Source organism: Faecalibacterium prausnitzii, assembly GCF_049532945.1.
Lineage (GTDB): Bacteria > Bacillota > Clostridia > Oscillospirales > Ruminococcaceae > Faecalibacterium > Faecalibacterium prausnitzii_N.
The window spans coordinates 2,960,369-3,073,530 of the sequence record NZ_CP186691.1 but is presented as its reverse complement, the minus strand read 5'-3'; the positions used below and the strand labels follow the sequence as shown (position 1 = coordinate 3,073,530).

Here is a 113,162-nt window from a genome sequence, read left to right as displayed (position 1 = left end):
GCATCTCGAATCTCGTCAGCGCCAACGACTGCGCCAACATGGTGCTGGCGGCCGGGGCGTCGCCCATCATGGCGGATGACCCGGAGGAGGTGGAGGAGATCACGGCGCTGAGCCGGGCTCTCTGCCTGAGTCTGGGCACCCCGAACCCCCGCAAAGCCGAGGCCATGGTCAAAGCGGGCCGCACCGCCGCCCGGCTGGGCCTGCCGGTGGTCTTTGACCCGGTGGGCGTGGGCGCATCGCAGTTCCGCCAGAGCATCGCGGCCGAGGTGCTGCGGGAAGTGCCCGTCACCGTGCTGCGGTGCAACGCCTCGGAGTTGCAGGCGCTGAGCGGGCTTGCGCAGGTCTCGCGCGGGGTGGATGCCGGCAAGACCCTGCCGCCGGAGGCCCTGCGGCCGCGGGCTGAGCAGTTTGCCGCGCAGCACCGCTGCGTCGCGGCAGTGACCGGGGCCGAGGACATCGTGACGGACGGGAAGACGACCCACATCCTCCGCAACGGCACTCCGCTGCTGCGGCGGGTGACCGGGGCGGGCTGTATGCTGTCGGTCCTGACGGCGGCTTTCGTGGGGGCCAACCCCGACCGCCCGCTGGCCGCGGCGGCGGCCGCCGTCTGTGCGATGGGCCTTTGCGGCGAGACTGCCGCTGCCCGCCTGACCGGCGAAGAGGGCACCGGAACGCTGCGCATGTATCTGATGGATGCCGTGTCCAACCTGACCGGCGAACAACTTGACCAAGGAGCAAACGATGAACTGTACTGCTGAGATGCTGCGGCTCTATGCCGTGACCGACCGCGCCTGGGTGGGCGAACAGACCCTGCCCCAGCAGGTGGAAGCTGCCCTGAAGGGCGGGGCCACTTGTGTGCAGCTGCGGGAAAAAGATCTGGGCGACGCGGCCATTCTGGCAGAGGCGCTGGAGATCTCCGCCCTCTGCAAACGGTACGGTGTGCCGTTCATTCTGAACGACAACGTGGCGCTGGCCAGGCAGTGCGGGGCCGACGGTGTGCATCTGGGGCAGGAGGACATGGACCCCGCCGAAGCCCGGCGCATCCTTGGCCCGGAGGCCATCATCGGCGTGTCGGCCCACAATGTGGCCGAAGCCAGAGCCGCTGTGGAGGCCGGTGCGGACTATCTGGGCTGCGGGGCTATGTTTGCGACCGCCACCAAGACGAATGTGACCGCCCTGCCCAAAGAGACGCTGCGGGACATCTGCGCGGCGGTCCCCATCCCGGTGGTCGCCATCGGCGGCATCCATAAGCAGAACCTGCTCAGCCTTGCCCACTGCGGCGAGGCCGGTGTGGCGCTGGTCAGCGCCATCTTCGCGGCTAAGGACATCGAGGCCGAGTGCAGGGAATTGAGAGCATTGGTAGAACAATTATAACTCCTTCCGTCATCGCTGCGCGATGCCACCTCCCTCAAAGAGGGAGGCTTTCGCGTCGGGGAGGCAATGAGGCCCCCTCCCCGAGGGGGCTGTCACCGCAAGGTGACTGGGGGAGTTATCGGCAGACCGGGGGCACCACCTTCTGCCGGAACAGACTTCATGCAAAGGAGTTTTGACATGAACACCGCAGGGTTTGTCTGCGGAGGCGCCGGAAACCACCCGTTTGATGGGCGAAGTCCGGCTCTTTCGTAACGATAGAAAAAAGAGCAAGAGCGTATCGACTTGTCAAACTGGAGGTAACAAGATGCAGAATTACACCACACAGATGGACGCGGCCCGCAAGGGCATCGTGACCAAGGAAATGGAGATCGTCGCCCAGAAGGAGTGCCGCACCACCGAGGAGATCCGCCAGTGGGTGGCCGAGGGCAAGGTAGCCATTCCGGCCAACAAGCACCACGAGTGCCTGAACCCCGAGGGCGTCGGCTCCATGCTGCGCACCAAGATCAACGTGAACCTTGGCGTCTCCCGCGACTGCAAGGACTACAACGTGGAGATGCAGAAGGTGATGAGCGCCGTCAACATGGGTGCCGAAGCCATTATGGACCTTTCCAGCCACGGCAACACCCAGCCCTTCCGTCAGAAGCTGACCCACGAGTGCCCGGTGATGATCGGCACCGTGCCGGTGTACGATTCGGTCATCCACTACCAGCGCGATCTGGCTGAGCTGACCGCACAGGACTTCATCGATGTGGTGCGCCTGCATGCAGAGGACGGTGTGGACTTTGTCACCCTGCACTGCGGCATCACCCGCAAGACCATCGAGCAGATCCGCAAGCACAAGCGCAAGATGAACATTGTCAGCCGCGGCGGCTCTCTGGTGTTTGCATGGATGAGCATGACCGGCAACGAGAACCCCTTCTACGAGCACTTTGACGAGATCTGCGAGATCTGTGCCGAGCACGATGTGACCATCTCGCTGGGCGATGCCTGCCGTCCCGGCTGTCTGGCTGACGCCACCGATGTGTGCCAGATCGAGGAGCTGGTGCGTCTGGGCGAGTTGACCAAGCGCGCATGGGCACACAACGTGCAGGTGATGGTGGAAGGCCCCGGCCATGTGCCCCTGAATCAGGTGGCTGCCAACATGGAGGTGCAGAAGAGCATCTGCATGGGCGCACCCTTCTATGTGCTGGGACCCCTCGTCACCGATATCGCCCCCGGTTACGACCACATCACCGCTGCCATCGGCGGCGCTGTGGCTGCAGCCAGCGGTGCAGCTTTCCTGTGCTATGTGACCCCCGCCGAGCATCTGGCTCTGCCCAATGTGGACGATGTGAAGCAGGGCATCGTGGCCTCCAAGATCGCTGCCCACGCCGCCGATATCGCCAAGGGCATCCCCCACGCCCGGGACATCGACGATAAGATGGGCGATGCCCGCCGTGTGCTGGACTGGGATGCACAGTTCGCCTGCGCACTGGACCCGGAGACCGCAAAGGCCATCCGCGATGCCCGCCTGCCGGAGGACGACCACAGCGACACCTGCAGCATGTGCGGCAAGTTCTGTGCCGTGCGCAGCATGAACAAGGCGCTGGCCGGTGAGTACATCGACATTCTGTAAGTTCTTCCTCTTTCAATAGAAACACAAAGCCCCCTGCACGCGGTATGTGCAGGGGGCTTTGCTGTTGGCTGGCGGTCAGCCTTCGAGCTGCGGTGCAGAAGAAGGCTTCTGGATGAGGTTCGTCATGCTCCGGAGGCTGATGCCGATGGTGGAGAGATTATGCAGCATGGCAGAGGAGGCCGGCTGCAGGATGCCCAGAGCACCCAGCGCGATGAGGGCCGAGTTGAAGGTGAGCACGAAGCGGTAGTTCGAGCTGACACGGTGCTGCAGCGCATTGGCGATGGCCTTGAGGGCCACCAGCTCCTCCAGGCTGTCGGCCTTGATGGTCACGTCTGCGATCTCGCGGGCGATGGCAGCGCCGGAGTTGATGGCAATGCCAATGTCGGCAGCGGACAGGGCGGGGGAGTCGTTGATGCCGTCGCCGATCATCACCACGGTGTGGCCCTCGGCCTTGGCCTGCTGGACAAAGTTTGCCTTGTCCTCGGGCAGCACCTCGGCAAAGAAGCGGTCCACGCCCACCTGCTTTGCAATGGCGGCAGCGGTGCGTTCGCTGTCGCCGGTCATCATGACGGTGTTCCGGATGCCCAGCGCACGCAGACCGTTCAGCACAGCCGCAGCTTCCGGGCGCAGCGGGTCGGAAATGCAGATCACGCCCACCAGCTGCCCGCTGGCAGCCATGTACAGGTGCGAATACGCGGGCTTGAGGGCATCGAACTTCTGCTGCTCGGCTGTGGGGATGGTACACTTTTCATCCTCAAAGACGAAGTGGTGGCTGCCGATGACCACCCGTTCGCCACCTACGCGGCTTGCAATGCCGTGGGCCACGATGTACTCCACCTCGGAGTGCATCTCCTCATGGGAAATGCCGCGCTCTTTGGCGGCACGCACCACGGCGTTGGCCATGGAATGGGGGAAGTGCTCTTCCAGACATGCGGCCAGCTGCAGAACTTCGCGCTCGTTGCAGCCGGAGAAGGGCACGACCTCCACTACCTGCGGGGTGGCACGGGTGAGGGTGCCGGTCTTGTCGAACACGATAGTGTCGGCCTTGGACAGGGCTTCCAGATACTTGCCGCCCTTGACGGTGATGTGATAGCTGCCGCACTCGCGCATGGCGGAGAGGACGGCCAGCGGCATGGAGAGCTTGAGCGCGCAGGAGAAATCCACCATCAGGCAGGAGATGGCGCGGGTGGCGTTGCGGGTGAGCAGGTAGGTGACCACCGTTGCGCCCAGACACCATGGCACCAGCTTGTCGGCCAGCACCAGCGCACGGTTCTCGGTGCTGGACTTGAGCTTTTCGGATTCCTCGATCATGGCCACGATCTTATCGTAGCGGTTGGAACCGCCCTCAGCCTTGGCGATAAAGACACATTCGCCCTCCTCCACAACGGTGCCGGCATAGAGGGTGGAGCCCTCTGCCTTGCGCACCGGCATGGCTTCGCCGGTCAGGGCAGCCTGATTCACCATGGCTTCGCCTTCCAGTACGGTGCCGTCCAGCGGGATCATGTTGCCGCTGCGCACGACCACCTCATCGCCGGAGCGTACTTTGGTCAGAGGCACCAGCACTTCGGTGCCTTGGCTGCGCACCCACACCTTGTCCACGTTCAGGGCCATGCTGCGGGCCAGATCGTCCAGACTCTTCTTGCGGGTCCACTCTTCCAGCAGAGAACCGAGGTTCAGTAGGAACATCACGGAGCCTGCGGTGCCAAAGTCGCCGCGCAGCAGCGAGACGCCGATGGACAAAGCGTCCAGCACCTCCACTTCCAGCCTGCGGTGGAGCAGGCACCGGACCCCTTTCCAGACAAAAGCGATGGAGCGCCAGACTGTGTAGGCAGCGCGGATGGGTGCGGGCAGGAACAGCTTGCGGAAGAAGTGGCCCGCCACGAGGTCGCACATCTTCTCCTGATACTCCTGATTGAGCTTCCGGCTGTCGGCGGTGGTGACAAGGGCGTCCAGCTCCGGCTGGTCGAATTTGTAGCGGCTCAGCGCCTGGACTGCATCGGCGCGTCTGCCGCGGTAATACAGGACCACATCGCCGGTCCGTTCGTAGACGGTGGCCTTCTCGATGGCATCATGGTGGTTCAGATATGCTTCCAGCACATCGGCACGGTGCAGGGTCATCCGCACGTTGCAGACATGCACGCGCATCCGGCCCCGGCCCTCATGTAAAATGGTGCATTTCATGGTTACGTTATACCTTCCTCAATAGAAAGAGCCGCCCGCAGGCGGCTCAAGCGCTCAAAAATTATTCAGCGTCCTCGGCGGCAGCAGCCTCTGCGGCTTCGTCCTCGATGACGGCGGCCTCTGCCTTGGCGGCGCGGGCCTCGTTGATGGCCTTTGCATCGGCCAGAATGTCACCGGCCTGCTCCTGCACCTTGCTGACGGTCTCCATGGTGGAGTCCTTCATGCGCAGCACAGCAGCGGTGGTCTGGGTGTAGACCTTCTTGGCATCCTTGCTGGACAGCAGCTTGAAGCCTGCCGAACCAAACACAACGCCGCCGACGAACAGTGCGATCTTTTTCACATCTACCATAATCGTTTTCCTACCTTTATCCATGTTATTGTAAGCCCCGGATGGGGCGAAAAAACCGAACAGCCTTGCTGTTTCTGCGGATATTGTAGCACGGATTTTGGAATTTTCAAGGGATTTTCAAAATGTTAATCGGTGTAAACTTTTTACGTACCGTAGTTAGAAATGCCTATCCCTAGGTGGATTTTCAACCGGACTACAGTTTGTAATCAAAAACAAACCGGAAAGCGCCGCTCAGCGGCCCCAGAAGCAAAAAGGCCCCGGCTCCGCCAAGGGCCGCAAAGGGCCGGAAGCGGGGCAGGGCCAGCATCAGGCAGTAGGTGAAAGCAAACAGGATCAGAGCAAGCGTCATGCGTTCTCCTCATGGTCGGCGGGGGCGTCCGGGCCGTCATGGTCGGCATCGATCATCCGGTAGCCTACGCCGAGTTCGTTCATGATGTAGTTGTTGTGGCCGGGGCGGCTGCCCAGCTTTTTGCGGATATTGGCCATGTTCACCTGCAGCTTTTTGGTGCTGCCGATGTCGGTATCGCCCCAGATGGCCTTGACGATGGCCGCATAGGTCATCACGCGGCCCGCGTGCTGGGAAAGGAATGCCACGATGTTGTATTCGGTCTGGGTCAGCTTGATCTCCTCCCCGCCCACATAGACCTTGCGCCGCTCGTACTGGATGAGCAGGTCCTGCGCCTGAAAGACGCCGGTGGGGTTGGAGCTGAAGCGGTTCAGCCGCAGGGCAGCGCGCACGCGGGCCAGCAGTTCGCCGGTGCTGAAGGGCTTGGTGATGTAATCATTGGCACCCAGATCCAGCGCTTCGATCTTATCCATCTCGTCGGTGCGGGCCGAGAGCACGATGATGGGCGTCATGAATTTCTGGCGCACATAGTGGATGAGCTCGAGGCCGTCCCGGTCCGGCAGGCCCAGATCCAGGATAATGAGGTCGGGCAGGTAGGAGGTGAAGATGGATTTGCCCAGCTCACAGGTGGGGGCCACATAGGTCTTGTAGCCGTTGGTGTCCAGCAGGGTATAGATGAAGCTGCAGATGGTGGGTTCGTCTTCAACGATGAGGATCTTGAATTTGTTGTTGCTCATTTCAGATGTTTTCCTCCAGATCAGTGGATTCGTCCGTGGATTCGGTCTCCAGCCAGAAGCGGATGGTCGTTCCCTCACCCAGACGGCTCTCGGCCTTGATCTCGCCGCCGTGCGCCTTGATGATGGCCGCACACACCGAAAGGCCGATGCCCATGCCGTGCTTGCCGGGGCTGGCCGTGTCGTCGGCGGGCAGCATCCGGGTGAACAGCCCTTTCAGCCGTTCTCTGGGGATGCCGCAGCCGTCATCCGAGACTTCAAAGATGGCGTGGTCGCCCAGCGTAAAGACCCGGAGGGTCAGCTTGGTCATGCCCTCGGCGTGCAGAGCGGCATTTTCCAGCAGGTTCATCAGCACCTGCTGGATGAGCATGGAGTCCATCGGGATGACCACGAAGCTGTCGGGCAGGTCTACCGTGACGTTCACGTCCGGATAGTGCTTCTGGAACCGCACCAGCACGGTGTCGATCAGCTCTTCCAGCACGGTGGGGGTCTTCTGCACCGAGACGGTGCCGGTGTCGAACCGGGTGACTGACAGCAGGTTCTCCACCATCCGGTTGAGCCACTGGGCGTCCGAACAGACTTCGCCGAGAAGCTTTAACTTCTGCTCTTTGGCCAGCGAGTCATAATTTTCGATCACAGTGGAGCAGGCACCGTAGATGGAGGTGAGCGGGGTGCGCAGATCGTGAGAAACCGCGCGCAGAAGGTTTGCACGCATCTTCTCCTTCTCGCTTTCCATACGCAGCTGTTCCTGCTTTTTGATGCGGGTGGTGAGGGTGCTGGTCATGATGGACACCACCAGCATCACAAGGCCGGAGAACAGGTTTTCCGACAGGGTAAAGTTGAAGGCAAAGTAGGGCGAGCGAAAGGCAAAGTTGACCGCCAGCACACACAGCAGCGAGGCGGCCAGACCCCACAGATAACCATCGGTATACATCGAGATGAGAAAGACGGCCAGTACGAAGACCATGGAGGCCACGCCGTCGATCCGTCCGCTGAGCACCTGAATGCCGGACACCACCAGAAAGGCCGACGCGATGCCGGACAGCATCACCAGCGCATCGTGCCTGCGGGTGGAAGATCTCATAGAAATGTCTCCTTTCGGATGGATATTCGTTCGGTGTTCAAAGTATACCACACCGGCGGCTAAGAAACAGCAAAGGAGTCGGGAACAGGTGCCGAATGCCGCAGAGCCTGCCCCGATCATAGCACAAAAAGCGGAACGGTGCGAGCGCGGGCCGGGTTTTGCTGTTTGACATTTCCGCTGCAAAAGCATATCATAAAGTTACCTATTATAGAGAGGATGCAGAACACGATGTTTTACTTTGAGAACGACTACTGTGAGGGTGCACACCCTGCCATCCTGCAAAAGCTGGCCGAGACCAACTTTGAAAAGGTGCCCGGCTATGGCACCGACCCCTACTGCGCCAGCGCCAAAGCAAAGATCTGCGCTGCCTGCGGCTGCCCGGATGCAGACGTGACCTTCATCTCCGGCGGCACCCAGACCAACGCCATCGTCATTGCGTCCATGCTGCACCGGTGGGAAGGGGTCGTGGCAGCTTCCACGGGCCATGTCAACGGCCACGAGGCCGGGGCCATCGAGTACACCGGCCACAAGGTGCTGGGCCTGCCCCACAAGAACGGCAAGCTGGACGCTGCCGACGTCCGCGACTTCTGCGCCACCTTCTACGCAGACGGAAACCACGACCACATGGTGTTCCCCGGCATGGTATATATCTCTCACCCGTCCGAGTACGGCACCCTGTACACCAAGGCTGAGCTGGAAGAGCTGCACGCTGTGTGTCAGGAGTACCACATGCCCCTGTTCATGGATGGCGCACGCCTGGGCTACGGTCTGGCGGCGGAGGGCACGGACGTCACCCTGCCCGACCTGGCCCGGCTGGCGGATGTGTTCTACATCGGCGGCACCAAGGTGGGCGCGCTGTGCGGCGAGGCCGTGGTCTTCCCTCATGGGGCGCCGGCGCATTTTATGACTATGGTCAAGCAACAGGGCGCGCTGCTTGCCAAGGGCCGTCTGATGGGCCTGCAGTTCGATGTGCTGTTCACCGATGACCTGTACACCCGCATCAGCCGGAACGCCATCGCCACGGCCAACGCCCTGAAGCAGGGGCTGGCCGACAAGGGTTACCGCTTCTTCCTGGATTCGCCCACCAACCAGATCTTCATCGTTTTCTCCAACGAGCAGCTGGCGGCGCTGGAGGGCAAGGCCAAATTCGGCTTCTGGGAGAAGTACGACGACACCCACACCGTGATGCGCATTGCCACCAGCTGGGCCACCCGCATGGAGGAGATCGACGGCCTGCTGGCCCTGCTGTAAGTGTCAAACATCGGCCCGTCTCTTTGTGCAGGATGCGGATTGCAATTTCCGGCACAGTATGATATCTTTATTCAGATGAAGGTCGCGCTGTGTGCAGCGCAGAAAGAAGGGTAATGATATGGGCTTTTTTGATAAGCTGTTCGGCGGCAAGGGTGCAGCCGAGACGAAATTCAAGGGCGAAAAGAAGACGGTGATGATGCCGCTGGCAGGCAAGGTCATCCCGCTGGAGGAGCTGCCGGACGAGACGTTCGCATCGGCCATTCTGGGCGGCGGCTGCGGCATCGAGCCCACCGGCAAGACCGTGTATGCTCCGTTTGACGGCACCGTCACGCAGGTACCCGAAAGCCTGCACGCCGTGGGCCTGACCAGCGAGGACGGCATTGAGATCCTGATCCATGTTGGCATGGACACTGTGGAGATGCAGGGCAAGGGCTTCACCTCTCTGACGAAGGAAGGCTCCAAGGTCAAGGCCGGCACCCCGCTGCTGAAGGTGGATCTGGACGCCATCCGCGCCGCAGGCCATCCCACCGCTACCGCCATCATCGTGACCAACGGCGATGACCTGTCCGAAATGTCGGTCGTGGCCTCCGGCGACACCGCCATCGGTGTGCCGCTGCTCAAGTTCAAGGCATAAGTGTTCCCACCCGGAAGAGCTTCTTCCGGGTGTTTTTTTGCAGTCAGCGCCTTAAAAGTATGACTATTGAAAGAAAATGCCGCATTTGGTCTGTTTTTTTCTTGAAGCGGGGAACAGCTTATGATAGGATAGACAAAGTGCGGGCCTGGGCCCGGTATCACCAAGGATTGTGAGGAAAGGTATTATGGAAACGAAAAAACCTGGTATGTCTTTAGCAAAACGAATGGCCATTTCGCTGGTCTGCGGCCTGGCGGCGGGCCTCGCCTTCATGTTCCTGCGCGAGAGCCTCATCTCCGGCGGGAAGAGTGAGATCTGGACCACGATCAACGATCTCCTGTTCCAGGATATCACCGCAGAGGGCGCAGAGCGCTCCTTCGGCATCTTCTATATCATTGGCCAGCTCTTTATTAAGGCGCTGCAGCTGGTCATCGTCCCGATGGTGTTCACCTCCATCGCGCTGGCCATCGGCAGCATTGCCGACACCCGCACCATGGGGCGCATCTCGGCCAAGACCCTGTTCTGGTTCCTGCTGTGCTCTTTCCTGGCTTTGCTGCTGGCCAGCAGCGTGGGCTACATCACCTTCTCGATGGGGCTGTTCAACACCCACATCGAGGGCCTGACCGAGGCCACCGGCTCCACCGGCTCCAACCCGCTGAACGTGGTGCTGAACATCATCCCCTCCAACATCATCACGGCCTTTGGCAGCAATGGTGCAGTCCTGAGCGCCGTCTTCCTGGCAGTGGCCACCGGCCTGAGCATGAATGCGCTGGGCGAGAGCCGCACCGCCACCCTGCGCCGCCTGCTGGGCGAGGTGAATGACGTGGTGGTCGTCTTCCTGAACTTCATTGTCAGCAAATTTGCTCCCTTTGCCGTCTTCGTGCTGCTCACCCGCACCTTTGCCATCTACGGCATCAACTACCTCAAGCCGGCACTGGTCTATGTGGTGGTCACGGTGATCCTGCTGCTGGTCTTTCTGGTGGTGGCCTACCCGCTGGTGATCGCTCTGGGTGCCAAGCTGAACCCCATCACCTTCATCCGCAAGATCGCCAATGTGGCCGTGTTCGGTTTCTCGACTTCGTCCAGCGCCGCCACCCTGCCCCTGAACATCAAGGTCTGCGAGGAGGAGTTCGGCGTGGATGAGAGCATCGCTTCCTTTGTGCTGCCTCTGGGCATGACCATCAACATGGATGGCACCGCCATCATGCAGGTCATCGCCACCGTCTTCATCGCGGGCTGCGCCGGTTATACAGTCACCCCCGGCCAGCTGGTGGTCGTGGCCCTGCTGGCTCTGCTGGCCTCGGTGGGCACCCCGGCTGCTCCCGGTGCAGGTGCCGTCATCCTCTTCACCATCCTGTCCGGCGTGGGCTTCGTCAACGACGGCGCTCTGCTGGCCTACTCCCTCATTCTGGCCATCAACCGCCCCATCGAGATGCTCGTCACCTCGCTGAACGTCGTCGGCGATGCCGTCGCCAGCATCTGTGTCGCCAGGAGCGAGGGCCTGCTGAAGGAAGAGGTCTACAACAAGTAATGGGATGAGGCTGCGCCCCATCTGAAATCGAAAAAAGCTCCGTCCCCCTCGCTGCCTCAGCGAAACGGGACGGAGCTTTTCTTGTGGGGCGGTTACTGCACGCCGGTCAGTTCAGCGAGCTTGTGATAGATCTCGGTGTTGTCGAACACGCCGCCGAACTTCTCCGCACCCACGCCGTTGGCGTAGACGTTCACCATGGCACCGGTGTGGGCGTAGGTGGTATGATCCATACCGGACTTGTGGTTGATGGTGTGGCAGATTGCCATGCTGAACGGGATATAGGTACCGTACAGCTCATAGTCCTGCTGGCTCATCTTGCTCTGGGAAGAAGCGCCGACTTCCAGCGTCCGCTCGTAGGCCGTGCGGAGATTTGCCACCTCGTAGTCGGTCAGCAGCAGCTTGCCGGCGCTGGCGGCATCCGGGTCGCTGGGCAGGGTCAGACCGAAGTTTGCCTTGACGTCGGCCATGGCTGCCTCGAACGGGGTCTTGTTCGCCACATAGCCCTGCACATAGGTAGAATCAAACTTTGCGTAGGACATCTTCTGGTGGGTCAGGTTCGTCAGGAAGGTGTCGTAGTTGGTGGTCTTGTAGCCGATGGCCATGCCGCCGGTCTCGTGGTCGGCGGTGACAAGGATCAGGGTCTCGTTGGGGTGCTTGTTCTGGAACTCCACAGCTGCCTGCACGGCGTTGCTCATCTCCAGCACATCGTGGATGGAAGCAGCGGCATCGTTTGCATGGCAGGCCCAGTCGATCTTACCGCTCTCGGTCATCAGGAAGAAACCCTTGGGGTTATCCAGCAGCTCGATACCCTTTTTCACGTAGTCGGTCAGCTGCCACTCGCCTGCAGCAGCGTCCATGGCGTAGTTCATGGCCTTGCCGTCGGCCAGATTTTCGGCAATGATCAGGGTCTTGCCTGCGCCTGCGGTCAGTGCAGCAGCACCCGCCTGCGTGGTGACGACATTGTATCCGGCCTGAGCAGCCACCTCGTGGTTGTTGGGGCCGGTGCCGTCGCCGTTCACCTTCTGGAACTCGCCGCCGGCAAAGTATTCAAAGCCGGAGTTTGCCAGCTCTACGCCGATCTGGTAGTAGTTCTTGCGGGTCTTCTGATGGGCGTAGAAGGCGGCGGGAGTGGCGTGGTCGATGTTGACCGAGGAGATGACGCCCACCTTGTAGCCCTTCTGGGCGTGCAGCTTTTCGGCAATGGTCTCATAGGGCACATCGCGGGTCCAGGGGCACATATTGATGACACCGCTCTCGGTCTTGTGGCCAGTGGCGATGGAGGTTGCGGTGGAAGCGGAGTCCGGGCAGAAAGAAGTGCTGTCGTAGGTAGTCACACTGCCGACTTCGGGGAAGGATGTGAAGCTCAGCTCGCCCTCGGTGACGGCACCGTTATTCTCGGTGGTGCCTTTATAAAAACGTGCGGACTGGATCTGGGCAGTGCCCATGCCGTCGCCGATGAACAGGAAAACATACTTGGGCTTTTTGGTCAGGCCGAGGATGCAGTTCTCCTCCTCAGCAGCAGAGGCAGCCGGTGCGGCTGCGCTGGCGGCCACGGGGGCAGCGCTCAACAGACCGGCAGCCGATGCCACAGCACCGACCTTCAGGAAATTGCGGCGGGTGATCTTGCTCTCTTTCATAGCATTTATCCTCTCTTTTCGGTCCTCCCGGACCTGTCTTCGCATACTCTCTGGGAACGGTTTCATTCTACCGTTTTATCCCGCCGCCCGAAACCATGGCCGGGAAAAGAGTGGGTAAAACCTTTGGGGCGGAACCGCCGGAAAGGTAAAGAAGAGGCTCGCTTTGTAAGTTTCTTGTGTTTTGCCAAGACTGTGTCTTGTACAGCTCGTTTCTTCAAAATTGAAATATTTTACGGTTTTATCACGAAATCGTCCTCATGGTCTGGCCGAAAAAATGGTATTATGGATGCAGACAAAAAATTTGAGAAAAGGAGAAATTCCCATGGCACAATTCGTGAACCTGAATCCCGGCTCCCTGCGCGAGCTGCACGTTGGCAACGAGCGGCTGGTCTCCTACAACGTCGAGATGACCGAAGTTACCGGCGGTACCTTCTGGAAGGCCTACACCCCCGCTCAGATCGCGGGTACAGAGCCGTTCGTCCTCAAGGGCGGCTTCCTCGGCAACGCGACCGCAAGCACCGACCTGATGCAGTATTATGACCCCATCGACCTCTCCGACAAGAAGCTGCGCAAGCTGGCCAAAGAGATCGGCCCGGCCTGGGTGCGCGTGTCCGGCACCTGGTCCACCAAGACCTATTACGACTTCGACGGCCATACGAACGGTGTCGTCCCGGAGGGCTACAACGCCATCCTGACCCGCGAGCAGTGGCTCGGTGTGCTGGATTTCTGCAAAGACATCGGCGCAAAGCTCCTGATCTCGGTGGCTGACTGTGAGGGTCTGCACCACGCCGACGAGCCCTGGAACCCCAGCCAGGCAGAGCAGATCTTTGCCCTGAGCAAGGAGTACGGCAAGGCCATCGATGCGGCGGAGTTCGTCAACGAGCCCAACCTGCTGGCTATGTCCGGCTGCCCCAAGGGCTACACTACCGAGCAGTATGTCCGCGATCAGGACATCTTCATCCGCTGGCTGCATGAGAACTACCCCGACTGTTCCTTTGTCGGCCCCTGCTCCACCGAAGGTGTGCTGAAGAAGCACGGCGAGAAGGCACAGGGCGGCGGAGTCGGCGACATCCTGCCCCAGTGCTCGACCGACGACCTGATGAAGGGTGCCCAGGAGAAGCTGGACGTTTACAGCTACCACTATTACAATGGCGTGTCCGAGCGTTTGGAGCCTGTGATGCCGTTTGCTCACTGGAAAGCCGACAAGGCACACACCGAAGAGTATCTGGCGGTCGCTTCCAACATGGCAAAGTTCCACGCCGAAAAGCGGGACATTTACTGCCCCGGCGGCGAGATGTGGGTCACCGAAGCAGGCGACGCGGGCGGCGGCGGCGACACCTGGGCTTCCACCTATCTGGATGTCTTCCGCACCCTGAACGAGCTGGGCAGCTTCTCGGTCGTGACCAGAGGCATCATCTTCCACAACACCCTGGCCTCCAGTGACTACGGTTATCTGAAGCCCGAAGTCTTTGACCCGCGCCCCAACTACTTCGCGGTGCTGCTCTGGAACCGTCTGATGGGCACCACCGTCTACGACGCCGCAGAGCCTATCCGCGAGGGTGCGCACGTCTACGCCCACTCTCGTGCGGACGGCAAGCCGGGCAAGGCGTATCTGGTCATCAACAACAGCCTGACGGAGACCACCACCGTCACCCTGCCGAAGGAAGCGGAGGTCTACCAGCTCTCCGCCGAGACCCTGCGCTCCCAGACCATGCTCTGCAACGGCAAGGCGCTGGTCCTGGGCGAAGGCAATGCGCTGCCGGAGATCACCCCGGCAGCAGCTCCGGCGGGCGAACTCGTTCTGCCTTCTGCGACCTGCACGTTTATTGTGCTGTAAGACGGGAAAGCATGACCCCCTCCATCCGACTGGATGGAGGGGGTCGTTTTTGCATCTTGAAAAACAGGTCAGTCGTTGATCTCCGGGAAGCCCTCCAGCTTACTGGTGCAGTGGGGGCAGCGCACTGCCTTGATAGAGATCTCGCTCTGGCAGTAGGGGCACACCTTCTGATGCCCGCGTGGGGCAGCTCCATTTTTTCTAATCATAGCAAAACTCGCGCGGGAACTCAAGAGGTTTCGTTCGGTTTCGCTCAGACCTGATGGGCGGCGATCCACTGCTCCATTTCCTCGGCGATGGCCTTGATGGAACCATCGGTGAAGGGAACCTTCAGACCGGCCGTCTCGCACAGTTCCGCGTAGCTGGCCATGCCTGCACGGCGCACAAGGCGCAGGTAGCGCTCCCATGCGTCCTTGTGGTCGTCAAGGCTCAGCAGGAAGAACTGCAGTGCGGCCATGGTAGACAGGCAGTAGTCGATATAGTAGAAGGGGCACTCATAAATGTGCAGCTGACGCTGCCAGCCTGCACCGCGGCCATAGAAGGGCAGATTGTCAAAATCGATCCACGGGCGGTACTTCTTTTCCAGCTTGAGCCACTCGGCATTGCGTTCATCGGGGGTCAGATCCGGGTTCTGGTACATCCGGTGCTGGAATTCATCCACGATGCAGCCATAGGCCAGGAAGAGGAAGCTGTCCTCGGCGTGCAGCAGGGCGTATTTGTCGGTGTCCTTGCCAAACAGCAGATGATGCCACGGTGCGGTCAGGAACTCCATGGCCATGGAGTGGATCTCGGCGCTCTCCATGCCGGGACATTCCAGATCGGCGGGCACTTCGGGATCACGCTCGGCCACATAGCCCTCAAAGGCGTGGCCGCACTCGTGGGTCAGCACGTCCACATCGCCGGAGGTGTTGTTCCAGTTGGCAAAAATGAAGGGGGCCTTGTAGCTGGGCAGGCTGGTCATGTAGCCGCCGGACATCTTGCCGGGGCGGCTCTCCACATCGAACAGCTCGTTGTCCTGCATAAAGTCGATGAACTCGGCGGTTTCCGGGCTAAGCTCATGGTACATGGTGCGGGAAGCGGCCATCCGGGCGTCGTAGCCCTCGATGGGCCTGGGGTTGCCGTCCCGGAAGGAGACCGGCAGGTCGGTGAAGGTCAGGTGCTCGATGCCGGTGCGCTTTTTGCGCAGCTCGATGACCTTTTGCAGCTGGGGCACCACATCGTTTGCCACCTGATCGCGGAATTTCCGGATCTCCTCCGGGCCGTAGCCGATGCGGTTCATGCGGACGTAGGAGAGCTCGCTGTAGTCGTGGTAGCCCATCACCCGGGCCTGTGCATTCAGGTTCTTCACGATCTCGCCGTACAGCTCGTCCAGCTCGGCACGATGGGCGTCAAAGTAACCGGCCTCGGCCTCGTAGGCGGCGCGGCGCACGGCAGGGTCCAGATCCTCCTTGTAAGGGCCCAGCTGCGGGATGGTGAGCTGTTTGCCGTCCAGCTCCACCAGCGCACCGCCGTAGATCTGCTGGTAGCGGCTCACCAGAGCATTGAACTGCTGCTGCAGCTCCACGGTGCGGTCGTCCATGCTGAGGACGGCATTCTTCATGCCGGCCACGCAGGTGGTGCCGAATTTTTCGGTCAGGGCATCCACATGCGGGTTCGCAAGGAAAGCGCGGCTGATCTCCACGCTGGCGTTGGTCACGGCGGGGCCGTTGGCATCAAAGAAGTCCTGCTCAGCCTTCCAGTAAGCGTCGCGGGTGTCGCAGGTGTAGTGGATGTTGGCAAGGTTCGCGGCGGTGTTGTACTCCGCAAAGGCTTCGCTCTGCTCGTAGTAGACCGCGACCAGCGCTTCGCCGGAGGCAGCGGATTCGGCTTTGGCGGCCAGCTCTTTGCACCGGGCCAGCAGGGCACCGATGTCCGGGCGGGTGTAAGTCATCTCATGGAATTTCATAGACGGATACGTCCTTTCTGTATCAAGTTTGTTCCATCTTATCACGTTTTGCGCTGACAGTCAAAGAAAACCGTGAATGACTTGACTTTTCATCACAGGCGCGTATAATAAAAGTGCAAAGGAAATTGAATCTCCATGAGATTCACAAAAAGCAAGAAGCCCCTCGGTACTGCGAATACCGAGGGGCTTCCTGTTTGCTGAGGGGTTAGTGCTTGCCGTTCACAAAGAACTGCTCGTCAAGCCACTTGCAGACGTAGTAAGCGACTACGCTTGCTGCGACGGACAGCGCAAAGGAAATTACGTACTCCATGAGATTCACCTCCTTTCCATGAAAATGGGCCGGAGTGGAGCGGCACTTACAGGATATCACAAACTTCGACCAAAAGCAACGCAGGCAAGAAGAATGACATTTGGGCAGAACTTCTAAAAAAGAATGCCTCAAATTGTGAAATCTGTGGCAGAGGTGCGATTGAAACCGCCCGAAAAAAGGCATATAATAGCAGTATCAACAGAGTAAGACCATGTGCGTTAAGTGCCGCATCAACGGGGAGTTGTGCTGTGGACGAAGGTGTACCCGCGGTGCATGGTCTGCATCCCGCTGCTGCATGGACTTGGGTGCAGGCGAGACGGCTTGCGTCCCGCCCGGAAGTGAAAGTTGTTGGATTCACGCCCTCCTTTGTGCGGTTTGTCACAGGGAGGGCGTTTTGTCTTCTCCTGCATCATCCGGAATGGAGGATCAACGATGAATCATTCCAAATTGTCCGTTCGTACCCTGACGATGCTGGCCCTGCTCACGGCCATGAGCATCATCTTTGCCCGCGTGTTCACGGTGTCCACCGGATTCCTGCGGTTCAACCTGGGCGCTCTGCCCACCCACCTGGCAGCGGTCTGGTTCGGCCCGGCGGGCGGTTTTGTCGTGGGCGCACTGGCCGACATGATCGGCGGCACCCTGTCCGGCTATTCCATCAACCCGCTCATCACGCTGGGAGCCGGTTCGGTGGGTCTGGTGTCCGGTCTGCTGTACCGGTCTCTGCATGAGATGCGCCTGGGCCTGCGGCTGCAGATCAGCATTCTGGCAGGCCATCTGGTGGGCTCTGTGGTCATCAATTCGCTGGCCCTCCACCTCTTCTACGGCTACCAGTGGGCGCTGCTGGCTGCCCGCATCCCCAACGCGCTGGTGCTGAGCGTGGTGAATACCCTCCTCGTCCGCATCCTGCTGGAAAACAAGGCGCTGACCGCTCTGGTCCGAAAAGCATAAAAAAGCATAAACCAGACCCTCTCTGTCTGCATAGATGGAGAGGGTCTCTCTGAAGGAACGTGGCATCATGAACTACGAAGAAGCAATGGAATACATCCATGCGGTCCAGTGGGCCGGCCACAAGCCCGGCCTGACGCGCACCCGCACCCTGCTGGCCGCACTGGGCGACCCGCACAAACAGCTCAGATTCGTGCATGTTGCAGGCACCAACGGCAAGGGCAGCACCGCCGCCATGATGGCGTCCTGCCTGCAGGCCGCGGGCTATCGGGTGGGCCTGTACACCTCGCCCTTCATCAACCGCTTCAACGAGCGCATTCAGATCAACGGCGTGCAGATCAGCGACGAGGAACTGGTGCGCCTGGTGGAAACGATCCGGCCCGCCGCCGATGCCATGGAAGATGTGCCCACCGAGTTTGAGATCATCACGGCGCTGGGGATGCTCTATTTTGCCCAGCAGAAATGTGAGATCGTGGTGCTGGAGGTGGGCCTTGGCGGCACGCTGGATTCCACCAACGTCATTGATGCCCCGGAGTGCGCAGTCATCACGGCACTGGGCATGGATCATGTGAAGGAGCTTGGCCCCACCCTTGCGGACATTGCCGCCGCCAAGGCGGGGATCATCAAGGAAGAGTGCCCGGTGGTGAGCTACGGCGGCGTGCCGGAGGCCGACGCCGTCATCGCCCGCACGGCGGCAGAGCAGAACGCCCCGCTCCATGTGGTCGATTTTTCGAAGCTGACCGTGGAAGGCGGCGACCTGGACGAAGTGACCTTTGACTTCGACGGCTTGAACGGGGTGCGCCTGCCTCTCATTGGCAGCTACCAGCCCCGGAATGCCGCCGTCGCCATCACGGTGTTGAGGGTACTGCGGGAAAAGGGCTGGAACATCCCGGAGGAGGCCATCCGGCAGGGGCTGGAGAGCGTCCGCTGGCCGGGCCGGTTCGAGCTGCTGCGGCACACGCCTGCTTTCCTGCTGGACGGCAGCCACAACGCCCACGGAATGCGTGCCACGGTGCAGAGCCTGAGAGACCGCTTCCCCGGGCAGAAGTTCGTTTTTCTGGTCAGCATCATGGCAGACAAGGATGTGGACCAGATGCTGGAGCTTCTGCTCCCGCTGGCAAACCGGTTCGTCACGGTGGCGGCGCACACGCCGCGCGCCATGCCTGCCGAAACGCTGGCAGAACACATCCGGGTGCGGGGCGGCACGGCGGAGCCTGCCCCGTCCATCGAAGCCGGAGTGGCCCGCGCGGTGGAGCTGGGCGGCACCGGCCCCGTCTGTGCGCTGGGGACGCTGTACTTCTCCGGTGAGGTGCGGGAAGCCTTTCGGAAGATATGCCCTCTCAGTCGCTGACGCGCCAGCTCCCCCAGAGGGGGAGCCACTGGCGAGCCGGTTTTGATCGTGCTGAATGAACAGAGTTTCTCGAAACCATAAAATAGAGTGCTCCGCTGTTTCGATTCACAGCATCTGCAAAAACGCTCTTTTGTTAGAGCTATCGTGTAGATGCCGCTGGTCTTGACAGCGGAGCACTTTCGTTTACGGGATTCGAAAACGTTCAGCGTTCAGCAGGGGGTTGCCCAGCCTGCCAAGGGCTCTCCCTTTGGGAGAGCTGGCAACGCGAATGCGTTGACGGAGAGGGTACGAAAAAGCGCTTCCCCATGCAGGTTGGGGAAGCGCTTTTTCTGTCCCGTACAGGACAGGGTAAATGATAAGAAGGTAAATGAAGAAAATAGCAATATAAATTAGAAGGATGAACACAAGAGCCGTGGGGGCAAAGCTCGTCGCAGTCGTTGTATCCCACTGCTGCTCTTGTTGGATACAAGATAGCACTTTTCGAAGCAAAATGCAAGAGGTTTTTTGAAAAAAGTTCTGGAAATCGAACAAAAATCTGATATTTTGTCACAACGCACAAAATTGGCAGAACATTCTCGGCAAAACTGATAAAACAAGCTCCCCTAGGGCCGGGAACATCCGCAAAAACACGTGGGTAGGAAAAGAATCTGCAAAATCCGCAGATGGATTCTTTACAACCGAAACCGGGTGTGTTAAGATGAATACAAGCATGTTAAAATGCGGCATTGCGGCCTGCAAAGACGGCAGGAGGGGAGCCGGGCCTTTTTGCGCCCGGCGGCCCGGAAAACGAAACGTGAGGAACTCTATGGAACGAACGATCACCAAAGAAAAAATCCGGTTCGGAGGGCGGAAGCCGCTGTTCACACAAAAGGAACTGCTGCTGCTGACCGGCCCGCTGCTGGTGGAGCAGCTGCTGGAAGTGACCGTGGGTATGGCCGATACCATGATGGTGTCCCGCTGCGGCGAAGCGGCCATTTCCGGTGTCAGCCTTGTGGACATGATCAACAACCTCATCATCGTGCTGTTTGCGGCGCTGGCCACTGGCGGCGCAGTGGTGGTAAGCCAGTATCTGGGGGCCAGGGAGCAGAAGCATGCGGATGCCAGCGCCGGTCAGCTCATCCTGCTCAGCGGCCTGTTCGGCGCGGCGGTGGGCGTCGTCTGCTTTGTGATGGCCCGGCCCATGATCCGCCTGTTTTATGGCTCGATCGAAGCCGACGTACTGGACGCCGGTGTGCGCTACCTGAAGGTGATCGCCCTCAGCTATCCGTTTCTGGCACTGTATAACGGCGGTGCGGCACTGTTCCGCAGCATGGGCAACTCCAAGATCTCCATGCAGATCAGCTTTTTGATGAACGTGATCAACATTGTGGGCAACGCAGTGTGCATCTTCGGATTTAAAATGGGCGTAGACGGTGTTGCATGGCCCAGCGTGCTGTCTCGTGTGGTGGCAGCGGCCCTTATCCTGCGCAAGTGCTATCATAAGGAGACCGGCAATGTGCTGAGCATCCCCAAAACGCTGCGGCTGGATGCCGGGCTGTCCCGGCGCATTCTGGGCATCGGCATCCCGTCCGCCTTTGAGAACAGCCTGTTCGAGGCCGGACGCATTCTGGTGGTGAGCATGATCTCCACCTTCGGCACAGTGCAGATCGCAGCAAACGCCGTGGCAAACAATCTGGACGGCATGGGCGTGATCCCCGGCAAGGCCCTCAGCCTTGCTATGATCACGGTGGTGGGCCGCTGCATCGGTGCGCGGGACGACGAGCAGGCTGTTTATTATACCCGCAAGCTGCTGCTCTGGGCGTACCTTACCATGAGCCTTTCCAATGGCGCGATCCTGCTGTTCGTGAAGCCGCTGGTGGGCATCTATGAACTTTCCGGTGAGACCATGGAACTGGCCATCCTGCTGGTACAGATCCATGCGGGCTGCGCGTTGTTCCTGTGGCCGACCTCCTTCGTGCTGCCCAACGCCCTGCGTGCAGCCAACGATGTGAAGTTCACCATGATCGTGTCCATCCTGAGCATGGCGGTGTGGCGGCTGGGCTTCAGCTACCTCATCTGTGTCCGGATGGGGCTGGGCGCGGTCGGTGTCTGGATCGCCATGGTGGTGGACTGGGTCTGCCGTGTGACCTGTTTTGCCGCCCGCTTCCGCAGCGGTGTATGGAAAACCAAATATCAGGCATAACATCAAAGGAGCGATGTGATGAAACTGATCAGCTGGAACGTCAACGGCCTGCGCGCCTGCCTGACCCATGGCTTTGCCGAGAGCTTTGCGGCTCTGGATGCCGATATCTTTTCGGTGCAGGAGACCAAGATGCAGCCCGGTCAGGCGGATTTTGCGCCGGATGGCTACACCGAGTATACCTATTCTGCCGAGAAGAAGGGCTACTCCGGCACGGCCTGCTGGTGCCGTGAGCAGCCGCTGTCCGTGACCACCGGCATCGGCATTGAGCAGCACGACCACGAGGGCCGTGTGCTCACGCTGGAATACCCGGGGTTCTGGCTGGTGAACTGCTATACCCCCAACAGTCAGGACGGGCTGAAGCGTCTGGACTACCGCATGGAGTGGGAGGATGCCTTCCGTGCCTACCTGCTGGCACTGGACGCAAAAAAGCCGGTGATCCTGTGCGGCGATCTGAATGTTGCCCACACCGAACAGGACATCAAGAACGACAAGACCAACCACATGAGCGCAGGCTTTACCGATCAGGAGCGCGGCAAAATGACCGAACTGCTGGACGCAGGTTTTGCCGACAGCTTCCGCGTGCTGCACCCGGACGAGGTGAAGTACAGCTGGTGGAGCTACCGCTTCCACGCCCGCGAGAAGAATGCGGGCTGGCGCATCGATTACTTCATCGTGTCCCGCCGCATTGCCGATAAGATCCGCGCGGCGGAGATCCACAACGAGATCTTCGGCTCAGACCACTGCCCGGTGGAGCTGGACATTGACCTGTGAGATTCCATTCATTTTGAATCAACAAAGGAGAGTATCCATGCTCAAGAACTATCTGCTCGTCTTCTTCGTCTCGATGGTGCCCGTGGTGGAGCTGCGCGGTGCCATCCCCATCGGCCTGGGTCTGGGCCTGCCGGTGCTGCCCACCTACGTCATCTGTGTGCTTGGCAATATGCTGCCGGTGCCGTTCATCTATCTGTTTGCACGCAAATTCCTGATCTGGGGCTACCACAAGCCCCTTATCGGGCCCATCTGCAAGTTCTGCATCGTCAAGGGCGAAAAAGGCGGCCGCAAGCTGGAAGAGAAGGCCGGCAAAGGTCTGACCGTGGCGCTGCTGCTGTTCGTGGGTATCCCGCTGCCGGGCACCGGCGCGTGGACCGGGACGCTGGCGGGCTCGATCCTGGATATGAAGTTCAAGGACGTGGTCAAGGCCTGCATGGGCGGCGTGCTGCTGGCGGGCATCATCATGGGTCTGGCCAGCATGGGCGTTCTGGGCGCGGCCAGCAGCCTGTTTGCGGTATGACGGCGGCTGCCGGGATGGCAATCTTGCGCGAAATGTGTTAGAATAAACAGCAATGTGTCTGTTAAGACAAAAGAAAGGACGAACCAACCATGGATCAGGCTTTGAACCAGAAGATCGACGCATTCATTGCGGCGAACAAGGAGCAGTGGCTCAAGGATATTGAGGCACTTGTTTCCATCAACAGTGTGGAGAGCACCCCCGCAGAGGGCGCACCCTTTGGCCAGGGTGCACGCGCAGCGCTGGACAAGACGCTGGAGCTGGCTGCGGGCATGGGCTTTGCCACCCGCAACTGCGAAAACTACATCGGCTATGCAGAGCTGGCCGGCAAGGACCCTGAAAAGTATCTGGCGACCATCTGCCATGTGGACGTGGTGCCCGTGGGCAACGGCTGGACGGCCGACCCGTTCCAGATGGAGGTCCGGGACGACTGGCTCATCGGCCGCGGTGTGGCCGACGACAAAGGCCCCATGATCACCATTCTGTATGCCCTGAAGTTCCTCAAGGAGCAGGGCTATTCGCTCAAGTACCCCATCCGCGCCCTCGTCGGCGACAACGAGGAGACCAGCATGGCCGATGTGAAGTATTACCTCAAGCATTACCCGGCCCCGGTCTTCTGCTTCACCCCGGATGCCGAGTTCCCGGTGTGCAACGGCGAGAAGGGACACTTCGGCGCTGAGCTGGTCAGCCCGGTCTGCAACGGTGAGATCAAGGATTTCGTGGGCGGTGTGGCAAACAACGCCGTGCCCGACCGTGCAAGCGCGCTGGTCAGGACCGACATCTCCAAGCTGAAGAATGCCCCGAACATCACGCTGGAGCCGGAAGGCGACGGCGTGCGCATCCGCGGCTGGGGCAAGTCCGGCCACGCAGCCATGCCGCAGGGCACCGTGAACGCCATTGGTCTGGTGGTGAACTACCTGCTGGACAATGGCCTGTGCAATGAGACCGAGCGCGCCTATCTGGAAGCGCTGAAAAAGCTGCACTCTTCCACGGCCGGTGAGGGCATCGGTGTCGCCTGTGCCGACGGCCCCTTTGGCCCGCTGACCGTGATTGGCGGCCGCATCTTCATGCGGGAGGGCCGATTCGTGCAGACGCTGGACAGCCGCTATCCCACCTGCACCACCGGCGACCGGATGGCAGAGCAGATCCGTGCGGCCATCGGCGAGGGTGCTTCCCTCGAAAACGTCGAGAGCGCGGAGCCGTTCTACATCGGGGCCGACACCCCTGCCATCAAGGCCTGCATCAACACCTACAACGAAGTGACCGGCGAGAACGCCAAGCCCTTCACCATGGGCGGCGGCACCTATGCCCGCCACTTCCCCTATGCGGTCAGCTTTGGCCCCGAGCATGTGGACCTGCCGCTGCCGGAGTTCGGCGGCCCGATGCACGGTGCAAACGAAGCGGCACCCATCGACAAGCTGCTGGAAGCCGTGAAGATCTATATCATCGCGCTGCTGCGCCTTGAGGAGATCGACTTCTGATGCAGCCGATGAATGTGCTCGTCATCGACGGGCAGGGCGGCGGTCTGGGCCGGCAGCTGGTGTCTGCCCTGGCAGCGGCCTGCCCGGAGGCAGAACTGACTGCGGTGGGCACCAACAGTCTGGCGGCAAACGCCATGCGCAAGGCCGGTGCCCCGCGTGCCGCCACCGGCGAGAACGCCGTGGTGGTGAACTGCCGCAGCGCGGATATCATCGTGGGGCCCATCGGCATCGTCGTTGCGGATGCACTGCTGGGCGAGATCACGCCCGCCATGGCGGCTGCGGTCTGCCAGAGCGGGGCCAAGAGGGTGCTCGTGCCCATCAACCACTGCGAGAACTACGTGGTCGGTGTGCCGGATCAGCCCGTCAGCCAGCTCGTGGCGGCTGCGGCCCAGAAAGTAAAGGAACTTTGTTCCGGGATCGGTTGAGCGGACTTTTTTCAAACTTCTTGAAACAGGGGAGGCCGCATGTTAAAATAAGAGCGGAAAAGCTCTGGAGGAAATGCGGATGAAAACAAAGTGTGCGAAGCAGCCGCTGGTCAGCGTCATCGTTCCGGTCTACAAGGTGGAAGCCTATCTTCAAACCTGTGTGGACAGCATTCTGGAACAACCGTATGAGAATGTCGAGATCATTCTTGTGGACGATGGTTCGCCGGACCGCTGCCCGATGATCTGCGAAGAGTATGCGAAAAAAGACCCGCGTATCCGGGTGATCCATCAGGAGAACCGGGGTCTGCCTGCGGCGCGGAACACGGGCCTGCGGGCAGCAAGCGGGGAGTGGATCATCTGTGTGGATTCGGATGATCTGTGGAAATCGGATCTGCTGGAATCGGTCATGGCGGTCGCGAGCGATGCAGTGGACCTGATCGCCTTCAGCTATATGCCGTATCCGGAAGGACAGCCGCTGCCGCAGCCCAGCCCGCTTCGCACGGGAACCTACCGCACCGGCGGGCGAGAACTGCTGAACGCGCTGCAGCTCGGTCTGCTGGATGAATATCACCGCGCCGTGCCGTATTATTTCGGAGCCTGCTGGATCGAACTGGTGCGGAGAGACTTTCTGGAAGAGAACCATCTCTATTTTGATGAGAGCCTGAAGCAGTGCGAAGACATGATCTGGAACCTGAACCTGCTGGAGCGGGCGCATTCCGTGGGGCTTCTGGACAAAGACCTTTACTATTATCGGCTGCGTCCGGACTCCATGTGCCATATTCACGACAAGCGGCTGCCGGGCTATCTGGATACAGTCGATCAGCGGGTCGTGGAATTCGGCCAGCGGGAAAAGAAGGACGCAGACTTCTGGGCGGCCTACGATATCTGGCTCATGAAGACGTATGTTCGTCTGTTGGACAAGTGCTATTTCAACCCCGCAAATCCGGATGGCCCGATCCAGGCCTGGCGCGCTTGGCGGAAGATGATCGACGACTGCCCGACGCTCCGGCACCTTTCGAAAGCGCCCCTCAAGGAATTTTGGAACAACCGGAAGCGCTATGTCCCACTGTTCTTTTTCCGGTTCCGGGTGCCGCTGTATCTGATGACACGGCTCACATTCTGGGAGCTGAAACGGCACGATCAGGGGTATGCGGACAAAGCCCGCCGCCGTGCGGAATGAGTTCCCATGTCAGCGCTTGAAAACACATCTTGACGGAAAAAACATCCTGACCGGACGAATCCGGTCAGGATGTTTTTTGCTGCGGCAGGATGCCGGTCATTTCGGGCTGCGTTTCCGGATGTCGTGGATGGTCGGCGGCACATCGCCCTGCGCGGCCTTCTCCATGGCGCTGATGCGGCGGTCGAGGTCGGTGATGCGTTGGGCGACCACATCGGGCAGATCCTGCTGGTCCAGATCGTCCGCCGGGTTCACGGCCTTGTTGTTGATGCGCACCACCTCGGCGGGCACGCCCACAGCGGTGCAGTTGGCAGGCAGATTGCGCAGCACCACGCTGCCTGCGCCGATGCGGGAGTTGTCCCCGATATACACCGGGCCAAGGACCTTGGTGCCTGCACCGATCAGCACGTTGTTGCCCAGAGTGGGGTGGCGCTTGCCGGTGTCCTTGCCGGTGCCGCCCAGAGTGACACCGTGGTAGATGGTGCAGTTGTCCCCGATCTCGCAGGTCTCACCGAACACGATGCCCATGCCGTGGTCGATAAACAGGCATCTGCCGATGGTGGCACCGGGGTGGATCTCGATGCCGGTCTTATGCCGGCCGCGCTGGCTGACCCATCGCGCCAGAAAAAAGTGCCCGCGCTCATACAGCCAGTGCGCAATGCGGTGATACACCAGAATGTGAAAGCCCGGATACAGCAAAATGACCTCCAGCACGTTGCGTGCAGCGGGGTCCTTGCGCTGGATGTTCCGCGCGTCCTCCAACAAACCCATGTGGGAAACCCTCCCTTTTCCAATGCCGCCCGCGGCGGCTCTCTCGTTTGAGTATTATGATAACACATCTGAACTTTAATGTACAGTGTTTTGCTAGGAATTGCGGCCTCAAATTTCCGGTTCGGAGGGGGGATTTTGGTTTTTCGGTAGAGTAGCTAAAATTTGCTGAGTTCGGCCCGAAACCTTTTTACAAAGAAAAAAGCCCGGAAGCATTGACACATTTCGCGCTTCTATGCTAAAATATAACGAAACAAAATGCACGAACAAAGGAGACGCCGACATGCTGTCAAAAATGAACGCAAAACTGGAAAATCAGTTTGCTGCCTTTTTTGCAGTGGGTTCCGTGTTTCCTTTTTTGCGTAATTCGAACTTTTCCATTTGAGGAAAAGTTCTTTTTTTTGCCCAATCGAGCGCACACCAAAAACAGGGAGGTATCGTACCATGCTGCTTGTAAACGCTGTCAACACGGAAGGACGCCCCGTGGAGCTGTTCGTCAGGGACGGAAAGATCGCGGCGGTCGGCCAGGAGCTGGAGGCACTGGCCGGGGAGAACGAAACGGTCATTGATGCCGGCGGGCTGACCGTGCTGCCCGCCTTTGTGGATCTGCACTGCCACTGGCGCACCCCGGGCTTTGAGTACAAGGAGGACATCGAGACCGGCAGCCGCGCCGCAGCTGCCGGCGGTTACACCTTCGTGAACCTGATGCCCAACACAAAGCCGGTGTGCTCTTCTGCGGCACAGGCGTTCATGGTGGAGCAGAAGGCTGCCGAAGTAGGCCTGTGCGATGTGAACCAGACCGTCTCCATCACCGAGAACTTTGACGGTGTGAGCATCGACCACCTCAAGACCCTGCCTGCCGGTGTGAAGTTCATCACCGAGGACGGCCACGGCGTGCAGGACAATGCCACCATGGCAAAGGCTTTCGCCATCTGCACCCAGAAGGATATCACCGTGATGAGCCACGCCGAGGATATGGAGATCAGCCCGTGGGACTACCGTCTGGCTGAGGATATCGAGACGGTGCGCAACTGCTGGCTGAGCGAATACTACCAGACCAAGCTGCACATGTGCCACGTGTCCACTCGCGGTGCGCTGGATGCCATCCAGATGGCAAAGCTGCGGGGGGCACCCGTCACCTGCGAGGTGACCCCGCACCACCTGTGGTTCACCAATGATACCTGCGATTACCGTGTGAACCCGCCCATCCGCACCGCCGACGATGTGCAGGCGCTGGTGGACGGCATCCGCACCGGCATCGTGGATGCCATTGCAACCGACCACGCGCCCCACTCCGAAGAGGACAAGCTCAAGGGCATGGCCGGTATGGTGGGCAGCGAGACCGCTTTCGGCGTCTGCTACACCAAGCTCTGCAAGCAGGAAGGCCTGCCGCTGGAAGTGCTGGTGCACCTGATGAGCACCCGCCCTGCCGAGATCCTGGGCCTTGCCAAGGGTCAGCTGGAGCCGGGCTACGACGCGGACTTTGTGCTGGTGGATCTGGATACCCCCTACACCGTGGATAAGGACAAGCTGCACTCCAAATCTCACAACACCCCGTTCGACGGCGCTGAACTGTACGGCAAGGTGTGCGCCACCATCAAGGGCGGCAAGCTGACCTATCAGGCAGAGGATTGAAAAAGCAATACTATATAAGATAAGAATCGATAAGAGAGCAAACAGGAGGAACCCACAATGACCAACATGGATAAGCTTTACGAAGCAGTGGAAGCCCGCGGCCCGGTGTGCGTGGGTCTGGACACCGACTTCAGCTACCTGCCCGCCGATTTTGTGGACAGCACCCTGTCCCGCGGCGAAAACATCGTGCGCTTCAACAGGAAGCTCATCGACGCCACCAAGGCCGTGGCAGGCTGCTACAAGGTGCAGATCGCTTACTACGAGTCTCTGGGCCTTGAGGGCATGAAGGCCTACGCCGACACCCTGAAGGCGGTGCGCGAGGCCGGTGTGCCGGTGATTGCCGACATCAAGCGCGGCGACATTGCCAAGACCGCCGAGATGTACGCCATGGGTCACTTTACCGGCGATTTCGAGAGTGATTTTGTCACGCTGGCACCCTATATGGGTCTGGACTCCATCAGCCCCTACCTGCCCTACGCCGAAAAGCAGGGCAAGGGCATGTTCGTGCTCTGCCGCACCTCCAACGGCGGTGCCAAGGACTTTGAGTATGAGAAGCTGGCCGACGGCCGCCACGTCTACGATCTGGTGGGCGACAAGCTGAACGCTCTGGGCAAGGACTACATGGGCGAGCACGGCTACTCCTCCATCGGTCTGGTCATCGGCGGCACCCACATCGAGGAGGCCACCGAGATCCGTGCAAAGTATCAGGACAGCTTCTTCCTGATCCCCGGCTACGGCGCACAGGGCGGCAAGGCCGAGGACATTGCCCAGTACCTCACCAAGGGCAACGGCGGCGTGGTCAACTCCAGCCGCGGCATCCTGCTGGCCTATAAGAAGCAGCCGGGCACTGCCTTTGACGAAGCCGCTTACAACGAATGTGTGAATATGAAGGAGGCCATTGCTCATGCGTGCAGCCTGCTGTGAAGCCACTGTTCTGCGCAATGAGGTCATTGCCCCGGACATCCGCCTGCTGACGGTGGTCTGGCCGGACCGCGATCACGCACCCCACGCAGGCCAGTTCTTTACCCTGCGTGCATGGGGCGCAGACGAAGCCCCCTTCCTGTCCCGGCCCATCAGCGTGCACCGCTGGAACCCGGACAGCAGCACCATCGAGTTTCTGTATCAGGTGGTGGGCGAGGGCACTGAAAAGATCGCGCAGCTCAAAATGAAGGATACCTTCCAGCTCACCGGCCCTATGGGCAACGGCTTTGATGTGCCGGACATCCTGAGCAAGTACAAAAAGATCGCTGTGGTGGGCGGCGGCATCGGCACCGCGCCCATGTTCCAGCTCACCCGTGAACTGGCAGCGGCAGGTGTGAAGCCGGATGTGTTCTTCGGCTTCCGGGATGCCCCCTACTGCATGGAGGAGTACCGCGAGATCGCAAACCTTGTCAAGGTGTCCACCGACACCGGCGCAGTGGGCTTCCACGGCTTTGTCACCCAGCTGTACGACCCCGCCGACTACGATGTGGTGCTGGTGTGCGGCCCCACGGTCATGATGAAGAACGCCGCCCGCCTGTGTGCCGAGAAGGGCACCCCCTGCTTTGTGAGCATGGAAAAGAAGATGGCCTGCGGCATCGGTGCCTGCCTTGGCTGCACCTGCGAGACCAGGGGCGGCGAGGGCAAGAGCGTGTGCAAGAACGGCCCGGTATTTGATGCAACGGAGGTGTTCTTCTGATGGCTGACCTGAAAACCAACCTGCTGGGCTTTGTGATGAACAGCCCGGTCATCGGCGCATCCGGCACTGTGGGCTACGGTGTGGAGTACGAAGAGCTGGCAGACTTTTCCAAGATCGGCGGCATCTCCGGCAAGGGCCTGACCCTGCACGGCCAGTACGGCAACAAGGGCGAGCGCCTGTGGGAGACCCCCTCCGGCCTCATCAACAGCATCGGCCTGCAGAACCCCGGCGTGCAGCACTTCATTGACGTGGAGCTGCCCGAGATGCTGGAACTGAAGCAGAAGTACGGCACGGTGGCCATTGCCAACCTTGGCGGCCACAGTGAGGAAGAGTATGTGGAAGGTGCCGCGATGCTGAGCGACAGCGCAGTGGACATCGTGGAGCTGAACATCTCCTGCCCAAACGTCAAGGTGGGCGGCATGGCCTACGGCGTGAAAGCCGAAGCTGCCGGTGAGGTGGTGCGCATGGTGCGCGCTGCCTGCAAAAAGCCCCTGATGGTCAAGCTGAGCCCGCAGGCCGAGAACATCCCTGAGATGTGCAAGGCCGTGGAAGCCGCCGGTGCGGATGCCATCAGCCTGACCAACACCTTCCAGGCCTGCGCCATCGATCTGGAAAAGCGCCGCCCGGTGTTCAACAACATCTTTGCGGGCCTGTCCGGCCCGGCGGTGCGGCCCATTGCCCTGCGCATGGTGTGGCAGGCCGTGGGCGCTGTGAACATCCCGGTGGTGGGTCTGGGCGGCATCGCCACGGGCCGTGACGCACTGGAGTTCATCATGGCCGGTGCTGCGGCGGTGCAGGTGGGTGCCGCAAACTTTGCCAACCCCCGCGCCATGGAGACCATTGCGGACGAGATGGCCGCATGGATGGACAAGAACGGCGTGAAAACGCTGGACGAGATCCGCGGATGTGCCCGGAATGCTGAATAATCCAATTGATATACCAGCAAAATACTGATTTATACGCATAAAAACAAAGCTGTTGCATAAATTTGCAAATCACGCAAAAGCGTGGTACAATACCGTTCAAAAGACATTTTTATAAAAGAGAGGGAGAAGTACAATGAGTGAAGCACTTGAGATCCTGAAGAGCTGTGACGCGTTCCTGGAAGGCCACTTCCTGCTGTCCTCCGGCCGCCATTCCAGCGCATACTGCCAGATGGCTTATCTGCAGCAGTACCCCGACCGCTGCGCCGAGGTGATGAAGATCGTGGCAGATAAGGTCAAGGAAATGGACGTGGATGTGATCGTCGGCCCGGCCATGGGCGGCATCGTGTACGCCTACGAGCTGGCCCGCCAGACCGGCAAGCGCGCCATCTTTACCGAGCGCGTGGACAATGTGATGACCCTGAAGCGCTTCGCCATCCACCCGGGTGAGAAGTGTCTCATCGCTGAGGACGTGGTCACCACCGGTATCTCCTCTCTGGAGACCAAGCGCGTGATCGAAGAGAACGGCGGCATCTGCGTGGGCATCACCTGCGTGGTGGACCGCACCAAGCCCGAGGCTCCGTCTCCCATTCCCATCGTGGCAAGCGCCCTCAAGCTGGATCTGCCCAACTACGCACCGGAAGAGTGCCCCATCTGCAAGGAAGGCAAGCTGCCGCTGGTGCATCTGGGCAGCCGCAAGATGAAGCAGGAAGCAAAGCAGACCCTGTAATGTGTTGAAACGAGGAAAATATGAACGCATATCTTCTTTTGGCAAATGGCATGGTCTTTGCCGGCCAGTCGGTGGGTGCCGAGGGCGTCACCGTGGGCGAGGTGGTCTTTGCCACCGGCATGGTGGGCTTTCAGGAGACCCTGACCGACCCCAGCTACTATGGCCAGATCATCACCCAGACCTACCCCCTTATCGGCAACTACGGCATGAATAAAGACGACATGGAGTCCGACCGCATCTGGGCAAAGGGCTACATCGTGCGCGAGGCCTGCACCACCCCCTCCAACTGGCGCTGCGAGGAAACGCTGGACAGCTTTTTGAAAAAGAACAACACCATCGGCATTGAGGGCATCGACACCCGCCACCTGACCCGCATCATCCGCGAGAGCGGTGTGATGAACGGTGCCATCCTGACCACCTTCGACCCCGCCGACCCGGCCAACAAGGCCGAGACGGACAAGCTGCTGGAGACCATCCGCGCCTATGCCGTGACCGATGCGGTCAAGAACGTCACCTGCGCAGCGCCCGAAGTCTTCAACGAGAAGGGCGAGATCCATATCGTGCTGATGCACTACGGCTGCAAGCGCAACATCGTGCGCTGCCTTGTCAAGCGCGGCTGCAAGGTGACAGTCATGCCCGCCTTCGCCACCGCCGAGGAAGTGGCCGCTCTGAATCCGGACGGCATCATGCTGTCCAATGGTCCCGGCGACCCGGCGGAACCCGTGGAGGTCATCGAGAACCTCAAGCACATCTTTGAGCTGAATATCCCCACCTTCGGCATCTGTCTGGGCCACCAGCTGTCCGCTCTGGCAGCCGGTGCCAAGACCATGAAGCTCAAGTACGGCCACCGCGGTGCCAACCAGCCCGTGACAGACTTTGAGTCCGGCCGCACCTTCATCACCAGCCAGAACCACGGCTATGCTGTGGTGGGCGACGAGCTGCCCGCCGAGATGGGCGAGGTGGCACAGGTGAACGCCAACGACGGCACCTGTGAGGGCATCAAGTACAAGAAGTGGAACTGCTTTACCGTACAGTTCCACCCGGAAGCAAACGGCGGCCCCAAGGATACCGAGTTTCTGTTCGACCGCTTCCTGAACAACGTCAAAGCAGCAAAAAAGGAGGCACGCTGAAATGCCGAAGGACCCTAGAATCAAGAAGGTGCTGGTCATTGGCTCCGGCCCCATCATCATTGGTCAGGCTGCGGAGTTCGACTACTCCGGCACGCAGGCCTGCCGCGCCCTGAAGGCAGAGGGCATCGAGACCGTTCTGCTGAACTCCAACCCCGCAACCATCATGACCGACCCGGATGTGGCCGACCATGTTTACATCGAGCCCATGACGCTGGAAGTCGTGGAGCGCATTCTGGACATCGAAAAGCCGGACTCCGTGCTGCCGAACCTCGGCGGCCAGATGGGCCTGAACCTGTCCATGGAGCTGGCCCGCTCCGGCTATCTGGACCGCACCGGCATCCGTCTGCTGGCCTGCAAGCCCGAGACCATCGACCGGGCCGAGGACCGCGAGCTGTTCAAGGAGACCATGGAAAAGCTGCACCAGCCCATCATCCCCTCTGAGGTGGTGGAGACGCTGCAGGACGCTCTGGCCTGCGCCGACCGCATCGGCTACCCGGTCATCGTGCGCCCGGCCTTTACCATGGGCGGCACTGGCGGCGGCATCTGCGAGACCCGCGAAAAGCTCATCGAGATCGGCACCAACGGCCTGCGCCTTTCCCCCATCCATCAGATCCTTGTGGAAAAGTGCATCGCCGGCTGGAAAGAGATCGAGTATGAGGTCATGCGCGACCACAAGGGCAACGTGATCACCGTGTGTAACATGGAGAACCTGGACCCTGTGGGCATCCACACCGGCGACTCGGTGGTCGTGGCTCCCTCCCAGACCCTGACCGACCACGAATACCAGATGCTGCGCACCGCTGCTCTGGATATCATCACCGAGCTGGGCATCGAGGGCGGCTGCAACTGCCAGTTCGCCCTGAAGCCGGACAGCTTTGATTATGCGGTCATCGAGGTCAACCCCCGTGTGTCCCGCTCTTCCGCACTGGCCTCCAAGGCCACAGGCTATCCCATTGCCAAGGTGGCTACCAAGATCGCCATTGGCTACACGCTGGACGAGATCACCAACGACGTCACCGGCAAGACCTGCGCCTGCTTTGAGCCTGCGCTGGACTACATCGTGGTCAAGTATCCGAAGTGGCCCTTTGATAAGTTCGTCTACGCCGACAAGTCTCTGGGCACCCAGATGATGGCCACCGGCGAGGTGATGAGCATTGGCAACAGTTTCGAGGCTGCCATGATGAAGGCGGTCTCCTCCATTGAGCTGGGTATGGACACCCTGACCCACAAGCCCTTTGAGGAGCTGACCGATGACGAGATCGTGGCCCACATGCATGTTCAGGATGCCGAACGCGTGTTCTGCGTGTACGAGGCCCTCAAGCGCGGCATCGACCACCAGACCATCTACCGCATCACCAAGATCGACTGGTGGTTCCTGGACAAGATGCAGCATCTGGCAAATCTGGAAAAGGGTCTTGCCAAGTGCAACGGCGTGCTGACCGAAGAGCAGTACAAGACTGCCAAGAAGTACGGCTTCCAGGATAAGACCATCAAGCGTCTGGCACAGGTGGACACCCTGCCTGTGGAGAACTACCGCGCCGGTTTCAAGATGGTGGATACCTGCGCTGCCGAGTTCTCGGCCAACACCCCTTACTTCTACTCCACCTACGACGGCGACAACGAAGCTGCTGAGTTCATTGCCGAGAAGGAAGCCGAAGCATCTGCCAAGGGCGAGCCCAAGAAAAAGAAGGTTCTGGTCTTTGGTTCCGGCCCCATCCGCATCGGTCAGGGCATCGAGTTCGACTACTGCTCGGTGCACTGTGTGTGGACCCTGAAGAAGCACGGCTGCGAAGCCATCCTTGTAAACAACAACCCCGAGACCGTCTCCACCGACTTTGACACCGGCGACCGTCTGTACTTTGACCCGCTGAACCCGGAGAGCGTGGACAACATCATCGCCACCGAGAAGCCGGATGCCTGCGTGGTGCAGTTCGGCGGCCAGACCGCCATCAAGCTGGCAAAGCACATGGACGAGATCGGCCTGCCCATTCTGGGCACCCCGGCAGATGCCATCGATGAAGCAGAGGACCGTGAGCGCTTCGACGAGCTGCTGGAGCGTTGCAGGATCCCCCGCGCACCGGGCCGCACTGTCTTTAATCTGGACGAGGCTCTGGCTGCCGCCGACGAGATCGGCCTGCCGGTGCTGATGCGTCCCTCCTACGTGCTGGGCGGTCAGAACATGATCGTGGCCTACACCAAGGCGGACGTGATCGAGTACATGGGCGTTATCACCAAGCATGTGGACATGGATCACCCTGTGCTGCTGGATAAGTATATTCTGGGCACCGAGTGCGAAGTGGATGCCATCTGCGACGGCGAAAACTTCCTGATCCCCGGCATTATGGAGCAGGTGGAGCGCACCGGCGTGCACTCCGGCGACTCCATCTGTGTCTACCCGGCACAGCACCTGACTCAGGCCGAGATCGACACCATGGTGGATTACACCGGCCGCTTTGCCCGCGAGCTGCATGTCAACGGTCTGGTGAACGTGCAGTACGCAGTTTCCAATGGCAAGGTGTACGTTATTGAGGTGAACCCCCGTTCCTCCCGTACCGTGCCGTATATCTCCAAGGTCACCGGCGTGCCCATGGTGGATCTGGCAGTGCGCTGTTGTCTGGGCGAAAAGCTGGCAGATATGGGCTACGGCACCGGCCTGCACCCCAACGCACCTTATGTGGCCGTCAAGGTGCCTGTGTTCAGCTTTGAAAAGCTGCACGGTGTGGATACCCAGTTCGGTCCCGAGATGAAGTCCACCGGCGAAGTGCTGGGCATTGCCCCCAACTACCACGATGCCCTGCTCAAGGGCCTTATCGGCGCGGGCTACACCTTCAAGACCCCCGGCCCTGCAAGCTGCTGCATCTTCACCGTGAAGGACAGCGACAAGCCGGAGTTCGTGGATATCGCATGGAAGCTCAAGAGCATGGGCTACAAGCTGTACGGTACCTCCGGCACCTGCGCATGGCTCAACAAGCACATGGTGCCCTGCAACGAGGTGCGCAATATGTCCGGCGAGTCGCCCAACATCGTGGACCTGCTGCAGAGCGGTCTGGTGGATTATGTGTTCTCTACCAGCGCTAAGGGCCGTGACCCCAAGCGCGACTCCGTGCGCCTGCGCCGCAAGGCTGTGGAGCTGAGCATCCCCTGCATCACCGCAGTGGATACCGCCAACGCTCTGGTGGACTGCCTGCGCAGTGATCACAGTCTGGAAAATATCCCGCTGGTGGATATTGCCACCCTGTATCACCGCAAATAATTACCTCACGAATTACCCGTAAAATGCTTTTTTGCAGCGCCCGCCAAAACAGCGGGCGCTGTATTTGTGAAGGACGGAGAGAGATTACATAAGTTCGTGCGCAATAAATGACGTTTTGTGCGCAATCTGTCGCAAACAGTGTGTGAATTATGTTATACTCAACAACGCAAAATTTGCCAAAAGACGTTACTTTTGGACACTCCAGGAGGATATAGATACATGACCCGTTCCCAGATGATCGAGACTGTGGCACGCAAGACCGGCTTCACCGAAGCACAGGTCGAGACCACGATGGATGCAATGTTTGACCAGATCGCCGACTGCCTGCGCGCAGACGAGAAGGTGACCATCGCAGGCTTTGGCCGTTTTGAGATGCGTCCCCGCAAGCCCAAGGCCTACACCAACCCCAAGACCAAGGTTTCCAGCCGTCTGGAGTCCACCTCCATCCCCGGCTTCAAGGCCAGCGGCCGCTTCAAGCAGAAGCTGGAAGCAGGCCGTGCCGCTGACAAGAGCGTCGAAGAGACTGCCTGATCCCTGCAACAGAGATCTGCATCCAAGAGCTGTGCTCCCAAATGGGGGCATGGCTCTTTTTGTTACTGACAAGTGCGGCATTTCATGCTATACTGTAAGAAAATCGGAACGGAATGGAGAAGGATCATGCTTTACAGTGAGTTGCAGTGCAGCGATGCCATCCACAAGGCCGTGGAGCGCATGGGCTTTGCCGAAATGACCGAAATTCAGGAAAAGACCATCCCCGTCATGATGGCGGGCTATGACGTGATCGCAAAAGCCCCCACCGGCACCGGCAAGACCTGTGCCTTCGGCATCCCGGTGGCGGAGCAGATCGACCCGGCCCAAAAGGTGCCGCAGGCGGTCATTCTGGCCCCCACCCGGGAGCTGGCCCAGCAGATCGCCGACGAGCTGACCGCCCTCACGGCCTTTATGCCGGGCGTTGCAGTTGCCTGCGTGTACGGCGGTGCCAACATGGAAAAGCAGGCAAAGCGCCTTGCCGAGGGCTGCCAGATCGTGGTGGCAACGCCGGGCCGTCTGATGGACCACTACAAGCACCATTCCATTGATATCTCCCATGTGACCCAGATCGTGCTGGACGAGGCCGACGAAATGCTGAACATGGGCTTCTATAAGGATGTGCGGCATATCATTGAAATGATGAAGGCCCGCAAGTCCCTTTCCATGTTCTCGGCCACCATCAGCCGCGAGGTAATGGACATCGGCTGGCTGTACCAGCACAACGCCGAGGAGATCACCGTTCAGCCCAAGGAAGAAAGCCAGCCCAAGATCACCCAGTATATGCTGGAGACCTCCGGCCGCAACAAGCTTTCCGACCTTGCACAGATCATCATTGGTGAGAACTACAAGCGGGTGATGGTGTTCTGCGATACCAAGTTCAACACTGCCACTCTGGCCAACCAGCTGGCACGGCTGGGTTTCTCGGTGGACTGCCTCCACGGCGACCTCTCCCAGAAGGAGCGCAACCAGATCATGCAGAACTTCCGGGACGGCAAGCTGGCCATTCTGGTAGCCACCGACGTTGCCGCCCGCGGCATCGATGTTTCGGATGTGGATGCCGTGATCAACTACGATGTGCCCAGTGAGAACGAACATTACACCCACCGCATCGGCCGCACCGGCCGTGCCAAAAAGGAGGGCGTGAGCTACCTGTTCTATGTGCCGGAGGAGAAAAAGCGGGTGCAGGAACTGCTGCGCTTGACCCGCAATACCGACCTGTGCACCCCGGTGCACTTCGACTTCAACCATGAGCACATCGTGGTGGAGAAAAAGCAGGACAGCGCCGACCGGTTCCAGATCAAGTGCTATTTTTAAGCGCAAAAAGTCTTTCTCTCGGCGAGGGGAAGACTTTTTTGCTGAAACCCCTTGACCTTCCCCTTTCTGGAAGGTGTAACATAGGCACGTAAGGAGGCACCGGAGCCATGAAGATCAACGAAGTGGAAGCCGCTGTGGGCGTGACCAAAAAGAACATCCGCTTTTACGAGGAGGAGGGGCTCATTACCCCCAGCCGCGAGCCGGGCAACGGCTACCGCAGCTACTCGCAGGCGGACGTGGAACGCCTGCGCCGCATCAAGCTGCTGCGCAAGCTGGATGTGCCGCTGGCCGAGATCCGGGAAATGCTGGAAGGGGAATGCACCCTTGCCGACGGCATGGCCCGCCAGATGGAACGTCTGTGCGCCCGCCGCACCGACCTCGACGAAGCCATCAGCTTCTGCGAGCGATTGCAGCGGGAACCCGGCAGCCTCAGTGAACTGGATGTGGAGCAGACGCTTGCGCGCCTTGCTGCACGGGAGGAACAGGGAGTGACCTTTGTGAACATTGAACGCACAGACCGAAAAGGCGAGCGCATCAAAGGGGCGCTGGTGGGCGCAAGTCTGTTTACCGCGATCATGCTGCTGACCATGGGCATTATCGGGTGGACCATCTGGATGGACCTGCAGGATATGCCGCCGCTGCCGCTGCTGGTGCTGCTGTTCGGCATCCCGGCGGGCTGCATCCTTGGTACGCTGAAGGTTTTGGCAGACCGGATCCGAGAGATCAGGAAGGGAGAAGAAGATGCTTATCGTAACTATTAACGAGGTGCCCGGCAAAAAGCTGGAAGCGCTGGGCGTGGTGCGCGGCAGCACGGTGCAGAGCCGCAATCTGGGCCACGATCTGATGGCGGGGTTCCGCACGCTGGTGGGCGGTGAAGTGACCGACTACGCGGATATGCTCACCGAAGCCCGGCAGATCGCCACAGGACGCATGGTCAAGGATGCAGAGGCCCTTGGAGCGGATGCAGTTGTAGGGATGCGCTACGCTTCCGCCAGCGTCATGCAGGGCGCGGCAGAGGTCATTGCTTATGGAACGGCGGTGAAGTTCGTATGAGCAGCAGAGAAAAACAGGGTTTTGGAATCTACTTTTTAACGGCATTTGGTCTGGCATGGCTGTGTCAGGTGTATGCAAGCATGCAGCTCCTTCAGGGCAATGCTGCGGTATACCGTGCGCTGCTGTCCGTGAGCATGTTCTGCCCTCTGGCGGCCGTGCTTGCGGCGAAAAAAGTCTATCTGCATCAGCCCACCGGCATCGTCTGGAAGGTGCAGGGCAAGCGCCGCTACTGGCTGGCGGCGTGGTTCGGCCCGGCGGTATTTACGGTGCTGGCCGCAGTGCTCTACTTTGCGGTGTTCCCGCATCGACTGGACCTCTCCGGCAGCTGGCTGGCAGCGGCCTACGGCGGCGAGATGGACGCTCAGACTTTGAAAAGCCAGCTGGGGGTATCCAATGCCAGCTACATGTTGCAGACCGGCCTGCTTGCCGTGACGCTGGGTCCGCTCATCAATATGTTCTTTGCCGTGGGCGAGGAAGCCGGCTGGCGCGGGTATATGATGCCTCACCTGAAGAAGCAGCTCGGCCTGCTCAACGGCCGCCTGCTGGGCGGCGTGATCTGGGGTGTCTGGCACTGGCCGCTGATGCTGCTGGTGGGTTATGAGTACGGCACGGATTATCTGGGCGCGCCTGTGCTGGGCCTTGTGGTATGGTGCGTGTTCTGCTTTGCCATGAACAGTCTGCTGGATCTTCTCTATGAAAAGACCGGGTGCATCTGGGTTCCGTCCATCGCACACGGCGCATTCAATGCAGTTGCGGCATTGTTCACGGTGCTGACCTACCCGGCAGATGCCTATTATAATGTGCTGGGCCCCACGCCCATTGGTCTGATCGGGCTGCTGCCGGTGCTGGCAGCAGCGGTCTGGCTCACGTTGCGCGAGATGAAACAGGAAGAGAAAAGCTGAATCCAGGCTCCATGTCTGCATCCTTCGATGCCAGGCGTGGAGCTTTTCTATATAATAGGAAGAAAGCTTGAAACAGCAGCACATTGGCAGCGAAAAAAAGGACCGATCTGATCCGGACGCAGCAATTTGAAGTTTTTTGAAAAAACTTGTAAAAAAGTGTTGACATCTACCCCAGTGTATGGTATTATACTTGAGCGCCAAGCGCTGAGGCAAAAGAATGACTTCCGAAGCCTCAGCAGGAAGCCCTTGAAAAGAACCAATAGACGCTGAAAAGTTCCAGTTTGTTCTGAGAAATCGGAAGCAGTCCACGTTCAAAACGTTCGAAACGCTTCGAAAAAAGTACTTGACAAAAAACCACTTCGGTGGTAAAATAAACAGGTCGTCAGCCGCAAGGCTGAGGCGCACAGGACCTTGAAAATTGAACAATATCGAAAAACTTGTAAGGAACCTTTTAAGTGTTTGGAAAAACACTAAAAACAATTCCAAAAGTAATTCACACAGGACGCAAGCGATTGCGTGCTGAGCGAACAAGATTTAACACTTTTAAGTGATAAATATCATTTATAAAGAGTTTGATCCTGGCTCAGGACGAACGCTGGCGGCGCGCCTAACACATGCAAGTCGAACGAGCGAGAGAGAGCTTGCTTTCTCGAGCGAGTGGCGAACGGGTGAGTAACGCGTGAGGAACCTGCCTCAAAGAGGGGGACAACAGTTGGAAACGACTGCTAATACCGCATAAGCCCACGGCTCGGCATCGAGCAGGGGGAAAAGGAGCAATCCGCTTTGAGATGGCCTCGCGTCCGATTAGCTAGTTGGTGAGGTAATGGCCCACCAAGGCAACGATCGGTAGCCGGACTGAGAGGTTGAACGGCCACATTGGGACTGAGACACGGCCCAGACTCCTACGGGAGGCAGCAGTGGGGAATATTGCACAATGGGGGAAACCCTGATGCAGCAACGCCGCGTGGAGGAAGAAGGTCTTCGGATTGTAAACTCCTGTTGTTGGGGAAGATAATGACGGTACCCAACAAGGAAGTGACGGCTAACTACGTGCCAGCAGCCGCGGTAAAACGTAGGTCACAAGCGTTGTCCGGAATTACTGGGTGTAAAGGGAGCGCAGGCGGGAAGACAAGTTGGAAGTGAAATCTATGGGCTCAACCCATAAACTGCTTTCAAAACTGTTTTTCTTGAGTAGTGCAGAGGTAGGCGGAATTCCCGGTGTAGCGGTGGAATGCGTAGATATCGGGAGGAACACCAGTGGCGAAGGCGGCCTACTGGGCACCAACTGACGCTGAGGCTCGAAAGTGTGGGTAGCAAACAGGATTAGATACCCTGGTAGTCCACACCGTAAACGATGATTACTAGGTGTTGGAGGATTGACCCCTTCAGTGCCGCAGTTAACACAATAAGTAATCCACCTGGGGAGTACGACCGCAAGGTTGAAACTCAAAGGAATTGACGGGGGCCCGCACAAGCAGTGGAGTATGTGGTTTAATTCGACGCAACGCGAAGAACCTTACCAAGTCTTGACATCCCTTGACAGGCATAGAAATATGTTTTCTCTTCGGAGCAAGGAGACAGGTGGTGCATGGTTGTCGTCAGCTCGTGTCGTGAGATGTTGGGTTAAGTCCCGCAACGAGCGCAACCCTTATGGTCAGTTACTACGCAAGAGGACTCTGGCCAGACTGCCGTTGACAAAACGGAGGAAGGTGGGGATGACGTCAAATCATCATGCCCTTTATGACTTGGGCTACACACGTACTACAATGGCGTTAAACAAAGAGAAGCAAGACCGCGAGGTGGAGCAAAACTCAGAAACAACGTCCCAGTTCGGACTGCAGGCTGCAACTCGCCTGCACGAAGTCGGAATTGCTAGTAATCGTGGATCAGCATGCCACGGTGAATACGTTCCCGGGCCTTGTACACACCGCCCGTCACACCATGAGAGCCGGGGGGACCCGAAGTCGGTAGTCTAACCGCAAGGAGGACGCCGCCGAAGGTAAAACTGGTGATTGGGGTGAAGTCGTAACAAGGTAGCCGTAGGAGAACCTGCGGCTGGATCACCTCCTTTCTAAGGAGTCAGGCAGAAAGAGCGACATCGAAGATGGAGATCTTTCGGACAGGTAACAAAGACAAGTAGAGTAGATATTGTTCGATTTTGAGGGCCCTGAAAAGGACACTCAAAGACGTACCTTGAAAACTGAATAATAACTGCGAAACAAAGATTATAGTAAGTTCTTTTTAAGAAATATTGCAATTTCAAAAGGAAGGGTAACAATAATCTTCGTTGGCAAGAGAGAATCAAGAGGATACCAAATGTTCCAAGAGAACGTTTGAAAGGTCAAGCGAACAAGGGCGCAGGGCGAATGCCTTGGCACTGGGAGCCGATGAAAGACGTGATAAGCTGCGATAAGCTTCGGGGAGCTGCAAATAAGCATTGATCCGGAGATCTCTGAATGAGGAAACTCACCTGGGTTCATACTCAGGTACGATCTGCTGAACTTCAAAATAGGTATATCGAGGGAACCGCCTGAACTGAAACATCTAAGTAGGGCGAGGAAGAGACATCAAACGAGATTCCGTAAGTAGTGGCGAGCGAACGCGGAAGAGGGCAAACCGAGAGTAGAAATACTTTCGGGGTACGGAGCGCATTTAGGACTTAAGTTGTTAACCGAACGGCATGGGAAGGCCGGTCAGAGAGTGTGAGAACCACGTAGGTGAAAACGACAAGAGCCGAGCGAATTCCAGAGTACGGCCAGACACGTGAAACCTGGTCGGAATACGGGGGGACCACCCTCTAACCCTAAATACTACCCAGTGACCGATAGCGTATAGTACTGTGAAGGAAAGGTGAAAAGCACCCCGGGAGGGGAGTGAAAAAGAACCTGAAACCCTGTGCCTACAAGCACCTAGAGCACGTCAATGTGTGATAGGGTACTTTTTGTAGAACGGTCCGGCGAGCGATTGTATGCAGCAAGGTTAAGGACTTAAGGTCTGGAGCCGAAGCGAAAGCGAGTTTGAAAAGGGCGTTAAGTTGCATATAATGGGCCCGAAACCGGGTGACCTACCCATGGTCAGGTTGAAGTGGAAGTAAAATTCCATGGAGGACCGAACCGACCTCCGTTGAAAAGGCGGCGGATGAACTGTGGGTAGCGGAGAAATTCCAATCGAACCCGGAGATAGCTGGTTCTCCCCGAAATAGTTTTAGGACTAGCCTCAAGTTAGATACCTGGAGGTAAAGCACTGAATAGCCTAGCGGCCGAGAGGTTAGCGAAGCTTATCAAACTCAGAATGCCAGAGTATTGATGCTTGGGAGTCAGACAGTGTCAGATAAATGTCATTGTCAAAAGGGAAACAGCCCAGATCTACAGCTAAGGTCCCAAAGTCAGGTTAAGTGGAAAACGATGTGAAGATACGTAGACAACCAGGATGTTGGCTCAGAAGCAGCCACTCATTCAAAGAGTGCGTAATAGCTCACTGGTCGAGCGTCTTTGCGCGGAGAATTTAACGGGGCTAAACCTGACACCGAAGCTTAGGCAATACAGCAATGTATTGGGTAGGGGAGCGTTGTATACGCGGTGAAACAGTAGCGCAAGCGGCTGTGGAGTGTATAGAAGTGAGAATGCCGGAATGAGTAGCGCGAATGCAGTGAGAATCTGCATGGCCGAAAGCCTCAGGTTTCTGGAGGAAGGTTCGTCCGCTCCAGGTCAGTCGGGAGCTAAGGTGAGGCCTAACGGCGTAGCCGATGCACAGACGGTAGAGATTCCGTCACCACCAAAAGAGTTAAACACAGGGACACATATGAAGTCTCGGAGCCGGGTGTTGGTTCCGGTAGCGATCGAGGGAAATTAGTACCGAAGTCCGGGATGGAAGATGGCGAGAAAAGCTGTGTGTATTTCTGCGGTGCCCGTACCGCAAACCGACACAGGTAGGTAGGAAGAAGATTCTAAGGCCAACGGGAGAAGGGTTGTTAAGGAACTCGGCAAATTGACCCCGTAACTTCGGGAGAAGGGGTGCTGCAGCAATGCAGCCGCAGAGAATCGGCCCAAGCAACTGTTTACCAAAAACACAGGTTTGTGCTAAATCGAAAGATGACGTATACGAGCTGACGCCTGCCCGGTGCTGGAAGGTTAAGAGGAGATGTGCAAGCATTGAATCGAAGCCCCAGTGAACGGCGGCCGTAACTATAACGGTCCTAAGGTAGCGAAATTCCTTGTCAGGTAAGTTCTGACCCGCATGAAAGGCGTAATGATTTGGGCACTGTCTCAACAGCCCGCCCGGCGAAATTGTAGTACCGGTGAAGATGCCGGTTACCCGCGACAAGACGGAAAGACCCCATGGAGCTTTACTGTAGCCTAATATTGGGTTTCGATGTTGCATGCACAGGATAGATGGGACTCAGGGAAGTGATCGCTTTGGCGGTCATGGAGAGGACGTTGGGATACCATCCTTGCGATATTGGAATTCTAACCTGCGCCTTTGAATCAAGGCGGGGGACATTGTTAGGTGGGCAGTTTGACTGGGGCGGTCGCCTCCTAAAGAGTAACGGAGGCGTTCAAAGGTTCGCTCAGCTTGAACGGAAATCAAGCAAAAGAGTGCAAACGCAGAAGCGAGCCTAACTGCGAGACTGACGGGTCGAGCAGTAACGAAAGTTGGAGTTAGTGATCCGGTGGTATGTGAGTGGAAATGCCATCGCTCAACGGATAAAAGTTACCCTGGGGATAACAGGCTGATCTCCCCCAAGAGTCCACATCGACGGGGAGGTTTGGCACCTCGATGTCGGCTCATCGCATCCTGGGGCTGTATTCGGTCCCAAGGGTTTGGCTGTTCGCCAATTAAAGCGGTACGCGAGCTGGGTTCAGAACGTCGTGAGACAGTTCGGTCCCTATCTGTCGTGGGCGCAGGATATTTGATGGGAGCTGTTCCTAGTACGAGAGGACCGGAGCGGACGTACCTCTGGCGCACCAGTTGTTCTGCCAAGAGCATAGCTGGGCAACTATGTACGGATCGGATAAACGCTGAAAGCATCTAAGCGTGAAGCCGACCCAAAGATAAGATATCCCACTGATTTGATCAGGTAAGACCCCTTGAAGACTACAAGGTTGATAGGCACGATGTGTAAGTGGAGCGATCCATTCAGCAAGCGTGTACTAATAGGTCGAGGGCTTGACCACAATTCGCTTGAGACTCTGAGAGTCAACGAAAAAATGTGAGCAGTGATTATTCAGTTTTGAAGGCACGTCCTTCTAAGAAACACTGGACAAACAGTAGACCATGTTATACTGGTTCAGTCAGATCGGTCGGTGTCGATGACGGTGAGGTTCCACCTGTTCCCATTCCGAACACAGAAGTTAAGCTCACTTGTGCCGAAGATAGTTCGCTGGAAACGGCGCGTGAAAATAGGTAGTCGCCGACTTGATCGAAACGCTCTAAGAGAAATCTTAGGGCGTTTTTTGTTGCACAAAAATGCGGTATGATCTTTAGCAGAAATGCGAATGCAGCAGGGCTTGACAGAAACACTACTATGTAATACAATGTAGACAAGCTACTACGTAATACAAAATAGCAGAAAGGAGGAGTCCCCGGTGGAAAACAACACACAGCTTCTCAAGGGTGTTTTGGAGTTCTGCGTTCTAAAACTCATCAGCAGAGAGCCGACCTATGGCTATGAGATCGTGATGAATCTGAAACAGGTCGGTTTTTCAGACCTGAGCGAAAGCACACTGTATCCGCTGCTGCTGCGGTTGGAACAACAGGGAAAGGTCACAGTAGAACGCAGACCTTCCCCCAAGGGGCCAAGTCGGAAATATTACGTTGTAACGGAGGAAGGGCGGCAGGCGCTTTTTGAGTTTCGGCAGGATTGGAGCCAGCTCTGCCAGCTGGTGGAAAAAATTTTTAAGGAGGAGCCAGATGAATAAGTATTTTGCACTGCGAAAAGCAAACCGGATGCGTACAAAAATGCTGACTGAAAAAAGCCAGGAACAGCTCAAAGAAGTGATCGCCTATCTGCGCAGTGTCACATTCGACATCTGTGGCGTAGAAGTCGTCCAGAGCGATCTGATCGATATCGCGATGCGCGCCAATGAAGAGGGCTGCGAGCTGTTCCAGTTTATTACGGACGCCGAAACCTTTGTAAATGAGGTGAAGCCGAGCATGAAGCCGCTGCGTTGGCCCGATTTTCTGATCTATGAGATCTCTATGCTTTGCTTTTGGGGATACGGTGTCGCCTCACTGGTGATGACACCCTCAATTCTGGCGGTCGTGCCGGATTTCAAAATCGACGTTACGCTGGCGTCTCTGTTGCAGCTGTGTCTTTGTGTGCTTGGAGTTTATTACCTCTATCGGAGCGCAATGGAGAAGGTCGGATTTCCGCCGAGAAAGCATCAGGTGAAGGCAGTGGCATTTATGGTACTCTATATTCTGGTGCTTTATGAGATCGGCAAACTCCTGCGTCTGGCGCTTGGGTCGATCGTTTTTATCCGCATTCCGGTCTGGCCCTATACCATCGCGAATCTGCTGATCGGTGCGGCCTTTCTGTGGCTCCGGTTTGACCGTTATGGAAAAGATGCCCGGTTGGAAGAACGGGTGTAAAAGCGAGCGGACATCGTGGGGCATTACCGCATCTCCCAATAACGGCATACAGAAAAAACGGCCCCGCCGCGTTGGAGATTCCAACGTTGCGGGGCCGCTGTGTTGTTCTTTGGTGGAGCGAGAGGATTTAGCCCTTGCCTGCGCAACCGAACAGCTCGATCTTCTCCTTGCACTTGGCCTCGATGGCCTTTGCGCCGGGAGCCAGCAGCTTGCGGGGGTCGAAGCCCTTGCCCTGCTGATCCTTGCCCTCTTCGATGTACTTGCGGGTGGCCTCAGCAAACACCAGCTGGCACTCGGTGTTGATGTTGATCTTGGAAACGCCCAGGCTGATGGCCTTAGCGATCATCTCGTCGGGGATGCCGGTGCCGCCGTGCAGGACCAGAGGGATGTTATTGGTGGCCTTGTGGATGCGGTCCAGAGCCTCGAAGTCCAGACCCTTCCAGTTTGCCGGGTAGACACCGTGGATGTTGCCGATGCCGGCAGCCAGGAAGTCGATGCCCAGAGCGGTGATCTTTGCGCACTCTTCGGGGTCTGCGATCTCGCCGGCACCCACAACGCCGTCCTCGACACCGCCGATGGAACCGACCTCGGCCTCGATGCTCAAGCCCTTAGCGTGTGCCAGAGCAACCAGCTCCTTGGTCTTTTCCACATTCTCCTCGATGGAGTAGTGGCTGCCATCGAACATGATGGAAGAGAAGCCGGCCTCGATGCAGGCCTTGCAGCCCTCATAGGTGCCGTGATCCAGATGCAGGGCAACAGGAACGGTGATGCCCATGGAATCGACCATTGCGCTGACCATGGCAGCGACGGTCTTGAAACCGGTCATGTACTTGCCGGCACCCTCGGAAACACCCAGAATCACAGGGCTCTTCATTTCCTCGCAGGCGGTCAGAACGGACTTGGTCCACTCCAGATTGTTGATGTTGAACTGAGGCACACCGTAGTGGCCATCACGTGCTTTGATCAGCATTTCGGTTGCATTTACCAACATTATTCATTACCTCCGCAAATTCATATTATTGGGGTGAAAAGTCGTTTGAGAATGCGACTTTGCGTATCCCTTAACGAACCTGTAAGGTTAGTATACCCCAAACAAACTATAAAATCAATCCAAATTTTCAACATGGTTTCCCGTTCGTCAAAATGATGTTGGAGATTGTGGCAAAATGCGGGAACGAGACGTTCAAAAAATTGTCATATTTCCGACTTGTATTCTACAAAAAGTACGGCGGCTTCTGCACGAAAAATTTCCTCACGGTTGAAAACCCGGTGGAAAGTGTGGAATTCCACCCGGAAAGTGGGCGCAGATGCTTGATTTTTGAACACTTTCAACGGAGTTTTCAACATGTGGAAAAGAAAGGCCCGTTTTACAAAGTGTATATGGACTCGAATGTGGAAAACTTTTGCCGAAAAAAATATACCAATAAAATGACAAGGGCGCAGCCCGCTGCCGACCGGGACAAAATTCAGGTGGGAAAAAAGGGGAATCCTATGGCAAAGGCGGAGCGGTTATGTTATACTTTACTATGACAATCTGTCGAATTTCGTAAACAGTGAAACAAAAAGGGCCTGTCCCTTTTCGATAAATGGAAGGAGAACACAATGGACGAACAGAAAATGCCGCGCCGCCCCCGCCGCGCTGCGGAGGACACGCCGAAGAATGAGAGCCTGGTCTACGGCAAGAACCCTGTGACCGAGCTGCTCAAGAGCGGCTCCGGCGTGGATACAGTGCTGCTGGCCGAGGGCATGGCCCCCGCTGTGGCGGCGTACTTCACCGCCATGGCCAAGGAGGCCGGGGCCACCGTCAAGCGGGTCCACCCCAACAAGCTGCGCCTGATGACCGGCACCGAGAGCCATCAGGGTGTGGCGGCATTTGCCAGCGAGATCGAATATGTGACGGTAGACGACCTGATGGCAGCAGCCAAGGCGAAGGGGGAGCCGCCCTTCCTCGTTCTGAGCGATGGCATTGAAGACCCGCACAATCTGGGGGCCGTGATGCGCAGTGCTCTGCTGTGCGGTGCGCATGGCATCGTGATCCCAAAGCGCGGCGGCGCATCGGTCACGCCTACCGTCATCAAGTCCAGCGCAGGTGCCGCAGAACGCCTGCCGGTGGCTCGTGTGGCCAACATCGGCGAGACCATCCGCCGCCTGAAGGAGCAGGGTGTGTTCGTCTACTGCGCCGATATGGACGGCGTGTCTCTGCGCAGGAACAACCTGACCGGCCCCATTGCACTGGTGCTGGGCAGCGAGGGCAGCGGTGTTTCGCAGCTGGTGAAAAAGCTGTGCGACGGTGTGGTGCGGCTGGATATGGCAGCACCGGGCACCGGTGTGGACAGCTACAACGTGTCGGTGGCTGCGGGCATTATTCTGTACGAGATCCAGTCCCAGCGCGCAGGCGAATAAACGCGGACTGCTCCGCAGAGATTGAGCAGGGAGGTACAACGAATGGCGAAGAATGATGCCCGTAAAAACGGCTTTGAAAAAACGAACCCGGAGGACCTCGCAGCCAAGGAAGAAAAATTCCGCACCTTTTTCAGCACCAGTGTGGCGCAGGTGCCCGATGAGATGAAACACCGGGACGACGAAAAGCAGGAGCCTGCAAAGCAGAAGACCCAAAGCAGCATCCTGGGCCGCATCCTGGGCCGCGCCAAGGAGGAGGCAGAGCCTGCCTCCGAAAAGCCTGCCATGCCGCAGGAACTTCCGCCGACGGGTGAGATTCGGCTGGGCGGGGAAGACGAGGCCGCGGAGCCGAAGGCCGATCTGGAGCTGGCCGCAGACTTCTTTGTGGCAGAGGAGCCGGAACCGCCGGTGCAGCCTGCCCCGGCCACCCCGGCCGAGCGGAAGCCTGCTGCCGAGAAGCAGCCCGCCCCGCAGCCGCAGCAGCCGAAATATGAGAAGAACTATGTGCGCGGCCCGCTGACCCCGCAGGAGCAGAAGGAACATGCCGAGATGCAGGAACTCAAGGCCCTGCTCTTCCCGGCCCCGAAACCGGCCCGGCCCGAAGCGGACACGCCCGCCCCGCAGGAGGTGCTGGGCGTCGAGACCGCCGCATTGGAGGCCGAGGAAAAGGCCCGCGCGGCCCTGCCGAAGATGGTCTTCGCCGAGGACCGGACCTGCAGGCCGGAGCCGGAAGAGGCCCGACCGGAGCCGACACAGCCCTTCCGCTTCTTTGGGGAAGGCGACGACGAAACCGCGCCTGCGGCCCCCACGCGGGAGACGCCGCCCAGCATGGATGACAGCATGAGCATCCCGTTGGTGGGCCTTGAGGAGGAGCCGGAAGCGCCGGTCTCCGCACCGGATGCCGCGCCCGCCGAAGCTGCCCAGCCTGAGGAAGCGGCTGCAAAAGCCGCGCCCGGCGACGCATCCGCAGCCGAGACGCCTGCGGCCCCGGCAGAGGAAGCTGCCGCAGAGCCTGCCGAAGAATCTACCCCCGAAACCGTGGGCGAGAAACTGCATAAGATGAGCGCAGAACTCACGCTGCGCTGTGTGCTCAGCGGCATCCTGGCTGTGGTGCTGCTCCACTTCGGGCTGACGGCGGCGGGCCTGCTGGCACCCATTGCCTCGCTGGACCCGGTCGTCGCTCCGGCGGCATTCTACGCCGCCAACCTGCTGGTGCTGGCTGCGGCGCTGGCCGTGGCCTACCCCGTCCTGCGGGACGGTCTGAGCGGCCTGAAAAAAGACCGCCGCCCCAGTGCGGACACCATGCCTGCGCTGGCCGCCTGCGGTGCTGCGCTGGAAGCCGCCATCGCCCTGCTCAATGCCAGGAGCTACCAGACGTCCAGCTGGACGCTGCTGTCCGGCATCGCGGCGCTGGGGCTGTTCATGGCCCTGCTGGGCAGCCGGGTGCAGCTGGCCGCTGTGAAAAACGGCTACGACCTGGCCACCAAAGACCCGGCCGGGCTGCAGGGGGCGTTCCGGGTCAAGGACAAGGACCTGATCCGGATGCTTGCCCGCAGTCTGGACGAAAAGGACCCCTGGGTCCTGCTCAGTCGCCCGGTCCAGTGGGACGACGCCCTGCTGGAACAGAGCTTTGGCGAGCGCACCAGTGAGCGCCGCGCCCGCAAGACGTCGTACATCCTGCTGGGGGCTGCGGTGCTCAGCGGTCTGGCGTTCCTGCTGTTCGGCGGCGGACTCAACGGCATGGCTGCGGCCATGACCGCCATGCTCTGCATGGGCGCTCCGCTCTCCTCCACGCTGGTGGCCGGTCTGGCCACCCTGCGGCTGCAAAAGAGCGCCGCCGCTGCCGGCGCGGTCATTCCCGGCTGGGCCGCGATCGAAGAACTGGGCGGCGTGGACACCGTGCAGGTGGACGCCGACGAGCTTTTCACCGCGGACAGCGTGAATCTGGAGGATATCCGCATCTTCAAGGGCGGCCGCATCGACCGCGCCATCCTGTACGCGGCCAGCATCCTGAACCAGAGCTGCGAGACCCTGCGCGGTCTGTTCCGCCAGATCGTTGAGGAACGCACAGACATCCTGTTCCCAGTCAAGGATCTGGAGATCCACTACGGTCTCGGCTTTGCGGCCTGGTGCGATAACAACCGTGTCCTGATCGGCAACCGCGCCTATATGGAAAAGGAGGGCGTCCCCGTGCCCGAAACGGAGTACGAGGAAGAGCACTCCCAGCATGGGACCTTGCAGATCTTGTATCTGGCGGTTTCGGGCAACCTTCACGCCATGTTCGTGCTGCGCTCCACAGGCGGGCGGAATGCGGCCCGCGGGCTGGAAGTGCTGCAAAAGGAGAACATCCGCCTGCTGGTCACCTGCAAAGACCCCAGCCTGACCGCCAAGCACATCACAGACGCCTACCATCTGCCGGAGGGCATGATCACCCTGCTGGAACAGGATCAGTGCGACGCCCTGAACGCCGCCCCGGCGCAGCCGGAGAACGCAGCCCGCTGCTGTATGCTGCACGATGAGGGCTTCGTCAGCCTCATCGGCGGTCTCCGCGCCGCCGAGCAGGCCCAGAACGCTGAGACGGCTGCCACCACGGTGCAGCTGGTGTCGGTCTGGTTCTCGGTGGCCATCGGTGTGCTGCTGACCTATGCGGGCAGCATCGGCACCCTGTCCGTTGCCGCTGTGCTGATGTATCAGGCCGCGTGGAGCGCCCTCAGCCTGGCTGTCTGCGCGCTGAAGCAGCACTAACTGAAAATTATTCTTAAAATAAATAGGAATTATTCTTTATTTTGAGTTCAAATTCTGCTATAATACTCTCAGAAGGAACGCCCCGGCTGCAGCCGGAGGTGAACACATACACACAACAATAAAGGAGAGCATGGATTATGGAACTGAAGGGTACCAAAACCGAGAAAAATCTGATGGAAGCGTTTGCAGGCGAGAGCCAGGCACGCAACAAGTACACCTTCTTTGCCAGCATGGCAAAAAAAGAAGGCTACGAGCAGCTGGCCGCGATCTTTGAGGAGACCGCCGGCAATGAGAAGGAGCACGCAAAGATCTGGTTTAAGGCCCTGCATGGCGGCTCCATCCCCGATACCCTGACTTGTCTGGACATGGCAGCAGGCGGTGAGCACGACGAGTGGACCGAGATGTACCCCCGCATGGCCAAGGAGGCCAAAGAAGAGGGCTTCCCTCAGATCGCAGCACTGTTCACCATGGTGGCACAGATCGAGAAGGAGCACGAGGAACGCTACCGTGCGCTGGCCGAAAACCTGAAAAACAACAAGGTCTTTGCCCGCGAGGAGCAGCAGGTCTGGCAGTGCAGGAACTGCGGTTACACTTACATCGGCAAGTCTGCACCCCTCAAGTGCCCCGTCTGCGCACATCCCCAGAGCTATTTTGAGCTGAAGAAGCACAACTACTAAGAACCAGCCCAAGAGGCTGCGATACTCCCCCAGTCACGGCGCTGCCGTGCCAGCTCCCTCGGAGAGGGAGCCTTGGCGTGGCGGTAGGCCGGAAAAGCCTCCCTCTTTGAGGGAGGTGTCATCGCGCAAGCGATGACGAAGGGAGGTTCGCAGCCTCTTTTTTGTTGCAATCCCACCGGAAATGTGTCATAATCGGAAAAAAGATAACAGAGGGGAGAGAACAGGATGGCGTATCGGGCAGCGGTGTGCGACGACAGCGCAGCGGATGCGGACTATGTGCGCGGCATCGTGGCGCACTGGGCAGAGCAGCGGGGCGTCGCGCTGGAATGCCGGGCATTTTCCTCGGCGGAACAGTTTCTGTTCTGCTACGCAGAGGATAAAAACTTTGATTTATTACTGCTGGATGTGGAAATGCCCGGCGCAGACGGTGTCACGCTGGCCAAAACGGTCCGGCAGGAGAACGAAGCCGTGCAGATCGTCTTCATCACCGGCTACTCGGATTACATCGCCGAGGGCTACGATGTGGCCGCGCTCCATTACCTGATGAAGCCGGTCCGCCCCGAAAAGCTCTGTGCCGTGCTCGACCGCGCGTGGGAGAAGCACCGCCGGAACGAGCGCTGCCTGAACCTCGAACGTTCCGGCGAGATGATCCGTCTGCCGCTGTATGAGGTGCGGTATCTGGACGTGCACCAGAACTATGTGACCGTCCACGCCAGGCAGGACTATACCCTCAAGCGGACGCTGGCTGAGTTCGAGGCAGAGCTGGACGAGCAGTTCTTCCGGGTGGGGCGGGGGATGATCCTGAACCTGAGGCAGATCCGCCGCGTGACCAAAAAGGAGGTCGTTCTGGCGGACGGCACAGTGCTGCCCCTGCCGCGCGGCAGCTATGAGCCGCTGAACCGGGCCATCATCGAGAGGACATGAGGCAGAGGAAGGGAAAACAGATGCTGAAACTTTTTTCAAGGCTTTTGGATCACCGCATCGAAGCCTACCAGCGGGAGCTCATCGAGACGCACTACAAAGAGGTGGACAACATGTACCGCCAGATGCGGGGCTGGCGGCACGATTACCGCGGCCACATCCAGACCATGAAGGTCCTGGCGGCGCAGGGGGATCTGGAAGGCATCCGGGCCTACCTTGACCAGCTGGACACCGACCTGAACACCGTGGACCTTGCGGTCAAGACGGGCAATGCCATGGCAGATGCCATCCTCAACAGCAAGATCTCCCTCGCGAAGAGCCGGAACATCCCGGTGCAGATCGACGCCCACATCCCGGTCCGGCTGAAGATGAGCGAGCTGGACCTCTGCTGCATCCTCGGCAACCTGTTCGACAACGCCATGGATGCCAGCGCCGCTCTGCCCGAAGCCGAACGCCTCATCCGGGTGTATCTGGATATGAAGGGCACCCAGCTCTACATCTCGTTCACCAACTTCACGGCCAGCCAGAAGCAGACAAAACTTGCCGGGCGGTTCGCCACCACCAAGGGCGAGGGCCACGGCTTCGGGCTGGTGCGCATCGATGCCATCGTCGAAAAACTGGACGGCTACCTCAGCCGCAACAGTGAGGATGGAGCCTTCACGACGGAGATCTTGATTCCGCAAATGTAAAAATGGAACTTCGTACAACCTCTCCGTCAATGCTTCGCATTGCCACCTCTCCTTGTAGGAGAGGCTTTGGCAGTCCCTGCAACGTGTTCGGTTTCTCCAGTGGCTCCCCCTTCGGGGGAGCTGGCGAGCGTCAGCGAGACTGAGAGGTTGTACCAAGGAAACCATTGCATTTCATCCCCCAAAATGAACCGTTCGTCCCCGATCTGTGCCGGGGACGATTTTTTGTGGTAGGATAGGCCCAGACGAACGAAAGGGGAATCCCACATGGAAACGGGAACGAACAAAACGAAGCAAAAACCAAAATACGACCTCTGGCAGATCACGGCCTATATGCTGGGCGTGGCATGGCGGGGCAGACATTGGACGGTGTTCACGGTCGGCCTCTCGCTGGCGCTGGTCACGGCAGGCAGGACCATCGCGGAGCTGCTGTTTGCCCCGGCGGTGCTCCGGGTGCTGGAACAGGGAATGGCGCTGGGCCGTCTGCTGGCGGTCATTGGCGGTTTTTCCGTGCTGCTGGTCGCACTGACCTTCCTGCAAAGTTACCTGAGCGAACTGAATCTCTTTGGAAAAATGAACGTCCGGGTCGATATCCTGGACCTCTCGGCCCGCAAGCGGGCCGGCACCTCCTACCCGAACCTGCTGGACAAGCGCTTCCTGGATCTGAGCGCCAAGGCCGACCGGGCCGGGAGCACCAACAATGAATCCGTCGAAGCATTCTGGGTGAGCTGGGGCGAGATCCTGACCAACCTCTTCGGCTTCGGAGCCTACCTGCTGCTGTTGTCCGGCCTGAACGCCTGGCTCTGCCTGCTGGTCTGCGCCACATCGGTCGTCAGCTATCTGGCGTCCCGGCGGATCAACGAGTGGGGCTACCGCCACCGCGAGGAGGAAGCCGGGTATGTGAAGCGGCTGGCCTACGTGCAGAAGGTCGCCACCGACCGGCAGTACGGCAAGGATATCCGTATCTTCGGCCTGCGGGAGTGGGTGGAAGAACTCTGGGAGAGCACGATGCGGCTCTACCACGGCTTCCTGCTCCGGCGGGAGACGGCCTACCTCTGGGCCAATGTCATCGACCTGGCCCTGCTGCTGGTGCGCAACGGCGCGGCCTATGCCTACCTGATCTGGCTGACACTGGAACAGGGCCTGCCGGTCTCGCAATTCCTGCTCTATTTCGGCGCGGCCACTGGCTTTGCCCAGTGGGTCAGCGGCATTCTGGAAAAGTTTGCAAAACTGCACAAGCAGTGTCTCGACATCTCCACCGTGCGGGAATTTCTCGAATATCCGGAACCGTTCCGCTTTGAGGACGGCCTCCAGCTGAAAAAGCGGCTGGACACCCCCTATGAGCTGCGGCTCGAAGGGGTCAGCTACCGGTACCCCGGCGCGGAGAAGGACACCATCCACAAGCTCGACCTGACCGTCCGCCCCGGCGAGAACCTCGCCATCGTGGGCCTGAACGGTGCGGGCAAGACCACGCTGGTCAAGCTGCTCTGCGGCTTCCTCGACCCCACCGAGGGCCGCGTCCTGCTCAATGGGCAGGACATCCGCCCGTATAACCGCCGGGATTATTACAAGCTGTTCGCGGCGGTGTTCCAGGATTTCTCGGTCCTGTCGGCCACCGTGGCCGAGAACGTGGCCCAGTGCCGCACCGGCATCGACGAGGCCCGCGTCTGGCACTGCCTGGACGAAGCGGGCCTGACCGAAAAGGTGCAGAGCCTGCCCAAACAGCTGGAAACGCAGATCGGCCGGGAGGTCTACGAAGACGGCATCGAGCTGTCCGGCGGGCAGACCCAGCGGCTGATGCTGGCCCGTGCGCTGTACAAGGATGCGCCTGTGCTGGTGCTGGATGAACCGACCGCCGCGCTCGACCCCATCGCCGAGAACGACATCTACCAGAAATACAACGAGATGACGGCAGGCAAGACCAGCCTGTTCATCTCGCACCGGCTGGCCTCCACCCGCTTCTGCGACCGCATCCTCTATCTGAAGGACGGCCGGGTGGCCGAGGAGGGCACCCACGAAGAGCTGCTGAAACGGGGCGGCGGCTACGCCGACCTGTTTGAGGTGCAGAGCCAGTATTACCGGGAGGAGAACGAAGCATGAGCGCATCGAACAAAACAATCACCATCCGGCAGGGGTGCCGGTACGCCTGGCGGGAGTGGAACATCTTCTGGAAGCTGTCGCCGAAGTTTTTCTATGCCACCTTTGCCAGTGCCGCCCTCACGGCGCTGAGCCCTTATGCCACGGTCTGGCTGTCGGCCCAGCTGGTGGGCGAACTGTCCGGCGGGCGGGACCCGCACCGGCTGATGGTCTGGGTGCTCTGGACCCTGGGCACGACCGCCGTGCTGACCCTTCTGCGCACGGCGGCGTTCCACTGGAAGGAAGCAGAAACGGACGACCTATGGAGGCGGCAGACCCGAACGTATATGGACAAGCAGATGTCCCTCGACTATGTGGATGAGGACAGCCAGCGGGTCTATGACATGTACAGCCAGATCCAGCAGGACGCCAGGCTATCGGGTGCGGGCGGCACGATCTGCATTTTGCTGGTGGAAAAGATCGCCACGGCACTGTTCCAGATCCTGGGCGGCGTGGTGCTCTGCTGGGGGCTGTTCACCGCGGCGGTGCCGGATGGGCGGCTGGCCTTTCTGGGGCACCCGCTGTTTCTGGCGGCGTTCTGGGCCGTGATGGTCTGCACCGCCTGCCTGTCGCCCGTGTTCGCGGGGCAGGCGGCCAGATATATGCCGCTGCTGCAGGAGTCCGGGAAGCTGGGCAACCGGATGTTCCATGTCCAGCTCACCCTGCCGGAAGAGCCGAAGAACGCCCCCGACCTGCGGATGTACGACCAGTATCAGAATGTGGTCAGCGGCTATATGGTGGGTCTGTGGGATGCCTTCGCGAGGCTGCGCCGGGGCGCGATGGGGATCTTCCGGTCGGCCTCCTCGGCAGTGTCAGCGCTGCTGATGGGGCTGGTCTATCTCTTTGTCTGCCTCAAGGCCTGCGGTGGGGCGTTCGGTCTGGATGCCGTGACGCAGTACCTCGGTGCGGCCGCCAACCTGTTCCAGGGCGTCGTCACCCTTGTGAACATGCTGGCCGAGATGGAGATCAACGGCGTCTATATGAAAAACATCTTCGATTACCTCGACCTGCCAAACAACATGTATCAGGGCAGCCTGACCACCGAAAAGCGGAGCGACCGCCAGTATACGGTGGAGTTCCGGGATGTCTCCTTCCGCTACCCCGGCAGTGCGCAGTACGCCCTGCGCCACCTGAACATGAAGTTCAAGGTCGGCGGGCGGCTGGCCGTGGTGGGGATGAACGGCAGCGGCAAAACGACCTTCATCAAGCTGCTCTGCCGCCTGTACGACCCCACCGAGGGAGTCATCCTGTTGAACGGGATCGACATCCGGAAGTACCGCTACGACGAGTACATGGACATCTTCTCGGTCGTCTTTCAGGATTTCCGGCTGCTGGCCCTCCCGCTGGGCCAGAATGTCGCGGCCTGCACCGGATACGATGCCGCCCGCGTGACCGACTGCCTGCAAAAGGCGGGCTTCGGGGAACGGCTGGCGGCGATGCCGCAGGGGCTGGACACGGCGCTGTATCAGGAGCTGGACGAGAACGGCGTGACCGTCTCCGGCGGCGAGGCACAGAAGATCGCCATCGCGCGGGCTTTGTACAAGGATGCGCCCTTCATCATCCTGGATGAACCCACCGCCGCGCTCGACCCCGTGGCCGAGGCGGAGATCTACGCCAAATTCAACGAGATCGCGGGGGACAAAACGGCCATCTACATCAGCCACCGGCTGTCCTCCTGCAAGTTCTGCGATGAGATCGCCGTCTTCGACCACGGCGAGGTCATCCAGCAAGGCACCCACGAGCGCCTGCTGGCCGACCCCGCCGGAAAATACTATGAGCTGTGGAACGCACAGGCCCAATATTACACGGAGGAACCGGCATAAAGACACGGTCCGGATGGGATTTTTTGCACAGTTTTTGCTGCAAAAAACTATGCGTTTCCACAAAAAGAGACTCGAATTGTGAACTCTTAGGGCGAACGGCTTGAAAAGAATTTGCATCCTGTGTACAATGAAACGAAAGTGAGAACGATCATGACGCGGAAAAAGTACCTGTGTGCGGCACGCCAATTCTTTGAAGCGAAAAAGGAGGGACGTTCGACCCTATGAGACATTCTTTTCACCCGATGGGACGGGCGCTCTGTGCCCTGTTGTTGGGGGCAACGCTGACCCTCTCGCCGCTGGCGGCGCAGGCAGCACCCCGCGCGGAAAACAGTTCCGCAAAGCTCGCGCTGGAAGTGACCGAGATGGAGCTGGAGATCACGGCGGACGATCCGCGCCCCAAGGCCTACCTTTACACCGGCGGGCAGAGCGATTATTACTTCATCGTCTGGATGAGCAGCAACCCCAGTGTGGCCACCGTGGACGGTGACGGCAAGGTGACGGCCCGCAGTGTGGGCAAGGCCACCATCACCGCCATCTCGGACCACGGCGACCGCGCCGCCTGCGAAGTCACCGTCACCCGCAAGGGGGAGGAGGCCGAGGCGCAGAAACCCACCCTCAGCGAGACCAGTCTGGAACTGGTGCAGCAGTACGATGTCCTGCACCCCGCAAAGCAGCTCACGCTGACCAACAGCGACCATTCCTTTATTTATGTGTACCAGTGGCGCAGCAGCGACCCCAACATCGCCTCGGTCGATGACAAAGGCGTCGTGACGGCCCAGAAGCCGGGCAGTGCCACCATCACGGCTTTTGCTTCCAACGGGCAGGCGCTGCGGTGCGCCGTCACGGTCACATCCGAGGTCGGCAAGGTCACACTGAACAAGGCAGACCTGCTGCTCAAGACGGTGGGCAGTCAGGAGGCCCTGTGCGCCACGGTGGCCGTGGAGAGCGGCGGCAGTGTGCCCATCACCTGGGTCACCAGCAATCCGGGCGTTGCCACGGTGGACACCAACGGCGTCGTGACGGCTGTGGCCGACGGAGAGGCAAAGATCACCGCCCTTTCGCCCAGCGGCCGATACGCGGTGTGCAGTGTGGTCGTCGGCCTGGCCGGGGACAAATACGACACCGAAGAGGACCTGGCCGACGAGCTCAAGCTCCCGGACCCGTATGTGGCCGTCCGGCTGAATCGGCTTTCCTGAGCATAAAAATAAGCCGCGCCTTCGCAGGTGCGGCTTATTTTCATGCGGTCAGATCTCGTTGCCGGAGTCAAGAGAAGATCCGAAATTTCACGAAAATTTTTTTACACCCCCGGCAGGAACAGCATCGTCCCGCGGGCGGCCATCATGGGCTGGAACGCGCAGCTGAACAGCCCGCCCGCCACGGCCAGCACCAGGGCGAAGAGCAACAGCAGCACCAGACGGGGAGCGTGGGAAGACCTGCGGGGACCTTGCTTGCGCTGCATGGCGCATCCTCCTTTCCGGAACATCATCTGCCCCAGCCTATGCACCCGCTGCGCCGATTGTGCACCGGGGCGAAGTGTGGTACACTAAAGGGGAACGATACGGAGGACTTTTTATGCTGACCATCACACTGCTGGGCACTGCGGCTACCATGCCACTGCCGGACCGGGCACTCTCGGCGGCGTTTGCTGCCTGCGGCGGCCACGGCCTGCTGTGGGACTGCGGCGAGGGCACCCAGACCGCTGCCCGCCGCGCCGGGGTCAACCTGATGAAGCTGGACGCCATCTGCCTGACCCACTACCATGGCGACCATCTCTTCGGCCTGCCCGGCCTGCTGCAAACGCTGGGCTGTCAGGGCCGCACCCGGCCGCTGACGATCTTTGGCCCGGCCGAGGGGATGGAGCCGGTCTGGGGCGCCATCCGCACCCTGGCCGGCCCCCAGCCCTATGCCATCCGGGCTGTGCCGCTGGGCACCGACCCCGTCCGGCTGGACGCGCTGGCCCCCGGCTGGCCGGTGGGGGCCGAACTGCTGCCCTTCCGGACGAAGCACCGGGTCCCCAGCCGGGGCTACCGGCTGGAGCTGCCCCGTGCAGGCCGCTTTGACCCAGCCAGAGCCAGAGCGCTGGGGGTGCCGGTACAGCAGTGGAGCATGTTGCAGCGCGGGGGGCCGGTCACTCTGGAAGATGGGACGGCCATTGCACCCGGACAGGTGCTGGGCGCACCCCGCAGAGGGCTGCGGTTCGTGTTCTCCGGCGATACGGCCCCCTGCGCCGCGCTGGAACAGGCCGCACAGGATGCCGACCTGCTTCTCTGCGATGCCACCTACCCGGACGATGCGCAGCAGGCCCAGGCGAAACAGTATGGGCACAGCACCTTCCGGCAGGACGCTGAACTGGCGGCGCGAGCCGGGGTGCGGCGGCTCTGGCTCATGCACTATTCGCCCATCATCACCGACCCGGAAGCAGCCCGCCCGGCGGCGGAAGCGGCCTTCCCGGCGGTGGAATGCGGCGTGGACGGACAACAGATCATTTTGCGATACGACGAGGAACCTTCATGACAGCTGAGACCATTTCCTTCCCGCTGGACCCCGGTGCAGCGGCCTTGCTGACGCGCCTCCATGCGGCGGGCCATGCCGCCTATGCGGTGGGCGGCTGTGTGCGGGACAGTCTGCTCGGCCAGACCCCGCACGACTGGGACCTCTGCACCAGCGCGACCCCCGAACAGGTGCTGGAGTTGTTCGGGAAAGCGCACTGCATCCCGACGGGATTGCAGCACGGCACCGTGACCGTCAAACACGGCGGGGAGCTGTACGAGATCACGACCTTCCGCACCGAGGGGGCGTATTCCGACGGCCGCCACCCGGACCACGTCGCCTTTGTGCCGGATGTGAAAGAAGACCTGGCCCGGCGGGATTTCACCATCAACGCCATGGCTTATAACGCCGAAGAAGGGCTCATCGACCCGTTCGGCGGGCAGAGCGACCTTGCCGCCGGCATCGTGCGGGCGGTGGGGGAGCCGCAGCGCCGGTTCGAGGAAGACGCCCTGCGCATTCTGCGGCTCTACCGGTTCGCGGCCCGGTTCGGCTTTGCCATCGACCCGGCCACCGGGCAGGCGGCCAGAGCGCTCTGCCGCCATCTGGACTGCGTGTCCGAAGAGCGCATCGCGGAGGAGCTGAGCCGTCTGCTGGCAGCTCCGGCACCGGGGGCCTATCTGGAAGCGGAGGTGCTGGCGGTCATCTTCCCGGAACTGGATGCGGCAGAGCTTCCGGAAAGCCGACGCATCCTTGACGCGCTGGAACCGGGCATGGAACACGTCCCGGTCCGGCTGGCTGCACTGCTGTGCCCGCTGGGCGAAGCCGGTGCAAGAGCGGCGCTCAGGCGGCTCAAGTGTTCCAACGCCCTGACCGGCACGGTGGCGACGCTGGTGGGGGAGAGTCGGGAGCTTCTTCCTCAGACACGAATCGGGCCATTCCATTGCCCGCCCCATTGCCTGCGGCAACAGGGCCCCACCCACCGGACGGTCTTCGGAAGAACTTCCGACTCTCCTTTGGAAGAGACACGGATTCAGACGAAGCGCCTTCTGGGAAAGTATGGTCTGCACATGGTAGAGCAGTTGGATGCGCTCTGTGGGGCAATCGCGCCGGACCGGGTGGCGGAGTTTGCTGTGCAAGCCGAGCTGGCCCGTCAGTTGGAAGCGGACGGTGCCTGCTGCCGCGTCAGCCAGCTGGCTGTGAATGGCCGCGACCTGATGGATGCAGGCATCCGGCCGGGGCCGGGGCTGCGCCGGGTGCTGGACGCTCTGCTGGAACAGGTGCTCACCGAGCAGCTCCCCAATGAGAAAGCGGCGCTTCTGGCCGCAGCGGCGCAGATCGCTGCGTCTTGACAAGCGAACGGACGTGCGGTAGTATAATACTACTGCTTTTGTATGTTATAACATGAGGAACAAAATGACAGAAACACAGAATGCAAACCGCCCCGGTGCGCTCATTGCCATGAGCGGCGGCGTGGACAGCTCGGTGGCGGCATGGCTCATGCAGCAGGCAGGCTATGACTGCACCGGCATCACCATGCGGCTCACCCGCAACGAAACGCTGGGACAGTCCGGCTTTCACACCTGCTGCTCGGAAAAGGACATCGAGGACGCGGCAGAGGTGGCGTATGCCATGGATATCCCGTACGAGGTGCTGGATTTCACGGCCGACTTCCGGGAACAGATCATTGAAAAATTCGTCCGCGTGTATGAGGCGGGCGGCACGCCGAACCCCTGCATTGACTGCAATAAATATATGAAGTTCCGCCATCTGCTGGACTGGGCCCGGGCACACGGCATGGAGTATGTGGTCACGGGCCACTATGCCCGGGTGGAGCAGGACGAGGCCACCGGCCGTTTCCTGCTCAAAAAGGGGCTGGACGAGGGCAAGGACCAGAGCTACGTGCTCTACAACCTCACTCAGGAGCAGCTGGCGCATATCCGTCTGCCGCTGGGCGGCCTGCACAAGACTGAGGTGCGCGAGATCGCGGAGCAGCACAAATTTGTCAATGCCCGCAAGCACGACAGTCAGGACATCTGCTTCGTGCCGGATGGCGACTACGAAAAGTTCATGGAAGATTTCACCGGCAAGCACTACCCGGCAGGCGATTTCCTCGACGAGGCGGGCCGCAAAGTGGGCACCCACAAGGGGGCCGTGCGGTATACCATCGGCCAGCGCAAGGGGCTGGGCCTTGCCATGGGGGCACCTGTGTACGTCTGCGGCAAGGACATGCAGGCAAACACCGTCACGGTCGGCCCGGAGAAAAGCCTGTTCGACCGCATCGTGTATGCGGACGAGGTGAACTGGATCGCCATTCCGGAGCTGACCGGGCCGCTGCGGGTCACAGCCCGCACCCGGTACCATCAGGTGGAGCAGGCCGCCACCGTCTACCCGGCGGAGTGCGGCTTCCGGCTGGAATTTGACCAGCCCCAGCGCGCACCTACGCCCGGTCAGGCCGTGGTGCTGTATCAGGGCGATGTGGTCCTGGGCGGCGGCACCATCGTGCGGGTGGAAAAGTGACCCGCTCCCCGGTGGGAGCGCATGATGAAGCAACCGAAAACCGGCTGCGCCGGGCAGGCGCGGCAGGACCAGAGAAGTGGAGAGTATCGATATGCAAAATCAGTATTCCCGCACGCAGTTGCTGCTGGGCGCGGAAGCTATGGAAAAACTGCACAATTCCCGCGTGGCGGTGTTCGGCATCGGCGGCGTGGGCGGCTACACGGTGGAAGCGCTGGCGCGCAGCGGCGTGGGGGCACTGGATCTGATCGATGACGATAAAGTCTGCCTGACCAACCTCAACCGCCAGATCATCGCCACCCGCAGCACGGTAGGGCAATATAAGGTAGATGTGGCTGCGCAGCGCATCCACGAGATCGACCCCAACATCAAGGTCACGACCTACAAGACCTTCTTTACCCCGGAGACGCAGGACCAGTTCGACTTTACCCAGTACGACTATGTGGTGGATGCCATTGACACCGTCACCGGCAAGCTGGCGCTGGTGATGAAGTGCAAGGAGGCAGGCACCCCCATCATCTGCTCCATGGGCGCAGGCAACAAGATGGACCCGACCCGCTTTGAAGTGACCGATATCTACAAGACCTCGGTCTGCCCGCTGGCCAAGGTGATGCGCACCGAGTGCCGCAAGCGCAGGATCAAGCACCTGAAGGTGGTCTACTCCAAGGAGCCTGCCATGACCCCCATCGAGGATGACGCCATCAGCTGCAAGAATCATTGCATCTGCCCTCCGGGCACCCAGCGCAAGTGCACCCAGCGCCGTTCGGTGCCGGGCTCCAATGCCTTTGTACCCTCGGTGGCCGGCCTGATCATCGGCGGCGAGGTGGTCAAGGACCTCGTCGGCTTCGTGCCTCTGAAGGGGTAAACCCTCTCAGTCTCGCATACGCTCGACAGCTCCCCCGAAAGGGGGAGCTTTTGCTCTATAAAAAAGCGCGGAAAAAACCTCCCCCTTCGGGGGAGGTGGCATTGCGAAGCAATGACGGAGAGGGTAAAAACAAATTTGCAAATAAATTGCAAATTCCTCTTGCAATTTGCGCCGAAACCATGTATAATCTCCCTTGCACGAAAATGCAACCAATTTGCAATTTACTAAAATGAAGCGCCGTTCCGGTGCAAGGAGAACCCCGTATGGAACTGTTTTTGGATATTTTGGGCGAGAGCCTGGTGGATACCGCCAAGATGCTGCCCTTCCTGTTTCTGGCTTATCTGTTCATTGAATACGTTGAGCACCGCCACGGCGAGAAGATCGAGGCCGTGCTGGAACGCAGCGGCCGCTGGGGGGCTATCCCGGCGTCGCTGCTGGGCTGTGTGCCGCAGTGCGGCTTTTCGGCCATTGCGTCCAACTTCTACTCCTCCCGCGTCATCACGCTGGGCACCCTGATGGCCGTCTACCTTGCCACCAGCGACGAAGCCATCCCGCTGCTGGTATCCATGCCGGCCTACTGGGATAAGCTGGCTGTGCTCATGGTCATCAAGGTGGTATACGCCATTGTGGTGGGCTTTGTGCTGGATTTTGTGCTGCGCGGCGTGCTGCCCAAATCGCTGCGCGGCGGCTACACCGGCAGCGCCGATGAGATCGACTGCCACGAGACCCACGATGACGAGGAGGGGCATGAACGCCCCATCTGGCAGGCCGCGCTCCGCCACACGCTGGAGATTTTTGTGTTCATTTTTGCGTTCAGTCTGGTGTTCGGCCTGATCGTGGAAGGCGTGGGCGAAGATGTGTTTGCAGACCTTCTGGGCAGCATGGGCTTCTTCCAGCCGGTAGTGGCCGCACTGGTGGGCCTGATCCCCAACTGCGCCGCCAGCGTGCTGCTGACCCAGCTGTATGTGGAGGGTGCTCTGCGCTTTTCCAGTCTGGTGGCGGGCCTTTGCACTGGTGCAGGCGTGGGCCTTGCGGTGCTGTGGCGCACCAATCCTTCGTGGAAGCAGAACCTGTTCATCACCGGCCTGACCTGGGCCTCCGGCGCTGCCGTGGGCGTGGGCATCCAGCTCGTGGTCGCGCTGGCGGGCTGAGCCGGATTTATTATTTGATCTGCCGTCCTGAAATTGCTCAGGGCGGCTTTTTGTGGTATACTGGAACATATTATAAAAGCAAGGGAGAACACCATGCAATATCAACTTCTGGCAAGTGATTTCGATAACACGCTGGTCCCCTTCGGGGAGCCGAAGCCCCACCCGGCGGTGGTCCGGGCCGTGAAAAAGCTGCAGGCCGCAGGCGGCAGATTTGTGCTCAGCACCGGGCGCGGATACTGCGTCGTCAACAAAGAGCAGCTGGGCGGCATCCGGTTCGATTATGCCATCACCTGCAACGGTGCCTGTGTGGTGGACAAAAACGGCACCGTCGTGGCCGAACATCCGCTGACCAACGAGGAGATGTACGCCCTCGTGGATTTCTGCGAGGATTATAACTATCCGCTGCAGTTCAATTTCAGGGATGCCTGCTACGCCTACTGCGAGTACGATGCGCTGAAGAGCTTCTACGATTCCCTGCCGAAAAGCGGCCTGGCCTGCCTGGATGGTGAGGACCAGGACCGCCACCTGATCGATATGCCCCACGCGGCCTTCGTGGTCATGCCGCCGCAGGAGCTGGCCCGCTTCCACGAAAAGTTCGGCCACCTGGGCCTGCACTTTATGCAGACGGGCGGCGTCGGCCGAGACGGCTGGTGCTACTACGACATTGTGCGCGGTGGAATGGACAAAGGCGTTGGCCTTGCCGACCTGTGCGAAAAAATGGGTCTGACACTGGCCGATGCCGTGGCGGCAGGCGATTCTGCCAACGATGTGGCCATGCTGAAGGCAGCGGGCCTTGGCTGCTGCATGGCAAACGGCACGCCGGACGCAAAGGCTGCCGCCGACCGCATCATTGGCGATGTGCGGGAGGACGGCCTGGCCGCTCTCATCGAGGAACTCTGGTTCGATGGCCCGAAGGCTGTGCCCTCCGGCCGCGACCTCGGCTCGGCCTGGGACGCGATGGAAAAGGCAGGCGTGGCGGAATGAGCTTTGCGCCGGTCTACAACGAGCACAGCCGCGCCCTCATCCTCGGTACCTGGCCCAGCCCCAAAAGCCGGGAGATGGCCTTTTACTACGGCCACCCGCAGAACCGCTTCTGGCCCATGCTGGCCGCGCTGACCGGGGAGCCGGTGCCTGCCCGTGAGGACATTGAAGCCAAAAAGCAAATCATCCTGCGCCATGGGCTGGCCCTCTGGGACACGCTGGAACGCTGCACCATCACCGGGGCGTCGGATGCGTCCATCCGGGATGTGGTCCCCAACGACATCGCAGGGCTGCTGGCAAAAGCGCCCATCGAGGCGGTGTTCTGCAATGGGGCGACGGCCTATAAGATTTATACCAACTATCTGGAACCCATCAGCGGCATCCCGGCAGTCAAGCTGCCCAGCACCAGCCCGGCAAACGCTGCCTGCCGCCCCGACCAGCTGAAAGAGATCTGGGGCGAAGCGCTGGGACCGTGGCTAAATAATAAATCTTGATTTCAAAGCTGTAAATTATTCGTGAAACGCTTGCGTTTTTCCCAAAAGGCTTTATTATGGAACCATACAGGGAGCCGCAGGCTCCCGGACAAGGAGTTCGAAACATGAGCAAGATCATCCGCACCAGAAAGCCCAGCGTTCTGCCGTGGTATGCGGCGGCGCTGGTGTTCGTGGTGCTCTGCGCGGTACTGCCGGTGTATAAGCTGTGGGCGCTTCTGGCGGCGCTGGGCGGTGCCTGCGCGGCGTTCGGCGTGGCAAAAAAAATCTGCCCGCCCCGGGTGGTGGAGCACGAAGTGCCTTTCCACACCGGTGTGGAGGATGTGGACGCGATGCTCACCGGGATGCAGAAGCAGCTGGATACTCTCCACGCCCTGAACGAGGCCCTGCCGGACCCGAACCTCTCGGCGGCGATGACCCGCATGGAAAAGGCGGGCCGCTCCATCGTGGAGACGGTGGAGGCCTGCCCCGCCAAGGCCAAACAGGTGCGTCGGTTCGCAAACTATTACCTGCCGGATGCGGTGAACGTTCTGCAGCAGTATGCAAAGCTGGCCCGACAGGGCGTCAAGGGCGAGAACGCCGCTTCCATCCGCGCGGAAGTGGAGCACAATGCTGCTTCCATTGCCACGGCGTTTGAAAACCAGCTGGATGCCCTGTACGCCGCCGAGAGCATGGACCTTTCTGCAGATATCACGGTGCTGCAGAACATGCTCAAGGGCCAGGGCTTATAACGGAAGACCGGCGCAGGCCGCCGTGCGGCAGGCGCTGTTGGAACTGGAAAGGACGGAATCAACAATGGCTGATAACAATACCCTGAATTTTGACCTCGATGCACCCGCAGTACCCACCCTGACGCTGGACCCCGCTCCCGCTGCTGCGCCGGTGGAGGAGAAGAAGGAAGCCCCCGCCCCCGCCGCACCGGAAGTCCGGCTGACCCCGGAGGAGCAGGCGATGGTGGATTCCTTCGCGGAAAAGATCGATATTACCAACAGCCAGCAGGTGCTGCAGTACGGCTCCGCCTGTCAGAAGAAGATCGGCGATTTCTCCGAGGCTGCGCTCTCCAAGGTGTCCACCAAGGATCTGGGCGAAGTGGGCGATATGATCACCAGCCTGATCGGTGAGCTGAAGAGCTTTGATGCCGGTGAGGAGGAGAAAAAGGGCATTCTGGGCTTCTTCAAGAAGAAGGGCGACCAGCTGGATGCCATGAAGATGAAGTACAACAAGGCCGAGACCAACGTGGAAAAGATCCAGTCCATGCTGGAGGGCCATCAGGTGCAGCTGCTCAAGGACATCGCCATGCTGGATAAGATGTATGATCTGAACATGGCCTACTTCAAGGAGCTGAGCATGTATATCCTGGCCGGCAAAAAGAAGCTGGCCGATGTGCGCGCAAACGAGCTGCAGCAGGCCATGGACAAGGCCAAGGCTTCCGGCCTGCCGGAGGATGCACAGGCGGCTCGTGATCTGGCCGACCAGTGCGAACGCTTTGAGAAGAAGCTCTATGATCTGGAGCTGACCCGCAACATCAGCCTGCAGATGGGGCCGCAGATCCGCCTTTTGCAGAACAACAATACCATGATGGCAGAGAAGATCCAGTCTACCATCGTCAACACCATCCCCCTGTGGAAGAACCAGATGGTGCTGGCACTGGGTCTGGCCCACAGCCAGCAGGCCATGCAGGCCGAACGTGCCGTGACCGACATGACCAACGACCTGCTCAAGAAGAACGCCGAGGCCCTGAAGATGGGTACCATCGAGACCGCAAAGGAGAGCCAGCGCGGTGTGGTGGACATCGAGACCCTGCAGCAGACCAACAAGAGCCTGATCGAGACGCTGGACGAGCTGAACAAGATCCAGAGCGAGGGCCGCGCAAAGCGTGCTGCCGCCGAGCAGGAGCTGAACCGCATCGAGGACGAACTGAAAGCAAAAATGATGGAGATCCGGAGCTGAGATGGCAAACGCAGATTTTTCCAGAAACCAGAATCAAAATCCCGGCGGTTTTGACGCGGGCAGCTACCGCGAGGCGGCACCGAAGACCGAAACGGCCCGCCTGACCCCGGCACAACAGAAGCTGGCCGGGCTGGAAACGGCCCTTCCGGCGGCACTGCGCACCCAGGGCGCGGCCCTTGCGCTGAGCGTGGTGGTGATGCTGGCGGCCTTTTTGGGCTTTGGCAGCGCCAAGCTCAAGGCCAAGGCCAACGAAGCCGCCAAGTGGTACACCGTCGGCGTTTCAGCCGATGGCGGCTACACCCTGAGCGAAGAGCTGACCACCCGCGCCAACACGGCGGCGAACATCCTCACCACCGGTGTCAATACGCTGGGGGCCGACAACGCCGAGGTGCAGGCCGCACAGAGCGCGCTGAGCGATTTTACCGCCTGTCTGGAAGCCGTGCAGAACGGCGGCAAAAGTCAGGCACTCACCTCGCTGCCCTATTATCAGGGTAGCACGATGCATGCGCTGTATCAGGCCGATGCCGCCCTGGGCGCGGCCATCGATCAGCTCTACGCAAAGCTGCAGGAGCAGGCCGCAGATCCCATGAAGATGGGCGCAGTGCAGGGGCAGTACGGCCAGTTCAACAGTGCGGCTACCATCATCGGCAACCTGACCTATAACGAAAAGGTCTACGCGTATCAGAAGGACACCGGCGGCTTTCCGGCCAGTGTGCTGAAAAGCCTGTTCGGTGTAAAGGAGGTTGAACCCTTCGCATGAAAACAATGAAACGATTTGCTTCCCGGCTGTGCGCCGTGCTGCTGGTTCTGACGGTCGGCGTCACGGCGCTGGTGCCTGCTGCCTTTGCGGCCAAGGCCCAGCTGCCCAGCCTGCCCAGCGACCAGTGCGTCGTGGACGATGCCAATGTCCTGAGCGACAGCACCACCACGACGATCGAGAACCTCAACGCCCAGCTGACCGAACAGTGCAGCGGGGCACAGATCGGTGTGCTGACCGTGGAGTACACGGGCAGCGTCTCCACCGAGGACTACGCCGTGCAGGCCGCCAACGCCTGGGGGCTGGGCAGCTCCAGCAACAACAACGGTGTGCTGATCCTGCTGGTGATGCAGTCCCAGCAGTATGCGGACGGCGACTATTATCTGGCGACAGGCGACGGCTTCCGCAACACCACGCTGGAAAGTCAGGCCAGTGCCCTCGCTCAGACCATGGAGGACAGCTTTGCGGCGGGCGACTATGACGCCGCCGTGACCACCTGTGCCCAGAATGTGGCCAGCACCATTGCCGACATCTACGGCGTGACCCTGAGTGGCACGACCGGCAGCACCGGCACGGTGGGCAATGGCAATACGGGCAGTTACAATGATTCCTATTACGATGCCCCGGCGGCATCCTATCAATCGCCCTTCGTGACGCTTCTGTCCGTTCTGATCATCCTGTTTGCCCTGAAGGTGATCTTCAGCGGCATCCGGCATGGCATGGGCGGTGGCGGTTTCGGCCCCTTCTTCGGCTTTGGTCTGGGCTACGGTCTGGGCAGCCGGCGCCGCCGCAGACCTCCGTATGACGACTGGGGCCCCGGCGGCCCGCGCGGCCCCAGAGGCCCCCGCCCGCCGCGCGGCGGCGGGCCGCGTCCTCCCCGTGGGGGCGGCGGCTTCGGCGGAGGTTCCTTTGGCGGCGGCATGGGCGGCGGACGCTCCGGCGGCAGTTTTGGCGGCGGCGGGAGCTTCCACGCGGGCGGCGGTTCGTTCCATGGCGGCGGCGGTGGCCGCGGCAGATAAACAACAAAAAATGGCTGTGCAGCCGGGCTGCACAGCCATTTTTCGTTCGGTTGAGATTACTTGGTGCCGTAGATGCGGTCGCCTGCGTCGCCCAGACCGGGAACGATATAGCCGTTCTCGTTCAGGTGGTCATCCTCTGCACCGAGGTAGATATCCACATCAGGGTGTGCCTCGTGCAGGGCCTTGATGCCTTCGGGAGCGGCGATCAGGCCGATGAACTTGATGCGCTTTGCGCCATGCTTCTTGATCTGGGTGATGGCATCAATGGCGCTGCCGCCGGTGGCCAGCATCGGGTCCAGAACCAGAACATCACGCTCTGCAATGTCCTGCGGCAGCTTGCAGAAGTACTCCACGGGCTGCAGGGTCTCCTCGTCGCGGTACAGGCCGATGAAGCCCACCTTTGCAGCGGGCAGCAGGGTCAGCATACCGTCCAGCATACCCATGCCTGCGCGCAGGATGGGCACCAGAGCCAGCTTGCGGCCAGCCAGCACCTTAGTCTTTGCCATGGTGATGGGTGTTTCGATCTCCACCTCTTCCAGAGGCAGGTCACGGGTCGCTTCGTAGCACAGCAGGGTTGCGATCTCGCCAACGAGGTCACGGAACTCCTTGGTGCCGGTCTGCTTGTTGCGCAGAATGCTCAGCTTGTGCTGCAGCAGCGGATGCTCAACGATCATCGGGGTCATAAAAACCACGCTCCTTATTTTAAATAGATAACTCTATCGGGTCCAAGATTACGATTTAAAACAGCTCCGCATACGCTTCGCCATGATCAGCGGTTCTCCAGTGCGGTCAGCTTGTCGATGCGGCGCTGATGGCGGCCGCCCTCAAACTCCGTATTCAGGAAGAGATCCACCAGCTGGCAGGCAAGGCCGGGGCCGACCACGCGGCCACCCATGCACAGAGCATTGGCATCGTTGTGGCGGCGGGTATACTCGCAGCTGAAGCTGTCAGAGCAGCAGCAGGCACGAATGCCCTTGATCTTGTTTGCTGCCATGCTGATGCCCACGCCGGTGCCGCAGAACAGCAGTGCCTTGCTGCACTCGCCGCTCACAACTGCATCGCAGGCGGGCACGGCCATATCGGGGTAATCCACGCTGTCGGTGCTATGGGTGCCAAAATCAATGTATTCCAGCCCCAGCTCCTTCAGATGCGCCTTGACAGCTTCTTTCAGTTCAAATCCGCCGTGGTCAGCGGCCAGTGCAATGGGTTTTGCCATGGTCTTAGTCCTTTCCATTATCCGTTTTGATGTTCTGGGCGGCTTCGGCGGCAAGGCGCTCTGCGCGCTCCCGCTCGGCCTGACTCAGGCGGTGGTAGTCCGGCAGAAGGGCTTCGGGCAGGACGGCTTCGCCCCGCTCGGCCATCTGCTTTGCCACCAGCGCAACGGCTGCGGCCCGCCCGCCCCGCAGGGCAGGCGGCACACAGAGCACACCCGGAACATTGCCGTATTTATTATAGCACAGAGATGCGCCATCACCAACAAAAAACAGGGGCTTTTTGCAATTTTCTACAAAATCGGCCAGATCTGCCACCGCCCGGGCATCGTCTTCCAGCAGGCGGCTGTGGGTGGCAAGGTCGAACGCGGCACTGTATACCTGCGCACGGCGGGCATCCAGTGCGCACAGCACGGTGCCCTCGCCCGTGTGGGCTGCGGCCAGTGCTTCCAGCGTGGAGACCGGTGCGCACAGCGTTTCCCGCGGGAAGGCCAGACCCTTGACCGCCGCCAGACCGATGCGCAGCCCGGTAAAACTGCCGGGGCCGGCATTGACGCCGAACAGGTCGATGTCCCTGCAGGTCAGGCCGCAGAGCCTGAGGCAGCCGTCGATGAGGGGCATCAGCGTTTCGCTGTGGGTCATCCCGGCATCCAGATAGCACTCATACAGCAGGCGGTCGCCCTGCATCAGGGCCACGCCGACGGTCTTTCCGGCGGTGTCCACGGCTAAAATGTTCATAGTTCGACCCCCTCGATGGTGATGCGGCGGGTGGTATCGTCCAGCCGCTCGATGTGGATGCGGATGGGGTTTTCCAGTGCCAGCAGGTCTGCAAAGTTCTCGCTCCACTCTGCTGCCACAATGGCCCCCTGATCCAAATAATCGTAAAAGCCTGCAGCACACAGGTCGTTCTCAGTGGAAATACGGTACAGGTCAAAATGTGCGAACGGGCGCGGGCCGCGGTAGTAGTTCACAATGGCAAAGGTTGGGCTGGACACCGGGTCGGTGCAGCCAAGGCCCTCGGCAAGGCCCTCGGTAAAGGCGGTCTTGCCCGCGCCCAGCCCGCCGGTGAACGCGATGAGGGAGCCGTCCGGCAGGGCAGCGGCCAGCCGCCTGCCCAGTGCCACGGTCTCCTCCCGCGAAGTCGTGATGAATTGAGACATAAGATGCACTCCCATCTGGAGGCTCAATCCGCCCCGGCGGACCGAAGGCGGGACTGAGGGGTTTGAAAAGAGGATGGCAGATTTCTGCCATCCCCCAGTATACTATAAATCGCCTCAAAGTGCAACGCTTACGCGGCCTGCTGCATGGGCGTCTCGTCGGCAGGCTCTTCGATGCTGGGCAGGGCCGCGTCGGCATCGCCCAGCAGCATGGTGTAGGCCGCCGCCGCATGGGGGCGCTTGCCACCCTGCGCGTTGTACCAGACGAGGTCGTCTGTGCCATAGGTCGCCTGCGCGTGTGCTACGGCCTGCCCGATGCTCTGCCCCAGGATGAGGTGGTTGACCGTGTCCCACAGCATACTGCGGGAATACACCGAGTAGACATTGTTCACATAGCCCACCACAGCGGAGGCTCCGCCTGCCAGCAGGGCGTTTGCCATCGAGAGGTCGATGCTGTCGTCCACACCCAGGAACTCGCAGGTCTCGGAGTAGACGAGGGTGTCCTTCAGCTGGCCGAAGCGGTAGGCATTCTTGAAGAAGCCCGCCGTGACGCAGTATCGGCCGTTGATCTTGATGACCCGGTGGGCCAGCAGGTCAAAGCCATAGAAAAGGTCCCGCGTCATGCTGGATTCCTCCGTCAGCAGGATGACCGGTTCGGTGCGCAGCTGCCGGAACAGGCCGCGTGCGTAGGTGTAGTACGCGCCGTGGGTGCTCAGGATGCACAGGTCGTAACGGCCCATCCTGCGCAGGTCTGCCACTGTGACCATCGTGTCGATACGGGTGTTCAGCCCCATGGCCGTCCAGAAGCCTTTCATATAAGAGTAATAAGGATAGCGGGAGCTGTTGACCGTGTTGTCGAAGGCATAGTAGATCATGGCCGAGCCAAGATTTCCGCGGGGGGCATTGGACATCTCCTGCAGATCGGCCGAGGGCGTCTGGGAGAGGGTCACGGCGGCGTTTTCCTCTTCCGGGTCATCCACGAGGATGCCGCCCTGCACACCGCAGCTGTAGGAGAAACTGACCATGCCGTTCGCTTCGTCTATGTAGATCGAGCGCACCGAAACAAGGCCCTGTTCCGCCAGCTGCTGGAGCTGGGCCTGTGCGGCGGCAAAGCGCTCGGCGCGGGAGAGCGCAGCAAAATCGCCGCTGTCCGTCAGGGCCGCAACGGCGCTGTCCGCCTCCTGCATCTGGGCCGCATCCTCGCGGGTCAGGGTGTTGGAAACGGCCAGGTCGTCTGCCCCGGCTGCCAGCGCGGCAGTGGGGAAGAGGGCAGCGAGCAAAAAGCTCAATGCGCAGAGCGCAGATAAAAATCGTTGAACGGGTGCTTTCATGCAAAAAGTCCTCCAGAGGGCCTGCCCATCGGCAGGGCTTCCACGTCCATTGTAGAGGGTCTGTTTCGCTTTGTCAAGGCCGGTCGGCAGGATTTTGCAAAGCTGTCACAGCCGCACGAAAAATCTGTGAAAAATACGCCCCGTCTTGCGCAGAATCACGCATTGCTGTATAATACACTAAAATGGGGGAGCAGCGGAAAAAAGCTCCCCCTGCTGGAACACGAAAGGGCGGTGCTTCTTTGGAAAGCATTCGACAATATTTTAAACGAACGGATAAGATCTATCTGCTGCTGTGCATCTTCAGCAGCGTAATGGCCTGTGTGGCACTGTCGTCCTGGGCGGCGAAACAGGGCAATGGATTTGCCGTGGATGAGCTTACGGGCCAGATCACCGGCATCGGCGATTACCGCCGCGCGCTGGTGCAGGCCGGTGCGGCGGTGCTTGGCATCGTGATCGCGCTGCTGCTCTCCTGCATCGACTACCGCAGCCTTGTCAAGGTGTGGCCGGTGCATGTAGCCCTGACATGGGGTCTGGTGCTGCCCACGCTGTTCATCCGCAATGTGGCCATCGGCCCGCTGACCATCGGCTTCAACGCCGGTGACACCGACAACTACTCCTGGTACAAGCTGGGCGGCTTTACCTTCCAGCCCACGGAGCTGGCAAAGATCAGCTTTATCCTTACCTTTGCCATGCACCTGAACAATGTGCGCAGCCGCATCAACGAGCCAAAGGAGCTGGTAAAGCTTCTGCTGCATCTGGCCGTGCCCATCCTTATCATCCACATTCAGGGCGACGACGGCACCGCCATCATCTACGCCATCATCGGCTGCTGCATGATGTTTGCAGCGGGCCTGAGCTGGAAGTATATCATCGGTGCCATTTCGGCAGCAGCTGTGGCCGTGGCGGCGGCGTTTGCCTTTTTCAGCGATAAGATCGGCAAGGGCTACCAGTGGTACCGCATTCTGGCCGTTATCGACCCGGAGAATTCCACCGGCTGGGCACCCAACGAAGCCACTTGGAAAAACATCATCTACCAGCAGCAGCGCGGCGAGATCGCCATCGGCTCCGGCGGCATCTTCGGCAACGGCCTGTTCAGCGGCCGGTACTACAGCGTGCCCAATGCCCACAACGACTTTATTCTCAGCTGGATGGGCAATGTCATTGGCTTTGCGGGCTGCTGTGTGGTGCTGGGGGTGCTGTTCGCCATCGTCATCAAGACCTTTCCCACCGGTGCGCGCAGCGAGGACCTGCTGGGCAGCTATATCTGCGCCGGCATCGGCGGTGCTCTGATGGCGCAGATCGCCGTGAATGTAGGCATGAACCTGCGGGTGCTGCCGGTCATCGGCGTCACCCTGCCCTTCTATTCTGCGGGCGGCAGCTCGGTGTTGATGCTGTATATCTGCGTCGGGCTGGTGCTGTCGGTCTATATCCACAATACGAAAAAACTGTTTGGTTGATTAGGAAAAAGGAAAAGAGAGTTTATGGAAACATCTGCGGAAATGACCCAGCGGGAAAAAGTGATGAAGTACGTCAAGCAGTACGTCCTCATCACACTGAGCATCTCCATCATGTCGGTGGGCGTGTACTTCTTCAAATTCCCCAACAACTTCGTCTTTGGCGGCGTGACCGGTACGGCGGCTCTGGTGGCCAAGCTGACCCCGATGTCGGCCTCAGCTTTCTCCTCGGCGGCGAACCTCGTGCTGCTGGTGGTGGGCCTCATCTTTCTGGGCAAAGAGTTCGCCATGACCACGGGCTATGCGACCTTTGTGATGTCGGTGGAGCTGATGGTTTTTGAAAAGATTTGCCCCCTCAGCGGCCCGCTGTCCGACCAGCCCATGCTGGACCTGCTCTTCGCCATTGCGCTGCCGGCCATCGCCTCGGCACTGCTGTTCAATGTGGGCGCATCGTCCGGCGGCACCGACATCATCGCCCTCATCGTGGAAAAATACACCCACATCCACAGTATCGCGGTCGCGCTGTTCATCACCGACCTGTTCATGGTCATCGCAGCCTGCTTCGTCTTCGACCTGTACACGGCACTCTATTCCTTCGTAGGTCTGACGGTCAAATCGCTGGTCATCGACGCTGTGCTGGAAAAGATCAAGATGTGCAAGGCCATCCTCATCGTCTGTGATGAAAAGAAACCCATCTGCGATTTCGTCATGCGCAAGCTGATGCGCGGCGCGACCTATACGCCCTGCTTCGGTGCCTACACCGATAAGCCCCACTACATTATCTACACCACCCTCACCCGCCACGAGGCCGACCAGTTGCAGGAGTTCATCCACAAAGAGCATCTGAACGCCTTCATGTCCATGCTGAGCACCACCGAGGTCTTCGGCAAGGGCTTCAACCACGCATAAGAGAAAAGAATCCTCCGGACGCTGATGCAGTGCGCTGCACCGGCGTCTTTTTTGGCCGCGATCCGGTGGGCCGCTGAATCGGTATGTACCACATCGAGGATGGAAGTGTAGAGTTTCTATAAGGACCAGACAAGGGGAGGGCCATGCGCCTTCCCCTTGCTTGTTTTTGCCGGTTATAGTATACTGACCCTGAAATCAAAACAGCGGAGGGGACAACGATGGTACAGGTAGACCTTATCACCGGCTTTCTGGGCGCAGGCAAAACCACCTTTCTGCGTCGGTATGTCCGGTATCTGGTGGCACAGGGCCACAATGTCTGCATTCTGGAAAACGACTTCGGCGCAGTGAACGTGGATGCCATGCTGGTGCAGGACCTTCTTGGCCCGAACTGCGACCTTGAGACCATCAGCGGCGGATGCGACTGCGACACCCACCAGCGCCGGATGCGCACCAAGCTCATTGCCATGGCCATGCGCGGGTTCGACCGGGTGGTGGTGGAACCCAGCGGCATCTTTGATGTGGACGAGTTTTTTGATGTGCTGCGGGACGACCCGCTGGACCGCTGGTATCACATCGGCAATGTAATCGCCATAGTGGATGCGCTGTTGCCGGAGACCCTCTCGGCGCAGGCCGATTATATCCTGGCGTCCGAGGCGGCCAACGCAGGGAGGGTGGTGTTCAGCCGGAGCCAGTTGGCCGACGCTGCGGACATGCAGGCCGCACAGGAACATCTGCGCCGTGCATTGACCGCCTGCAAGTGCAGCCGGAGCTTCCAGCCCGGCGAGTTTCTGACCAAAGACTGGGCCGACCTGACGGATGCCGACTTCGCGGCCCTCGACTGCTGCGGCTATCGGCAGGCCAGCTGCGAAAAGCTGCATTTTGACGAGCACAGGGCCTTTGGTTCGGCCTATTTTCTGGAATTGGGCCTGCCGCGGGAGCAGCTGGAACGGAACATCCCGTCGCTGTTCACCGACCCCGCCTGCGGCCATGTGCTGCGGGTGAAGGGCTTCGTGCGGGATGCAGGCGGCTGGGTGGAGCTGAACGCTACCGCCGACGGCCTGACCGCTGCGGGCATTCCCAATGGGCAGGATGTGCTCATCGTCATTGGCGAGGGGCTGGAGAAGGAGAAGATCGAAGAGAAGCTGAAACGGTGAGGTCTGCCCTCTCAGGTGCTTCGCGCCAGCTCCCCCAGCGGGAGGCGGATGACCGCTCTGGCTCCATGGGGGTAGTTCTGTTCGAACACGGCAGTTCCGCCGTGAGCGGCGGCGATCTGCTCCACGACATGCAGGCCGAGGATGTGGGGAGCATCCTCAGAGGATTCCGGCTCTTTGAGCGCGGCCAGCACGGCGGGCGGGTAGCCGACGCCGTCGTCGGTGAAGGTCAGGCAGAGCTGACGGCTGCGGACCTCGGCACACAGGCAGACGGTCACCGGCTGCGGGTTGTGCCGGACGCTGTTGCTGAGCAGGTTTTCCACCAGCCGCCCCAGAAGGGCGGGGTCAGCAGAGATTTGGGCCTGTTCGGCATCGAGGGTCTGGGTCAGCGAGAGGTCGCACTGGTCGGCCAGGGGGCTGTCGCAGAACTGGGCCACCAGCTGACGCAGCAGCGGGCCGACGGTCAGCAGTTCCCGCCGGAGGGGCTGGGCTCCATATTGGAGCTTGCTGGTCAGGTTCAGATCGTCGATGAGGGTGCGCAGCCGCTCGCTCTGGGTGCGGATGCCACCGGCTTTCTGCCGTGCCGGGGCGGGCAGGGCTGCATCCTGCTCCAGCTGTTCGGCCCAGCCTAAGATCAGCGCCAGCGGGGTGCGCACATCGTGGCTGACGCCCGCGATCCACTGGGTGCGGGCATTGTCCCGCCGGGCAAGGGCCAGCAGTTCTCTGGCACCCCGCCAGCTGAGCAGAAAGCAGACGGCCAGTCCGGCCGCCAGCATCCCAAGCAGGCAGGGGAGGAGGAACCCGGCAACGTCGGTCAGCATCCCCGGCGAGGCGTAGGCCGTGTACTTCCACATGCTGCCCGGCTCCGTACCGGCCACGAACAGCCCGTAGTCCTCCGTCCAGCAGAAGACCGGGTAGTCGTCCAGATACCAGCGCGAGAACCGGGCCACATCGCTGGTAGTGTAGCGGCGGTCGAGCGTCCGGGGCAGTGCATAGCTCCAGATCACCCGGCCGTCGGCGTCCAGCACCATGGCCCAGGAGTAGCCGTCCATCCATTCTTCGGGGTGTGCTGCGGGCCGAAGGCAAGGCCGTCGGCAGTCTGCACCATGGAATCGGCAATGTTGCTGTAAGAGTATTCCCGCTGGGGGCGCTGCCCTTCCCGCCAGAGCACCCAGCCCAAAACGCTGGTGCCCAGCACGAACATCAGCAGCACGATGCCCACCGCCGCCAGCAGATACCGCCGGAGAAGGCGCGAAAAGGTTTTCATGAGCGTACCTCCCCGGCCAGTTTGTAGCCGATGCCCCGCACGGTGCGCAGAAACTGCGGCCTGCCGGGCAGGGGCTCCAGCTTTTCGCGCAGGTGGCGGATGTGGACGTTCAAACTGTTTTCACAGCCGTAGTAATCCGCGCCCCAGACGGCTTCGCACAGGGCGTCATAGGTCACGATGTGGCCCCGATTCTCGGCCAGCTTGCGCAGCAGAGCCAGTTCAGTGGCGGTCAGGGGCAGGGCGGAACCGTCCGGAAGCTGGACCAGCGCATCGTTGAGCTGGACGATACGGTCCCCCAGTGTCAGCTGCTGCGAAGCGCCCCGCGCCAGCTCGGTGCGGTAGACCCGCTGCAAAATGTGCTGTACCCGCAAGAGCAGCTCCTGCATGAGGAAGGGTTTGGTCAGATAATCGTCTGCGCCAAGGCCCAGCCCGAACAAACGGTCGGCATCGGCATCCCGTGCGGAGAGGAACAGCGCCGGGACATCCGCTTTTGCCCGCAGCGCCCGGAACAGCGAAAACCCGTCGCCGTCCGGCAGGTTGATGTCCAGCACCATCAAGTGGGGCGGTGCGGCGTCGAAGGCAGCCCGCGCAGCGGCACAGGTGGCTGCGGTGCGGATGTGGTGATACCCGGCCCCGCTCAGCTGTTCGCAGAGCAGGCGGAGCAGGTCCGGGTTGTCGTCCACCAGAAGAAGTTCGGCATCATAGATGGAAGTCATAGCGTTCGTGTTCCTTTGTGCGTTTTTTCTTCACTATACCACAAATAGCCCGGCAGAGCAGCGCTTTGCCGAAAATTTAAGGCCAAATTAAGCTCGGCTTCCGGGTGGATTAAGGCAGTGGGTGTATCCTGAACGTGTTCCGAACAACAGGAAGCACGAAAAGGAGCGGATAGCATGAAATCTGTGATCGAAACGCACGACCTTTGCAAAAGCTACCATGGTCACCCGGTGGTGGACCATTTGAACCTGACCGTCCCGGAGGGCTGTGTCTACGGCTTTTTAGGCCCCAACGGTGCGGGCAAATCCACCACCATGAAGATGCTGCTGGGGCTTGTGCACCCCACCGGCGGCAGTGTGGAGCTGCTGGGGCACACCCTGAACGAATCGAACCGCATTGCTCTGCTGCGGCAGACCGGCAGTCTGATCGAATCCCCCTCCGGCTATCTCCACCTGACGGCGCAGGAGAATCTGGCCATTGTGGCCGACTTGAAAGCCGTGGACCGGAAGGACATCGACCGGGTGCTGGACATCGTACACCTGACCAAAGACGCTGACCGGAAGGTGGGACAATATTCCCTTGGCATGAAGCAGCGGCTGGGCATTGCCATGGCGCTGCTGGGCAGCCCGAAACTGCTGATTTTAGATGAACCCACCAACGGTCTGGACCCGGCGGGCATTCAGGAGATGCGCAGCCTCATCGCCGCCATGCCACAGACCACCGGAGCCACCGTGCTGATCTCCAGCCACCTGCTGGGCGAGATCGAGCAGATGGTGGATCAGGTGGGCATCCTGAACCACGGCAAACTGCTGTTCGAGGGTTCTTTGCAGCAGCTGCAAAAACACAGCCGGGGTGGCATCCTGCTGCGGGTGCTGGATGTGTCAAAGGCCCTTGCCGTGCTGAACGAGCAGGGGATGCAGGCAGCAGCCCGGACGGAGGAGCCGGACGTCGTTCTGCTGCCGCCGCAGGACGATGCCGCGCTGGCGGCACTGGTCTGTGCGCTTGCCGAACGCGGGGCAGGTGTCGTGGGGCTGACGGCCCAGACAAAGAGCCTTGAGGATACCTTCCTCAGCCTGACCCAGAACAGCGGGGAGGTGGCGTAAGATGGAAGCTTTCCGTGCAGAACTGCAAAAAGCCCACCGTCGGCACGACCTTGCCCTCTGCCTGCTCATCCCCGGCATCGTCGTGCTGTGGGTGGGCGGCCTTGCCCCGGCAGACCCGGAGGAGCTTGCCAACGGTTACAGCGCCCTGCTTTACAGCCTGCCCGTCATTGAGGCCATTCTGATGCCGGTGATGATGGCAGTTCTGGCCTCCCGGCTGTGGGATATGGAGATCAAAGGCAACACCGCCAAGCTGCTCTACACCCTGCAAAGCCGACGCAGTCTGTTTGCAGGCAAAGCGGTCTTTGGAGTGCTGGAAGTTCTGCTGGTCACGGTGCTGGAGCTGGCCTGTGTTCCGGTGCTGGGGCGCATTCATGGTTATACCGAAGCCTTTCCCACTGGGCAGCTGGTCTATCTGTTCGTCTGTACGCTGGCTGTGGACGCAATGCTCTTCTTTGGAGAATTTCTGCTGATGCTGTGGGTGGGCAATCCCCTGCCGGCGCTCTGCGTGGGCATCGTAGGGGCGCTGGTGGGGCTGTTCTCTGCTTTTATGCCGCCGCTTGCCAGTTATTTTGTGCCCTTTGGGTACTACATCCCTCTGAGCGCCTACGAAGTGGCGAACTGGGACAAGGCCACCCACACCGTCACCTACGGCACCCGCCCCTTCAACTGGGGGCTGCTGGCCTTCACCCTTGCGCTGGGCGCTGTGCTGTTTGCCCTTGCGTGGCGTAAGGTACAGGACGAGGAGGTATAAAACCATGCTGAAACGCTGTATTCTTGCGGAGAACCGCAAACTCCACGCATCCCCCATCTGGGCCATGTTCTTTGTGCTGCCCATTCTTTCCGCCACCTATGGCACGTTCAATTATCTGCAAAATCTTGAGATCCTCACCGACGGCTGGTATAGCCTGTGGACCCAGCACACCCTGTTTTATTCCATGCTCTTCTTCCCTGCCATGGTAGCCACCTATGCTGCTTACTTGTGGCGGCTGGAACATCTGGGGCACAACTGGAACCTGATCATGGCAAGCCCCGTACCGCCGCTGGACCTGTTTGCAGCAAAGTTTGCGGTGGTGACAAAGCTGGCGCTGCTGACCCACGGCTTTGTGTTCGCGCTGTTTGTGTTCTGCGGCAAGGTATTTGCCCATCTGCCCGGCTGGCCGCCGGTTCGGCTGCCGCTCTTTCTGCTGCGAGGGTTGCTGGGCGCACTGGCCGTCATTGCCGCGCAGCTGGTGCTGGCCATGGTCATCCGCAGCTTTGCCGTGCCCATTTTTCTGGGGCTGCTGGGCGGCATTACCGGCATCTTTATCAGCTCCAAGGGTCATGGGTTGTTGTGGCCCTATTCCCTGATGCAGCTCGGTATGAACTCCAACAAAAGTGCGGATGCTCTGGCTGGCAGCTACGGGCTGTTTGCAGCCAGCTGTCTGGGGTGGCTGGTGGTGTTCTTTCTGCTGGCGCATCTTCTGCTGCGCAGAGGCGATGTCCGGGCCTGAGCGGTCTGCGGCGGAATGTTCACAAAATCTGCTTGAAAAGAACGGTGAAATCGGGTAGGATTATACCATTCAGAAGGTGAAAGGAGCGAACGCGATGCGGACACTGAAGGATCTCCTCAAACGGCTGCTGTGCTGGGCGCTGCTGCTGGCACTGCTGGTGCTGGCTGCGGCGGGGACTGTGCTGGGGGTACAGGGCTGGAAACTCTACCGTGGCACCCAGCCCGAACTCCCGGCGGCGCAGCTGTACGAGACCCTCTCGGCCCGCCCCGGATTTACCACCTGCGATGCCATCCCCCAAACCTACATCGACGCGGTCATCGCCGTGGAAGACAGCCGGTTCGAGCTGCACCACGGCGTGGACCCGGTGGCCATCGTCCGGGCGCTGTGGACAGACCTGCGCACCCACTCGCTGGCCGAGGGTGGCAGCACCCTGACCCAGCAGCTGGCAAAGAATATCTACTTCACGCAGGAGAAGCACTTTGCCCGCAAGGCGGCGGAACTTTTCGCGGCGCTGGACATCGAAAAGCACTGCTCCAAGCAGCAGATCTTTGAGATGTACGTGAATACGATCTATTTCGGCAGCGGATGCTACGGCATCGCCGAGGCGGCGGAAGGCTACTTCGGCAAGACGCCTGCGGAGCTGACCTCCGCCGAATGCGTCCTGCTGGCGGGCCTGCCCAATGCGCCGTCCGCCTACTCGCCGCATTCCAGCCCGGAGCTGGCGCTCAAGCGCTCGCAGGTGGTGCTGGACCGGATGGTCTCCTGCAAAAAGCTCACAAAGACCCAGGCCAGAGAGCTGCAGGATGAGATCGCCGCGCTGCCGGTGCTGGCAAGAACCTGACAAACTACAAAAACTCCCCTCAGCCATCCACGGCCGAGGGGAGTTTTTTGCGGAGAGGCTTTCTTATTCCGGTGCTTTCATGCTTTCCACCATGCTGATGTTCCGGACATGGCGGCGCATGAGGCGGCAGACGACGACGGTGAAGAAGAGGGTGAGGGTTACGCTGAACAGGTAGCTGCGGGGTGCAATGGTGCGGATGAACATGAGCTGATCCATTTCCACGGTCAGGACGATGAACCGGTGCAGCGGCACGCCCAGCGCAAGGCCCGCCAGCGACCCGATGAGGGCCAGCAGGTCGATCTCGCGGAAGATGTAGCGGTACACTTCTTTGTCATAGAAGCCCAGCACCTTGATGGTGGCAAGCTCCTTTTTGCGCTCGGCAAGGTTGACACTGATCAGGTTGTACAGCACCACCGCCGCCAGCGCCGCCGCGCACACGATGATCAGGATGACCACATAGTTCAGGCAGCCGATGAGGTTGTCGAACATTTCGGTCGTGTCCTCCATGAAGGAGACGCCGCTGACGTAATTGCGGGCCAGCAGGTCGGTGCGCAGGGTGTTGCGGTCGTCCGAGGTGGGGCAGTCGGTCTGGCCGTAAACGGTGTTCCACTCCGGCAGGGTGCCGCCCGTCAGCGTCCGGAGCTGCGCCTGCGAGAGGTACAGCCGGGTGAAGACGTAGTTCTCGGTGATGCCGGTCAGGGTCAGCGTTTTGCGGCTGCCGTCGCTGGTCTCCACCTCAAAGGTGTCGCCCACCGCAAGGCCCAGGCTCTCGGCGGTCTTCTCGGTCAGGATGGCACTGCTGTCGTCAAAGGGGATGGCCTTGTGCCCCTGCCGGGTGCGGAAGGTGAAGTATTCGGTCATCTGGCTCTCGTCTTCTGCCGTCACGATGCTTACGGTCTGCTTGTCGCCGCTGGCATTGTAGATGGTCACGCTCTTGTTGTAGAAACGGCCCCAGCTGGTCACATCGGCGCTGGAATCCAGCACATCGCCCAGACCGTGTTCCACGGAAAAGGCTCTGGCGTCGCTGTACGAGATGGTCAGGTCGCTGTGGTTCAGCTCGGTGGTCTGGCGGTTGAGCATGGGCAGGATGGAATCCTGAATGCCAAAACCGATCAGCAGCAGCGCCGTGCAGCCTGCCACGCCCAGCACTGTCATGAAGAAGCGCTTTTTGTAGCGGAACAGGTTGCGGGCTGTGGTCTTTTGGGAGAAGCTCATGTGCTGCCACAGCGGGGTGATGTACTCCAAAAAGATGCGCTTGCCTGCCACCGGGGCCCGGGGCAGGAGCAGGGCGGCGGTCTTCTCGCGCAGGCTGGCGCGGCAGGCCTCCCAGGTGGTGATGCCGATGACGGCCGCACTGAGCAGGACGCTTCCCGCAGCCATGCCGGGGTAGAATTGCAGGGTGAAGGTGGGCAGGCAGAACACCATGGTCTGATAGGCCTGCCAGATGATGGTGGGGAAGACGACGAAGCCCACCGCCATGCCCAGGATGCTGCCCAGGATGCTGGAGGCCAGGCCGTAGAACAGGTACTTGCCCGCAATGGCTGTGTTGGAGTAACCCAGAGCTTTCAGAGTACCCAGCTGCAGGCGGTTCTCGTCCACCATGCGGGTCATAGTAGTAGTGGCCACCAGCGCCGCCACCAGGAAGAAGAACACCGGGAACACCCGTGCAATGGCATCCATGCGGTCGGCATACTGCTCAAAGGTGACAAAGCTCATGGTGCTGTTCCGGTCGAGGACGTACCACTCGCCGTTCTGGATGTCAGAGATCTGTTCTTCGGCATCGTCGATCTGCTTCTGGCCGTCAGCGAGCTTCTGCTCCGCCTCGGCTTTCTGCGCTGCGTATTCGGTGCGGGAGGCGTCCAGCTGCTCTTTGCCGGTATCGTATTCAGCCCAGCCGTCATCCAGCCGGGTGCGGGCATCGGCGAGCTGCTGTTCGGCGGCGGCAAAGGCGGAATAGGCAGAGGCGGTGCCGGTGGAAAGCCCCAGCTGGCCCTGCATCAGTTCCAGCTTCATCTTCCGCAAAGCGGCTTTGGCCTCGGTGACGAGTTCCGTATTGGAAAGGCTGGACGAAGAGATCAGCCCCTGTGCATACATCTGGCGCTTGCCCGCGTCCAGCTGCTGCTGGTAGCCGTTGAGCTGGGCGTAGATGCTGTCGTAGGCGGCCTGTGCCTTGGCGAGGGCATCCCGCAGCTCGGTGTACTCTTCATCGGCAGGTTCCGCTTCGTCCAGCGCTTTCTGTGCGTTGTGCAGAGCCGTTTCGGCATAGCCCAGCAGCGGGTCGGCCACCTTTTTCAGGTTCACCAGAAGTTCGATCTGCTGGAGCTGGTCTTCAAATTCCAAGATCTGCTCCTCGCCGTCCAGCACCTTGTCCGCACCGCTCTGCATGGTGTCGGGCAGGGCGGCTTTCTGCTGGGCCAGCTGCGCTTTGCCGGAGGTATACTCTGCTTCGCCCTGTTCCAGCTGCGCTTTGGCGGCGGTGAGCTGGGCTTCGGCCTCGTCGAGCTTCTGCTCGGCCTGTGCAAACTGGCGTTCGGCCTCGGCTTTTTGCTCGTCGTAGGTCTGCTTGGCATCGGCCAGTTTGGCAGTGGCGTCGTCGATGAGGGCTTCCCGGCGGGCCGTGCACTGTGCGCCGCTGATGGCGGTCAGCCGGTCGGCGACGGCGTCCACGGCTGCCTGGTATTCATCGGAATAATTGCCATACTGGTCGGCGTTTTCGGCCTTGATATAACAGACAGTGTAATAATCGGCAGTCAGCTGACCGTCCGAGACGTAGACGATGGCGTCCAGAACGCCGTCGCCGGCGGTGGAAGTCTCCTGGTCGGAGGAAAAATGCTGCGGGTCCTGCACCTGCCCCACCACGGTATAAGAGGTGCGGGCGAGGCCATCGGTGCCGTCCGGCAGGGTCAGCGTGGTGCCGATGGGGATCTCTGCCCCGTGGCCCATGACATGCACGACGCATTCGTCGGCAGCTTCGGGCATCCGGCCTGCCAGCAGCAGCGGGCGGTTCAGATTCTCGGCCGTGTCGGCATCGGGGTCTGCCGGGAGCTGCTGGATGCGTAGGACGGCGGGCTGGTCGGTGCTGGACCAGCGGCCCTCGGCGTCCAGATACTTCACCGGCTGGACTGCTGTGACGCCCTCGGTCGCGGCAATGGCGTCGATGTCGTCCTCGGAAAGGCCGAGGGTGGAGAGGACGCGGAGGTCGAACACGTTCTGCTGCACGTAGTATTTCTGCCCGGCGATGCGCATGCTGGGCGCAAAACTCATCAGGCCGGTCAGCATCATCACGCCCAGCGCTACGATGCCGAACAGGGACAAAAACCGGCTCAGGTTGCCCCTGAGATCCCGCAGGATGTTTTTACGATAACTTTTCAGCACAGCTCTCACCACTCAATCTCCTGCACCGGCACAGGGTGCTCGTTGACCTGATTGGAGACGATCTTGCCGCTGCGCACCTGAATGATGCGGTCTGCCATCGCCGTCAGGGCGGTGTTGTGGGTAATAACGATCACCGTGCGGCCGGTGCGGCGGCAGGTATCCTGCAAAAGGGCCAGCACCTGCTTGCCGGTCTTGTAATCCAGTGCACCGGTGGGCTCGTCGCAGAGCAGAAGCTTGGGATTTTTGGCCAGTGCGCGGGCAATGGACACCCGCTGCTGCTCGCCGCCGGAAAGCTGGGCCGGGAAGTTGTTCAGCCGCTCTCCCAGACCCACACCGCGCAGGGTCTCTTTGGGGTCCAGCGGGTCGCGGCAGATCTCGCTGGCCAGCTCCACATTCTCCAGTGCGGTCAGGTTCTGCACAAGGTTGTAGAACTGGAAGACGAATCCGACGTCATACCGCCGGTATTGGGTCAGCTCTTTCTCGGAGAACCGACTTACATCCTGCCCGTCCAGCCAGACGTTTCCATCGTCGCAGCTGTCCATGCCGCCAAGGATGTTCAGCAGGGTGGTCTTACCTGCGCCGGAAGGCCCCACGATGATGCAGAACTCGCCCTTATCCACATAGAAATTCAGGTGGTCTGCGGCGGCGATCTTCACACTGCCGGTCTGGTAGTATTTGGAAACATTTTCAAATTCCACGAAGTGTTCCATAATGCTTCTCCTTGCCTTGGAAAATCAAGTTTATTCCAATATAACTATACCATAATTCCCACAGGTTGGCAGGAAAAGTCGCCGCAAATTTTCAAAAACTTCATAAATTTGTAGTATCCCAGAGGAGGTCAGCCTGCGCTTCGATGCGGCACTGCGCAAAGTAGGCCTCTTCCAGAGGAATCCACCGACGGACAAAGTTTTCGTAGCGTTCGCCTTCCCGCGCCTGCAAACGGCGGGCCTGCTCTTCTTTGGAACAGGTGACGAACACTTTGAGGTCATAAAAGCCTGCAAGAATCGGGTGGTGGCTGTAGCTGCCCTCCAGTATATAGAGCGGTGCGGGCGGCACGCACTGCTCCGGCAGATAGGCACCCTCCCGGCAGGAGTACGCCCGGCTGTGCACCGCGGCCCCGGCCTGTGCCGGAACGAGCACTTCTTCCCGCAGGCGGTCAAGGTCCATATTGGCGCAGGGCGTTTCGACCCAGTTCGGGATGCGCTGTGCCGGGGGAAGATAGTAGTCGTCGGTATGGAAGACGGCGCTGCCCGGAAACTGTTCTGCCAGCTGTGCCGCCAGCGTCGTTTTGCCGCTGCCGCAGCGGCCATCCAGCGCGATGAGCACGGGCCGCTCCGGGTGGGCAGCCAATAGGGAGACGATGGTCTGGGTGAGAGAAGTCATATTCATAGGTCTTTTCTGAAGGTCAGATTTTTGTATTCTGTTTTCGTTCCGCTGCGGCGGAAGGTTCCATTTTCGGAAGGAGCAAAGCCCAGTGAGCACATTACACCGCAGGAACCGGCATTGTCAGCGGCGACATCGGCAAGAAATGTCTTGACGCCGTTCTGGATGCCAAAATCGACCAGTGCACCGACCATTTCCTTGGCGTAGCCCTTTCGCCAGCAAGTAGGATGGATGCAGTACCCGATATCCCAGCAGCGTCCGTTTTCCTTAATGACGGCGCAGCAGGTGCCGATGGCTTGGCCGGTGACTTTATCCTCTGCGATGACATAGTAGCAGTCAGCGTTGTCATTCAGATGCCGCAGAAGTTCCATATACTCATTGAGATTGTCGATGGTGTCCAGTGCTGGATCGGTCAGGTATTTTCCGGTAATAGGATCGCCCCAGATACAGAGCGCAAAACCGGCATCTTTGGCCTCCTGCGGGCGCAGGCGCAGCCGGGCGGTTTCAAAAGGAATAAAATACATAAAGACCTCCTGAAAAGTTGCGTTCTTGACAAATCGTAAAAAATTGACTATACTACAAATAGAAAAGGCACTGCGACAAGCGGTTGACCTCTTTTAAGGAATTAGGTTTCTGAAAACCGTCACCTTGGCCGAGGTGGCGGTTTTACTTTTTGATTCGCAGTGTGAACGTGAGTCCAAACAGGTGAAACGTCAAAGTAATAGGCATCAGCTCACCCCCTTTCGGGAAGTGAGAGGCCGAACCGCCTGCCGTATGTGCAGCGCTTTTTCCTCGCTGTTTCCAGCGATAAAAATATTATACCATGCTTTTCGACACTTTTCAATGAAATCCCCGTCCCGGCAGGCGGGGAAGAGGGCGCGGCGCAAAAAGAGAAAACGAAAAACTTTTCAAAAACCCTTGACACCTCTCCGAAGCTATGGTAAGATAATGCTACGTTAGAAATAACTAACTACAAGGCGGTCCGCAACAGGAACCGCGTTCTTTTTGAGCTTGAGGTTAGATAAATCTAACCGCGAAGCTCTGCATAGTCTGGATGCACAGCGGGAATGCTTTTCTTAAACCAAGCAACGGAGGAAAACCGGCCATGGAGCGTAATTTTGAGACCGTGATGATCGAACAGTGCTCGCCGGTGCTGGCAGGCCTGAAAGCCGCCGGGCTCTTCCGCTATGAGACGCAGGACTGCAAAGACCTTGCCGAGCGGGTGCGCGGCTGGAACGCGCGGCTGGGTGAGAAGGGCCTCCGGGTCCGGGTTCTCAAGGGCTGCACCCGCACCCACCGGTATCTGGTCTATGTCTACCGGGAGAACCGCCTGCGCGAAGTGCTTTCGGATGAGAATGTCCGCGCATTTCTGGTGCAGGAAGGCTACCGTCTGCCCGAAGGGGCGGACGACTGCGAACCGCTGCTGCGGCAGCTGTCGCGGCGGTTGTGCTGCGAGGCAGAATTTCCGCATGAGATCGGCGTATTTCTGGGTTACCCGCTCACCGATGTGGTGGGCTTCATCGAGAATCAGGGCCGCAACTTTACCTGCTGCGGCTGCTGGAAGTCCTACGGCGACCGCGATGCTGCCGAGCGCCTGTTTGCCCAGCTGAACAAGTGCACCAGAGTATACCTGCGGCTGTTCCACAGCGGAACGCCCATTCTCCGCCTTGCCGTGGCGGCCTGAAACTGACATTTCCTACCAATACTCTCTTTTTATCCTGGCACCTGCTGGTGTCCACGCACTGGCAGGAAAGAAATCCTCCTTTTGACACGCGGCCGCGCGGTGCAGACTGACCACTGTACCACGCGGCTGTGTCATATCCGGGCAAGTGCGTCGGATGGACGGTGGTACGTTGATTGCGGAGAGAAAACCTGACGCTCTGAAGAAACACGAACGGCTGGAATGTTTGCGATCGTTCTTGTTCAAAATAGCAAAAATTGAACAAAACAGGAAGAAACAATCTGTTTGTTCCTACGAACTAACTTTTAATTATGAAAAAACTATTGACATAAAAGGTTAGTGGGCGTAAACTATCTATGCTGATAGTCGCGACTGACTAACCGGCGTCGAAACTTCCCCCGACCGGAGGAACCTCACAGAACGCTGTGCGGGATGTGAAACATTGTGACATAAGGGAGTGGACGAAAGATGATGCCTTTGACAATGGCAAAAGCAGGGGAGACCGTCACCATCAAAAAGATCACCGGCAAGGACGAGATCCGGCTGCATCTGGCAGAGCTGGGTTTTGTGGTGGACAGTGAGGTAACGGTCGTCAACGAGATCGCAGGCAACCTGATCATTCAGGTCAAGGAGAGCCGCATCGCGCTGGACAAGACGATGGCCAACCGCATTCTGATCGGCTAAACAGCGGCAGCGCTGTTTGGGAGCTGCTCCGAAACTGGAATAGTCTCTCTATAAAGACAAGCAGAGGAGGATTTACATGAAGACTTTGAAAGACGTCAAGGTCGGCGAAACGGCCACCGTGGCACGCCTGCACGGTGAAGGCCCGGTCAAGCGCCGCATCATGGACATGGGAATCACCAAGGGTGTTGAGATCTATGTCCGTAAGGTGGCACCTCTGGGCGACCCCATGGAGCTGACCGTGCGCAACTACGAGCTGAGCGTGCGCAAGGCCGATGCTGAAATGATCGAAGTAGTCTGATCCCAAAGGGAGGAAGGATTAAGCAATGAGCATTAAAATTGCACTTGCCGGCAACCCGAACTGCGGTAAAACGACCCTGTTCAACAATCTGACCGGCTCCAACCAGTATGTCGGCAACTGGCCCGGCGTTACGGTGGAAAAGAAGGAAGGCAAGCTGAAGGGCGATAAGGATGTTATCATTCAGGATCTGCCCGGTATCTACTCGCTGTCTCCGTACACGCTGGAAGAAGTGGTTTCCCGTACTTATCTGGTCAAGGAGAAGCCCGATGCCATCCTGAACATCATCGATGGTACCAACATTGAGCGTAACCTGTACCTGACCACCCAGCTGATCGAGCTGGGCATCCCGGTGGTCATGGCTGTGAACATGATCGATCTGGTGCGCAAGAACGGCGATAAGATCGACCTGAAGAAGCTGAGCGCAGAGCTGGGCTGTCAGGCGGTGGAGATCAGCGCACTGAAGGGCGAGGGCACCGAGGCTGCTGCAAAGGCTGCTGTGGCTGCTGCAAAGGCTACCAAGGCTGCTGAGCTGCCCCATGTGTTCACCGGCAGCGTGGAGCACGCCATTGCCCACATCGAAGAGTCCATTCAGGGCAAGGTGGATGACCGCTTCCTGCGCTGGTATGCCGTCAAGCTGTTCGAGCGCGACGAGAAGGTCATGGACGAGCTGAAGCTCGACAAGAGCCTGATCGACCACATCGACCAGCACATCAAGGACTGCGAAGCTGAGATGGACGATGACGCTGAGAGCATCATCACCAACCAGCGCTATGCATATATCAACACCGTCGTGGGCAAAGCTGTTAAGAAGAAGGCCCGCGTGGAGCACCTGACCGTTTCCGATAAGATCGACCAGATCGTGACCAACCGTATTCTGGCTCTGCCCATCTTCGCACTGGTCATGTTCCTGATGTACTCCCTGTCCATGGGCACCTCCATTGCAGACGGCGGCTGGGCCATTGGTACCTTTGCCACCGACTGGACCAACGATGTCCTGTTCGGTGAGATCGTGCCGGGTGCTCTGGGCGGCTTGCTGGAGAGCATCGGCGTGGCAGGCTGGCTGTACGGCCTGATCATGGACGGCATTGTTGCCGGTGTCGGCGCAGTTCTGGGCTTCGTTCCCCAGATGCTGGTGCTGTTCTTCCTGCTGTCCATTCTGGAGGATGTGGGCTATATGTCCCGTGTCGCCTTCATCATGGACCGTATCTTCCGCAAGTTCGGCCTGTCCGGTAAAAGCTTCATCCCCGTGCTGGTCGGTACCGGCTGCGGCGTGCCCGGTGTTATGGCTTCCCGTACCATCGAGAACGAGCGCGACCGCCGCATGACCATCATGACCACCTGCTTCATCCCCTGCGGCGCAAAGATGCCCATCATCGGCCTCATCGCAGGTGCGATGTTCGGCGGTTCTTCTCTGGTGGCTGTCTCTGCTTACTTCATTGGCATGGCTGCCATCATCTGCTCCGGCGTGATCCTGAAGAAGACCAAGCTCTTCGCAGGTGATCCCGCTCCCTTCGTGATGGAGCTGCCCGCTTACCATGTGCCTGCATGGGGCAACGTGTTCCGTGCAACCTGGGAGCGCGGCTGGTCCTTCATCAAGCGCGCAGGCTCCGTCATTCTGGCCGCTACCGTTGTGCTGTGGTTCCTGCAGGGCTTCGGCTTCGAGAACGGTGCCTTCGGTATGGTCGAGGATCAGGACAACTCCGTGCTGGCTGCTATCGCTACCAAGGTCGCATGGATCTTTGCACCTCTGGGCTTCGGCAACTGGCGTGCAACCGTCGCTTCCGTCTCCGGCCTGATCGCAAAGGAGAACGTGGTTGGTACCTTCGGTGTTCTGTATCACTTCGGCGGCGAGCTGTCTGAGAACGGCGATGAGATCTGGGCTGCTGTTGCGCAGGACTACACCGCTCTGTCGGCTTACGCCTTCATGATCTTCAACCTGCTGTGCGCTCCCTGCTTCGCTGCTATGGGCGCCATCAAGCGCGAGATGAACAACGGCAAGTGGACGGCCATCGCCATTGGTTACATGTGTGCTCTGGCTTACTGCGCAGCTCTGGTGGTTTACCAGCTGGGCGGCATCATCACTGGTGAGGTCGGCTTCAACTTCTTCACCATCGTGGCTGCTGTTGTTCTGGTGGCCTTCATCTACCTGCTGGTCCGTCCCAACAAGTACACGGGCATCAATGAGGTCAGCATCGACACCAAGAAGCTCACGGCAAACAAGTAAATTGGTTCTGTTTTGAGAGGAGTGCATTGTTATGATGGAATTTCTGGCAGCAAACTTCAATCTGCCGACCATTATCGTGGCTGCGATCGTGTTTGGCGGTGTGGGCTGGATCACATGGCACTCCCACAAGCATGGCGGCGGCTGCGGCGGGTGCTCCGGTGATTGCGGGCACTGCAACGGCGGCTGTCACTGAGGAAACCGCAGGGCGCGGGTCGAAAAGCAAATCGGCCCGCGCCCTTTTTTAGAAAAATAAAAGTTAGCTTTGGATAACATCTCCAGAACTTTCCGGCAATGCGCTGCCGTGCCGGAGAGGCTGAAAATCCCGATGAAAAGAGTGTGATAAGCATGGAACTGACACCGGCACATCTGCGCTATCTGCTGGCGATCTACGAAGTCTCACAGACCCATCTGGATATCAGCTCCCGCAGCATTGCCGAAAAGCTTGGCGTGACCAAGCCCTCGGTGGTGCGTATCATGAATCTGCTCATGGAGCGCGGCATGATCGTAAAGGAGCACTACGGCAAGATCTACCTGACCGACCGCGGCATCTTTGTGGCCAGAGCAGTGAAGGAACAGCTGGAAACGGTGCTTGCAAACTTCCCGCCCGTGAAGATCGACCTGACCGAGGAGGAGCGCTGCACGGCCGCGCTGGCCCTGACCTCGGCACTGCCGGAGCGGGCCTTTACCGGCGCATACGACCGCATGTTCGGCCCGGACGCCAGCGAAGAAACGGAGACGGTATCGTGATCAACAAAAAGCTGATCTCCTTTGACCGGGGTGCCATGCGCTTTGTGGGCGCGAACGTGGCTTTCCAATGGCTGGGGATGCTGTGCAACGTGATCTTTGTGCGGGCCATTGCCCAGCTGGTGGGAGCCGTCTTTGCGGGCGGGCTGACCCACGAGATGCTGCGGCAGGACTTTGTGCTCTGCCTGTTCACCATCCCGCTGCGGTATGTCTTCACCCTGCTGGCATCCAGCATGAGCGACTGCGCCTCCAAGGATGTCAAGCGCACCCTGCGCAGCAAGATTTACGAAAAACTCACACGCCTGGGCGCGGGTTACAGCGAGACCGTCGCCACCAGTGAGGCCGTCATGCTGGCCAGCGAAGGTGTGGAGCAGATCGACACCTACTTTGCAAAATACCTGCCGCAGCTGTTTTACAGCCTGCTGGCACCCGTTACCCTGTTTGTGCTGCTGGTGGGTGTGCACGCACGGTCGGCCATCATCCTGCTGTGCTGCGTGCCGCTGATCCCCATGTCCATTGTGGCAGTACAGAAGTTTGCCAAAAAGCTGCTGGCGAACTACTGGGGCGAATACACCACCCTTGGCGACAGCTTCCTGGAGAACATTCAGGGCCTGACCACCCTGAAAATTTATCAGGCCGACGGCTGGAAGCACGAGCAGATGAATGCGCAGGCCGAGCGCTTCCGCAGGATCACCATGAAGGTGCTCACCATGCAGCTGAACTCGGTGACACTGATGGACCTGATGGCTTACGGCGGTGCGGGCCTTGGCATCATCAGCGCGGTGGCGGCGTTTGCCAAAGGGCAGATCACCCTGACAGCGGCGCTGACCATCGTGCTGCTGGCGGCGGACTTTTTCCTGCCGCTGCGGCTGCTGGGCAGCTACTTCCACATTGCCATGAACGGTGCCGCTTCGGCAGAGAAGATCTTCCGTCTGCTGGCGGCGGACGAGCCTGCCGACGGCACACAGGAGGCAGGGGAGGATACCACCCTGAAGCTTGAGCATGTCACCTTTGGCTACGAGAAGGACCGTACCATCCTGAACGATGTCTCCTTTACCATTCCGCAGGGCAGCTTTGTCTCGCTGGTGGGTGAGAGTGGCTGCGGCAAAAGCACCATTGCGGCGCTGCTGTCCGGCAGCCGCACCGGCTATACCGGCAGCGTGACGCTGGGCGGCGTGCCGGTGCAGATGCTCCGGGAAGAGAGCCGCCTGCGCACCTTGACGGTCGTGCCGCACAATGCGGCCATCTTCAGGGGAACGGTCGGTTCCAACCTGCGGATGGCAGCGCCCGCTGCCGACGACGCTGCACTTTGGGCCGCGCTGGAAGAGGTGAACCTTGCCGCGTTTTGCCGCAGTCAGCAGGGGCTGGACACCCCGCTGCATGAGGGCGGCTCAAACCTGTCCGGCGGCCAGCGCCAGCGCCTTGCCATGGCGCGGGCCCTGCTGCATGATACGCCCATCTACCTCTTCGACGAAGCCACTTCCAATGTGGATGCCGAGAGCGAGAACGACATCATGCAGGCCATCCACAGCCTTGCCGGGAAAAAGACGATCATCCTGATCTCCCACCGTCTGGCAAACGTGGTGCACAGCGACTGCATCTACGTCATGGACGGCGGCCGCATCGCCGAGCAGGGAAAACACGAGGCCCTGCTGGCCGAAGGCGGCGTCTACAGCCGCCTGTACAACGCCCAGAAACAGCTGGAAGACCTTGGGGAGGTGAGCGCATGAACGCACCGAAAAAACGCAGTCCGTTTGCGATCGTCCGGCGGCTGATCGTGCTGGTCCGGCCGATGCTGCCTGTGATGCTGGCAGCGATCGTGATGGGGGTGGCAGGCCACTTCTGCGCCACCTTCATTACCATCTTCGGTGGCTTCGGCCTGCTGGCTGCCGCCGGGCTGAAAAGACCCATCTCTTCGGTGAGCACCATTTTTGCCTGCATTCTGGTGTTTGCGCTGCTGCGCGGCGTTCTGCGTTACGCAGAGCAGGCGTCCAATCACTATATCGCCTTCAAGCTGCTGGCCCTGATCCGCGATCGGGTCTTTGGGGCGCTCCGCCGTCTGACCCCTGCAAAGCTGGAAGGCCGTGACCGCGGTGACCTGATCTCGCTCATCACCGCCGACATCGAGGCGCTGGAGGTGTTCTATGCCCACACCATTTCGCCCATCTGCATCGCGGTGGTCTGCGTTGTCGGCATGACCTGCTTCACGGCCCGGTATCATCTGCTGCCTGCGCTGGTGCTGCTGGCGGGCTATCTGCTGGTGGGCGTGGCCCTGCCCGTCTGGTCGGCCAGACGCGGTGACAAAGCCGCCCGCGCCTACCGCCAGACCCTCGCCGATACCAACAGCTATGTGCTGGAAAGCCTGCGCGGCCTGAAGGACACCCTGCAGTATCAGGACACCGCAGCCCGCGCCGAGGGCATCACGGCCCACAGTGAGATGCTGGGCGAAAAGCAGAAGGCGATGAAATACCGCGAGGGCGTGACGGTGGGTGCCACCAATACCCTCATCCTGTTGACCGTCCTGGCCGTGCTGGGGGTCAGCCTCCAGCTGTACCAGAACGGCGCGCTGGATGCCGATGGGGTGCTGGTCTGTACGCTGGCTGCACTGAGCTCCTTTGGCCCGGTGGTGGCGCTGGCAAACCTTGGTGCCAGCCTGACGCAGGTGTTCGCCAGCGCAGACCGCGTGCTGGACCTGCTGGACGAACAGCCCGTCACCGCCGATGTGACCGATGGGGCCGACACGGCCTTTGCCGGTGCCGAGGCCCGGAAGGTCCGCTTCGCTTACGCGGATGAGGAAGTCCTGCACGACCTGAGCCTGACCATCCCCAAACGGAAGATCGTGGGCATCACCGGCCGCTCCGGCAGCGGAAAGTCTACCTTCCTGCGGCTGCTGATGCGCTTCTGGGATGTATCCAGCGGCAGCATCCGCTTTGGCGCAGAGGATATCCGCCGCGTGAACACCGCCGCCCTGCGCGAACAGGAAAGCCTTGTGACGCAGGAGACCGAGCTGTTCGACGATACCATTGAGAACAACATCCGCATTGCAAAGCGGGATGCCACCCGGGAAGAGGTGGAAGCAGCCTGCAAAAAGGCTGCACTGGACGGCTTTATCCACAGCCTGCCCAAGGGCTATGATACCCCGGTGGGTGAGCTGGGCGGTGCACTTTCCGGCGGCGAGCGCCAGCGCATCGGTGTGGCGCGTGCCTTCCTGCATGATGCACCCTTCCTGCTGCTGGACGAGCCTACCTCCAATCTGGACAGCCTGAATGAGGGCGTGATCCTCAAGGCTGTGCGAGACGAATGCAGGGAAAAGACCGTTCTGCTGGTGTCGCACCGCAAGTCCACGATGGCCGCAGCCGATGTGAGCTTCTCGGTGGAAAGTGGCCGGCTGAGCTGAAGAACGGCATGAAAAAACTCCCCGAACGTCACGGTTCGGGGAGTTTTTTATGTTCGGGATCAGCCGTTCTGGATGGCCTTCACGATCTTTTTGGCAATGTACTTGTGGCCGGAGACGGTGGGGTGGCCGTCCAGCTCCGTCTGAGCGTAGGGCACCGCCACGTAGTCGATGTCATAGACTTCGGCGAGCTGCTTCTGGAACTTGTTGAGCTTGTTGAAATAATTGCTCCAGCTGGGCAGCAGGGGAACGGGGTTGGTGGCACCGATGAGCAGGATCTTTGCGTCCGGGTTCAGTGCGCGGACGGTCTCGACAACGGAGCGGATGTTCGCGGTGCTGACGGGGTAGGCGTCGGTGCAGATCTTGTTCATGCCGGAGGTGACGAGGTTCCACACCGCGTCCGTTTCGCTTTTGGTGAGCCTGAGCTTCTTCATGCTGGCCTGGAAGGCGGCCCTGGTCTCCGGGTCCTTGCTGCGCAGGTTGCCGCTCAGCACGATGGAGGCGAGGTCTTCGCTCTTCCAGTTGGTGGCGTTGCCGATGGCAACGACCGTGGGCACGAAGGCGTCATTGGAACCCATCTGGATGGAGATGATGTCGGCCTCCTTGAGGTACTCCAGGATCTCCGGATAATCGTACTGGCAGCCGGAGAGCGTGTTCATCTCGCTCATCTTGCCGGTCTTGACCAGCTCGACGAGGTCGGCGCTCATCAGGCCGGGCAGGCCCAGATTGATCGCGTGCTGGCGGTCCAGACCGAGGGTCTGGGCGACCTGGCCCACATAGCAGGTATCCGGGTAGCCCTTGAAGTTGTAGGAGACGTCCACACCCATCAGGTTGTGGGCGTACTGTACGCTGGTCAGGCCGACACCGGCGCAGATGCTATCGCCCAGTGCAACATACAGGGGCTGCTTTTCCTCTTCGGGTTCCGCCGTTTCGTCGGCTGCTTCGCCCTCGGTGGTCTCAGGCTTCTGTTCTGCGGCGGGCTTGCGGAAGAGGGAGTTCTCCTCTTCTTCCACAGCCTCCGCGGCAGCGGGTTCGGGTTCAGACCCGGTCAGCGGCTCTTCTGCAAAGGCAGAGATGCTGAACCCGGCAAAGAGCATAGCCGCCGAAAGGGCAAGGCTGATGAGTTTTTTCTTCATGGGGACAGGGACTTCCTTTCTATCAGTAATCGCGGGAGGTGATCTCCGTTTCGAGCTTGCGGTAATCGAACTTGCCCACAGGGGTCATGGGCATGGCGTCGAGGAACTTGTAGCCCACGGGCTGGACGTATTCGGGCAGCTCCTCGGCGCACATCTGGCGCAGCTCCTTGATGATCTGGCGCTTTTTGGCGGAAGCAGCGGCCTCCGGCTTCAGCACCACGTAGACGAAGGGCAGGCGGCCCTGCACATGGTCCTTATCGGTGCAGCCCACCACCGAGCACTGATGCACGGCCGGGTGGCGGCTGATGACGTTCTCGATCATGGACGGGAACACCTTGAAGCCATCGTGACGGATGATCATGCGCTTGATGCGGGAATCCAGATACACAAAGCCGTCCTCGTCCATGTAGCCGACATCGCCGGTGTGTGCCCACACCGTGCCGTCTTCGTGGGTGCGCAGGATGTTCGCGGTCTCTTCGGGCTTGCCGTAGTAGCCCTTCATCATGGAGGGGCTGCAGATGCACAGTTCGCCCCGTTCACCGATGGGCAGCTCTTTGGTGGTGCCCGGCTCGAACACCGACACAAGGGTGTTCAGCATGGGAATGCCCACGCTGCCGGGCTTGGTCACGTTGCCGGCGGCAACGGTAGCGGCAGAGGCGACCTCGGTCATGCCGTAGCCCTTGGCCAGCGGATACTCCACGTTGTGGGCAGCAAGGAAGTCGTTCACCGTCTTTTCTGCGCCGATGGAGATGGCATCGCCGCCGGCGGCATAGTTGCGGATGAAGGAGAGATCCTTGTTTTTCAGCTTGGGGTCAGCGGCCATCTGCTGGTAGTGGGCCGGAACGCCGAACATGTGCTCGGGCTTGTGCTTCAACAGAAGGCTGCCGAGCTTGTCGGGGTCCAGATTGGGGATGATGACGACATGCAGGCCCATGACCAGCGGCATGTGCACGCCGCAGGCATAGCCGTAGGCAATGAACGGAGGCATGACGTTCATGAGCGTCTGCCCCTTCCGGAACAGGGCATGCCATGCAGCAAACTGCTGGGCAAGGGCGTTGAAGTTCCGGTCTGTCAGCATAACGCCCTTGGGCGAACCGGTGGTGCCGCCGGTGTGCACCACCACGCAGGCATGGTCCGGGTCATAGGGCTCACCGGCGGTGCTGGCGTCCTGCCCATTTGCGATGAACTGCTTCCACATCAGGGCATTGGAGTCGTACTTGTTGCGGTCGGGGTTGGAGATCTTGTAGCCGATGGCCAGCGGCAGGGGCAGCGAGTCGGCCGGGGAAAGCACGATGACCCGCTCCACATGGGTGCGCCGGGCGGCCTGACGGCAGCGGTCATACACCACGTTCAGGCAGATCAGCAGATGAGAATCCACTTCCTCGATGTACTCATGGATGCCGTCGGCGCTGTACCGGGGGTCCACCAGATTCAGGGTCGCGCCGATGCGGTCGGCGGCGTAGAACGCATAGATGACCTCCGGGGTCATCACGCTGACCACGGTGATGATATCACCCTTTCGGACGCCCGCCGCCCGGAAGGCAGCAGCGGTCTTCTTGGTGTTCACGATGAAGTCTGCATAGGTGAACTTCCGGCCATAATATTCAAGGGCCGTTTCCGACAGGCGGTTTTTGTTCTGCTGCCGGACAAAGTCGAAAGCAGAACACTCCGGCATCGGCTGGTCGATGTAATTGGGGTCATAATATTTGAGCCACGGGCGAGCCTGTGACGCATAGAGAACATTGCTGGTCGTTGTCATAAAACCTATCCTTTTGTTAAAAATTGTGCAATGCGTTCCCTGCTATTGTAGTAAAGCCACCGGCAAAAGTCAAGAAACAAAGGGTGAACAATGCTGAAAAAAGCCTAAAAAATTTGAGGGAGTTTACGATTCGCGAATCCACTGTGCAGCTTCGGTCGCATTGCAGAGTACGAAGTGATTGGGCCGCAGCTCCTGCCACTGCGGGGGCTCGGCGGTGTAATCGTGCATGGCGGGGTCGTACACCAGCAGCTTTTTCTGCCGCTCCCGGCGGGGGTCCGGCATGGGAATGGCGGAAAGCAGGCTGCGGGTATAGGGGTGGATGGCGTGAGCTGTCAACTCTTCAGCTTCGGCCAGCTCCACGATGCGGCCCTTGTGGATGACGGCGATGCGGTCGGAGATGTAGCGCATCACGGAAAGATCGTGGGCGATGAACAGGTAGGTGATGCCGCGTTCCTTCTGCAGGCGGCGCAGCAGGTTCAGCACCTGTGCACGGATGGACATATCCAGTGCGCTGATGGGCTCATCGGCAACGATGAACTCCGGCTCCACGATCAGGGCCCGGGCAATGCCGATGCGCTGGCGCTGTCCGCCGGAAAATTCGTGCGGGAAGCGGGAGGCAAATTCCGGCAGCAGACCCACGTCCAGCAGAGCCTGACGCACCTTTTCCTCCTGCTGGGCGGTGGAAAGATCAGGCCGGACGTTCTGCAGGCCTTCGCCCACGATGTAGCTCACCTTGGCGCGCTCGTTCAGCGAGGACTGCGGGTCCTGAAAGATCATCTGGATCTCTTTGATGATCTGCCTGTCCAGCTGGCGGGAAATTCTGCCGTTGATCTTCTGGCCTTTATAAAGGATGTCACCGCCGGAGGTGGGCAGAATGCGCAGGATGGCGCGGCCAATGGTGGTCTTGCCGGAACCGGACTCGCCCACCAGGCCGAACGTCTCGCCCTTGTAGATCTTGAAATTGGCGCGGTTCACGGCGCGGTAGGCTTTTTTGCCGGAACCATAGGTCACTTCGAGGTCTTTGACCTCCAGAAGCGTTTCACGTTCCTCTGCCATTTTACATCCCCTCCTCTTTCAGCAGGCGGACCGCCAGCGGCGGCTCGATCTTGGGTGCCCGGGGGTCCAGCAGCCATGTTTTGGCCTTGTGGGTGGGCGTTACCTCAAAGTAAGGCGGGCGCTTGACAAAATCGATCTTCAGTGCCTGCGGGTTGCGGGGTGCAAAAGCATCGCCGCGAATTTCCGCAAACAAGTTTGGCGGTGTGCCCACGATGTTGAACAGGTCCTCGCCCTTCACGCCCATCTGGGGCATACTGGAAAGCAGTGCCCATGTGTAGGGGTGGCGGGGATCGTAATAAATTTCGTCAGCAGTGCCGATCTCCACAATGTCGCCTGCGTACATCACAGCCACGCGGTCTGCAATGTTTGCCACAACGCCCAGATCGTGGGTGATCATGACGATGGTCAGATCGTACTTGAACCGCATCTCCTTCAAAAGCTGCAAAATCTGGGCTTGAATGGTCACGTCCAGTGCGGTGGTAGGCTCGTCGCAGATCAGGATCTTGGGGCTGCAGGCCACCGCAATGGCAATGACCACACGCTGGCGCATGCCGCCGGAGAACTCGTGCGGGTACTGGCCGAAGCGGACCTCCGGGTCAGAGATGCCCACATCCCGCAGGTATTCCAGCGTCTTCTCTCTGGCGGCCTTGCCGCGCAGGCCCTGATGCAGGGCAACGGCTTCCATGATCTGTGCCCCGATGGTCTTCAGCGGGTTCAGGCTGGTCATGGGGTCCTGCATGACCATGGCGATCTCGCGGCCGCGTACCCGCAGCCAGTCCTTTTCCTTTTTCAGGTCAGACAGGCGGATGGGCTTTCCGTCGTCGGCACCAAAGTAGTCGATGGTGCCGCTGGTAATGGAGCCGTTGGCATCCAGCAGGCCCATGAAGCTCTTGGTAAAAACGCTCTTGCCGGAGCCGCTCTCGCCTACGATGGCAAGTACCTCTCCCTGATAGAGGTCAAGATCGATGCCACGGATGGCGTGCAGCACTTTTCCACGCAGGTTGAACTGGATGTTCAAATCCTTGACTGAAAGGATCAGCTGATTCTTTTCCATCTTCTGTCCCTCCTTACTGCAGATGGTTCTTCGGATCGGCAGCATCCGAGAAGGCGTTGCCGATCAGATAGAACGCAATGGTAACAAAGCTCAGGATGAGGGTGGGGTACAGCAGCTGATAGCGCAGCCCGGCCTGCATCATCACCTTGCGGCCGTCGTTGACCAGGTTGCCCAGCGAGGGGGTCTCCACGGACAGGCCCAGACCGATGTAGGTGATGAACACCTCGTTGCCAATGGCTTCCGGGATGGTGAGGGCCATGCGAAGCATGATGACCGAGACGAGGTAGGGCAGCAGGTTGCGCAGCACGATGCGGATGGTGGGCGTGCCGATGCAGCGGGAAGCCACATTATAATCCCGGTCGCGGATGATGAGGATCTGGTTGCGGATGAAGCGTGCCATTTCGATCCAGCCCGTGAGCGACATGCCCAGAATCAGCGTCTGGATGCTGGGGGAAGCCACGTAGGAGATCAGGATCAGCACGATGGCGGTGGGAATGTTATCGAAGATGTTGTACAGCTCGGTGAACACAAAGTCCAGCCCGCGCACATAGCCCCACAGCACACCGGCGGTAATGCCCACCACAGCTTCGATGAGGGCCACGAAGAAGGCGATAGTCAGACTGGTGCGTGCACCGGCCCAGATGCGTGCCCACAGGTCCTGACCGATGGAGTTGGAACCCCAGATAAAGCCGTCCTGCCCGGGGGCGATGTTGCGGTACTGGATGCCGGTCACAGGGTCCACGGCGCACAGGTTCGGGTCTGCCTGACCGGGCAGGTGGGGCTGGATGAAGGCAAAGGCAACCACGACCACCAGCGCGATCAGCAGGGCCACGGCGAACTTGTTCTTGAAAAAGGCACGGAAGGTGCTGCCCCAGTAGCTGTAGTTGGAGCTGGCGGTGGCTTCGGCCTGTTCCTCACTGAACCCGGCGGGGGTGAACAGCTCATCCTCCGGCAGATTTTCCCAGCCGGTGCGGCGCTGTGCCTGAGCAGCATTCAGCTGATCCTCCAGCTGCTTCGATTTTTCGCGTTTCAGAAAAGAGAGCATCAGCGTCCACCTTCTTTCTTGCCAAAGTTGATGCGGGGGTCAATGAGCACCATGAGCACATCGCCCAAAATCAGGCCGATGATGCCCACGCAGGCGTACAGCAGCACGATGCCCTGCACCATGGTGTTGTCGTGGCGCTGCACACAGGTGACCAGCAGGCCGCCCATGCCCGGGATGCTGTACAGGCTTTCGATGTAGATGGAGCCGACGACGGTGTTCAGGAATGCGGAGGGAATGTATTGCACCAGCGGCACCATGGCGTTGCGGAATACGTGGTGCAGGGCGATATTGTTCTCGCTCACGCCCTTGGCGCGGGCCAGCTTGACGTAGTCCTTGTTGCTCTCGTCCACCATATAGCGGCGCAGCCACATGGCGTAGAACGCAAGGTTTGCAAGGCTCATGCTGCACACCGGCAGCACCCAATAGCGCCAGTTGGCGGCATCGAACAGCAGGCCCACGCCCATGGCGGTGGTGCCGTACATCTGGATATACAAAAAGTATACTGCCGCAGGCACCGCCTGAATGAGCACGATGAATGCCGTGCCCAGCTTATCCGGCCAGCGGTTCTTGAACCGGCCCATGAACAGGCCCATCGGGATGCCGACGACCAGACTCAGCAGCATGGAGAAAACACCCATCTGCACCGAGATGGGCAGCTTTTTGGCCAGGATGCCGGTCACAGGCGCGTTGACCTTATAGATATGGCTGACGCCGAGGTCGCCGTGCAGTGCATTCCACCAGAACCGCCCGATCTGCACCGGAAGCGGATCCAGCAGGCCCATGGACTGCAGCCCGGCCTGGATCTGTGCCTCGGTCATTTTTTCGTAGTTTGCAAAGTAGCCTTCCACCGGCATGAGCCGCAGCAGGCAGAACACCAGCGTCACAATGACGAACAGGGTCAGAATGGAGCGCCCGATGCGTTTTGCGAGATATTTCAGCATATCTGTGCGCACCCCTCTTTCGTTTTTAGCGTTCCGTCTGCGTGGCAGACACACAGCGGATAGGAATAGAATACATCAAAAAACCACTTTTGGAAAGTGATTTGGAGGGATTTTGAAAAAACTTTTTGCACAGAGTGCCCATTTGACCCGTTTTGCGGAAGAAAATAAAACACCGCGCCCCCAAAACAGAGCGCGGTGAAAGCGGGAAGGCGGAGGAGCTTATGCGGCCAGCGCCGTTTTGATGGCGGACAGGACGGCGTCGCTGTTCTCGCAGCAGACGAGTACGACCTCACCGGAGGGCAGGACTTCCACTTTGGCTGCCTTGGCAATCTGGTACTGGTCTTCCAGATAGTGCTCCATGGACATCTGCTCATGGGTGACGAAATCCTGCAGCGCCTGCTTCACGGCATCGGTCTTGCCCTCGGCGGGCTTTACGATGGCAACGGCGTAGCTGCGCACCATCATGGAGGAAACAGAGGCAGCAAAGTCGGTGTACATGTCCTCTTCGAGGTTCAGCAGGGGGAGCAGCATATTGCGGATCTCTTCGTCCAGCTGGGTGGCGTCATAGCTGTCGCTGTAGCCGTACTGGGCGGTGAACTTGCCGTCTTCGCCGGGGGAGAAGATCATATCGTATTCGTTGTCCTCGTCGGTGCGGGCATCGTGGATGATCTTCGTATAGTCTTTGGGGGCAGCGTCGGCCTTGTCGGACTTGCTGCAGCCCGCCAGAGCGAACAGAGCGGCCACAGCCAGCAGGGCGGCGAGGAGGCGTTTGGTCATGGACTTCATAGGCTGGATTCCTTTCATTGCAAACAGTGTGCGGGGAGTCCCCGCGCGTATCATTAGGATGCCCGCCCCGCGCCGATCTATGCGGGCGGCGGAAGGGCCTTGTACCGGATATACGAACCGCCGGGGCAAAAAATTGCATTCTGCCTCGGCGGTGGATGAAATATTTTATGGGATGGGTGGTCTTACAGCATCATTGCTTCCAGCTCGCCGTGGTTCACCGGCGTGGAAAGGATGATCTGGGTGCTGGTGGTGCCCAGCTTCTGGAACTGCAGGATCAGGTGTTCCAGCTGGGGCATGCTGCCGCAGCTCACCTTGACAAGGAAGGTGTATGCACCCGTGACGTGGTAGCACTGCAGCACTTCCTTGCTGTTCTGCATCAGTTCCACCAGCTCGTCCCGGTGGCTGGGCGTCACGGACAGGCTGATGAGGGCATCCACATACATCCGGTCAGCGGGGCGGTTCAGGGTGACGGTGTAGCCGCTGATGATGCCATCCGTTTCAAGCTTGTGAATGCGGCTGGAAACAGCAGGACTGGTCAGCGATACCTGCTCGGCAATCTCCTTGACCGGCATCCGTGCGTTCTTTGCCAGCAGGGAGAGAATCTTACGATCCAGATCATCCATGGGGAATACTCCTTTTTGAAAATATGTTGGATTGTATAAAATTTTTTGAAAGTAAAGTTTTATTGTTGTAAAAATAGCACAAACATCGAAAAGAAGCAGAAAAAATCTGACTGCGTTAATTATATAAAGTTTTATCGAAAAAGTAAAGACTTAATTTAAAGCAAAACCGGAAAATTTTGTTTGACAAGAAAACAAAAAGGGGTATAATACATATCGCAGGGGGCAAACGGCAAGAATGCTGTGCTCCTGCCACTGAAAATGCGATTCCCAACTTTATATACTTTCCCACCCCTCTATACACAAAAGCCCGCTGCCAGGCGGGTTTTTGTGTTTCTGGGGCTTTTTTGCGTTCCGGGAACAAAAGAGTGCGGGTGCATTTTTTCAATGCGTCTCTTCCGGGCTGGTCAGCAGCTTCTGGAACTTGCGCGCAGCGGTGTTCAGCGGGCGGTGGTGGTCGTAGACCAGGCAGATGGAGCGCTGGGGGATGATCTCCCGCAGATGGAGCTGGACGATCTCGCCCCGCGCCAGCGGCTCGGCCGCCATGGATTCCGGCACAAAGGCAAGGCCCAGCTCGCTTTTGACCAGCGTGAGCATCTGGTCGGTGGTAGCGGCCTCGGTGTCGGGCCGGAGCACTGCGTCGTGGTCGAGGAAGAACTGCCGGTAAAAGGCGCGGGTCATGCTTTCGTCGCTCAGGGAGATCAGCGGATAATTGTTCAGCTCCTTCAGCGAAAGGTTCTGGCTGGAAAGGGCAGTAAAGGTCCTGCCGCCCACAAGCACCTCATAAAAAGGCTTCAGCTCCACCATTTTCAGGCCGCTTTCCACCTCGGCAGGGGTGGTGATGATGGCAAAATCCACCTCGCCGTTTTTCACGGCCTGCAAAGCCTGCGGCGTGGAGTGGTTGGAGATGCGCAGGCGGATGCCGGGATAGTCCGTGTGGAAGGCGCGCAGCTTTTCTGCAAGGTAGATGTTCAGCGCAGTTTCGGTAGCGCTGATGCTGATCGCACCGTGTTCCAGCGTGGCGCTGGCGCTCAGCTCTTCTTCTGCATCCTGAATCTGCACCGCCGCAGATGCAATGCGGGAGTAAAGCAGTTCACCCTCCGGGGTAAGGGTAACGCCGCGGTTGGAGCGGATGAACAGTACACAATTCAGCTGGCTTTCCAGCCGGTTCATCGAGTGGGTGATGTTGGGCTGGTTGTTGCCCAGCACCCGCGCGGCTTTGGTGAAATTCTGATATTTCGCGACATAATAAAAGATTTTGTAATATTCCCAGTCCACATACATGAGATGTTACCCTCCTCTATGTAAAAATCATATTGCAGCCATGTGCAGGATACTTTTTACACATTCTCTACTTGCTAGTATAATAACACCGCAATCAAAAATTGCAAGAGGAAATCTGAAAAAACTACGGTCTGCCCACCAGAGCGCAGACCATTGAGAACAACAAAAAGAAGGTTATAACAAATTATGCTTACCGCAGTTACTGGTATCAATTGGGGCGATGAGGGCAAGGGCCGCGTCATCGATCTGTTAGCCGAACATGCCGATGTTGTTGCCCGCTATCAGGGCGGCAACAATGCCGGCCACACCGTTGTAACGGAGCAGGGCAAGTTCATCCTGAACCTGCTGCCCTCCGGCATCCTGCACCCGGATGTCACCTGTGTGCTGGGCACCGGTATGGTCATCGACCTCGACCACCTCTCGAACGAGATGCAGGCCATCGAGGCCCGCGGCGTGGAGATCGGCCCCAAAAATCTGAAGCTCTCCGACAAGGCCACCATCTCCATGCCGTGGCACAAGGTGCAGGACGGCTTGGAAGAGGACCGCCTTGCCCAGAAGGGTGCGGCCTTTGGTTCTACCCGCCGCGGCATTGCCTACGCCTACAGCGACAAATACCGCAAAAAGACCCTGCGTCTGGGCGATCTGCTGCATCTGGACGAAAAGCGCGTGCAGGACCGCCTGCACATGATCCTGGAATCCAAGAATCTGGAGCTGGGTGGCTGCTATCATCAGGAAAAGATGTCCTATGACGCGCTGCTGGACTGGTGCAGGACCCAGGCCGAGCGATTCGCACCGTTCATCTGCGACGTGGGCGCCTTTTTGCAGCAGGCTCACGACAGCGGCAAGCGCATCGTGCTGGAAGCCCAGCTGGGTGCCATGCGCGATATCGATTATGGTATCTTCCCGTTCACTTCCAGCTCCAACACGCTGGCAGCCTATGCGCCGCTGGGCGCAGGCATTCCGAACTGCCGTCTTGACCATGTGGTGGGCGTGCTGAAAGCCTACTCCACCTGCGTGGGTGCAGGCCCCTTTGCCGCCGAGAACGCCATGAGCGAGGACTGGAATGAACAGCTGCGCAAGGCAGGCGGCGAGTATGGTGCAGCCACCGGCCGTCCGCGCCGTGTCGGCCCCTTCGACTGTGTGGCCAGCCGCTACGGCCTTACCTGTCAGGGCGCAGACAAGATCGCCCTGACGAAGCTGGATGTGCTCAGCAGCATGAAAGAGATCCCGGTGATCACCGGTTACACATTGGATGGCGTGCAAGTCCCCAGCTTCGACCCGCTGTCCGACCTTGACCGTGTAGAGCCGGTGGTCACTATGCTGCCCGGCTGGAACAAGGATATCTCCGGCTGCAAGAGCTGGGATGAGCTGCCCAAAGAGGCCAAGGCTTACGTGGAATTTCTGGAAAAGCAGCTGGGCCATGAGATCCAGTTCGTCTCCACCGGAGCCGAGCGCGAGAAGTTCGTGCTGAAAGGAGCATGGCTGTGAGACACTTTATTGAGCCCAACAGCTTTTCTCTGGAAGAGCAGCTGGCCCTTCTGGATCTTGCCGACCGGATGGAGGCCGACCCGGCACCCTATGCCCACCTGTGCGATGGGCGCATTCTGGCAACGCTGTTCTATGAGCCTTCCACCCGCACCCGCCTTTCGTTTGAATCGGCCATGCTGCGGCTGGGCGGCAAGACACTGGGCTTTGCAGGGGCACAGCTTTCTTCCGCCAGCAAGGGCGAGACGGTGGAGGACACCGCCCGTGTGGTGAGCAACTACGCCGATGTGATCGCCATGCGCCACCCCAAAGAGGGCGCACCGCTGCGGGCATCCCTTTCTGCACGTGTGCCGGTGATCAATGCAGGCGACGGTGGGCACGCGCATCCCAGCCAGACCATGATCGACCTCATGACGATCCGCCAGCGCAAGGGGCGGCTGGATCATTTGACTATCGGCTTCTGCGGCGACCTCAAGTTTGGCCGCACGGTCCACTCCCTGACCGCTGCGCTGAGCCAGTTTGAGGGCAACCGGTTCGTGTTCATCTCGCCGGAAGATCTGCGCCTACCGCAGTACGTTAAGGACGAGACCCTGACGCCGCTCCACCAGACCTACAAGGAGACCGCCGACCTCGAAGCCGAGCTGCCCACCCTCGATGTCCTCTACATGACTCGTATCCAGCAGGAGCGCTTTTTCAACGAGGAAGAATACCTCCGGTTGAAGGGCTGCTACTCCCTGAATGCAAAGCTGCTGGAGCAGGCTCCGGCTGATATGCCGGTGCTGCATCCGCTGCCCCGCATCGACGAGATCAAAAAGGATGTGGATGACGACCCGCGTGCCGCCTACTTTGATCAAGTGCACAATGGTGTGTATATCCGCATGGCCATCATTCTGGCCCTGCTGGGCATTCCGGACCCCCTGACGGGAAAATCGGTGCTGAATGCCTGAGCAGGCAGCAGGAAACAAAAAAATCTCCGCGCATCTGCGCGGAGATTTTTTTGTTGGAAGCGATATTACAGCATCTTGGAAAGGAATGCTTTCAGTCTGGGATGCTTCGGATTCGTGAACAGCTCCTGCGGCGGCTCGTCCTCCTGGATCTTGCCGTCGTCGATGAAGATGACGCGGTTGGACACCTCGCGGGCGAAGCCCATCTCGTGGGTGACCACCAGCATGGTGATGCCGGTGTGGGCCAGCTCCTTCATCAGTTCCAGAACCTCGCCCACCATTTCGGGGTCGAGGGCGCTGGTGGGCTCGTCGAACAGGATCACGTCCGGGTCCATGGCAAGGGCACGGGCAATGGCAATACGCTGCTGCTGGCCGCCGGAAAGGCTCTTGGGGTAGGCATCGGCCTTGTCGGCCAGGCCCACGCGGGCCAGCAGCTCTTCGGCGCGCTTGTCAGCTTCCTGCTGGTTCTTCAGCTTCAGCAGGGTGGGGGCCAGGTCCAGATTTTTCTTCACAGTCAGGTGGGGGAAGAGGTTGAAGTGCTGGAACACCATGCCCATCTTCTGGCGGACGGCATCAATGTGGCTGTCATCGATCTCGACGCCCTCAAACTTGATGGAGCCGCCGGTGGGGATCTCCAGGCGGTTCAGGCACCGCAGAAAGGTGGACTTGCCGCAGCCGGAGGGTCCAATCAGGCACACCACGTCGCCGCGGTAGATGTCGATGTCGATGCCCTTCAGCACGTCCAGAGTGGGGGTGGGCAGCTTTGCGCCCGGCTTCTTTTCGCCGCCGTAGGTTTTTGTCAGGCCGCGGACTTCCAGAATTTTATCGGTCACTTTGAGCCAGCCTCCTCTCAAACTTTGCCAGCAGACGGGTGAACAGCATGACGAGAATCAAATAAACAAGTGCAACGCCGCACAACGGGAACATGGGTTCGTAGGTGCGGTTCATGATGCCCTGCGCGGCGTACAGCAGCTCCTTGCCGCCGATGACCGTGATCAGGGAGGTATCCTTCAGCAGGACGATGAACTCGTTGCCCAGTGCGGGCAGCACCGCACGGATGGCCTGCGGGATGATGATGACCACCATGGTGGTCATGTAGTTCAGGCCAAGGCTACGTCCGGCCTCCATCTGGCCGGGGTCAACGGCCATCAGGCCGCCGCGGATGATCTCCGAAACATAGGCACCGGAGTTGATGCCCAGTGCCAGCGCACCCACCATGGTAAAGTTGCGGCTGTTGGCAAAGATGACCATGCTCATGATGAGCAGCTGCACCATCATGGGCGTGCCGCGGATGATGGTGGTGTAAATTTCGCAGATGATGTTGAAGAAGCCCAACACCGGGTTTCTGCGGCCGGGGCGCTGCTGATCGTGTGCCACACGCACCAGTGCCACCACGCTGCCCAGCACGATGCCCAGTGCCAGCGCAATGGCAGTGACCAGCAGGGTGGTGCCCACGCCGTTGATGTACTGCGTCCAGCGGTCTTTCAGGATGAAGGCCTGATAAAATTTGAAGAAGAACTCCTGCCCGAAGTTCAGCTTGGTGCCGCTGTTGAGCAGCTCTTTGAGCAGTTCGTATTGAGCAGCCATTCGCATCCTCACTTTCCTGTTTTGTTAGAATTTTGTAACCTTATTTTTCCAAAAAAGGGGAGGTGCCCCAGTTGGGGGCTGCCTCCCCGTGGTTCCGTTATCAGCCAGCTGATTATTCAGCGGTGATGTACTTGTCCACGATGGACTGCAGGGTGCCGTCAGCCTTCAGCTCTTCCAGAGCGGCGTTGACGGCATCTTCCAGAGAAGAACCCTTTGCCATACCAATGGCGTAATCTTCCTCGGCGTAGCTGGTATCCAGGATCTTCAGGCCGGGGTTGGCAGCAATGAACTCCTGGGCGGGAGCGTTGTCGATGACAACGGCATCCACCTGACCATTGTTCAGAGCCTGCACAGCGGTCAGACCGTCGTCGTAAGCCACCACGGCGTCATCGCCGAAGTCATCGGAGCAGTAGATGTAGCCGGTGGTGCCGCGCTGGGTGCCGATCTTCTTGCCTGCCAGATCATCCGGAGAGGCGATATCGGAGCCTTCGGGAACGATGATGGACTGGATGCCGGTAGCGTAGCTGTCGGAGAAGTCCATCACAGCCTTGCGCTCGTCGGTAACGGTAACGCCGGCCATGACGATATCGGCCTTACCCTGCTGCACGCTCAGCAGAGCGGCGTCAAAGTCCATATCATCGATCTGCAGCTCCAGACCCAGCTTGTCAGCGATGGCCTGAGCAGTCTCGATGTCGATGCCCTCAAACTCGCCCGCATCGGTGGTCATCTCATACGGAGGGAAGGCAGCGTTGGTAGCCATGGTCAGCTTGCCGGCCTCAACGGTGGTCAGCTCGCCAGCGGCAGCGCTGGTGGAAGCAGCCTCAGAAGAAGCGGCAGCAGAGCTTGCCACGGAGGAAGCGGTGCTTGCGGAAGAACCACCGCAGGCGGTCAGAGCCAGAGCGGCAACGGACAGACCGGCAGCTGCCAGAAAGCTGCGACGAGAGATCTTTTTCATATTCAAACACTCCTCGATTGATTGTATAATCTTTCATCTCTCTGCGGCGATGCGATTCATCGAAACATCAGAGAACGGGTCTAGTATAGATTGCACAAATAAAAAAGTCAAGCGTTGTGCAAAAATTCGATAAAAATGAAACCGTTTTGAGAACACTTATGCAATCATACCGGGAAAATGAATGAATATATGCAAAAACCTCTCTGTCATGGCTCCGAGCCGGCAGGCTCGACGGAGAGGTTGTACGAAGAGAGACCTTACAAATACCGTGCGATCTCCTCAGCACTCCGCTTCGGCACACAGTAGTCCTTCTGGCCGTCCAGATAATACTTCACGCCGGTCTCCCCGGTCAGGGGGACGATGTGGGCTTCGTGGGTGGGGTAGCCGAACGCCACCATGAATGCCAGCTTTTCCGGCTCCTTGATGTGGAGCAGTTCGGTGAGGGCAGGCTTGTTGATCGCGCCCATGATGCAGCTGCCCACGCCTTTGTCCCATGCGGCAAGGGTCATGTTGGCAAGGGCGATGCCGGTATCGGTGGCAAGGTCGCCGGGGATGGAAGTGTCCTGCACCACGGCCACATACAGGGTGGGCAGCTCGTCGGCTTTGGGCGTGCCCTGCTCCGGCGGCAGATAGGCAGCCCACTTGACCAGCGGCTGCACCTTTGCCACCGCCTCGGGCTTGTTCACCACCACCAGACGCACAGCCTGACGGTTGGCTCCGCAGGAGGACAGGCGGACGGCCTCGACGATATCATCCACCACATCCTGCGGAACAGCTTTCTGTGCAAAGCGGCGGTAGGTGCGGCGGCTGACAAGAGTATCCATAACAGACATGAGAGCGTCTCCTTTCGATCGTTCTGAGAACAGTATAGCGCGAACGGCCCGCCTGCGCAAGCACCGGTTAAAAAGGAACAATTGACAGCGTTTTCCACCAAATGGTATAATGAAGGCACAAAAAACAGCGTGAAAGCGAAAAACAGACCGCATTTCACCGCGCAGCTCTGCCAGACCGGCAGGGAGAAAGGAACTGCTATGAGAAAACGAATCCTGAAAACGCTCGCCATGCTGGGGCTTTCTGTCTGCATCCTGGTGGGCGGGGCTGTATCCGGCGTTGCAGAGGAACCGGCCCGGAAGGAGTGCAAGGAGAACGAGCACGAGTGGAAGACCTTCGTGGAGTATCGTGAGGACTGTGTGCCTACCGACTTCACGCTGGATGGAAAGACCTTCACCCTCTGCCCGCACTGCGGCAAAGAGGGCAGAAAAGACCCCGTACAGCGCCTGACCAAGGTGAAGAACACCTTCTCGAACTTCTCCAACCTCGAAATCTATGAGGGCAGCCTGCAGGACGGCCCGAAGATCATGACGGTGGCCTTCTATTACCAGACCTGCATGAACAAGGTCGTCTGCACCAAGTGCGGCAAGGTCAAGAGCAACACGGTCGTCACCGATGCCCGTGTGATGGACTCGGACGTCACGGCGAACATTGAGCTTCCGGCTTCTGCGGTGCAGGGGTACACCCTGCAGCAGGTCCATGCCGATGGAAGCAAGACCCCGGTGCAGGTCAGTTACAGTGAGAACGGCCAGAAGGCGTTCTTCCAGCTGAACATGGCAGGCGGCGCACAGCTGCTGCTGCTCTCCTGATGAACAAAAACGCTCCGGCATTGTGCCGGAGCGTTTTTGTTCATTTCTTGGGGCGGGTCTTGAAGCGGGGCAGCGGAAGCCCCAGCACCAGCGCGATGCCGATGGCAAGGGCCACGGCGATCTTGAACGTCGAGATGCCGTTGGCCAGAGCCAGAGCGTTGTTGCCCTGTATAAAATAGTAGGCGGTGTAGTAGATGCCCGCGCCGGGCACCAGCGGGAAGATGCCGGACAGCAGAAAGATGGTGACCGGCGTTTTGAGCACGATGGCGAAGATGCGGGCCAGCAGCGTCAGCGGGATGACGGCCAGCAGCGAGGCGGTAAAGCTTTCCAGCCCGAAGAGGACGGCCAGCTCGTAAATGAACCAGCCCATCGCGCCGACAAGGCCGCAGTAGGGCAGGGTGCGCTTAGGGGAGGCGAAGAGAACGGCAAAGCACAGGGTGCCGACCCCTGCAATGAAGAACTGCGCCGCCAGCTGGCCCATCTGCTCACTCGTCAACAGAAGTTCTGTCATGCGGCCACCACCCCCGTCCATGCGGCATAGGCCCCCAGCACCAGACCGGTGCCAATGGCAATGCTGGCCGCAATGAGCAGTGCATCGATCATGCGGATGGTGCCGGAAAGGTAGTCGCCTTGCACGAAATCCCGGATGCCCATGGTGAACGCGATGCCCGGCG

At 59.6% G+C, this 113,162-nt stretch carries 104 protein-coding genes, 3 rRNA genes and 1 riboswitch (2 of these 108 running past the window's edge); of the genes, 69 read left to right on the top strand and 38 right to left on the bottom strand.

What is annotated here, in order from left to right; translation table 11 throughout:
- From thiM to thiC, 3 genes are all read left to right on the top strand, one after another.
- Positions 1-758: the 3' portion of a hydroxyethylthiazole kinase gene (thiM, locus tag ACNQFG_RS15480; RefSeq protein WP_423405518.1), read on the top strand. Its footprint begins 58 nt before the window's first position; the window shows 758 of its 816 coding nt (coding positions 59-816); the start codon falls outside the window, past its left edge; its stop codon occupies positions 756-758.
- On the top strand, positions 742-1,374 hold the full coding sequence (gene thiE, locus ACNQFG_RS15475; protein ID WP_223383064.1) for a thiamine phosphate synthase: 633 nt from the start codon (positions 742-744) through the stop codon (positions 1,372-1,374). The genes thiM and thiE overlap by 17 nt, the downstream gene beginning before the upstream one ends.
- Before the next feature lie 304 nt (positions 1,375-1,678).
- Positions 1,679-2,989, top strand: coding sequence for a phosphomethylpyrimidine synthase ThiC (thiC, locus tag ACNQFG_RS15470; RefSeq protein ID WP_423405517.1), 1,311 nt, complete (start codon positions 1,679-1,681; stop codon positions 2,987-2,989).
- A 75-nt stretch (positions 2,990-3,064) separates the two neighbouring features.
- On the opposite strand, the gene ACNQFG_RS15465 is transcribed toward thiC, so the two are convergent.
- The 5 genes from ACNQFG_RS15465 to ACNQFG_RS15445 form a co-directional block, all read right to left on the bottom strand.
- Positions 3,065-5,170 (bottom strand): heavy metal translocating P-type ATPase, encoded by a 2,106-nt coding sequence (locus tag ACNQFG_RS15465; protein WP_423405516.1) that lies wholly within the window; start codon positions 5,168-5,170, stop codon positions 3,065-3,067.
- 61 nt (positions 5,171-5,231) lie between these two features.
- Entirely contained in the window at positions 5,232-5,519 is a 288-nt protein-coding gene (locus ACNQFG_RS15460; RefSeq protein ID WP_423405515.1) for a DUF6110 family protein, read from the bottom strand.
- Between the two features lie 193 nt (positions 5,520-5,712).
- Positions 5,713-5,868: a hypothetical protein gene (locus tag ACNQFG_RS15455; protein WP_423405514.1), complete on the bottom strand. Its 156-nt coding sequence runs from the start codon at positions 5,866-5,868 to the stop codon at positions 5,713-5,715.
- The gene (locus ACNQFG_RS15450; protein WP_423405513.1) at positions 5,865-6,602 is read right to left on the bottom strand and encodes a response regulator transcription factor; all 738 of its coding nucleotides are present in this window, start codon (positions 6,600-6,602) and stop codon (positions 5,865-5,867) included. Before ACNQFG_RS15450 ends, ACNQFG_RS15455 begins: the two co-directional genes overlap by 4 nt.
- A gap of 1 nt (position 6,603) precedes the next feature.
- Positions 6,604-7,683, bottom strand: coding sequence for a sensor histidine kinase (locus ACNQFG_RS15445; protein WP_423405512.1), 1,080 nt, complete (start codon positions 7,681-7,683; stop codon positions 6,604-6,606).
- A 228-nt stretch (positions 7,684-7,911) separates the two neighbouring features.
- Here ACNQFG_RS15445 and ACNQFG_RS15440 point away from each other — a divergent pair, with 228 nt between their 5' ends.
- The 3 genes from ACNQFG_RS15440 (at position 7,912) to ACNQFG_RS15430 (ending at position 11,096) form a co-directional block, all read left to right on the top strand.
- Positions 7,912-8,934, top strand: a complete 1,023-nt coding sequence (locus tag ACNQFG_RS15440; protein ID WP_423406609.1) for a threonine aldolase family protein — start codon at positions 7,912-7,914, stop codon at positions 8,932-8,934.
- Positions 8,935-9,052: 118 nt separating this feature from the next.
- Positions 9,053-9,568, top strand: coding sequence for a PTS sugar transporter subunit IIA (locus tag ACNQFG_RS15435; RefSeq protein WP_423405511.1), 516 nt, complete (start codon positions 9,053-9,055; stop codon positions 9,566-9,568).
- 223 nt (positions 9,569-9,791) lie between these two features.
- A complete protein-coding gene (locus ACNQFG_RS15430; RefSeq protein WP_423405510.1) occupies positions 9,792-11,096 on the top strand; it encodes a dicarboxylate/amino acid:cation symporter in 1,305 nt (434 codons plus the stop codon).
- Between the two features lie 92 nt (positions 11,097-11,188).
- On the opposite strand, the gene ACNQFG_RS15425 is transcribed toward ACNQFG_RS15430, so the two are convergent.
- Complete coding sequence (locus ACNQFG_RS15425) at positions 11,189-12,733, bottom strand: alkaline phosphatase (protein ID WP_423405509.1); 1,545 nt, start codon at positions 12,731-12,733, stop codon at positions 11,189-11,191.
- Positions 12,734-13,055: 322 nt separating this feature from the next.
- Between ACNQFG_RS15425 and ACNQFG_RS15420 the strand changes: the two genes are divergently transcribed.
- On the top strand, positions 13,056-14,570 hold the full coding sequence (locus ACNQFG_RS15420; protein WP_423405508.1) for a beta-glucuronidase: 1,515 nt from the start codon (positions 13,056-13,058) through the stop codon (positions 14,568-14,570).
- A 68-nt stretch (positions 14,571-14,638) separates the two neighbouring features.
- On the opposite strand, the gene ACNQFG_RS15415 is transcribed toward ACNQFG_RS15420, so the two are convergent.
- Positions 14,639-14,776, bottom strand: a complete 138-nt coding sequence (locus ACNQFG_RS15415; RefSeq protein WP_423405507.1) for a DUF2089-like zinc ribbon domain-containing protein — start codon at positions 14,774-14,776, stop codon at positions 14,639-14,641.
- A 44-nt stretch (positions 14,777-14,820) separates the two neighbouring features.
- Positions 14,821-16,512, bottom strand: coding sequence for a M3 family oligoendopeptidase (locus tag ACNQFG_RS15410; RefSeq protein WP_423405506.1), 1,692 nt, complete (start codon positions 16,510-16,512; stop codon positions 14,821-14,823).
- Between the two features lie 507 nt (positions 16,513-17,019).
- A riboswitch (THF riboswitch) is annotated at positions 17,020-17,115 on the top strand.
- 139 nt (positions 17,116-17,254) lie between these two features.
- On the opposite strand from ACNQFG_RS15410, the gene ACNQFG_RS15405 reads away from it, so the two are divergent.
- The 8 genes from ACNQFG_RS15405 to ACNQFG_RS15370 all read left to right on the top strand — a co-directional run bounded on the left by ACNQFG_RS15405 (position 17,255) and on the right by ACNQFG_RS15370 (position 25,674).
- Complete coding sequence (locus tag ACNQFG_RS15405) at positions 17,255-17,770, top strand: folate family ECF transporter S component (RefSeq protein ID WP_118553961.1); 516 nt, start codon at positions 17,255-17,257, stop codon at positions 17,768-17,770.
- A gap of 67 nt (positions 17,771-17,837) precedes the next feature.
- Positions 17,838-19,118 carry a bifunctional folylpolyglutamate synthase/dihydrofolate synthase gene (locus ACNQFG_RS15400; protein WP_423405505.1) on the top strand — a complete coding sequence of 427 codons (1,281 nt, stop codon included), beginning with the start codon at positions 17,838-17,840 and terminating at the stop codon, positions 19,116-19,118.
- A gap of 805 nt (positions 19,119-19,923) precedes the next feature.
- A complete protein-coding gene (locus ACNQFG_RS15395) occupies positions 19,924-21,300 on the top strand; it encodes an MATE family efflux transporter (protein ID WP_423405504.1) in 1,377 nt (458 codons plus the stop codon).
- An 18-nt stretch (positions 21,301-21,318) separates the two neighbouring features.
- Positions 21,319-22,071, top strand: coding sequence for an exodeoxyribonuclease III (locus ACNQFG_RS15390; protein ID WP_423405503.1), 753 nt, complete (start codon positions 21,319-21,321; stop codon positions 22,069-22,071).
- A gap of 37 nt (positions 22,072-22,108) precedes the next feature.
- Positions 22,109-22,591 (top strand): COG2426 family protein, encoded by a 483-nt coding sequence (locus tag ACNQFG_RS15385; RefSeq protein ID WP_423405502.1) that lies wholly within the window; start codon positions 22,109-22,111, stop codon positions 22,589-22,591.
- A gap of 89 nt (positions 22,592-22,680) precedes the next feature.
- On the top strand, positions 22,681-24,069 hold the full coding sequence (locus ACNQFG_RS15380) for a Sapep family Mn(2+)-dependent dipeptidase (RefSeq protein WP_423405501.1): 1,389 nt from the start codon (positions 22,681-22,683) through the stop codon (positions 24,067-24,069).
- 8 nt (positions 24,070-24,077) lie between these two features.
- Positions 24,078-24,494, top strand: a complete 417-nt coding sequence (locus ACNQFG_RS15375; protein ID WP_423406608.1) for a DUF3842 family protein — start codon at positions 24,078-24,080, stop codon at positions 24,492-24,494.
- Between the two features lie 79 nt (positions 24,495-24,573).
- Positions 24,574-25,674, top strand: coding sequence for a glycosyltransferase family 2 protein (locus ACNQFG_RS15370; RefSeq protein ID WP_423405500.1), 1,101 nt, complete (start codon positions 24,574-24,576; stop codon positions 25,672-25,674).
- A gap of 96 nt (positions 25,675-25,770) precedes the next feature.
- On the opposite strand, the gene epsC is transcribed toward ACNQFG_RS15370, so the two are convergent.
- Positions 25,771-26,442, bottom strand: coding sequence for a serine O-acetyltransferase EpsC (gene epsC / locus ACNQFG_RS15365; protein ID WP_423405499.1), 672 nt, complete (start codon positions 26,440-26,442; stop codon positions 25,771-25,773).
- 441 nt (positions 26,443-26,883) lie between these two features.
- Here epsC and ACNQFG_RS15360 point away from each other — a divergent pair, with 441 nt between their 5' ends.
- From ACNQFG_RS15360 to ACNQFG_RS15280, 17 genes are all read left to right on the top strand, one after another.
- Positions 26,884-28,074: a dihydroorotase gene (locus ACNQFG_RS15360; RefSeq protein WP_423405498.1), complete on the top strand. Its 1,191-nt coding sequence runs from the start codon at positions 26,884-26,886 to the stop codon at positions 28,072-28,074.
- Between the two features lie 57 nt (positions 28,075-28,131).
- Positions 28,132-28,998 (top strand): orotidine-5'-phosphate decarboxylase, encoded by an 867-nt coding sequence (pyrF, locus tag ACNQFG_RS15355; RefSeq protein WP_412621247.1) that lies wholly within the window; start codon positions 28,132-28,134, stop codon positions 28,996-28,998.
- On the top strand, positions 28,979-29,752 hold the full coding sequence (locus ACNQFG_RS15350; protein ID WP_005944199.1) for a dihydroorotate dehydrogenase electron transfer subunit: 774 nt from the start codon (positions 28,979-28,981) through the stop codon (positions 29,750-29,752). Before pyrF ends, ACNQFG_RS15350 begins: the two co-directional genes overlap by 20 nt.
- Positions 29,752-30,678 (top strand): dihydroorotate dehydrogenase, encoded by a 927-nt coding sequence (locus ACNQFG_RS15345; protein WP_412289780.1) that lies wholly within the window; start codon positions 29,752-29,754, stop codon positions 30,676-30,678. Before ACNQFG_RS15350 ends, ACNQFG_RS15345 begins: the two co-directional genes overlap by 1 nt.
- A gap of 133 nt (positions 30,679-30,811) precedes the next feature.
- Complete coding sequence (gene pyrE, locus ACNQFG_RS15340) at positions 30,812-31,405, top strand: orotate phosphoribosyltransferase (RefSeq protein WP_294648825.1); 594 nt, start codon at positions 30,812-30,814, stop codon at positions 31,403-31,405.
- Between the two features lie 20 nt (positions 31,406-31,425).
- Entirely contained in the window at positions 31,426-32,535 is a 1,110-nt protein-coding gene (locus ACNQFG_RS15335) for a carbamoyl phosphate synthase small subunit (protein WP_423405497.1), read from the top strand.
- Position 32,536: 1 nt separating this feature from the next.
- Positions 32,537-35,788, top strand: coding sequence for a carbamoyl-phosphate synthase large subunit (carB, locus tag ACNQFG_RS15330; protein WP_423405496.1), 3,252 nt, complete (start codon positions 32,537-32,539; stop codon positions 35,786-35,788).
- A 219-nt stretch (positions 35,789-36,007) separates the two neighbouring features.
- Positions 36,008-36,319 carry an HU family DNA-binding protein gene (locus ACNQFG_RS15325; RefSeq protein WP_423405495.1) on the top strand — a complete coding sequence of 104 codons (312 nt, stop codon included), beginning with the start codon at positions 36,008-36,010 and terminating at the stop codon, positions 36,317-36,319.
- Positions 36,320-36,445: 126 nt separating this feature from the next.
- On the top strand, positions 36,446-37,633 hold the full coding sequence (locus ACNQFG_RS15320; protein ID WP_423405494.1) for a DEAD/DEAH box helicase: 1,188 nt from the start codon (positions 36,446-36,448) through the stop codon (positions 37,631-37,633).
- 107 nt (positions 37,634-37,740) lie between these two features.
- Positions 37,741-38,394, top strand: coding sequence for a MerR family transcriptional regulator (locus ACNQFG_RS15315; protein WP_423405493.1), 654 nt, complete (start codon positions 37,741-37,743; stop codon positions 38,392-38,394).
- Positions 38,375-38,686: a heavy metal-binding domain-containing protein gene (locus ACNQFG_RS15310; protein WP_005944222.1), complete on the top strand. Its 312-nt coding sequence runs from the start codon at positions 38,375-38,377 to the stop codon at positions 38,684-38,686. The genes ACNQFG_RS15315 and ACNQFG_RS15310 overlap by 20 nt, the downstream gene beginning before the upstream one ends.
- The gene (locus ACNQFG_RS15305; RefSeq protein WP_423405492.1) at positions 38,683-39,588 is read left to right on the top strand and encodes a lysostaphin resistance A-like protein; all 906 of its coding nucleotides are present in this window, start codon (positions 38,683-38,685) and stop codon (positions 39,586-39,588) included. Before ACNQFG_RS15310 ends, ACNQFG_RS15305 begins: the two co-directional genes overlap by 4 nt.
- A 560-nt stretch (positions 39,589-40,148) precedes the next feature.
- A 16S ribosomal RNA gene (locus ACNQFG_RS15300) occupies positions 40,149-41,659 on the top strand.
- 268 nt (positions 41,660-41,927) lie between these two features.
- Positions 41,928-44,762 (top strand): 23S ribosomal RNA (locus ACNQFG_RS15295).
- A 125-nt stretch (positions 44,763-44,887) separates the two neighbouring features.
- Positions 44,888-45,004, top strand: a 5S ribosomal RNA gene (gene rrf, locus ACNQFG_RS15290).
- Together the 16S, 23S and 5S rRNA genes form the textbook arrangement of a ribosomal RNA operon.
- A gap of 169 nt (positions 45,005-45,173) precedes the next feature.
- The gene (locus ACNQFG_RS15285; RefSeq protein WP_423405491.1) at positions 45,174-45,506 is read left to right on the top strand and encodes a PadR family transcriptional regulator; all 333 of its coding nucleotides are present in this window, start codon (positions 45,174-45,176) and stop codon (positions 45,504-45,506) included.
- Positions 45,499-46,179, top strand: coding sequence for a hypothetical protein (locus ACNQFG_RS15280; RefSeq protein WP_423405490.1), 681 nt, complete (start codon positions 45,499-45,501; stop codon positions 46,177-46,179). The genes ACNQFG_RS15285 and ACNQFG_RS15280 overlap by 8 nt, the downstream gene beginning before the upstream one ends.
- A gap of 127 nt (positions 46,180-46,306) precedes the next feature.
- Here the strand turns inward: ACNQFG_RS15280 and fba are convergent, their stop codons facing one another.
- On the bottom strand, positions 46,307-47,170 hold the full coding sequence (gene fba / locus ACNQFG_RS15275; protein WP_005941384.1) for a class II fructose-1,6-bisphosphate aldolase: 864 nt from the start codon (positions 47,168-47,170) through the stop codon (positions 46,307-46,309).
- A 611-nt stretch (positions 47,171-47,781) separates the two neighbouring features.
- On the opposite strand from fba, the gene rlmB reads away from it, so the two are divergent.
- The 8 genes from rlmB (at position 47,782) to ACNQFG_RS15235 (ending at position 58,763) form a co-directional block, all read left to right on the top strand.
- The gene (gene rlmB / locus ACNQFG_RS15270; RefSeq protein WP_423405489.1) at positions 47,782-48,582 is read left to right on the top strand and encodes a 23S rRNA (guanosine(2251)-2'-O)-methyltransferase RlmB; all 801 of its coding nucleotides are present in this window, start codon (positions 47,782-47,784) and stop codon (positions 48,580-48,582) included.
- A 42-nt stretch (positions 48,583-48,624) separates the two neighbouring features.
- Positions 48,625-51,324 (top strand): cell envelope biogenesis protein OmpA, encoded by a 2,700-nt coding sequence (locus tag ACNQFG_RS15265; RefSeq protein WP_423405488.1) that lies wholly within the window; start codon positions 48,625-48,627, stop codon positions 51,322-51,324.
- Between the two features lie 137 nt (positions 51,325-51,461).
- Positions 51,462-52,001: a rubrerythrin gene (gene rbr, locus ACNQFG_RS15260; RefSeq protein ID WP_423405487.1), complete on the top strand. Its 540-nt coding sequence runs from the start codon at positions 51,462-51,464 to the stop codon at positions 51,999-52,001.
- A 225-nt stretch (positions 52,002-52,226) separates the two neighbouring features.
- The gene (locus tag ACNQFG_RS15255; protein ID WP_423405486.1) at positions 52,227-52,925 is read left to right on the top strand and encodes a LytR/AlgR family response regulator transcription factor; all 699 of its coding nucleotides are present in this window, start codon (positions 52,227-52,229) and stop codon (positions 52,923-52,925) included.
- A gap of 20 nt (positions 52,926-52,945) precedes the next feature.
- Positions 52,946-53,611, top strand: coding sequence for a sensor histidine kinase (locus tag ACNQFG_RS15250; protein WP_302275468.1), 666 nt, complete (start codon positions 52,946-52,948; stop codon positions 53,609-53,611).
- A gap of 264 nt (positions 53,612-53,875) precedes the next feature.
- Positions 53,876-55,708 carry an ABC transporter ATP-binding protein gene (locus tag ACNQFG_RS15245; protein ID WP_423405485.1) on the top strand — a complete coding sequence of 611 codons (1,833 nt, stop codon included), beginning with the start codon at positions 53,876-53,878 and terminating at the stop codon, positions 55,706-55,708.
- A complete protein-coding gene (locus ACNQFG_RS15240) occupies positions 55,705-57,567 on the top strand; it encodes an ABC transporter ATP-binding protein (RefSeq protein ID WP_423405484.1) in 1,863 nt (620 codons plus the stop codon). The genes ACNQFG_RS15245 and ACNQFG_RS15240 overlap by 4 nt, the downstream gene beginning before the upstream one ends.
- A 221-nt stretch (positions 57,568-57,788) precedes the next feature.
- On the top strand, positions 57,789-58,763 hold the full coding sequence (locus tag ACNQFG_RS15235; RefSeq protein WP_423405483.1) for an Ig-like domain-containing protein: 975 nt from the start codon (positions 57,789-57,791) through the stop codon (positions 58,761-58,763).
- A 101-nt stretch (positions 58,764-58,864) separates the two neighbouring features.
- Here the strand turns inward: ACNQFG_RS15235 and ACNQFG_RS15230 are convergent, their stop codons facing one another.
- Positions 58,865-59,026 carry a hypothetical protein gene (locus ACNQFG_RS15230; protein ID WP_423405482.1) on the bottom strand — a complete coding sequence of 54 codons (162 nt, stop codon included), beginning with the start codon at positions 59,024-59,026 and terminating at the stop codon, positions 58,865-58,867.
- A 113-nt stretch (positions 59,027-59,139) separates the two neighbouring features.
- On the opposite strand from ACNQFG_RS15230, the gene ACNQFG_RS15225 reads away from it, so the two are divergent.
- The 11 genes from ACNQFG_RS15225 to ACNQFG_RS15175 all read left to right on the top strand — a co-directional run bounded on the left by ACNQFG_RS15225 (position 59,140) and on the right by ACNQFG_RS15175 (position 69,785).
- A complete protein-coding gene (locus ACNQFG_RS15225) occupies positions 59,140-60,081 on the top strand; it encodes a ribonuclease Z (protein WP_423405481.1) in 942 nt (313 codons plus the stop codon).
- The gene (locus tag ACNQFG_RS15220) at positions 60,078-61,406 is read left to right on the top strand and encodes a CCA tRNA nucleotidyltransferase (protein WP_423405480.1); all 1,329 of its coding nucleotides are present in this window, start codon (positions 60,078-60,080) and stop codon (positions 61,404-61,406) included. The genes ACNQFG_RS15225 and ACNQFG_RS15220 overlap by 4 nt, the downstream gene beginning before the upstream one ends.
- A 64-nt stretch (positions 61,407-61,470) precedes the next feature.
- Positions 61,471-62,574 carry a tRNA 2-thiouridine(34) synthase MnmA gene (gene mnmA / locus ACNQFG_RS15215; RefSeq protein WP_423405479.1) on the top strand — a complete coding sequence of 368 codons (1,104 nt, stop codon included), beginning with the start codon at positions 61,471-61,473 and terminating at the stop codon, positions 62,572-62,574.
- 91 nt (positions 62,575-62,665) lie between these two features.
- Positions 62,666-63,436 (top strand): tRNA threonylcarbamoyladenosine dehydratase, encoded by a 771-nt coding sequence (locus ACNQFG_RS15210; protein ID WP_423405478.1) that lies wholly within the window; start codon positions 62,666-62,668, stop codon positions 63,434-63,436.
- Between the two features lie 263 nt (positions 63,437-63,699).
- Positions 63,700-64,587 carry a putative manganese transporter gene (locus tag ACNQFG_RS15205; RefSeq protein ID WP_423405477.1) on the top strand — a complete coding sequence of 296 codons (888 nt, stop codon included), beginning with the start codon at positions 63,700-63,702 and terminating at the stop codon, positions 64,585-64,587.
- Positions 64,588-64,680: 93 nt separating this feature from the next.
- Positions 64,681-65,571, top strand: a complete 891-nt coding sequence (locus tag ACNQFG_RS15200) for an HAD family hydrolase (protein WP_423405476.1) — start codon at positions 64,681-64,683, stop codon at positions 65,569-65,571.
- Entirely contained in the window at positions 65,568-66,062 is a 495-nt protein-coding gene (locus ACNQFG_RS15195; RefSeq protein WP_423405475.1) for a DNA-deoxyinosine glycosylase, read from the top strand. Before ACNQFG_RS15200 ends, ACNQFG_RS15195 begins: the two co-directional genes overlap by 4 nt.
- Before the next feature lie 104 nt (positions 66,063-66,166).
- Complete coding sequence (locus tag ACNQFG_RS15190) at positions 66,167-66,790, top strand: 5-bromo-4-chloroindolyl phosphate hydrolysis family protein (RefSeq protein WP_423405474.1); 624 nt, start codon at positions 66,167-66,169, stop codon at positions 66,788-66,790.
- A gap of 64 nt (positions 66,791-66,854) precedes the next feature.
- The gene (locus ACNQFG_RS15185) at positions 66,855-68,009 is read left to right on the top strand and encodes a toxic anion resistance protein (RefSeq protein ID WP_423405473.1); all 1,155 of its coding nucleotides are present in this window, start codon (positions 66,855-66,857) and stop codon (positions 68,007-68,009) included.
- Between the two features lies 1 nt (position 68,010).
- Positions 68,011-68,769 carry a LemA gene (locus tag ACNQFG_RS15180; RefSeq protein ID WP_423405472.1) on the top strand — a complete coding sequence of 253 codons (759 nt, stop codon included), beginning with the start codon at positions 68,011-68,013 and terminating at the stop codon, positions 68,767-68,769.
- Complete coding sequence (locus ACNQFG_RS15175) at positions 68,766-69,785, top strand: TPM domain-containing protein (protein WP_423405471.1); 1,020 nt, start codon at positions 68,766-68,768, stop codon at positions 69,783-69,785. Before ACNQFG_RS15180 ends, ACNQFG_RS15175 begins: the two co-directional genes overlap by 4 nt.
- 56 nt (positions 69,786-69,841) lie before the next feature.
- Here the strand turns inward: ACNQFG_RS15175 and upp are convergent, their stop codons facing one another.
- The 5 genes from upp to ACNQFG_RS15150 all read right to left on the bottom strand — a co-directional run bounded on the left by upp (position 69,842) and on the right by ACNQFG_RS15150 (position 73,484).
- Entirely contained in the window at positions 69,842-70,468 is a 627-nt protein-coding gene (upp, locus tag ACNQFG_RS15170) for a uracil phosphoribosyltransferase (protein WP_097774028.1), read from the bottom strand.
- Positions 70,469-70,554: 86 nt separating this feature from the next.
- Positions 70,555-71,001 carry a ribose 5-phosphate isomerase B gene (gene rpiB, locus ACNQFG_RS15165; RefSeq protein ID WP_005942243.1) on the bottom strand — a complete coding sequence of 149 codons (447 nt, stop codon included), beginning with the start codon at positions 70,999-71,001 and terminating at the stop codon, positions 70,555-70,557.
- A 4-nt stretch (positions 71,002-71,005) separates the two neighbouring features.
- A complete protein-coding gene (gene tsaB / locus ACNQFG_RS15160) occupies positions 71,006-71,734 on the bottom strand; it encodes a tRNA (adenosine(37)-N6)-threonylcarbamoyltransferase complex dimerization subunit type 1 TsaB (RefSeq protein ID WP_423405470.1) in 729 nt (242 codons plus the stop codon).
- A complete protein-coding gene (tsaE, locus tag ACNQFG_RS15155; RefSeq protein ID WP_423405469.1) occupies positions 71,731-72,156 on the bottom strand; it encodes a tRNA (adenosine(37)-N6)-threonylcarbamoyltransferase complex ATPase subunit type 1 TsaE in 426 nt (141 codons plus the stop codon). Before tsaE ends, tsaB begins: the two co-directional genes overlap by 4 nt.
- A gap of 128 nt (positions 72,157-72,284) precedes the next feature.
- Complete coding sequence (locus ACNQFG_RS15150) at positions 72,285-73,484, bottom strand: C25 family cysteine peptidase (protein WP_423405468.1); 1,200 nt, start codon at positions 73,482-73,484, stop codon at positions 72,285-72,287.
- A gap of 239 nt (positions 73,485-73,723) precedes the next feature.
- Between ACNQFG_RS15150 and ACNQFG_RS15145 the strand changes: the two genes are divergently transcribed.
- The 3 genes from ACNQFG_RS15145 (at position 73,724) to ACNQFG_RS15135 (ending at position 77,001) form a co-directional block, all read left to right on the top strand.
- A complete protein-coding gene (locus ACNQFG_RS15145) occupies positions 73,724-74,941 on the top strand; it encodes an FtsW/RodA/SpoVE family cell cycle protein (protein ID WP_423405467.1) in 1,218 nt (405 codons plus the stop codon).
- Positions 74,942-74,965: 24 nt separating this feature from the next.
- Positions 74,966-75,847, top strand: coding sequence for a YitT family protein (locus ACNQFG_RS15140; protein WP_423405466.1), 882 nt, complete (start codon positions 74,966-74,968; stop codon positions 75,845-75,847).
- Between the two features lie 218 nt (positions 75,848-76,065).
- Positions 76,066-77,001, top strand: coding sequence for a GTP-binding protein (locus tag ACNQFG_RS15135; RefSeq protein ID WP_423405465.1), 936 nt, complete (start codon positions 76,066-76,068; stop codon positions 76,999-77,001).
- 11 nt (positions 77,002-77,012) lie between these two features.
- Here ACNQFG_RS15135 and ACNQFG_RS15130 read toward each other — a convergent pair whose 3' ends face one another.
- From ACNQFG_RS15130 to ACNQFG_RS15120, 3 genes are read right to left on the bottom strand one after another with little or no spacing between them, the layout of a single operon-like run.
- The gene (locus tag ACNQFG_RS15130) at positions 77,013-78,050 is read right to left on the bottom strand and encodes a sensor histidine kinase (protein WP_423405464.1); all 1,038 of its coding nucleotides are present in this window, start codon (positions 78,048-78,050) and stop codon (positions 77,013-77,015) included.
- A complete protein-coding gene (locus tag ACNQFG_RS15125; protein WP_423405463.1) occupies positions 78,002-78,265 on the bottom strand; it encodes a hypothetical protein in 264 nt (87 codons plus the stop codon). The genes ACNQFG_RS15130 and ACNQFG_RS15125 overlap by 49 nt, the downstream gene beginning before the upstream one ends.
- Complete coding sequence (locus ACNQFG_RS15120) at positions 78,262-78,981, bottom strand: response regulator transcription factor (protein ID WP_118553623.1); 720 nt, start codon at positions 78,979-78,981, stop codon at positions 78,262-78,264. The genes ACNQFG_RS15125 and ACNQFG_RS15120 overlap by 4 nt, the downstream gene beginning before the upstream one ends.
- A 174-nt stretch (positions 78,982-79,155) precedes the next feature.
- On the opposite strand from ACNQFG_RS15120, the gene ACNQFG_RS15115 reads away from it, so the two are divergent.
- The 4 genes from ACNQFG_RS15115 to ACNQFG_RS15100 all read left to right on the top strand — a co-directional run bounded on the left by ACNQFG_RS15115 (position 79,156) and on the right by ACNQFG_RS15100 (position 82,413).
- Positions 79,156-80,082: an ABC transporter ATP-binding protein gene (locus ACNQFG_RS15115; protein ID WP_423405462.1), complete on the top strand. Its 927-nt coding sequence runs from the start codon at positions 79,156-79,158 to the stop codon at positions 80,080-80,082.
- A gap of 1 nt (position 80,083) precedes the next feature.
- Complete coding sequence (locus tag ACNQFG_RS15110; protein ID WP_423405461.1) at positions 80,084-80,833, top strand: ABC transporter permease; 750 nt, start codon at positions 80,084-80,086, stop codon at positions 80,831-80,833.
- Positions 80,834-80,837: 4 nt separating this feature from the next.
- Entirely contained in the window at positions 80,838-81,572 is a 735-nt protein-coding gene (locus ACNQFG_RS15105) for an ABC transporter permease (protein ID WP_423405460.1), read from the top strand.
- 94 nt (positions 81,573-81,666) lie between these two features.
- On the top strand, positions 81,667-82,413 hold the full coding sequence (locus tag ACNQFG_RS15100; RefSeq protein WP_423405459.1) for a transglycosylase domain-containing protein: 747 nt from the start codon (positions 81,667-81,669) through the stop codon (positions 82,411-82,413).
- Positions 82,414-82,476: 63 nt separating this feature from the next.
- On the opposite strand, the gene ACNQFG_RS15095 is transcribed toward ACNQFG_RS15100, so the two are convergent.
- From ACNQFG_RS15095 to ACNQFG_RS15080, 4 genes are all read right to left on the bottom strand, one after another.
- Positions 82,477-85,797, bottom strand: a complete 3,321-nt coding sequence (locus tag ACNQFG_RS15095) for an FtsX-like permease family protein (RefSeq protein WP_423405458.1) — start codon at positions 85,795-85,797, stop codon at positions 82,477-82,479.
- Positions 85,794-86,498 carry an ABC transporter ATP-binding protein gene (locus ACNQFG_RS15090; RefSeq protein ID WP_423405457.1) on the bottom strand — a complete coding sequence of 235 codons (705 nt, stop codon included), beginning with the start codon at positions 86,496-86,498 and terminating at the stop codon, positions 85,794-85,796. Before ACNQFG_RS15090 ends, ACNQFG_RS15095 begins: the two co-directional genes overlap by 4 nt.
- Before the next feature lie 100 nt (positions 86,499-86,598).
- A complete protein-coding gene (locus ACNQFG_RS15085) occupies positions 86,599-87,177 on the bottom strand; it encodes a uridine kinase family protein (RefSeq protein WP_423405456.1) in 579 nt (192 codons plus the stop codon).
- Positions 87,174-87,695, bottom strand: a complete 522-nt coding sequence (locus ACNQFG_RS15080) for a GNAT family N-acetyltransferase (RefSeq protein WP_423405455.1) — start codon at positions 87,693-87,695, stop codon at positions 87,174-87,176. Before ACNQFG_RS15080 ends, ACNQFG_RS15085 begins: the two co-directional genes overlap by 4 nt.
- Positions 87,696-88,276: 581 nt before the next feature.
- On the opposite strand from ACNQFG_RS15080, the gene ACNQFG_RS15075 reads away from it, so the two are divergent.
- The 8 genes from ACNQFG_RS15075 to ACNQFG_RS15040 all read left to right on the top strand — a co-directional run bounded on the left by ACNQFG_RS15075 (position 88,277) and on the right by ACNQFG_RS15040 (position 96,199).
- Complete coding sequence (locus tag ACNQFG_RS15075; RefSeq protein ID WP_423405454.1) at positions 88,277-88,855, top strand: DUF3793 family protein; 579 nt, start codon at positions 88,277-88,279, stop codon at positions 88,853-88,855.
- 465 nt (positions 88,856-89,320) lie between these two features.
- Positions 89,321-89,536, top strand: a complete 216-nt coding sequence (locus ACNQFG_RS15070) for a FeoA family protein (RefSeq protein WP_423405453.1) — start codon at positions 89,321-89,323, stop codon at positions 89,534-89,536.
- Between the two features lie 76 nt (positions 89,537-89,612).
- Positions 89,613-89,834 carry a FeoA family protein gene (locus tag ACNQFG_RS15065; RefSeq protein ID WP_015565615.1) on the top strand — a complete coding sequence of 74 codons (222 nt, stop codon included), beginning with the start codon at positions 89,613-89,615 and terminating at the stop codon, positions 89,832-89,834.
- A gap of 25 nt (positions 89,835-89,859) precedes the next feature.
- Complete coding sequence (gene feoB / locus ACNQFG_RS15060; RefSeq protein WP_423405452.1) at positions 89,860-92,058, top strand: ferrous iron transport protein B; 2,199 nt, start codon at positions 89,860-89,862, stop codon at positions 92,056-92,058.
- 31 nt (positions 92,059-92,089) lie between these two features.
- Positions 92,090-92,251, top strand: coding sequence for a FeoB-associated Cys-rich membrane protein (locus ACNQFG_RS15055; protein ID WP_423405451.1), 162 nt, complete (start codon positions 92,090-92,092; stop codon positions 92,249-92,251).
- 152 nt (positions 92,252-92,403) lie between these two features.
- On the top strand, positions 92,404-92,805 hold the full coding sequence (locus ACNQFG_RS15050) for a metal-dependent transcriptional regulator (protein WP_423405450.1): 402 nt from the start codon (positions 92,404-92,406) through the stop codon (positions 92,803-92,805).
- Positions 92,802-94,532 (top strand): ABC transporter ATP-binding protein/permease, encoded by a 1,731-nt coding sequence (locus ACNQFG_RS15045; RefSeq protein WP_423405449.1) that lies wholly within the window; start codon positions 92,802-92,804, stop codon positions 94,530-94,532. Before ACNQFG_RS15050 ends, ACNQFG_RS15045 begins: the two co-directional genes overlap by 4 nt.
- On the top strand, positions 94,529-96,199 hold the full coding sequence (locus ACNQFG_RS15040; protein ID WP_423405448.1) for an amino acid ABC transporter ATP-binding/permease protein: 1,671 nt from the start codon (positions 94,529-94,531) through the stop codon (positions 96,197-96,199). The genes ACNQFG_RS15045 and ACNQFG_RS15040 overlap by 4 nt, the downstream gene beginning before the upstream one ends.
- 59 nt (positions 96,200-96,258) lie before the next feature.
- On the opposite strand, the gene ACNQFG_RS15035 is transcribed toward ACNQFG_RS15040, so the two are convergent.
- The 9 genes from ACNQFG_RS15035 to ACNQFG_RS14995 form a co-directional block, all read right to left on the bottom strand.
- Positions 96,259-97,332, bottom strand: a complete 1,074-nt coding sequence (locus ACNQFG_RS15035) for an SGNH/GDSL hydrolase family protein (RefSeq protein WP_423405447.1) — start codon at positions 97,330-97,332, stop codon at positions 96,259-96,261.
- Positions 97,333-97,354: 22 nt separating this feature from the next.
- On the bottom strand, positions 97,355-99,091 hold the full coding sequence (locus tag ACNQFG_RS15030) for a class I adenylate-forming enzyme family protein (RefSeq protein ID WP_423405446.1): 1,737 nt from the start codon (positions 99,089-99,091) through the stop codon (positions 97,355-97,357).
- Between the two features lie 123 nt (positions 99,092-99,214).
- A complete protein-coding gene (locus ACNQFG_RS15025) occupies positions 99,215-100,147 on the bottom strand; it encodes an ATP-binding cassette domain-containing protein (RefSeq protein WP_423405445.1) in 933 nt (310 codons plus the stop codon).
- 1 nt (position 100,148) lies between these two features.
- A complete protein-coding gene (locus ACNQFG_RS15020; RefSeq protein ID WP_423405444.1) occupies positions 100,149-101,201 on the bottom strand; it encodes an ABC transporter ATP-binding protein in 1,053 nt (350 codons plus the stop codon).
- 13 nt (positions 101,202-101,214) lie between these two features.
- Positions 101,215-102,246 carry an ABC transporter permease gene (locus ACNQFG_RS15015; protein WP_423405443.1) on the bottom strand — a complete coding sequence of 344 codons (1,032 nt, stop codon included), beginning with the start codon at positions 102,244-102,246 and terminating at the stop codon, positions 101,215-101,217.
- Positions 102,246-103,187: an ABC transporter permease gene (locus ACNQFG_RS15010; protein WP_423405442.1), complete on the bottom strand. Its 942-nt coding sequence runs from the start codon at positions 103,185-103,187 to the stop codon at positions 102,246-102,248. The genes ACNQFG_RS15015 and ACNQFG_RS15010 overlap by 1 nt, the downstream gene beginning before the upstream one ends.
- Before the next feature lie 219 nt (positions 103,188-103,406).
- Positions 103,407-103,964, bottom strand: coding sequence for a DUF4358 domain-containing protein (locus tag ACNQFG_RS15005; protein ID WP_423405441.1), 558 nt, complete (start codon positions 103,962-103,964; stop codon positions 103,407-103,409).
- A 191-nt stretch (positions 103,965-104,155) separates the two neighbouring features.
- The gene (locus tag ACNQFG_RS15000) at positions 104,156-104,596 is read right to left on the bottom strand and encodes an Lrp/AsnC family transcriptional regulator (RefSeq protein WP_423405440.1); all 441 of its coding nucleotides are present in this window, start codon (positions 104,594-104,596) and stop codon (positions 104,156-104,158) included.
- A 381-nt stretch (positions 104,597-104,977) separates the two neighbouring features.
- The gene (locus tag ACNQFG_RS14995) at positions 104,978-105,877 is read right to left on the bottom strand and encodes a LysR family transcriptional regulator (protein WP_423405439.1); all 900 of its coding nucleotides are present in this window, start codon (positions 105,875-105,877) and stop codon (positions 104,978-104,980) included.
- A gap of 186 nt (positions 105,878-106,063) precedes the next feature.
- Between ACNQFG_RS14995 and ACNQFG_RS14990 the strand changes: the two genes are divergently transcribed.
- The gene (locus ACNQFG_RS14990; protein ID WP_423405438.1) at positions 106,064-107,365 is read left to right on the top strand and encodes an adenylosuccinate synthase; all 1,302 of its coding nucleotides are present in this window, start codon (positions 106,064-106,066) and stop codon (positions 107,363-107,365) included.
- Positions 107,356-108,309 carry an aspartate carbamoyltransferase gene (gene pyrB, locus ACNQFG_RS14985; protein ID WP_423405437.1) on the top strand — a complete coding sequence of 318 codons (954 nt, stop codon included), beginning with the start codon at positions 107,356-107,358 and terminating at the stop codon, positions 108,307-108,309. The genes ACNQFG_RS14990 and pyrB overlap by 10 nt, the downstream gene beginning before the upstream one ends.
- Positions 108,310-108,374: 65 nt before the next feature.
- Here pyrB and ACNQFG_RS14980 read toward each other — a convergent pair whose 3' ends face one another.
- The 4 genes from ACNQFG_RS14980 to ACNQFG_RS14965 all read right to left on the bottom strand — a co-directional run bounded on the left by ACNQFG_RS14980 (position 108,375) and on the right by ACNQFG_RS14965 (position 111,681).
- Positions 108,375-109,139, bottom strand: a complete 765-nt coding sequence (locus ACNQFG_RS14980; RefSeq protein ID WP_423405436.1) for an amino acid ABC transporter ATP-binding protein — start codon at positions 109,137-109,139, stop codon at positions 108,375-108,377.
- On the bottom strand, positions 109,129-109,893 hold the full coding sequence (locus ACNQFG_RS14975) for an amino acid ABC transporter permease (RefSeq protein ID WP_423405435.1): 765 nt from the start codon (positions 109,891-109,893) through the stop codon (positions 109,129-109,131). The genes ACNQFG_RS14980 and ACNQFG_RS14975 overlap by 11 nt, the downstream gene beginning before the upstream one ends.
- A gap of 112 nt (positions 109,894-110,005) precedes the next feature.
- Positions 110,006-110,848, bottom strand: a complete 843-nt coding sequence (locus tag ACNQFG_RS14970; protein WP_423405434.1) for an amino acid ABC transporter substrate-binding protein — start codon at positions 110,846-110,848, stop codon at positions 110,006-110,008.
- A gap of 257 nt (positions 110,849-111,105) precedes the next feature.
- The gene (locus ACNQFG_RS14965) at positions 111,106-111,681 is read right to left on the bottom strand and encodes a nitroreductase family protein (RefSeq protein WP_423405433.1); all 576 of its coding nucleotides are present in this window, start codon (positions 111,679-111,681) and stop codon (positions 111,106-111,108) included.
- 198 nt (positions 111,682-111,879) lie between these two features.
- On the opposite strand from ACNQFG_RS14965, the gene ACNQFG_RS14960 reads away from it, so the two are divergent.
- Positions 111,880-112,488 carry a hypothetical protein gene (locus ACNQFG_RS14960; RefSeq protein ID WP_423405432.1) on the top strand — a complete coding sequence of 203 codons (609 nt, stop codon included), beginning with the start codon at positions 111,880-111,882 and terminating at the stop codon, positions 112,486-112,488.
- 40 nt (positions 112,489-112,528) lie between these two features.
- Here the strand turns inward: ACNQFG_RS14960 and ACNQFG_RS14955 are convergent, their stop codons facing one another.
- Both ACNQFG_RS14955 and ACNQFG_RS14950 read right to left on the bottom strand, forming a co-directional pair.
- Positions 112,529-112,999 (bottom strand): threonine/serine exporter family protein, encoded by a 471-nt coding sequence (locus tag ACNQFG_RS14955; RefSeq protein ID WP_423405431.1) that lies wholly within the window; start codon positions 112,997-112,999, stop codon positions 112,529-112,531.
- Positions 112,996-113,162 carry the 3' portion of a threonine/serine ThrE exporter family protein gene (locus ACNQFG_RS14950; RefSeq protein ID WP_423405430.1) on the bottom strand. 628 nt of this gene lie beyond the right edge of the window, so only the last 167 of its 795 coding nucleotides appear in the window; its start codon lies beyond the right edge, outside the window — the gene reads right to left on this strand; it ends in the stop codon at positions 112,996-112,998. The genes ACNQFG_RS14955 and ACNQFG_RS14950 overlap by 4 nt, the downstream gene beginning before the upstream one ends.

Bases quoted from the DNA above. Each gene is read 5' to 3' on its own strand.
- thiE (WP_223383064.1), top strand. From the start codon at position 742: ATGAACTGTACTGCTGAGATGCTGCGGCTCTATGCCGTGACCGACCGC.
- thiC (WP_423405517.1), top strand. From the start codon at position 1,679: ATGCAGAATTACACCACACAGATGGACGCGGCCCGCAAGGGCATCGTG.
- ACNQFG_RS15465 (WP_423405516.1), bottom strand. From the start codon at position 5,170: ATGAAATGCACCATTTTACATGAGGGCCGGGGCCGGATGCGCGTGCAT.
- ACNQFG_RS15460 (WP_423405515.1), bottom strand. From the start codon at position 5,519: ATGGTAGATGTGAAAAAGATCGCACTGTTCGTCGGCGGCGTTGTGTTT.
- ACNQFG_RS15455 (WP_423405514.1), bottom strand. From the start codon at position 5,868: ATGACGCTTGCTCTGATCCTGTTTGCTTTCACCTACTGCCTGATGCTG.
- ACNQFG_RS15450 (WP_423405513.1), bottom strand. From the start codon at position 6,602: ATGAGCAACAACAAATTCAAGATCCTCATCGTTGAAGACGAACCCACC.
- ACNQFG_RS15445 (WP_423405512.1), bottom strand. From the start codon at position 7,683: ATGAGATCTTCCACCCGCAGGCACGATGCGCTGGTGATGCTGTCCGGC.
- ACNQFG_RS15440 (WP_423406609.1), top strand. From the start codon at position 7,912: ATGTTTTACTTTGAGAACGACTACTGTGAGGGTGCACACCCTGCCATC.
- ACNQFG_RS15435 (WP_423405511.1), top strand. From the start codon at position 9,053: ATGGGCTTTTTTGATAAGCTGTTCGGCGGCAAGGGTGCAGCCGAGACG.
- ACNQFG_RS15430 (WP_423405510.1), top strand. From the start codon at position 9,792: ATGGCCATTTCGCTGGTCTGCGGCCTGGCGGCGGGCCTCGCCTTCATG.
- ACNQFG_RS15425 (WP_423405509.1), bottom strand. From the start codon at position 12,733: ATGAAAGAGAGCAAGATCACCCGCCGCAATTTCCTGAAGGTCGGTGCT.
- ACNQFG_RS15420 (WP_423405508.1), top strand. From the start codon at position 13,056: ATGGCACAATTCGTGAACCTGAATCCCGGCTCCCTGCGCGAGCTGCAC.
- ACNQFG_RS15415 (WP_423405507.1), bottom strand. From the start codon at position 14,776: ATGATTAGAAAAAATGGAGCTGCCCCACGCGGGCATCAGAAGGTGTGC.
- ACNQFG_RS15410 (WP_423405506.1), bottom strand. From the start codon at position 16,512: ATGAAATTCCATGAGATGACTTACACCCGCCCGGACATCGGTGCCCTG.
- ACNQFG_RS15405 (WP_118553961.1), top strand. From the start codon at position 17,255: ATGAATCATTCCAAATTGTCCGTTCGTACCCTGACGATGCTGGCCCTG.
- ACNQFG_RS15400 (WP_423405505.1), top strand. From the start codon at position 17,838: ATGAACTACGAAGAAGCAATGGAATACATCCATGCGGTCCAGTGGGCC.
- ACNQFG_RS15395 (WP_423405504.1), top strand. From the start codon at position 19,924: ATGGAACGAACGATCACCAAAGAAAAAATCCGGTTCGGAGGGCGGAAG.
- ACNQFG_RS15390 (WP_423405503.1), top strand. From the start codon at position 21,319: ATGAAACTGATCAGCTGGAACGTCAACGGCCTGCGCGCCTGCCTGACC.
- ACNQFG_RS15385 (WP_423405502.1), top strand. From the start codon at position 22,109: ATGCTCAAGAACTATCTGCTCGTCTTCTTCGTCTCGATGGTGCCCGTG.
- ACNQFG_RS15380 (WP_423405501.1), top strand. From the start codon at position 22,681: ATGGATCAGGCTTTGAACCAGAAGATCGACGCATTCATTGCGGCGAAC.
- ACNQFG_RS15375 (WP_423406608.1), top strand. From the start codon at position 24,078: ATGAATGTGCTCGTCATCGACGGGCAGGGCGGCGGTCTGGGCCGGCAG.
- ACNQFG_RS15370 (WP_423405500.1), top strand. From the start codon at position 24,574: ATGAAAACAAAGTGTGCGAAGCAGCCGCTGGTCAGCGTCATCGTTCCG.
- epsC (WP_423405499.1), bottom strand. From the start codon at position 26,442: ATGGGTTTGTTGGAGGACGCGCGGAACATCCAGCGCAAGGACCCCGCT.
- ACNQFG_RS15360 (WP_423405498.1), top strand. From the start codon at position 26,884: ATGCTGCTTGTAAACGCTGTCAACACGGAAGGACGCCCCGTGGAGCTG.
- pyrF (WP_412621247.1), top strand. From the start codon at position 28,132: ATGACCAACATGGATAAGCTTTACGAAGCAGTGGAAGCCCGCGGCCCG.
- ACNQFG_RS15350 (WP_005944199.1), top strand. From the start codon at position 28,979: ATGCGTGCAGCCTGCTGTGAAGCCACTGTTCTGCGCAATGAGGTCATT.
- ACNQFG_RS15345 (WP_412289780.1), top strand. From the start codon at position 29,752: ATGGCTGACCTGAAAACCAACCTGCTGGGCTTTGTGATGAACAGCCCG.
- pyrE (WP_294648825.1), top strand. From the start codon at position 30,812: ATGAGTGAAGCACTTGAGATCCTGAAGAGCTGTGACGCGTTCCTGGAA.
- ACNQFG_RS15335 (WP_423405497.1), top strand. From the start codon at position 31,426: ATGAACGCATATCTTCTTTTGGCAAATGGCATGGTCTTTGCCGGCCAG.
- carB (WP_423405496.1), top strand. From the start codon at position 32,537: ATGCCGAAGGACCCTAGAATCAAGAAGGTGCTGGTCATTGGCTCCGGC.
- ACNQFG_RS15325 (WP_423405495.1), top strand. From the start codon at position 36,008: ATGACCCGTTCCCAGATGATCGAGACTGTGGCACGCAAGACCGGCTTC.
- ACNQFG_RS15320 (WP_423405494.1), top strand. From the start codon at position 36,446: ATGCTTTACAGTGAGTTGCAGTGCAGCGATGCCATCCACAAGGCCGTG.
- ACNQFG_RS15315 (WP_423405493.1), top strand. From the start codon at position 37,741: ATGAAGATCAACGAAGTGGAAGCCGCTGTGGGCGTGACCAAAAAGAAC.
- ACNQFG_RS15310 (WP_005944222.1), top strand. From the start codon at position 38,375: ATGCTTATCGTAACTATTAACGAGGTGCCCGGCAAAAAGCTGGAAGCG.
- ACNQFG_RS15305 (WP_423405492.1), top strand. From the start codon at position 38,683: ATGAGCAGCAGAGAAAAACAGGGTTTTGGAATCTACTTTTTAACGGCA.
- ACNQFG_RS15280 (WP_423405490.1), top strand. From the start codon at position 45,499: ATGAATAAGTATTTTGCACTGCGAAAAGCAAACCGGATGCGTACAAAA.
- fba (WP_005941384.1), bottom strand. From the start codon at position 47,170: ATGTTGGTAAATGCAACCGAAATGCTGATCAAAGCACGTGATGGCCAC.
- rlmB (WP_423405489.1), top strand. From the start codon at position 47,782: ATGGACGAACAGAAAATGCCGCGCCGCCCCCGCCGCGCTGCGGAGGAC.
- ACNQFG_RS15265 (WP_423405488.1), top strand. From the start codon at position 48,625: ATGGCGAAGAATGATGCCCGTAAAAACGGCTTTGAAAAAACGAACCCG.
- rbr (WP_423405487.1), top strand. From the start codon at position 51,462: ATGGAACTGAAGGGTACCAAAACCGAGAAAAATCTGATGGAAGCGTTT.
- ACNQFG_RS15255 (WP_423405486.1), top strand. From the start codon at position 52,227: ATGGCGTATCGGGCAGCGGTGTGCGACGACAGCGCAGCGGATGCGGAC.
- ACNQFG_RS15250 (WP_302275468.1), top strand. From the start codon at position 52,946: ATGCTGAAACTTTTTTCAAGGCTTTTGGATCACCGCATCGAAGCCTAC.
- ACNQFG_RS15245 (WP_423405485.1), top strand. From the start codon at position 53,876: ATGGAAACGGGAACGAACAAAACGAAGCAAAAACCAAAATACGACCTC.
- ACNQFG_RS15240 (WP_423405484.1), top strand. From the start codon at position 55,705: ATGAGCGCATCGAACAAAACAATCACCATCCGGCAGGGGTGCCGGTAC.
- ACNQFG_RS15235 (WP_423405483.1), top strand. From the start codon at position 57,789: ATGAGACATTCTTTTCACCCGATGGGACGGGCGCTCTGTGCCCTGTTG.
- ACNQFG_RS15230 (WP_423405482.1), bottom strand. From the start codon at position 59,026: ATGCAGCGCAAGCAAGGTCCCCGCAGGTCTTCCCACGCTCCCCGTCTG.
- ACNQFG_RS15225 (WP_423405481.1), top strand. From the start codon at position 59,140: ATGCTGACCATCACACTGCTGGGCACTGCGGCTACCATGCCACTGCCG.
- ACNQFG_RS15220 (WP_423405480.1), top strand. From the start codon at position 60,078: ATGACAGCTGAGACCATTTCCTTCCCGCTGGACCCCGGTGCAGCGGCC.
- mnmA (WP_423405479.1), top strand. From the start codon at position 61,471: ATGACAGAAACACAGAATGCAAACCGCCCCGGTGCGCTCATTGCCATG.
- ACNQFG_RS15210 (WP_423405478.1), top strand. From the start codon at position 62,666: ATGCAAAATCAGTATTCCCGCACGCAGTTGCTGCTGGGCGCGGAAGCT.
- ACNQFG_RS15205 (WP_423405477.1), top strand. From the start codon at position 63,700: ATGGAACTGTTTTTGGATATTTTGGGCGAGAGCCTGGTGGATACCGCC.
- ACNQFG_RS15200 (WP_423405476.1), top strand. From the start codon at position 64,681: ATGCAATATCAACTTCTGGCAAGTGATTTCGATAACACGCTGGTCCCC.
- ACNQFG_RS15195 (WP_423405475.1), top strand. From the start codon at position 65,568: ATGAGCTTTGCGCCGGTCTACAACGAGCACAGCCGCGCCCTCATCCTC.
- ACNQFG_RS15190 (WP_423405474.1), top strand. From the start codon at position 66,167: ATGAGCAAGATCATCCGCACCAGAAAGCCCAGCGTTCTGCCGTGGTAT.
- ACNQFG_RS15185 (WP_423405473.1), top strand. From the start codon at position 66,855: ATGGCTGATAACAATACCCTGAATTTTGACCTCGATGCACCCGCAGTA.
- ACNQFG_RS15180 (WP_423405472.1), top strand. From the start codon at position 68,011: ATGGCAAACGCAGATTTTTCCAGAAACCAGAATCAAAATCCCGGCGGT.
- ACNQFG_RS15175 (WP_423405471.1), top strand. From the start codon at position 68,766: ATGAAAACAATGAAACGATTTGCTTCCCGGCTGTGCGCCGTGCTGCTG.
- upp (WP_097774028.1), bottom strand. From the start codon at position 70,468: ATGACCCCGATGATCGTTGAGCATCCGCTGCTGCAGCACAAGCTGAGC.
- rpiB (WP_005942243.1), bottom strand. From the start codon at position 71,001: ATGGCAAAACCCATTGCACTGGCCGCTGACCACGGCGGATTTGAACTG.
- tsaB (WP_423405470.1), bottom strand. From the start codon at position 71,734: ATGAACATTTTAGCCGTGGACACCGCCGGAAAGACCGTCGGCGTGGCC.
- tsaE (WP_423405469.1), bottom strand. From the start codon at position 72,156: ATGTCTCAATTCATCACGACTTCGCGGGAGGAGACCGTGGCACTGGGC.
- ACNQFG_RS15150 (WP_423405468.1), bottom strand. From the start codon at position 73,484: ATGAAAGCACCCGTTCAACGATTTTTATCTGCGCTCTGCGCATTGAGC.
- ACNQFG_RS15140 (WP_423405466.1), top strand. From the start codon at position 74,966: ATGGAAACATCTGCGGAAATGACCCAGCGGGAAAAAGTGATGAAGTAC.
- ACNQFG_RS15135 (WP_423405465.1), top strand. From the start codon at position 76,066: ATGGTACAGGTAGACCTTATCACCGGCTTTCTGGGCGCAGGCAAAACC.
- ACNQFG_RS15130 (WP_423405464.1), bottom strand. From the start codon at position 78,050: ATGGACGGCTACTCCTGGGCCATGGTGCTGGACGCCGACGGCCGGGTG.
- ACNQFG_RS15125 (WP_423405463.1), bottom strand. From the start codon at position 78,265: ATGAAAACCTTTTCGCGCCTTCTCCGGCGGTATCTGCTGGCGGCGGTG.
- ACNQFG_RS15120 (WP_118553623.1), bottom strand. From the start codon at position 78,981: ATGACTTCCATCTATGATGCCGAACTTCTTCTGGTGGACGACAACCCG.
- ACNQFG_RS15115 (WP_423405462.1), top strand. From the start codon at position 79,156: ATGAAATCTGTGATCGAAACGCACGACCTTTGCAAAAGCTACCATGGT.
- ACNQFG_RS15110 (WP_423405461.1), top strand. From the start codon at position 80,084: ATGGAAGCTTTCCGTGCAGAACTGCAAAAAGCCCACCGTCGGCACGAC.
- ACNQFG_RS15105 (WP_423405460.1), top strand. From the start codon at position 80,838: ATGCTGAAACGCTGTATTCTTGCGGAGAACCGCAAACTCCACGCATCC.
- ACNQFG_RS15100 (WP_423405459.1), top strand. From the start codon at position 81,667: ATGCGGACACTGAAGGATCTCCTCAAACGGCTGCTGTGCTGGGCGCTG.
- ACNQFG_RS15090 (WP_423405457.1), bottom strand. From the start codon at position 86,498: ATGGAACACTTCGTGGAATTTGAAAATGTTTCCAAATACTACCAGACC.
- ACNQFG_RS15085 (WP_423405456.1), bottom strand. From the start codon at position 87,177: ATGAATATGACTTCTCTCACCCAGACCATCGTCTCCCTATTGGCTGCC.
- ACNQFG_RS15080 (WP_423405455.1), bottom strand. From the start codon at position 87,695: ATGTATTTTATTCCTTTTGAAACCGCCCGGCTGCGCCTGCGCCCGCAG.
- ACNQFG_RS15075 (WP_423405454.1), top strand. From the start codon at position 88,277: ATGGAGCGTAATTTTGAGACCGTGATGATCGAACAGTGCTCGCCGGTG.
- ACNQFG_RS15070 (WP_423405453.1), top strand. From the start codon at position 89,321: ATGATGCCTTTGACAATGGCAAAAGCAGGGGAGACCGTCACCATCAAA.
- ACNQFG_RS15065 (WP_015565615.1), top strand. From the start codon at position 89,613: ATGAAGACTTTGAAAGACGTCAAGGTCGGCGAAACGGCCACCGTGGCA.
- feoB (WP_423405452.1), top strand. From the start codon at position 89,860: ATGAGCATTAAAATTGCACTTGCCGGCAACCCGAACTGCGGTAAAACG.
- ACNQFG_RS15055 (WP_423405451.1), top strand. From the start codon at position 92,090: ATGATGGAATTTCTGGCAGCAAACTTCAATCTGCCGACCATTATCGTG.
- ACNQFG_RS15050 (WP_423405450.1), top strand. From the start codon at position 92,404: ATGGAACTGACACCGGCACATCTGCGCTATCTGCTGGCGATCTACGAA.
- ACNQFG_RS15040 (WP_423405448.1), top strand. From the start codon at position 94,529: ATGAACGCACCGAAAAAACGCAGTCCGTTTGCGATCGTCCGGCGGCTG.
- ACNQFG_RS15035 (WP_423405447.1), bottom strand. From the start codon at position 97,332: ATGAAGAAAAAACTCATCAGCCTTGCCCTTTCGGCGGCTATGCTCTTT.
- ACNQFG_RS15030 (WP_423405446.1), bottom strand. From the start codon at position 99,091: ATGACAACGACCAGCAATGTTCTCTATGCGTCACAGGCTCGCCCGTGG.
- ACNQFG_RS15025 (WP_423405445.1), bottom strand. From the start codon at position 100,147: ATGGCAGAGGAACGTGAAACGCTTCTGGAGGTCAAAGACCTCGAAGTG.
- ACNQFG_RS15020 (WP_423405444.1), bottom strand. From the start codon at position 101,201: ATGGAAAAGAATCAGCTGATCCTTTCAGTCAAGGATTTGAACATCCAG.
- ACNQFG_RS15015 (WP_423405443.1), bottom strand. From the start codon at position 102,246: ATGCTCTCTTTTCTGAAACGCGAAAAATCGAAGCAGCTGGAGGATCAG.
- ACNQFG_RS15010 (WP_423405442.1), bottom strand. From the start codon at position 103,187: ATGCTGAAATATCTCGCAAAACGCATCGGGCGCTCCATTCTGACCCTG.
- ACNQFG_RS15005 (WP_423405441.1), bottom strand. From the start codon at position 103,964: ATGACCAAACGCCTCCTCGCCGCCCTGCTGGCTGTGGCCGCTCTGTTC.
- ACNQFG_RS15000 (WP_423405440.1), bottom strand. From the start codon at position 104,596: ATGGATGATCTGGATCGTAAGATTCTCTCCCTGCTGGCAAAGAACGCA.
- ACNQFG_RS14995 (WP_423405439.1), bottom strand. From the start codon at position 105,877: ATGTATGTGGACTGGGAATATTACAAAATCTTTTATTATGTCGCGAAA.
- ACNQFG_RS14990 (WP_423405438.1), top strand. From the start codon at position 106,064: ATGCTTACCGCAGTTACTGGTATCAATTGGGGCGATGAGGGCAAGGGC.
- pyrB (WP_423405437.1), top strand. From the start codon at position 107,356: ATGGCTGTGAGACACTTTATTGAGCCCAACAGCTTTTCTCTGGAAGAG.
- ACNQFG_RS14975 (WP_423405435.1), bottom strand. From the start codon at position 109,893: ATGGCTGCTCAATACGAACTGCTCAAAGAGCTGCTCAACAGCGGCACC.
- ACNQFG_RS14970 (WP_423405434.1), bottom strand. From the start codon at position 110,848: ATGAAAAAGATCTCTCGTCGCAGCTTTCTGGCAGCTGCCGGTCTGTCC.
- ACNQFG_RS14965 (WP_423405433.1), bottom strand. From the start codon at position 111,681: ATGTCTGTTATGGATACTCTTGTCAGCCGCCGCACCTACCGCCGCTTT.
- ACNQFG_RS14960 (WP_423405432.1), top strand. From the start codon at position 111,880: ATGAGAAAACGAATCCTGAAAACGCTCGCCATGCTGGGGCTTTCTGTC.
- ACNQFG_RS14955 (WP_423405431.1), bottom strand. From the start codon at position 112,999: ATGACAGAACTTCTGTTGACGAGTGAGCAGATGGGCCAGCTGGCGGCG.